Below are 114,915 nucleotides of genomic sequence, written 5' to 3' on the forward strand. Positions count from 1 at the left end.
CCCTGATCGACTACTACCTTAAGCACCGCAAGTAGCAGTGCCCTAGGCTAATATGCGCTGTGCTCCCGATGAATCTCTCATCGGGGGCACCGCGTTTTAACCGCCGCTTTCGTTCGTCTTCCCAGTTCTACGGCATGAATGAGCCTACATAACCTTGAGGGTGTCGCGCACCAGCTCCGCCACGATGCGCGCAACCACTGCCTCAGGCAGAGTCGGCACCGATTCGCTCTCTACTCCCCCAGCATCGGCATGCGCAGTGAGCGTTGTCTGTGCGTCAGCAGGTTCGTGATCGACTCGCGTGGCGGGAATATGCACAAACCCCGCAGGAATCCGCCGCCCCTGGAGTTCCAGAATACGGTGTGCCTCATAAAATACGTGGTTGCACACATAGGTTCCGGCGGTGTACGAAATCTCAACCGGTAGCCCCACACCGCGCAAACGCTCATAGCTTGCCCGCACAGGCAGGGTCGAAAAATACGCTTCGCGTCCATCCGGGGCGATCGCCTCATCCACACGCACCACACCGTCATTATCCTCAATATCGGCGGAGTCCAGGTTGATGGCGACCTTCTCAAAGCTCACCTTATCCCGCCCGACTGCCACGCCCAGGCTGAGCACCGCATCCGGGCGAATATCGGTCAGCATCTCTCCTAAAGCCTCTGAAGACCCTGTATAGCTCACCGGAACCTCACGGGTTATAACCCGTACCGCAGATTCGTTGGCGAGTACATCAGCTACCTGCCGCGCTGTTACCCCGCTCGGGTTCACGCTCACGCCGGGAAACGGGCCGAAATAGGTGATGAGAAGGGTCTTTGTCATCGTTGTCCTTTACACGTCGTCGGGTACCCTAGAGGTATGGCACGCACACACCGTCACAAAGAAGAACCCGTTTTTCTTCTCCAGGATACCCCCGATGCCCTGCGCGAAATCGGCGTTGATGATGAGCAGGAGGCGCTAGCCGCTGTTCGTGAACCCGCGCAGGCGTTAGAAGGTGCTTCGTTCCTTCAGGCGGTGGGGCGGTTTTACCGCTTCTATACGCTCGGTCGCGGGCACGCCAGCCGCTCCGAAGTGCTGTGGGCATTACTCTATTTGATACTCACCACCGGCGTGGTACTGGGGTTGACGGTCTATCTGGGCATGCTCTCAGAAGACCCTCACATGGAGTCCCTGATTCGGGTTCTCTATATGCTGATGATGACGCTCACGCCCGTATGGATTATTGTGCATATTCTGCCGCTTTCTTCGCTTCTGAGCAGGGCGCGCGGTAAAAACTAGACGCGTCCACGACCTAACCGACGGGTGATGCAAAAACGCCCGCAGCGCTCAGGCTACGGGCATGTAAAAGGCTAGGTTCTCCAGAACTTCAACGGGCTATTTCCCAAGAACCTTCATAAGTTCTTCGGGAGTGTCAACAACAATCAAACGTTCCAGGTATGAAGGGCGCAAAAGCTCGGTGCTGGCCATATATTGCATCGCCTCAACGAGCTTATCCCAGTACCCATTAACATTCAGGAGCGCCACAGGCTTCGTGTGAATCTTGAGGAATTGCCAGCTGAAAACCTCGAAGAATTCTTCCAAGGTTCCGGGGCCGCCGGGCATCGCAACGAAGGCGTCGGCCTTATTAATCATGGCGATCTTACGCTGATGCATGGTATCGACAATATCGAGGGTTGTCTGCCCGGGGTACACACCCTCCCACTCCACGAGCTGGTGGGTGACCACGCCGTAGACTTTGCCGCCCGCATCCAGGGTCGCGCCCGCGACGGTTCCCATCAGACCGGTGCGTCCGCCTCCATAAACTACCCCCACGCCACGTTTTGCGCATAGGGTTCCCAACTCACGGGCGCAGGCGGCAAAATCGGGGTCATTGCCCATAGTAGCGCCGCAATACACGGCAAGGTTAAAACTATCTCTCATGTTCTGCTTCTTTCATCGGATGCGTTCATACACGCGACGGTGCGCGGAACGCGTGCGTCAACGTAAAATTTTTACGGGTGATTTATCCCTATGCACCCTACCGCCCCCGCGCAGCCGAGCGCAAGCCTTATCGCTCATATCGCGCATATTTTCAGCGGATTCACAGCGGCACCGATGGCGTTTCGCCAGGACTTATTCTGCAGATAAGCGGGAATATACACTCAGTGTTCAGAGGTGCCTGATCGGTATAGTCCGCTGCGGGGTCTACCCAACGTAATTCAGCAATTTCGGCATGCGGGCTCAGCTGCTCAAGTATCTTTTCCTCTTGCGGATGCGGCATATATTCAAAAGTTTCGGCACGTACCACGAATCCGCTTTCGTTCAGGGCGGGGGCGTCAAACTTGCCAAGGTACACCATCTGGGCAGGATCCGGCGCAAATCCCAGCTCTTCAGTAACCTCACGCACCGCCGTATACAAGGGGCTCTCCCCCGCATCGGGTTTACCTCCGGGCATCATAAACCCATGTGAGGCGGCTTTACGCACGGTCAGTACGTGCCCGGCGTGATTGCGGATTACCACTGCAGAAACATGCACAATTCTCTGTGCCGTATCAATTGCTGAATGTTCATCAACCATCTTTCTACAGTAGCTTATGTACAGCGCGTATCAGCCAAAATTTCAGAGGCTCTTCAGCCGGTCTATGAGGTAATCACGCAGAATGACCGCGTGGTTGCAGGTAGGGCTCTTAGCGCCGTACAAAAGCGTAACGCGAGAGGACTGGAGCTTCTGCGCACCCGCAACCATACGCTCAAGCTCGGGGTACACCTCTGAATTACTGTCAAGCTCGTTCAGATAGCGTTGTTTGAAGGATTCAAAATTCTCTGGTTTATGCCCAAAATCTCGGCGAGCCTCCGTCGAAGGAGCTAAGTCCTTCGCCCATTCATCAAGATGAGCCTTATCTTTTGAGACTCCGCGCGGCCAAAGCCTATCAACGAGTACCCGGTATCCGTCATCCGGGGAAGGCTCTTCATATATGCGCTTAATAACTATATCCATAGTGCCAATCCTACGCCGGAGAATCTGTCTGGTACACCTAACGTTAAGATAGGTGGCCCGCCAGGATATGTATATTATCGATGTATGACTACATGCTCTATATATATGATATTTTCCGGACGAAAGTATTTTCTAATTTTATTGTGGAGTATATATAAAAATTTTCATCATCAAAAGAAAATACTGCCGCGTCTAAATCCCCAGTTTTAGTGCGTTCACATCAATTCCTGCACGGGCAGGCTTAGACCCCCGCCGTGCCTCTACCCTAAACACGCTACGGGGGTCTTATCCTAGCTTGAGCATTCATGTCTGTGCTTTTTCCCAGAGGGCACATCCCCTGAAAACAGTGAGTGCTTCAAACGAATCTATACATCCCCGACGATACCTTACGGGGTATTCTCATAGAGCGCTCACATGAGGCTTAACCGATCGTAAACCTACGCATGCACGAACCAAAGGTCAGGAAGCTTCATATCGTACATAAGAGAAGGTTCACAATAGTGAACGTTCTATGTCTTTACAAACATACCCTGCTCACAACACGGAGGTAAAGCATTTCGGGCAAACTTTATTATATCTTTATATTTACCCACGGAGTTAAAACATATATACCGTTAAAAATGGTACTACCGCATAATAGTTTACCGTGAAACTCTTTATCAAAATGTGATTTTATAGCAATAAAACCCGCCGGGGAATACCTCACGATATTCCTCCGGCGGTCTTTTTATTGATAATTCCGTTCGCCGAAATTACTTGCTCGTTTTAACCTCAAGGCCCGAGACATCCACCTGTTCCAGCGGAATCAAACGGTCGCGGGTTACGATAGCGTGAATAGCCCAAACTGCCACAAAGACCGGCAGGCCTATATATGAGCTCATCACGCCCACCCAGTCTCCCGCAAGGATCGCCTCGTAATTCTGCCCACCGATCACCAGCAGACACATAATGAAGGCAATAATCGGCCCCACCGGGAAGAAGGGCGCCGTATAGGGAAGGTCGTTAAGGTTATGCCCCTGCCGCATATATGCACGGCGGAACCTATAGTGTGCCACCGCGATACCAACCCAGGTAATGAAACCGGCTAGACCCGAAACATTGACTAGCCACAGGTAGGCCGCATCCGGCGAAATAACGGAGGCGATAAATCCGATAGCTCCCACGGCGGAAGTTGCCATGAGAGCGGGCATCGGCACGCCCCCCTTATTGACCTTCGTGAAAATCTTGGGGGCTTTACCCTCCTGCGCGAGTGAGAACAACATGCGTGCCGAGACATAGAGGCCCGAGTTACCTGCAGAGAGCACGGCGGTAAGAATCACGGCGTTCATCGCTGCAGCGGCGAAGGCAATACCAGCGCGTTCAAAGATAAGGGTGAAGGGAGAAATGTTAATATCGCCTTCGGCTGCGGTGAGCAGATTCGGATCGGTGTAAGGAATAAGGAATCCTATAACCACCATGGCACCGATATAGAACAGCATGATGCGCCAGAATACGCTGGTGAGTGCGCGCGGCACATCGCGACGGGGGTTCTTGGATTCTCCGGCGGCAATACCGATCATCTCGGTACCCTGGAAAGAGAACCCGGCGACCATGAAGATAGCGAAAATAGCGACGGGCCCGCCTACAAAAGGAGCTTCGCCCGTGGTCCAGTTTGAAGTACCCGGTGATGCGCCTCCGAGAACCCCGAAGATCATCGCAATTCCCGCAATTAAGAACACGATAACGGTGACCACCTTAATAGTGGCAAGCCAGAATTCGCCCTCACCGTAGGCTTTGGCAGAAAGAGCATTAAGCCCCGTCAAGAGAACTAAGAAGATGCCCGCCCACACCCACGAGGGAGTTTCAGGAAGCCAATACTTCATCACTTCCCCGACCGCTACAAGCTCGGCCGCGACGGTGATTGCCCAGTTAAACCAGTAGTTCCACCCCATGGCAAACCCGAAGGATGATGAAACGTAACGTGTTGCGTAGGTTTGAAACGAACCTGGGACGGGCAGATGCGCTGCCATCTCACCCAGAGACTGCATGAGGAACAGCACCATAATACCGATCAGCCCGTAAGCAACGATAGCGCCGCCCGGCCCGGCGGTAGAGATAGTTTTGCCGGATGCAACAAACAGACCGGTGCCGATAGCGCCGCCGATGGCGATCATCTGCATATGACGTGCAGAAAGACCGCGTTTCAGATCAGTATCTGCGGCAACATCACTCGCATCCGATGCTGGCGAAGACTGTTGTGAAGTTTGTGCCATTGTTTTCTCTCTATTCTGAAACTTCCCAGATATGCGGGTGTCACACAGCCATCAGCTTTCTTATGGTGTTCCCTCAATATCTAAGCCGGAAGATCTTATGTACGTATCCTCTGAAGAAACGCCGTTACGGCATCCTGAAGTATTTCTAATGATGCCTAAATTTTTCTAATCAAGCTCTAATACTACATCTCTCATACGTGCTACGCCACTTCGAAAGCTGTATGTACACTGCCCCCATCTAGGCAATAACCGCCTTTACGCACAAAAACGGGGTGGATACCTCATGAGAGAGATACCCACCCCGAATTTGTAACCTCTATAACGACAATTCGTCGTTAATTAGGCCTTGTTGCGGCGAGTCAACAGAACCACAAGTCCGGTCATCAGGGAGAGCAGACCCAGCCCAGCGGCGAACAGAACGCCACTGACACCGGTGTGTGCCAAGCTTCCTGACTTCTGGGAGCTCGCGGAGCTACCGTTGTCTGCCTGAGTGGCCTGGTTAACAGCTGCGTTGCCGCCGCCGTTCACCTGTGCGGAACCGCCGTTGCCGTTATCGCCAACGAGACCGGCGCCACCGCCATTAACATTGGGAGCATTGCCGACGAGGCCAGCGCCGCCACCATTGTTATTCTCAGAACCGTTGCCAACAAGACCGGCGCCGCCACCATTAACATCTTCAGAAGCATTGGTGTTCACGGCCTCGCTACCGCGGGATACCGCGCCAGCGTTGAGGTCAATATCGACATCGTTGCTGATGGTCACAGTACCCTGACGCTGGGGAGCCCGGTTGTCACCGGTCTGACCCAAACCACCCCGACCGTTGTCGGAATCGTTATCAGCAGTCAGGCCCAGTCCGCCATGATCTTGATGACGCTGCTGCTCCTGGAGGATTTCGCCTTCAGAAGTGCGAGTGTAGCTCTCGCTCAGCTGACCGAACTGTGCACCCTGGCTTTCGCTTCCGGTAGCCTGTCCAGTTTCGGTGGTGGTGTTGCCACCAACCTGACCGAGACCGCCCTGACCAGTGGTGTCAGGAGCTACCGACTGCGGGGTATCGCCAGTCTGACCCAAACCGCCGTGACCGTTAGGTGCGGGCGTATTTCCAGCATTACCTGGGGTGTTAGGAGTAGCGTTATCGCCTACCCAACCAAGACCGCCGTGACCGTTAGGTGCGGGCGTTACGGCATTATTTTCCCCAGGAGTTACCTGAAAAAAATTACCGCCGCCTTGGAAGCAGTCGTCACCGCCGTTGTCCCACTGGCCCCATCCGGGAACGGTTGCGCCAAAGTCCCAGCCACCTTGGTAGTGACCGTTGAGGTTGAAGTCACCTTCGTAGTAGCCGCCGCCACCGATGTTCCAGTCGCCACCACCCTTGTTGTTATCGGGGAGGCTGGGATCGGGGGTACCAGGCTGACCGGGCTGGCCGGGCTCACCGGGGGTACCAGGCTGACCGGGCTGACCAGGCTGGCCGGGCTCACCGGGGGTACCAGGCTGACCGGGCTGACCAGGCTGACCGGGCTGACCGGGCTGACCGGGCTGGCCGGGCTCACCGGGGGTGCCAGGCTGACCGGGCTGACCAGGCTGACCGGGCTGACCAGGCTGACCGGGCTGACCAGGCTGGCCGGGCTCACCGGGGGTACCAGGCTGACCAGGGGTACCGGGGGTCACGTTACCACCGTTACCACCAATGCCGTCGCCGCCATTGCCACCGTTGTTACCACCGGGGGTACCAGGCTGACCAGGGGTACCAGGGTTCACGTTACCACCGTTACCACCAATACCATTACCGCCATTGCCACCGTTGTTACCACCGGGGGTACCAGGCTGACCAGGGGTACCAGGGTTCACGTTACCACCGTTACCACCAATACCATTACCGCCATTGCCACCGTTGTTACCACCGGGGGTACCAGGCTGACCAGGGGTACCAGGGTTCACGTTACCACCGTTACCACCAATACCATTACCGCCATTGCCACCGTTGTTACCAGGGGTACCAGGCTGACCGGGAGTACCGGGGGTCACGTTACCACCGTTACCACCAATACCGTCGCCACCGTTACCGCCGTTGTTACCAGGGGTACCAGGCTGAGCAGGAGTACCAGGCTGACCATTGTCACCGGTCTGGCCCTGACCGCCCTGACCGGGAGTACCAGGCTGACCAGTCTGACCCTGACCACCCTGACCGGGAGTACCAGGCTGACCAGTCTGACCCTGACCACCCTGACCGGGAGTACCAGGCTGACCAGTCTGACCCTGACCACCCTGACCGGGAGTACCAGGCTGACCAGTCTGACCCTGACCACCCTGACCGGGAGTACCAGGCTGACCAGTCTGACCCTGACCACCCTGACCGGGAGTACCAGGCTGACCAGTCTGACCCTGACCACCCTGACCGGGAGTACCAGGCTGACCAGTCTGACCCTGACCACCCTGACCGGGAGTACCAGGCTGACCAGTCTGACCCTGACCACCCTGACCGGGAGTACCAGGCTGACCAGTCTGACCCTGACCACCCTGACCGGGAGTACCAGGCTGAGCAGGAGTACCGGGCTGACCATTGTCACCGGTCTGGCCCTGACCGCCCTGACCGGGAGTACCAGGCTGACCAGTCTGACCCTGACCACCCTGACCGGGGGTACCGGGCTGATCGCTGTCGTGATCACCAGGCGTATCGGGAGTGTCAGGTGTATCGGGAGTATCAGGGTGATCACTGTCGTGATCACCAGGCTGACCGGTCTGACCCTGACCGCCCTGACCAGGCTGACCATTGTCACCAGTCTGACCGTTGCCACCGCCGGGAGTGCTGGTCTGACCGTTATCACCAGGGGTGCCAGGCTGACCGGTCTGACCCTGACCGCCCTGACCAGGCTGTCCCGGCTGACCGGGCTGGCAGTCACATGCAGGAGAGGTGGGAACCTGATCCGGCACGTTAGCAAACGTAGCAGGCATTGCCACGAAGGATGCACCCAACAAGGATGCGGCGGTGCCGGTCGTAACCAGCGCCTTCTTAATTCCGGGAGATTTCCGCTGATGAGAAGTCATATGTAAACCTCTTTTATGTCGGCTTCGTGTGCACGGAAACTTTCAACTACCGCAGGAGTAAACCCTCAAGGGTAGCCTAGACTAAGTATCCAATTCCCAGGCTACAGGGGCTCCACTAGGCATACAAGCATGTTTATAACATTTAAGTGAACATCACTCAGCTTGCACCCTTTTTTGTCTACAATAAACATTTCAAAAATCCTGCATATCCAGGGACCTCTTAAGGACTTTTACCCCCTCATACATCCCCTGCAATTCCAGGGATTGAAGAGAATAAGATCCTTCATGTAGCACCTACTAGAAGCACACTTAAGATTCCCAGGTAAAATCTGCACTTGAGGTTAAAAATAAAGTTTTAATAACACGTGTCGAATCCGGTCACATAGTGGCACACCCTACACAACCCCCGCTTTTCGCTTGATATATCAAGTATTTTCACTATCAAAATGCATTCTCAAAATTTACATATCAAGAGCTTCGTTGCGCAGTCGAAACCTGCTGGTAAACGTACTACAACTCCACAGCACATATACCTTTTGCCGTCTGATTATATAAACCAGCATTGCTCACACTTCGATAGACTACATCTACTACCTCGTTGCAGTATCGAGCTGCCGCCCCATCGTCTAAAGCTACTCCTGGCGGTAAAGTACCGCTTTGTAGTGTCTGCAAAAAACTTCTGGGACGACCAGGTTCAGTATTGAAATGAGAGCAGAAACTGCCAGGCAGTATACCCAAACCGTCATTGAGCGCTTCTAAACCACCAAACGAATCGGTCAGACATGACTCGAACCAGCAAGCTGCACCTGCACTTATCCCCGATAGAACCGTTCCCTCGACATATGCTTTGCGAAGCACACGGTCAAGTCCATGCAATCTCCACACAGCTAAGAGGTTTGCGGTGTTACCGCCTCCGACATAGATGATGTCTTGACGGCGTATAAATTCTTCAAGGTTCGGCTCTGTACGGCGAAAAAGCTCAAGATGAGCAGGAATACACGAATATCTTTTAAAGGCAGTATAGAAACGCTCGATATACGCACGTGAATCTCCACTAGCCGTAGGAATAAAACACACCCTTGGTTTTCTCCGCATGCTGGACTCTAACAGAAACACATCTTGATCAGTATTCTCACCGTCAGAGAACCCACCACTCAGAAGCACAATAGTGCGTTGAGTCTCCATAGGTAACCAACCCTCCACAAATAAGCCATGCAATCATAGCCCATCCTAAACACCGAGCATATCCAGAGTATATAGGTCTATATATGGATTCAACGCGGTAACACCCTACTCAGCATTCGCACTATGAAACTCAACCTTCGTTGGATACTCCACCGTACGAGAGACCGTGCAACCTCCACGCAGCTAAGAGGTTTGCGGTGTTACCGCCTCCGACATAGATGATGTCTTGACGGCGTATAAATTCTTCAAGGTTCGGCTCTGTGCGGCGAAAAAAACTTAAGATACGCAAGAGTACAGATAACGCCACAAAATTTTCAGGGAACTACTGATATTATCGGCGTAGTTCGCCTGAGTTTAGCCAATTCGATCAGTTGCTACATCACATAATAAGGAATAGGGAGAAAACATTGAGCAGAACTACCATGATCATTATTATCACTGTTGCCATTGCCATCTTCTACCTCACCTACGATGCGGTGCGCAGATCACGAGAGAAGAAGCTCCCCTACGTATTTAAGAGGAAGTATCACCAGCTTGAAGGATGGCTGAATGTGACAGCGCTAGGTTTAACAATAGATGCCTTAATCATTCCGTGGGATATGGCATGGACCGGAACGTGGAATACCATTCTTTTCGGCGGTACAGCACTACTTAGCGCGAATTTCCTCTACGCATACGAAATGGAGTACTTTAGTATTCACTCAGACGGTACTATTAAATACCATACTCGAACAGGAAAAATTATTACAACACATTTTAATTGTATTAATAAATATAGTTATTCTCCTTGGGGTAAAAATTTCCGTGGAGGTGAAGATATTTCGTTTCCTGATATTTTCCACCTCAGAACCAGAGACGATAAAACAGCAGCCAAGTTTTCAATAAAAGCTACCAAAGAATACTCCATAGCCGCGCATGTTATCTTCCGACAGGAGAAGGGTCGGTGGGCACACATCCACAGTTCAGAAGACCAGGCTCAGATTGAAGAAATACTTCACGACAAAAAAGCCATTATCCAATATCTGACCGAAAACCCTCAAGGCACCGACCTTGCTGATGATTCTGCGCACTATATGTAATATGTTTCCGCATCAAAGCCCCCCTGCGATAAATGCCGAGCAGATAACTTTTAATAATCTGCTCGGCAAAAATATATGCTTAAAGTCAAGGCCAATACGATAATCCAGCAAAGCCCTACTCAGCATTTACATTATGAAACTCAACCTTCGTCGGATGCTCCACCGTACGAGAGACCGTGCAGTCCTTCTCAGCGCTCAAACGAATTAACCGATCCACCATCTTAGCGGCCTGCGTGCCCGCCTCGGTTTCAGGGAACTGCACATCAAAATCGACCTCAACATCATCAAGACGTACCGCACCGTCCTCATGCTTCTTCAGAGCAGAAGCAAGTACCTCGAATACCTGTGGGATTTCACGGCGGGTGGTGACCGCATCCACATCGACCGAGGAGCATCCGGCGATCGCCGCTAATAAGAGCTCCACCGGAGTTAGAAGCCCATCACCCACCCCGAAGTCCAGGGTTGCCCCATTCGCACCATGTGCCCGGTACCGCAAGCGATCAACCCGTTCTACACGAACTTCGCGGTAGTCCTCAGACTCGCGGCGTACTATTGTTTTCTCAGCAGGCGCTTTATTCATCAGCAATACTCCTTAACACGGTGAAACTGTCGCTTGTACATTGAGCATAACGCAGGCACCACATCTTTATTCCTCCCCTGATATTCCGTACAGCAAAACGAAGTACATAAAACTTCCCTAAAATTGGATAGGATAATTGAAGACTCATTTTCACTCTTGCTGAGAGGCACCATGAAAGATACCGCGAAGGAAACAAGCGACGCAGAACATTACGCCGCGATCGGTCATAACCCCACCGAGAGCGGCTTCAAACAGGCTTTACGGGCATCCAGCGTGGTGCTTGCAAGTTTCGTGGTGTTGGGGTTAGGTTTGGGCGTTATTATTAGTGCTCACCATTTACCGTGGTGGCTTGCGCCCGCAATATCCCTCATCGTTTACGCCGGTTCCGTCGAGTTCCTGGTGGTAGAAATGATCGCAACCGGAGCCAGTGTAGGCGCTATTGGTTTCACAACTCTGCTCGTGAACTCCCGCCATCTGGTGTACGGTATTTCCTTCCCGCTGCAGAACGTCAAGGGTTTCTGGGCGAAGCTCTACGCCATATACACGCTCTGCGACGAATCCTACGCGCTCAACACCGGCCCCAACCGGAATACGCTCTCTCACGCACGTATTCTATGGGTGAGTACATTCCTGCACATCAGCTGGGTGGCAGGAACAACCGCCGGGTTCTTTATTGGCGCATCGTTTCTGAGCCACCTTGAGGGTATGGATTTCGCCATGACGGCGCTGTTTACGATCCTCGCGATTGATGCTTACCGCGCTCAACGGGATAATGTCACGGCTCTTCTCACGCTGATCTCTGGCGCGGTGGGTATTATCCTGGCACCCGGTTCCATGCTTCTGGTGTCGATGGGAACCTACACTGCCCTGCTGATAGTACGGTTCTTTATCGCAAAATCACGGGGAACACTGCCGGAACACCAGATACCCGCCCCAGAGAATAACGCATCGCTGACGGTTGCCGAAGACAGCACGACAGATCAGGTGAAAACTCCAAGCCCCACATTCACTCACTACACCGACCCGCAGGAGAACCCCCATGATTAACGGCCACATCGATAGCGGCTATATTATCAGCGCCGTTCTGGTGGCGGCGGCTGTAACCTTTGTTCTGCGGGTGCTCCCCTTTGGTCTCAAAAAAGCCCTTGCAGGTTCTGAGGTGCTGGATGCGCTCAGCCATTGGATTCCACTCGGGGCCGTAGCGCTTCTGGCGATCTATGCGGTAAGCCGTATTGACTTTTCATCCACACACACCGCGGTTCCCTACCTTGCCGGGTTTGTGGTGACGGCGCTCGTGCACCTGTGGAAGAAGAATATGGTATACAGCATGATCGCCGGTACCGCCACCTGCGTTATTCTCATCAACTGGGTTTTCTAGGGGCATACCATGTTTGAAAGATCTTCACACCCCAACCGCCACCTTGGGGAGGCGCCGCAACAAACCAGCGACGAACAGGTTCTCGATATTATCGCCTCCGCAGGTCTGGCGACCAGCAGCATTCCGGTGGTGCAGGAACGCGAGCAGGCTTTACGCGCAGGCGATGATGCCCTTAGTCTTGAGCTCCGCCGCACTGGCGAGAGCGGATTTCGTGAGGCAATGCGCGTTGCATCCCTTGTGATGCTGGGCCTGTTTTTCGTGGGAATTGGACTCGGTGTTGTGATACACAGCTTGGGTTTTCCTTGGTGGCTTGCACCCCTGCTTCCAGGAGTTTTATTCGCCGGGTCTGTAGAGTTCGTATTGCTGACGATGATGGCAGCGGGTGCCTCGCTGGTATCCGTTGCGGTGATGACGTTGCTCATCAATTCACGCCACCTCATGTATGGGCTGTCCTACCCTATCGAGCGTGTGCACGGCTCTCTCGCCAAGTTTTACACCGTCTATACGCTCATCGACGAGGCTTTTGCCCTCAACAGCGGACCGGAACGGCATACTCTAAGAGGGTCACGCATTCTGTGGATTCATGCTGGAATGCATGTGAGCGTTATCCTCAGTTCCACACTCGGGTTCTTCTTGGGGTCGAGTTTTCTGGCGCATCTTGAGGGGTTCGATTTCGTAATGACTGCGCTCTTTACGGTACTTGCCCTTGATGCCTATCGCGCTAACCCCGATAGGCTCACGGTGCTTTTCTCGGTGATCGCGGCGGCAGTAGCGTTGATTATTGCCCCGGGGTCTATGCTCTTGGTGGCGATGGCAGTGTATATGGCGCTTCTGGTGGGGCGTTATGCAGCGGCGAAGAAACGCGGTTCTCTGCCTCAACATATGCTGGTCGCCGACGAGCTTACGCACCATCGCACGGAACACGATCGCGCAGAAGAGACTCCGCACGAACCAGCACAATAGTTTCAAACGGCAGAACAAAGCAGGCACCACGGCACGGAAAAACCGGGCATGGTGCCTGCTTGATAGGCTCAGCTGCGTTTACTTAAGAGCTGCGAGCGCAGCCTCGTAATTAGGTTCGTTGGTGATTTCGGGAACGAGCTCGGTGTACACTACCTCACCGGCGGGGTTCACGACTACGACGGCGCGAGCAAGGAGCCCTTCGAGAGGTCCGTCGGTCATTGTCACGCCGAAGTCCTGCCCGAAGGATGAGCGGAATGCGGAGGTGGTAACAACGTTCTCGATGCCCTCAGCGGCACAGAAACGACCAAGCGCGAACGGAAGATCGTGTGAAACGTTCACGACAACGGTGTTATCAAGACCGGCGGCTTCTTTGTTGAAGTTGCGAACCGAGGCGGCGCATACGCCGGTATCGACCGAGGGGAAGATATTCAGCACGAGGTTCTTACCCGAGAACTGGGCGCCGGTGACCTCAGCGAGGTCGGCGTCGAGTACGGAGAATGCGGGGACCTTAGAACCGATGGCGGGAAGGTTGCCGCTGGTGTGAACTGCAAGGTTATTTTGAAAAGTAATTTCAGCCATTTCCTCATTGTCGCGCGTTCTCTGCCTCTGCGCAAGGGGAACTGTCGCGTAAGAGCCGGGCCGCGCGGTCTCGTCGTACATTCATGCTGTTGCGAAGGGAGTTCATGAGGAATATGAAATACTTACGCAACGGGGCGGGCTATTAGCGTGTATACTTTCGACCCGCAAACCCGGCAGGTCTCCCGCACTGGCGAGTTGCCGCCAGTAAACTAGGAGTAACAACACGCACCGATACGAAAAGAGTTTTTCATGTCTAGATTTCCTGTAAAACCGCTAGTTTTCTGCGCTGGCGCGGCGCTTCTGCTTTCTTCCTGCGGTAACCCGTTTGGCGCATCCACCGATTCGGGCAGCAGTTCGCAGGCTGCACGCAGTTCCAGCTCATCTAGTTCTTCATCCGCTTCAACCAGCGCATCTCACTCTCCCACAGCAAGTGCCACCAGTTCTTCAGCCTCTCCAAGTCCGAGCGTGTCTGTAGTAACGGTAACCGCCAACCCGCAGCCGGAGGCAAGTACCGTTACGGTAACCGCATCATCAAATTCTAATTCGGGGTCTTCGTCCTCAAGCGGGCGTTTGGCGTTGGATTCTAATGCGAGTAAACTTCGCGGTCATCATTCGTGGTCGCTGAGTTCGGCGGATACTTCGACTTTCGATTCGAGTGCGGAGCTCTCGTGGATTACGGTCGGGTCTTCCGATGGTGCGTCACATATTATGCTGTTCCATCACGGAGACTACTTGGGAACCGGCACGCTCAACCCAGTTCAGGGGTCCCCTTCGGTCTCACGGAATTCTGCTAACCAGATTTCGGCCTCTGTGGGGTCTTCCCAAGCGACGTTCACCTGGGACTCCGCTCAGGAAAAGATTGTTATGAACGGGGATTTGCCGACCGGGTAGTTCCTGATAAACGTGTGTAAGCAAGCGGTGAGCCCCGCATCCAACCTTCTGGATGCGGGGCTCACGCAAATCTGCTGTGTATTCAGTTCGTGTGGGCTTTATGTACCCCATCAAAACTGCTGACTCTAGCTTAGGCTGCGAACTTCTTCTTGTACACGAAAAATGCTGCTGCGCCGACGAGAGCAAGTACAATGAGCTTCTTCATAAGAGAGGATTCCTTTCATGGGATCAGTGATTGGGTGCCCTCACGGGCCTTTCCGTGATGTCTTAGCACCGGTTCACTCATTCTACCCTGTTCTGGTATGGATTCGCTATCGTTACACGACGTGTAAGGCTCATGCTGTGCGGTAGAAATGTGAATTTACTCAGTTTTAGAGGTGCGGAACCACGCATGTGCGATGCCCTAGAGAATCCATAAAAATCATCCGGCGGTAGTAGTGCGGATGTGCAAAACTAGAATTATGAGCTTGAAGAAAAACGTATCTGAGGATTCCCGCTCCGGCGGTAAGAAACATATAGCGCCCGTGGTAACAGCCGGTTTTCTAGGGACCACGGGTGTGCTGCATTTCGCGAAACCCGAACATTACGACGCAATCGTGCCTCGTGCCCTGCCGGGCTCCGCGCGGTTCTACACCTATGCTTCGGGGGCTGCTGAGCTTGGTATCGCAGGGCTGCTGACCGTCCCAACAACCCGCCGGGCGGGTGCCCTCGCGGCTATTGCACTGTATACGGCGGTGTTCCCGGCGAATGTGCAAATGGCGTGGGATTGGCGGCATGAGTCAGCGTTTAAGCGTGTTGTGGCTTTCGGCCGTCTACCGTTGCAGCTGCCAATGATTCGCCGTGCCTGGCGCATCTATAAAACCTCCTCTCGGCGCTAAAGCTCTCCTGGCGGTGGCACAAACTGCGGCCGTGCTATGATAAAAAATCTTCACGCCTGGATTATTATAAAGGAGCACTATGTCTAGTACCCGCCAGAACCCGGCCGAGCAGGCGAAGGCCCTTGCTTCCCAGCTTAAGTGCCCCATGGGTGACACCGGTCAAGAGCTAGCACACTCTTTAAACCTGGGGAATCTTCCCATGATTGTGAGCGCCCTGAATGCATTAGGCATTGAGGAAGATGACCGCATCCTGGAGGCGGGCCCGGGCAATGGTGGGCTCCTCAATTATGTTCTCTCCCTCGCAGAGAACCTGCACTATGATGGGGTGGAAATTTCGCCGCTCATGTATGAGCAGGCCCGCGCCGCCAATAACGTGTTTATCGCAGAAGGGCTGGCTGAGTACGCGCTGTATGACGGCGTGAATCTGCCGTATGAAGACGGCATTTTCACGAAGGTGTTGAGCGTGAATACGGTGTATTTCTGGGAGGAACCGGCTTGGCTGCTCGCAGAAATGTGCCGGGTGCTTACCGCCGGCGGGCGGGTGTGTTTAAGCTTCTGTGAAAAAGATTTTATGAAGACCCTGCCATTCACCAAGTACGGCTTCGCCCTGTACGATGCCGCCGATATAGTTGCGCTCACACAAGAACTGCCGCTACATACGGTAGCTGTACAGCATCTGCACGATATGGCGGTGGCGGGCGGCTCTGCCCGGCTGGTACGACGCGACTACGTAAACCTCGTGTTTAAAAAAGAGACAATCAGCTCTACTACATAGCTTGGGAGTTAGAAGGATCGCATGGTAGTACCTTTCGTCATGGCTGGAGTGCTTATGGCACTGGCGTTCGGCGCACATATTTTTGTTGGAACCCGCGAGACGCTGTCTTTGCGTCCGGTTGCGCATCCCGCCAATACAGAAAACATGGTACGTGTCCCTGCTAATCACACAGAGCTTTCCCGGCACTGGACGCAGGCCATGTGCGCGTTTCAGCTGGTGAGTATCGATCTGCTGTTGATCACCATTGTTACGTTCCTATTAGCATTCACCGACTTATTGCCAGCCAAACGAGAAATCGGTTTATTCATCGCAGCGTACTTAGGCGCGTGGGGATTCGTATGGCTGGTGCAGCTGGCAGCTGTGAAAGTCGAACGCCGCACCTACTACATGTTGGGACAATGGATGCTGTTCTTCCTCTGTGCCGCCCTCATGGTGTGGGGCTCTCTTGCTCTGTAGCAATGGCGCGCGTCCTGAGGTAAAAAATCAATATTTTGGATGAAGACCGTCAAGGACGATATATCTACAATTGTGCTTACGAGGTCATGTTTTTAACAGCAGACATCGTCCTTGATTATCACCAATCCGAAAGCTATATCATGTCAACCACGCTACTCGATAAGCTCAAGCCCGAATTCCGCACTAACCCTCCCGCCGAAGAGAATGGCATTCTGCTATGTCTGGATGAAGCGCAGATTCAGGGCGATAACGCCAAATACATGAAATTCTACAACCGCTTAGCCTCCGTCTACGACCTAGGCGAACGGTGGTTTGGGCGTCTCGCTTACGGCAATGAAGTCGCACAGATGCGCCAGCAGTTCATGAAGGAACTAGAGTGGTTTCCCGGCTGCTCGGCGCTGTACGTCTCAATCGGCACCGGTACCGACCTACGCTACCTGCCCGACGATATTGAGGTGAGCGCAATCGACTGGACGGGTGCCGATATTTCGCTCGGGATGCTCAAGAAATGCCAGAAAATCTGGGGTGGGCGCGCGAACCTGAACCTAGTGAACTGTGCCGCCGAGGACCTGCCCTTCATCGATCAGAGTTTTGACGTGGTGCTGCACGTGGGCGGCATTAACTTCTTTAGCGATAAAAAACGCGCGATCAAAGAAATGATTCGGGTGGCCAAACCCGGCACGAAAATTATGATCGCAGACGAAACTTCCGACTACATCGATTCGCAGTACAAGAAGAACGTCCTCACCCGTAAAGCCTACAAGAACGCCACTTTCGATCTCTCAGAGATTGAGGCACTGATACCCGAAGACATGGAGGATGCAAGCACCAGCTTGCTCTGGAATGATCAGTTCTATTGCATCACGTTCAGGGTTCCGCAAGACTAAGAAAGACCAGAATTACAATCATAAACGGGTGAAGCGGGAGCAGTTTCTTGATTCGGGAGCATTTTAACCGCTCCCGAATGAAGAAACTGCTCCCGGAGTCTGCTATTTCAAGGTGAACACACTATGCGGTGGGTTTCTGCCCGATGGAGAAAACCTAGACGATAAAGCGAACGCCGCCCTCAACCCGAATCGCACGCCTATTGTTGATAGGCACAAGGTCCAGCTTATCCGAATATTCGCTTTTCATACGGCGTACCGCCTGTACAAAAGGTTCTTCTTCCTCGTGCACCGCCGGGTAGAAATCGACAATTCCCAACGCCTTAAAATTAAACATTCCCAGAGCAGCGTCAGAGTCGTCCATAACTCGTGCATACTCAATATCAGGCGAAGCGACCATAGCTCCAGCCGACTCCCCCACGTACATCATGCCGTGGCGCACCTTTTCGACAATGAAATTGATGAGGTCTTTGGATTTGAGCTGCTGCAGCAAATAGAACGTATTGCCGCCCGAAATATAGAGAACTTCAGCTTGTTCGATGCGCAACTTCGCGGTTTCTGAATCAACTTCTGCAATGTCGAGAATATCGGGGGTTAGCCCTAAATTTTTGAAAACATTCAGGGCATCCTGAACGTAGAAAGTTGTGTTTTCAACCGTGCTGGCGGTAGGAATAAACACCACCTGCTGTTGTGATGGGTTGCCGCGCAAGAAATTTTTGAAGGCGGGTTCTACACCGGCGAAGTAAGAACAGAGGAAGGCGCGCATCATCTATCTCCTGGCGAAGGCATCTATAGTGTGGTTTTATCAAATCGTACCGGTCGATTTACCCATGCAACACCCCTAGAAGGAAATTTTAGGTTTATGTAGCACCTTATCTTCTTCTAGGGGTGTCAGCACAGAGATTTTCTCTTAATAAAGCCTAGTTCGTGGTCGGAACCAGGGTCTTGAGGGTAATGTCGCTTGCGACTCCGCCATCCGCGTATTCAAGGTATGCGCGTACCACGTATTTCTTTCCTGCTTGCAGCTTATTACCGGGAATAGTCAGGTCGCCCTCGAAGTCGCCGTTCGGTTTCGGGGTAACAGTCGTATTCACGATCTCATCGCTGCTGGGATCATCAAGCTCAACATTGTATTCGGTGAAAATCAACCGAACCTTGGAGCCGTTCTGAGCCGCTGCTGCAGGGTTAAACCCGCCGCCAGCAACCTTCAGGTGATTCTCGGCGGCACTGCGGCTAAGGGGTGCACCGTTAATGATGCCTACAACCTCATCATCCGTATCGCCATAAAGATCCTTAGTCACAGCCCTTACCCAGTCGTCGCTGCTGGATTCAATAAGCACCCGATAGTGCTTGCCTTCCTGAATCTTGGATCCAGGAATCTGAATCTGAGTAGTAAAGTTACCGTTCTTCATCTCTGCCGAGACGTCTTTGGTGGCAAGAGTTTCGTTAACCTGTCCGTTCTCATCCAGACCCTCAACTTTTATCTTGACCTGCTTCACGTCATCAAAATGGGTTCCGGTCAGGGTCAAGACATTGGTGTTCAGGTGGCTGCTGAGCATATTTGTCTTCGAGGAGTTGGTGGTCAGGGTTACGGAAGACTGCAGGTCCTTGCTGTCAACCTGCTGTACAGGCAGATCTTGTTTAGCCTCTATTGTGCGGTTACCGTGCCCGGGGTAGCTCATAATGTAGAGAACATAGTGTTTCTGGGGATCGAAATCGCCTTTAACCTTGGCAGTGCCACGGAAATGACCGTCTTCCGTCACAACAAGGCCTCCGCCGTCTTGAACTAAGTTCTCGCCAGTGAAGTCGCCGTCTGCATCAACCTCGTAGACTTCTGCACCTAAACCGTCAAAAGACTTGTTGAGGTCAATCCCCTCACCAGTAATCGTAAGGTTGTTCTGCCCTGTCAGAGGGTTCAGCGGACCGCCCTCAACGGAAGTTACTTTAGCCCCTGTATTAATATTTGTGTTGTTCCCATTGGTGTTATTAGTGCCAGTATTTTGGCCACCCGGAAGCGTAGAGATAGCCTGCTGAGTCTGCGCACCAGCGTTCCCTTCAGCGGCAAAGGAAGGAACGGACGGCACCACGGATGCACCTAGGAGGGCAAGCGCACCCACTCCGGTCAGGATAAAACGGGTATTGGACATTTTGTACTCCATTCATCGGTTAGTGGAATACTGTTAAATGTAATACATGATTGAGTTTAGGTCTAGCATTTTTAGCATTATTTCTTGATATTTATTTTTATGACAACATGAATGTTTCGATGGAAAATATATACATAAACTAATGTGTCAACACGACTCAAAGGGTCTTCAACAGCATGCCTATTGCTAAAACATACTCCCGAAGACCCTTGAGCCGAAAATATATTTTATTTTTAGAAATCTAATACACTAAACAAAATGCAAAAGATAATACGGTGTATTAATTACTGTGCTGCCGACAGAGGAACAACCGGAATGTAGGTACGGTTCCAAACCACGATGGGGTAGTACGCGTAACTCGCCGTTAAGGTATCCTGATCGAATACATCAATGTAGACCCGGTACTGGTGGTTCGGGTTAATCTTAGTGCCATCAACACTCACGTACATCCCGAAGCTCCCGTCCGAACCAAGACTAGACCCTCCGCCGTTGCTAACGTCATCATTAACGATGTTCCCGAACTCATCAAGTTCCTGAACACGCGGCTCGTACTGTACACGGTGGGTATTATCGATCCCCGTAGTCTCTACAGACAGAACGTTATCAGTATTCTGCGGGTCAATGAATCCATCGACAGAGGTAATCGCAATAAAACCGGAGTTCTGATTCGCGGGTGCGGAGGGCTGGCTCTGACGGCTCTGATTATTCTGTGATGCAGAATTCGAGTTTGAGCTGCTCTGGGATGCGGGTGCGCCCTGTTGTTGACCCTGAGCCTGCTGACCCTGGCCGTTAGCATTAGCGTTAGCACTCTGCTGCTGATCCTGGGTTGCGCCGGGCTGAGCCTGCTGACCCTGAGCATCAGCATTGGCGCCCTGCTGCCGACCCTGACCGCTGGCATTAGTACCCTGCTGATCCTGAGATGCGCTAGGCTGACCCTGCTGCTGTTCACCGCCGGATGCAGCTTGCGAAGGATCCTGTGCCGCACCGCCCTGTGTTGCACCATTCTGGCTCTGGTCACTGGCGTTAGCACCCTGCTGACCCTGAGCATCAGCATTGGCGCCCTGCTGCCGACCCTGACCGTTAGCACTCTGCTGCTGACCCTGGGTAGCACCATCCTGGTTCTGACCACTGGCGTTAGCACCCTGCTGGTCCTGACCGTTAGCATTAGCGCTCTGCTGCTGACCCTGATCCTGACCGTTCTGTGCTGCAGAATTTGGCTGGCCCTGAGTGGACCCAGAACGAGCCTCATCCTGAGGACTTGCAGGCGCTGCATTTGCCTGCGCAAGCGGAAGAACCGTCACACCCGCAAGGGTGAAAATAGCAGCTCCGGTCATAGCCGAACGAGAATAGCGAAAAGCCATCATAAACTCCATTCATCGGTGACATGAACAATTCAACCCTAAACATAATTCAGGACCGAGATACAAGAGATATCGAGGAATCATCACAATAATTATTCTGAGAACGAATTTTTTACGTTGATATAGAAATATTCGAAGTTATTTAGCCAAGGTTTTATAAAAAATTTCTCCATTAAGTTTTTACAGAAAAATATAGCTCCGCCTCTCGTTTTTGATACAGGCGAAGCATATCTTGAATTGTAGGGATGTATCAGAATTATTATGAGCGCACCTTATCCATTAGATATTTTGACGTAGCTCACCGAATTTTGTACGCACACTGGCAAACAGGTTCCCCGACTCTCCTCTGATGTTCGATTGCATCGAGTGTTTCTACTCGAAGTGCACCATGAGCGCAACAAGGTGGAGACCCACAAAAACATACCGCACGCCGCCCGTGTCATGGGGCGTTGAGTGGCGCGAGATACAGCCTCTATTCTCACGTTGGTTGGGTAAAACCATTCTGGTGCACAATAGCGTCTACCGGCTCCCCACGGTATTGCGGGGTGATTCATACCTTTTGTTGAGGAGTATATGTTGTTTCTCACCAACTTTTTCCCAGTAGGTATCTGCCTGGTGGACTACCGAAACGCGGTTAAACTCTGCGTATTTTTATCCTTCACTCTTACGATCCAAGGCGGGCAATAATGCAATATTTCACGAGCTAGGTTAGATACTTTCTACCGAATAAGGTCTTGTATCCATCTCGCTGATTGCATGTCATATAGAGGGTTCGTGGGTTCCAATTCCAGTGAACAAAGTGTGCATAATCAAAGTGGTTAGGCGGTCTAGCTCGGCATCGTCTACAACCGCCTCCAGTCTGGCCAAATCATCCGGCCCGGTCGGCATTGGCGGGGCTTTAGCCCCCATGCCGGTGCCGGTGATACCAGCTACCGCCTCGTCAGTCATGGCACGGAACATACGCTGCGCCCAGATAAGGTCTACATCTGCAGCGATATAGCCCTCACGCTGTGCACGCTCAAAAACCTTACCCAAACGCCCTAAAAGAGTGCGTTGTTTTGTAATCACGGCGGGATCATCATCGCTCAGATGCGCCATCGCATACAACCAGATCGCCTTCACCCGCATCACGTTAACGGTCAGGCGATGCAGCGCCACCATTACAGGAGCGGTCTCGGGACTTGCTGACTCAAATGCTTCATAAAATTCTCTAACGGCAATATTACTCAGCTCCGCGAGAAGAGCCTCGCGGCTGGCGAATCTGCGATGAATAGTTGTTCGAGTGACTCCTGCAACCGTAGCCACCTGCTCTAGCGAGGCGGTTGGGTCTCGGCGCAATACTTGTTCGGCGGCGTGAAGCACGATATTGACCGTGCGCCGCGCATCAGCTCGCAATGGCTTAGATGAATCAATCACGTAGTTATTACCCTAATAAATAGAACATGTCTGTTACAGTTAAATGCGTGGGTTATACCCGCATGTCATATATTCTATTCGCGAGAGGGTCAAATGACTACTAAGCAGACCGTCCTGAATTACTATTCGGCAATTCACGCCGAAAATTGGCAAGACTACATTTCCGATAAATTAGCCTACGGATTCAACAGTGCAGAACAAAATCTTGGCAAACAAGATTATCTGCAGGGTGCCGGAAATTTTTTTAATTCCACCACTAATGTTGAGCTTGCACATCTTGTGGTTGAAGGTGACAAAGCGGCGGTTATTGCGCGCTACACCGCAAAGTCCCCCGCAGGAGACACCCAGATTTTTGAGGTTCCGGAATTTCTCACAGTGCGAGACGGCAAAATTATTGCCTCCAGCATCTATCTTGACGGCGCCGCCTTTATGGCCTTTATAAAAGGCGAGTAAAGCTTTCTAGTCGCTTTCATTCAACTTCAGCTCTCTAATACCCGCAGCACATTCGCTGCTCTCGCCTGAGATAGCAGGTTTTATGCGGGAATTACTCTTTATCACTCATTCCCTCCCCCAAGGAGATCATCATGAATACCAATTCTGCGCTTTCCGGCAAGAATGCCGTTATTACCGGCGGAAGCGACGGTATCGGCTACGGTATTGCCGAAGAATTTGCCCGCCAAGGTGCTAACCTATTCCTCATTGCTCGCACCCCCACAAAACTTGCAGAAGCCAGCGCGCGCTTGAGCGAATACCCCGTGACCGTGCACACCTTCGCAGCAGATTTAACGGATATTTCTGAAGTACACCGTGCCGCCGAGCACGCCCTTGATATTTTGGGAAGTATTGATGTGCTGGTCAATAATGCCGGTATTGCACGGTTTATTCCCTTTGAGCAAACCGATGAGAACGCTTTTGACGAGCATTTTAATCTCAACGTCAAAGCCCCGTATTTCTTGGCACAAAAGTTATTGCCTGAACTCGCTAAAAATTCTGGCAATATTGTTAACATTTCGTCATATTTTTCGAAGCGAATGCTTCCCGGGCGCCCTTCGACGGTCTATTCCATGACAAAGGGCGCATTAAATCTTTTCACACAGTCATTAGCGTTTGAGACGGGTTCCGCCGGAGTGCGCGTGAATGCGATTGCGCCGGGAATGGTCGAAACTCCACAATTGCTGCGCAATGTTTCTGCGATGCCGCCTGAAGCGCAGGAGCAAATGAAGCAAAATGCCTCGGCGTTGATTCCGTTGGGGCGCATCGGGAATGTTGATGATATTGGGCGTGCCGCCGCGTTTTTGGCATCGGATGCAGCCGCATGGGTGACCGGCGCGGTATTGAGCGTGGATGGTGGTGTTACGACGCACTAGGCTTGCTGCCCTGTTCTCCCCTCCCCTCTCCCTAGTGTTGTAAAAAAGGCTCTTTATACGAATCAAGCGGATTTTCTAACGCTTTATTCGTATAAAGGGTCTTTTTATGCGCTGGGAGGAAGCTACGCTGATTCGAACTCGGCAGAATGTGCAAATGGGTCAGTATCCGGGTCATTTTGCCACAGATATTCGCAGCGGGACGCGATCTCTTGAGCCGTTTCCAAACCCCACCGGTCGGCGATAAAACCTAGGGTCATATCCATACCCGCCGAAACTCCCGAGGATGTATAAAACTTCTCTGTGCTCACCCAACGCGCCTTCTGCCGCCACCCCACCTGTGGGCGCGTCCCACGCACCCACTCGAAGGCACGTTTGTTAGTAGTAGCAGGCTTCCCGTCAAGAACACCTGTGGCGGCAAGAAGTGCCGCTCCGGTGCAGACTGTTAGGCAGGTTTGGCTTTGCTGTACCAATTTCGCAAGGTTTTGCAGGAATAGGTTATTCATTACGAGAGAGCGCGTACCTATACCTCCTGGAATCAGAAGAATGCTCCCCGGAGGAAGACTTTCAACGATTTCCGTCTTGAGGGTAAAGCCCTGGGCGGAACGTACCAATGAACCACCGTTTTCGGATGCGCCCGCCACCGAGATATACCGCATACGCACATCAGGCACACGGTGCAAAAATTCGATAGGTCCCATAGCGTCGAGAGTCTCATAACCGTCGAAGAAAAGACAGTACACAGATGTAGTCGTCATAGCACCCATGCTAAAAAGGGTCTTTATGTGAATCAAGCACGATTCTTCAACGTTTTATTCACATCAAGGGTTTTTATTATGCGCTCAGGCATGTGCTGCAGGTTTGTATGCCTGGAAATATACCCGGGTGCCCGTCGTAAAACCGTCATTTATCACGGTTTGGCACGCATACAGGTTAGAGTTAAACACAGAGGCATTATTTTGGGTGCCGTCGCCCATTACACAGCTGCGGTTCTCATGTCGAATGCCGTGCATCCTACACCGATGCTTCCGCAATGACCGATAAGAAAGAGATAAATATGTCGCTACCAACCACAATGCGCGCCGTACAATACGACAAATTTGGCGGGTCTGATCTGCTCACGATCAACGAAGTTCCCGTGCCATCTCCCCGCCCCGGCCAGGTGTTGGTACGCGTGCAGGCCTTCAGCGTGAATCGCATTGACGTGATCGTGCGCGAAGGCGAAATGCGGCTTTTTACGGGCAAACGCTTCCCCAAAGGTACCGGTGTGGATGCGCTCGGCGAGATTGTCAGCGTGGGCACCGGCGTGATGGACTACAAAGTTGGCGATATCGTGTGGGGGTTCAACGGCTCCATTTCTATGGCACCCACCGGCACAGCAGCCGAATACGTTCTATTCCGTGAGAACCGGATTCACCATGCACCGCGCATCCAGAACCAAATTGATGCGGCGGCACTGCCGCTCGTGAGCCTTGCCGCCCTGCAGGTGCTCCGCAAGAACCTGAAACTCCAGGCCGGTCAGCGTTTGCTGGTGGTGGGTGCTAGCGGCGGTGTAGGGCATGCCGCACTGCAGATCGGGCAGATTTTGGGGGCTCAGGTGGCGACTGTTTCTGCCGAAGAAAATATAGCTCTGTGCCGCGAGCTAGGTTCGATTGAGGCATACGACCATGAGGCTCTGCCAGACCCCGAAAAGGTTGAGAAATTCGATGCGATCCTGGACTGCGGAGGCGTTGTGACCGCGTTTTACCGCAACTACTTGAAGCCGGGCGGGCGCATGATGACGGTCTCGCCTGACGGTCTTCCGGCGGTGCTGACCTCGCTGTTCACGAACCGTCGCGTGGGTTTCCTGCTGGCGACCAAGGCATCGTCCGAGGCCATGAAGTGGATTACCAATGCCGTCGAGCGTGGTCAGCTGCGCCCAGTTATTGAGAAGAAATACTCACTTGAGGAACTTGGCGCCGCGCAAGATCGTGTAGCCGAGAAACATACACGCGGCAAACTCGTAGTGGTTATGTAACTCTCTTTGGTTATTTATACGGGCGAGGTTTTGACATATGGCCACAATGTGGTGGCTATGCACTCAAAGCCTCGCCTTTATGCATGACCGTGACGATGCGGCACGCATGTTTGCGGCGCTGGGAGTAGGCTAAAGGTATGAGAATTGGTATGCGTAAACCCAGTGTGAAACGAATGATTAAGGCCCGCACCACCGGTCGGGCAAAACGCGCCGTAAAAAGTGCTGTGATTCCCGGTTATGGTAAGCGCGGCATGGGGTTTGTGAAAAACCCGAAGCGAGCCGTAAAAGGGGCTATCTACCGCCGCACGACCTTCAGCGTGTGGGATTTGTTTAGGTAATGGAAGAGTCCCTCTCTTGCGGTAACGCTCAATTCGGGAGCATTTTCTTCATTCGGGAGCACTTTAACTGCTCCCGAATGAAGAAAATGCTCCCGCTTTGTCATGTTGTGGTTGTAACGCCGGAATAAGAACCTGAATATGCACCAGTATGTGCCTCACACGGTTCTTCTTTACATGTCTAGAGCCGCCCCTCGCCCATGTAGCACTCACTCCTCAATCTTGCGCCGCCGCATAAAAACCTTTGGAAAAGACCCTAAAAATAAAGGTTCTCGCGCGGTATACTAAGGATAAGCTAACCTCCTCGTCAAAGCTGAAAGGGACCTTTTCCTATGCTGAAAATCGAAGATGCCATCAGCGAGACCTTGCTTATCCCCCTATACATGAAGCACCTCGCCTCGCAACAGCCCGACCCAATCATCAAAGATGAGGCAGCGGGGCGCATCGTTTCGCAGTTAGACTACAATTTCTCTAAATTTGATAACATTATTCACACCGTTGTCGGCACCGCGATTCGCTCAGATTACTTTGACCGACTGGCGGCCGATTTTATTAAGCGCCAGCCTAACCCGGTGATCGTTAATGTTGGATGCGGTCTAGACAGCCGCCGGGAACGCATCGGTGAAATCGCGCAGAACGTGCCGTTTTACAGCCTAGATTTACCCGATGTGATGACTTTGCGTATAAAGTTGCTGCCCCCGCAAGGCAGTGAAGTTTTCCTGGGAACCTCAGCCTTCGACGCGGGTTGGATGGACGAGCTGAACGATCTGCAGCCGAATGCCCAATTTCTGTTCGTGATTGAAGGCATGATGATGTACTTTGACCGTTACACGGTACGCGCTTTGTTCCGCGATCTTGCGCAGCGTTTTCACGGCAGTGAGATCGCGTTCGACGTCATAAACTCGTGGATGGTTACGCATTCCGATCAGCACGAAGCACTTAAGCACTCCCGCGCGCGATTCGTTTTTGGATGCGACGACGATCATGAACCCGAGCGTTGGGCTCATAACCTTCGCTTGGTGAGCGCTAAACGGCTGATGACAGACTTTCCGGCGTGGAAGAAGAGCGGGGCACTGTCTGCCATGATAGCGCGGCGTTTACCATTCCTGAAGGAATCCTTCCGTATGCTCCACTACCGGATAGACTAACCCTGCGTATTTCAAGCGTCATCAGATTATTCTTCCTGCACAAGCAGGATCCGGCGATTTACCCGCCGGGGCACTATTTCAAGCGCAGCAGGAAATAAACCGCATTCCGAAAATGGGTGAGGTAACAAGCCAGAACCCGTTGCCTTTTAGCGCGTCTTACCCCAGCTGCTCTTTTCTGCTCCTGGGGTTATAGCTTCGCAGGCTCCGCATAGTATACAATCCGGGTTGGAACCGCATACACATATAGTTTACCCATCAAGTAATTTGTACTGTACAATTGAGGGTTCATATGCGATAACCACACATTATCGCTCGTGTGCAAAGTCTATGGAACTCTGCGCAGTATATGACTCATCCAAACCGCAAGGAGGTATCTATGGGTCAGCTTATTGGGATGATTATTGCGGGTGCTATTATTGGCGCCCTTGCCCGCCTGTTCATGAAGGGTCAGCAGAATATTTCTATTCTTTGGACCATCATCTTGGGTGCTGTCGGCGCATTTGTCGGAGGCTGGGTAGCTGGTCTGCTTGGCGTTGCTGAAACCGCCGGTATCGACTGGATCCGCTGGATTCTTTCGATTATCGCCGCGATGGTCGCTATCTCCATCTACTTGAGCGTCACACACAAGAAGTAGCTTCTTCCACATTCTGCAAAAGCGGATCCTCGAACATTCTGTTTCGAGGATCCGCTTTTATTGTGTGTTATGGGTGCGCTAGTTAAAGACAGACTAAATCACCTCCTGTATTTGGCCAGAGCACAGATTAGGATGCGTATCATCCATCATTCTCGAACCGACACCCCAGGTCTTGTGCCACATCGCGCAAACGTTTGTCACGAGTCCACAGAGTAGTTCCTGGAACTACCACAACCGAGGCTAAAAGGTGCACATCAACAGCAGATAAACCGCGTCCCCACAGCTTACGTTTCTCGATAAACCACCGCACTTCGTGATCATCGACTGTGGGAAGTTGTTTTAGCTCGCTCAGGGCAGACAGGAACTCGTTCCGCTTTTTAAGAGACCCAAGAGCTAGTTCTGTAAGCACTAAATCATGACAGCAAATTTCATCACTCATCAGGAGCTCTGATAGTTCGGGCTCTGTACGATGCAGATGATCTATCCAAACATTGGTATCAACTAAAATCATGACTGCACATTTCGATGCCGCGGAGCCGCCTGGGCTTGAGGGTCGGAACCTCCTAATGCAGCGAGCAGACGCCCATTTTCGATACGTAATAGGGTTTCCATAGCCTCACGCACCAAGACTGAACGTTCTTCAATACCGGTTAGTTTCGCCACCTTAGCAACAACTTTTTCATCCAAGGTCACAGTTATACGCATAATAACCTCCACATCAGTAATATCATACTCATGGTGCGGATAATGATGCTGCCTTATTTTGCATATCTACCCCGTTGGCACCGCAGCCTCAAAAACCATAATCGGTTGAGTGCCATCAAAAGGGGTGCGGCACCAGTCACCCCATACGGCATGTATTTCAAATCCTGCATTCTGCAGCTGGTAGCCTAATGTCTTTTTATCTCGAAAAGTTAGGATACTCTCTTGGACCACAGTCTCTCCAGAGTCCATGAAGTGATAGTTAGTGCGGTGCAGAACCTGCCCATTATTATCAGGCGCAACCGCTTCTGACCATTCAGATATCAGTCCGTGCCGTGTAGAGCGAGTCGTAGTAGACGTAGTCCAACTTTCCCAGGCCCGACATGCTGGATTACGGCTCTCGAACGCGAGCATTCCACCTGAGCGCATTATACGATGTAGGTCATTCAAGGTCTTTTCCCACTGTGGGCTAGGGATGTGTTGCGCCACATTACCAGTCATCACTACCAAATCGAAGCCATGGTCGGGAGCATTTCGGCTATCCCCCAGAATCCACCGGATTTTGGAAGCACCGGGGCGACTGCGTGCGTACTCTAACATTGATGCTGACGGGTCTACACCGATAACAGCACGCCCCGATTGAGCTAAAGTTACGGTGAGTATGTCGGTACCGCATCCTAGGTCAAGGATTCTTTGGGCATTACGCCGATGAGCTAGAGAACGGTAATAATCATGGTCCGCCTTATTGGGGTTGTCTTCATCGTAGAATTCACCGTGCGAGGATCATAGCCTTTTGTGCTCACGGTTTTATCTCGACTTGACGCAGCATATAAGGCACCAGGATCTTATGGAAAGGCCAGATACATGTTAGGTACACCTTCCCCACAGCCGATTGAGGCTGAGCATGTGTTTCAATCCCGCCACGCGCAGACGTGCTGCCCTCCTCAGCAGCGGTAACCACGAATTTTGAGGAGAACTCTATATGCTTATCCTTATGGCCACCGATAACATGCTCATCGGTGACCTCAGTAAACGTAAAGGGGCCCGCTGATGAACCAACCGCGACCTCCAATTGAGTGGATTTCGTTGCGGGCTGTACTGTAAACCCCATTTTCTGTACAACACGGTTACGGACCCGCATTATCACACGAACCCACGGAGGGGTTGCAGATAAAAAGCGGTGGGTAAATTCCTGGGCGTCCCAACTAGCGGGTATCTGCACATAGTGACCATCAGAAAAGTTCATATCGTTAAATCGCATGTTCAAGGCTCCTAAACGTGCTCAGCGGACCTAAATAACGCAGGTAAAGGCGTATCGCCTACCCCTAGAGGGTGCGCAATACGCCTTAAGGTGCGTTTTTCAGGATACGGACTATTTGCGTGAGGCCTTATGTTCCTTGCCCATATAGATACCGCCCTGCGCCAGCTCGGTGAGCATTTGTTCGAGGCGCTCGATACGCATCGCCGGTGTCTTGGCGCGGTTGATCCAACCAATATAGTCGTTGCGCTGATACGCTGGTCGAGCCTTATAGTCGGTGCGTAACCCCGCGTTTTTCAGGGCCGCCGCAATATCTTTCGGCATAGTGTGTTGTTCGCGCATAAAGCCTCCTGAGGTGGGTGTTTATCGTGTACCTGTACTCCACGCTACCTGTAGCACGGTGGCAGGTTCAAGATTTCAGGTAAGCGCGAACTATACCGGGCAGTATTTTCCGCGGGTCACAGCACTCCTGAGGGTGGTTTTATTAGCTTTCACCTCACAGAGGCAGAGAGGTGCGCATCCTGCGATGGTTGAGGATGCGCGCCTAACCGTTTCTTTCAAAGGGGTATCAGCGTTTTGCAGGCTGAACCGCTCCCTTAGGGGTTACCGCATTCGAACCATTGGGCATCACGGGGGTTTCAGGCGTTCCACTTGGGGTCTCACGAGACGTTTCACCGTTCATCCTGACCTCGTAGGTACCGTTAGGTTGCACCTGTGAATTCTTATTGGAGCCGTTGGGCAGACCATTTTCATTTGTAATCCAGGATCCATCGGCACCCACCCAATCGGTGTTTCCGGTGGCTGGATTGCTCCGATCCCACGATCCATCGGAATACACCCTTACAATCTCACCGTCGGGTTCGGTTGCAGTCCAGGATCCGTCTTCAGCAACCTGCACATACCCTTCAGAACCGGGATTTTGGTTCGCTGTCTTTCCGGGGGCGCCCTGTTGTTGAGCTCCGCCGCCAGCGACACCGCCGTTAGCTCCAGCACCCTGGTCTGCCTGGGTGCCGCCTCCATTAGCGCCAGTACCGCCGTCACCCTGCACTGCACCATTACCAGAATTCTGTTCCGCACCTGCGCCACCGTTAGCGCCTGAACCGGAATTTCCAGATGTTCCACCGCCGTTATTCACAGCGTTGGAGCTTCCTGTGGAGCTAGAAGCACGAGATGAACTTGATGAAGAAGAAGCCGAGGACGAACTTGAAGAATCATTCGCACTATTTGAGCCGCATGCACTCAAAGCTAAGATGCCAGCAACAGCCAGAGATACGCATGCGGTAGCCTTCTTGGTAGTCATGATTCGCATCCTTTCTCCTGATAAATATCAACTGGTATTTTAACCGTCGCATAGCTCACATGTATTGTCAGGAATTTTCCAGATTTTGCAAATATTTTTACCACAAAATGCATTACACCCGTGTATTACACATTAAAGAAATTGAATTAGCTTATATATCTAAACTAAATTTTATTTATGAACGAATCAACTAACGATTATTAATATTTTGAAAAATCATAAATTTATACTGTCTCACATATTTCCAAGACGGTGGCTTCCACCGGTATAGAATTTTTAACATTCTCCCCCAACCCATAACCCGCGACGACGTTAGCCCCCCCTCCCCAAAAAAAATTCAGCGGGCGTGTACGCTGTGCACACAATAGGGTGCGCATCCTCAGGTATTGAGGATGCGCACCCGTTTCGCGCAAATCACTTTGCGAAAGTGTCCCTGCTGGTTATTACATGCCCGGCTTAGTGGGCTGTACCGGGTTTACTGCCGGGACTGCCTTCGGGTCAGGGAGTTTTCCAGGAGACACCGGGACAGCATTGCTGGGCATCTCAGGGGAAAGCTGACCGTCATAGGTAACCCGGTAGGTTCCGTCAGCCTCTACCCGGGCTACCGTGTGCCCGTCGGCATAGTTCTTAGTCCAAGAACCATCCGCCGCAACGGTACTGGTACCGTCTTCCCCAACGCTCGTCCAGCCACCGTCGCCGTCTACATGATACCGAGAACCCGTGGTATCAACGTAATCCCAGGAAGCTTCGCGGTGAATTACGTATTCGCCAGGGGTCAATGCGTTGGGGTTTTTCGTGACATTATGTTCATCATTCGCAGCATTCGCCCCTCCAGGATCGGCCTGTTGCTGCTGGGCACCGCCTTGGGCTTCAGCGCCCTGGTTCGCTTGTGCTCCGCCGTTGGTATCGGCGCCGGTTACACTGCCACTCTGTGCGCCAGTGCCGGAGTTTTGATCCGCCCCAGTGCCGTCTTCAGCACCAGAATTTGCTGCGCCGCCGTTAGCGCCTGAACCGGAGTTTGCGGAGTTTCCATCACCGCTGCTCACCGTGCCAGATCCACCGGCGCTAGCTGTCTTGGAGGCTGTTGTTGATGATGAAGATGATGGGGAAGAATTCGAAGCATTATTAGAGCTATTTGAACCACAGGCGCTCAAAGCCATAATGCCAGCAACAGCCAGGGATACATATACAGGTACCTTCGTGGTAGTCATAATTCGCATCCTTTCTCCTGATAAATATTCAGCTGGTATTTTAACCGTCGCATAAGCCCATGTGTATTGTCAGAAATTTTCCAGATTTTGCAAATATTTTTTATAACAGGGTGTAAATAAGTGGATATATTACATAATAAAGAATAGATATGTATTATAAAACTAAAATAACTCTTTCTCTAAACTTCTTACAATAAGAAATATTGAATATTTTATCTATGAAATATATGTGCTTGAGTTGGGTCTATCTAGGTATTACCCCGGCTTCGCATCGCCGGAATTAGCGTAAGCCCTGGGGGTTGAGAGTTACTACCCGCACAGGAAGATGCTTGCACAAACTAAGACATGTAACATGTAGGGGATATTCGTTTACTCTGGAAGGAACCGAGCATGAAGCTTTCTGCCCGTAACCAGCTCGCTGGCAAGGTTGTTGAGATTACTGAGGGTGCGACTAACGGCATCGTTAAGATTGAGATCGCTCCCGAGGTTGTTATCTCTGCGTCCATCACCAACGAGTCCATCAAGGAGCTGGGCCTGAAGGTTGGCGAGACCGCTTACGCAGTGATTAAGGCGTCCAACGTTATGGTTGGTGCTGACCACTAATCCCGGTCAATAGGGTTTAAACTCGGGCGGCTGCTTTTTGTGGCGCGCGAGGGTTAATAGGGCGGAGCCCCGCACTGTGTGTACAGTGCGGGGCTCCGTTTTTTATGTTTTTATCGTTTAGACGTTGAAGCGGAACTCCACCACGCCACGGCGTAATTCGACGTTTAGGGTAAGCGGTACCCTACGAGGAGAGATGCTCCTTCCGTTGCCCAACTTCTGTGGCAGCCGTTTCCAAGCTCTCCCCGTAGATTTCCCACAATTCAGGGCACTTTTCACTAATCCATTCAAATCCCTGACGGACATCATGGCTATCAGTTCCCCAGTTTCCTTCCGATTTAGGTACTGATTCAATTGCGAGAGCTAGTTTTTCAATCATCCGCATCGCTAAATGACCATCAACATCGGCAACCCATCCAACTGCTCTGATGAGCCAGGCAGCTGTAGCAGTGACACTGTCAGTCGATCCCTTAATTTCCCACTGGTTAAACGAGCTTAGGACACCTCGATGTAGCAGATAGGCGAGAGCTTGGGCAATCCCACCCCTCAGTTTTTCCACCTCATCCGCATTCGACGTCGCACCTCGGCGTCCCTTTTCCAAGTCTTTGACCGCGAGAAGGGCACCTGTCAGAACATTCAGCTTAAGACCACCGTGAGCCTGAGAATCAATCCTCTCAACCGCATGAAGAAGAGGACTCACTGCTTGGGGAAGAGCAAGAACCAGATCATAATAGAAGAAATGACCTGGACATTGTTTTTCTGCAGTCGGTCCCGTAACAAGCGCAACGATACGCGAGTCCTCAATCTTTGCTCCCTGTCTTTTTGCTTCCGCAATGAATTTAAGCAATCCGGGATAGGGCGGGTACCCGTCGCTTTCTGCATAACGGCGCTCAAACCCATCAACATAATTACTCACAGCGGCATCAGTCAGGTTATCTTGCGCTTTCGCACCGGTAGACGTTCCCGGAAGCGCAAGAGCAGGATTAGCACGGAGATGAGCGAGAAGGAAGTCCCGGTCCTCCTCCTTGTACTCAAGAATCTCCTTCCACAACACTTCCAAGTACCTGGCGTCTGAGGATTGAGTAACAATTCCCAGCAGCGCATCGCGTCGCTGGAGTTGAGAAACCAACGTTTGACGAGCAAGGATTTTGGCTTGCAACTCGCTGTCACGTTTTGCTTGTTTCGCTCCTGCCCTCCATAACACAATGGGGATGAGTGCAGTAGCCACAAAGGATGCTACACCCAAGAGAAGCATCGGGTCATCCCACGACAACCTGTTTAAAAGAGAATTCCACCAATCGATTATTATTTCTTACCTCCTAGACGCTGAATCGGAGCTCCACCACGTCACAGTTATAAGCCAGCGCTACTTTACTTTTCTTCACCATGAGATGTTATCCAAGTTCTGCATTCACACTTCACTACCATAAATTAAGATTCAGAAGATTTTTTAATATTATCGACATAGATTAGAAGACTTGTAACAAGCATAAGCGCTTGAATACAATTTTCCAATTTATACTGCCGACGCGAGACGCCATGAACACTCGCATGACGCGAGTATTCCGCTGGAGGTTCCTCACCTGCATGACCAAAAAATTTCATATGACTATTCCAGATCGGGGCAAACACAAACATATCCAAGAAATTCATATTCTTGATGAGCTGGGGCAGTTCGTCACCTTCCTTATGATTAGAAATCGCAGTACGTGTTTGCTTATTCAAGCCCCAAAAATTCTGATGCACAGTATCCAGCGTATTTGTAAATAGCGCCTGCGCTGCCTCAACATGACCGTTTTTCAGAGCCTTCAACCCAGCCAGAATAAAAAACTTCTTTTCCAATGCATATTTAGAAGAAATTTTATTTAGAACATTCTCACAGTCTTCAAAAATCGATTCTTGGTACTTAACTAGTATCTCCCTTCGGCTCGCCCCATTATCTGCTTCCACCAATTCAAGAACAGTACTCATTCTAGGCACAGCATACAAAGGAATCCCATCCCTCTTAGCCACTTTAAGCACCTGTTCTATAGTTATACTACTGCCAACTTCTATAAGATTTTCGGGGATTTTTTTAGGTAAACCCTTAAATAAGTTAAATACCTCTAGGGGAATTGTTTTATTTACAGAACCCAAAAAGTTATCAATTACTTCGCCTATTACATCAAGACTTGCAGAAAATTGATTGTTAAAGACAGGAATTTCAAAATTGATTGAATCGATTTTAGATAACGAAAGATTCTGAATAGCAGCTGAATCGATGAACCAGTTCTGCTTCTGAACTACTTTGATTAATTCTCTACACCGAGCAGCGTTCTGCTCTCGAAACGGCTTCAGAGCTTCCTCAAAATGAGTTGCGTATTGCCCCTGAAACGGTTTCAGAGCTTCCTGTAGCACAGGAATTTTCCGAGCATAAAAAATCTCAGATATACGATTAGACGTTCTCAATAGCTCTGACGAAATATGAATCTTTGCTGATCTGCTCCTCATTACATCAGTTTTTGATTTATCCGATACAGCAGGCTTACTGTTCTCTTCAACCGGTTCATTATTCATAATCATGTCGCCCTTCCTACCTTCTAAATTAAGGTATGTTGCATGTTCGTTTTGCATTTCTAGGGTACAAAAAATCCGGTGACAGCGAGATGATTTTCGTCATCCCTCCGTCACCGGATTTTCAAAGCCCTATCGACCCGTCAGATTTAGACGTTGAAGCGGAACTCCATCAAGTTCAAATCACCAACAGCTAGCCTGGGTATATCGGTGCCGCGAATGACAAAAGCGGGTGCATCCGAGACTGGATTCGGAGTCTCGGTACCCCACCCACCCCCGATGTGGTAGGAAACGCCACCATCAAACCTGACAGCCATGATCCGAGAACCCCGTTGATCGCCACGTCGACCTTGTCTCGAAGAACGTCAGAGTCGTCGCTGAGTTGAGGAACTCCTCATGTAGTCGTTGCAGGTCGCTCACGAATTCGGCGCCTGCTTTGTCGACGGCGCACTACCGCTGTAGTGGCAAGGGTAGAGGCTCCAGCCCTGGTCCTGGATATCGGAGCGGGTGGTGATCTTGCACCGGCCACCAACGTCGACGCACTGTACGCCAGCCACCATCACATCGACGGTGGCTAACGCGATAAGCTGCTGACGGATCTCGTTCTCAGACTATTCAGCGTCGCCCTCAAGCTGGGTGGGTAGTGGTACGAAGAGACACATCAGTTCGATAAGGGTAGAGCATTCGAGCTTCTGGCCCCCTCGTAGCAGGACGTCCTTGAGCTTGGGTCGGTCTCTTCGATACCCTTGGTCGCTAGTCAGCCCCTTTGCCAACATCCTTATCTTCTGACAGGTTGAACGGGTTGGATAGGCGAGACTCGTCGGACACATAGAGCACGGACTTCGCCCTGTAGTCCGCGATGGTAGCGGGGTTGCGCCTCGTGCTGCCAGACTCGACCACAGCAGAACTTGCTCTCTGCGTATGTCAAAAACACGAGGCCCAGCACTGGATCTCAGTATTGTACAGGTGTGTGCTTGGCGTTAGCACAAAGCTCATCTGCTGCGGTTCACAATGTCGCGCAGGCGTATGCGAGATCGAAGAATATCATTCCGCCTCCTCAATGGGAGACCCTTCCGAGTCGGGAAAGAGAATCGCGCGGCATTCATCATCGAGCATCTTTGCCATTTCATCACTCCCAAGATTAACCACAGGGGCGTCCTGCTCAGCTGAAGGTTCCGGATACTGCCCAAGGGGCGAAATCCGCTCCGGGCGTTTTGGTATCCGTGCATACCAGGAAGGCGGCTCAGTAAAGGGGGGTGTGAACTTACCCGGATCATCCCAGTAGTACGGCATATTGGCCTTAATATACGGCCATGACGCAGCATCCACAGCTGCTTGGAGTCGGCGAATCTCTTCGCGTTTCTCGGAATCTTCCTGTGCGGTTCTGGGAGGCGTAAGGAAAAATGATTCGAGCGCTGCTCCGAGGCGGTCATGACAGGCCAGGAGCTCTAAGAAATTCGTATCGGTATTTGGTGTCAGCGCAAGGATTGCCACCTGAGAATTATATGCTCGCAGGCACCGCAAAACCTCCTCTCGAACTTGCGCATCATAGAGATTCTGCCACGACATCCCCACGTGAGTGACAACATCCCAGCCCATATCAGCAGTCACCCGCACCGCATTGCCAGTCACAGGGGCCCGCTTTGAGCGTTCGCGCCTTAACGCAAACCAATTAACGAACCACGTGGTGAGCACGGCGAAGATCGTCATGGAGAACAGCGCCGTAATCATGGCATGGCCCAACGCGAATACCCGGAACTGGTCCCACAAGAGGTCAGCCAGCCCAACTCCCACCGCTAAAACGCACGCCACCACCGGCAGACGGTAATCCAGCAGCTTGGCCACCCTCACCCGAGTAAAGGACCTCACGCCCTCGTGCCTGACACGCCTCACTTCTTTCTCCTAGACGTTGAAGCGAAACTCAACCACATCACCGTCGGCCATGATGTAGTCTTTGCCTTCCATGCGGACTTTGCCGCGGGCTTTTGCTTCGTTCATGGAACCTGCCGCATCTAGATCATCGAAGGAAACAACCTCGGCCTTAATGAAGCCGCGTTCAAAATCGGAGTGGATCACGCCTGCCGCCTGCGGTGCCGTGTCGCCCTTATAGATCGTCCAGGCACGCGATTCCTTCGGGCCAGCCGTCAGATAGGTCTGCAGCCCCAGGGTTGAGAAGCCCACGCGAGCCAGCTTATCCAACCCCGATTCGTCCTGACCACTCATTTCCAGCATCTCGCGGGCCTCCTCCTCGGAAAGCTCCACCATGTCAGCCTCAAGTTTCGCGTCCAAGAAAACAGCTTCCGCCGGGGCCACCAGCTCACGCAGCTCGGCCTGCTTCTCCTCAGAAGCGAGCACGCCCTCATCCGCGTTAAACACGTAGATAAAAGGCTTAGCGGTCAGCAGGTTCAGCTCCTTCAAATGCGCCATCTCAAGCTTCTCGGCAGCCGCACGTGAGAAAATCGTGTTCCCATCCTCAAGAATCTGCTGCGCCTGCTTGTAAGTCTCCAGCTGGGCGGCATCGCCCTTCTTAATCTTCACGGCCTTCTCAAGGCGCGGAATCGCGTTCTCCAAAGTCTGCAAATCCGCCAGAATCAGCTCGGTATTAATGGTCTCCATATCGGAGGCAGGATCAACCTTGCCGTCCACGTGAATCACATCCGGGTCATCAAACGCGCGCACCACCTGCGCAATCGCGTGCGCCTCACGAATATTAGCCAGGAACTTATTCCCCAGCCCCTCACCCTCAGAAGCACCCTTCACAATACCCGCAATATCAACGAACGAGACGGTTGCGGGCAGGATACGCTCAGACCCGAAAATCTCGGCGAGCCGGTTCAGGCGGGCATCCGGCAGGTTCACCACACCAATATTCGGCTCAATCGTAGCGAACGGGTAGTTAGCCGCCAGCACCGTGTTGCGGGTGAGCGCGTTGAACAGGGTGGACTTGCCCACGTTAGGAAGACCGACAATGCCGATAGTCAGAGCCACAGAAAATCCTTCATAATGACGACGATAATTCGCCCACACCCCCGAGTGATACCAGGCGCAGGCACAGACAGTTAACATTCTACCGCGCGGGCGGTTACTCTGCGCTGAAGGGTGAGGCCCGGGTTCCTTCCCCGCCGGATACACGCCCGCCCTCCCCCGCTATTTTGCGGGTTATTTTGCATTGGGCGACTTAAATAACCGTCTGATGCACAATAACCCGCAAAATAGAACACCTCCGAGGCGGCGCATCCCCAAAAAACCATGACACCTGTCATAGGTATGTCATGACAGCACGCACTTATAGCACCCGGTACAAGCTGGTGTACTAGAAGCATGAACACGACAACAGTTATTCAGGCAGAGAATCTGACCCAGGTTTTCCGGGTTCCAGGCGGCACCCTCACTGCCGTCGATAATCTCGACCTCACCATCAGCAAGGGCGAAATTATAGCCCTGCTCGGCCCAAACGGGGCGGGCAAAACCACTCTCATTGATATGATTCTGGGGCTGACCGAGCCGGCGCGAGGAACCCTCACCGTGCAGGGTATCTCCCCTAAAAAGGCGGTGCAGCGCGGCGATATTGGGGCCGTTCTGCAAACCGGCGGGCTTCTCAAAGACCTGACCGTGCGACAAACCCTCGAAATGCTCGCCACGCTCTATCCCACCCGCATCGACATTGATAAGGTGCTTGCCAGCGCAGACCTGACCGAGCTGGCGCATCGTAAGGTCGGCAAATGCTCCGGCGGGCAGCAGCAGCGCATCCGGTTTGCTATCGCCACCATGCATGACCCTAATATCCTCATTCTGGATGAGCCCACCACCGGCATGGATGTTACCGCCCGCCGCACCTTCTGGGAACGCATGGATAAGCTCGCCGAAACCGGTAAAACCATTATCTTCGCAACCCACTACCTGGAAGAGGCTCAGAACTTCGCACAGCGCATTGTGCTCATGCGCGACGGCGCCATTATTGCCGATGGTACGTCCGAAGAAATCCGTGACCTTACCGGATACCGGCACGTGAGCTTCCTGGCGGATGCGCCCCTCGCCTTTGACGATCTACCGCATCAGCAGGTCGAAATTACCCAGGAAAACGGCAAATACCGCCACCGACTGAACATCTCGGATGCCGAAGATTTCGTGCGGCTTCTGCTCAACACACAGGTTGTGAGTGACCTTGAAATCGTGAAGCCCTCCATGGACGAATCCTTCATGCTCCTCACCTCAGACACCGAATCAGCCGCATCTAGCGCCACAAAGGAGTCCTAGACATGCTACGTTACACACTCTACGAAATTCGCCGGTCGGTATTGTCGCCGTCTTCCGTGTTTTACACAATCATCCTGCCTGTGGGGCTCTACATGCTCTTCGGGGCCCTGCAGGACTACGCAAAGGTCAAAGTCGCAGACGGTAACGCCTCCGCCTATGTCATGATTGGCATGGCACTCTACGGCGCTATCAGCAGCACCGTATCGGTCAGCGGCCTGACCGTGGTCGAAAACGTGGCCGGATGGGGCAGGCAGCTAGCCCTCACCCCTATGAATACCGGTAAATACCTGTTCTCCAAATGCTGTGTGGCGTTCGTTATGGCGGCGGTACCCGTCATAGCAGTGAACATTGCTGCACGCCTCACCGGAATCGATATGCCGCTGAATCAGCAGATCGCTTGCGCTGCGCTCAGCATACTATGCGCTATGGTCTTCGGGTTCTTCGGGCTAGCCATCGGGCTTCTGGTACCCAGCGAAAGCGCAGTAGGTATTGCCAACGGCGTTCTGGTGGTGTTCTCGTTCTTCGGCACGCTCTTCGCCCCGCTCACCAAAGACCTTATGCCCTACGCCCGTTTCACTCCGCTGTACGGTGCCGCCGAAATCTCCCGCTATCCCTTCACTCAAGGGCTCACGATTATCAACGGCAGCGGCCCCGACTGGAACATGATCGAACCACTCTGGTACGGCGTTGTTAGCTTCGCAGCCTGGGGCGCTCTGTTCATTCTGGCAACCATGCTCCTTATGCGGCGAACCACGCGGCGCTAGGTCTTTCGCGACAACGGCTGCTAGGTTTTGGGCGCATCCGGTATTCACACCGCCGGATGCGCCCTCTGCGCTACACGAAGTCGTCTTTATACTAGAGTCCAGGAGGAGCATATGACACCGCTAAAACCCCGCAATAAAACACCTGAAAACCGCACTATCGACTGGATTAGCCTGGGGTTCTCCGCGCCCTGGCTCATATTTCTGGGGTATATCTATGACGGTGTTCTAGAGCCTAACGCTCCGGTGTGGAAGCACGTGTACGTCATTATCTGCCTGGTCATTTTCTCGATCACAGATGTTGCCGCGTATACGGTCCCCTGGGCTCTTCCGGCGTCATCATATTTCAGGCGGCTGCTTCTCTGGACGGCCCTTCTCTTCGTGCCCGTATGCGGCGTGATGTTGATAGCCGCCATTCCACCGGCAGATGTACTCATCGGGTTCACCATCTACTTTGTGGCACTGTGGACCTTCACCGAGGACATTCCCTACAGCACACGAATTCGCGGTGCCTTCATCATTGCGGCAGTTTTCTGGATAATTTACATGTTCTCTGACGGAATCCCTATCAATTTCGCGGATAAATCCCGCCTCACCTTGTCACTGGGCGCCCCCATGATCGGGATTATGGCGTTCTCCTACCTGATCCAGATGAGTAAAAACGCCGACAAAACCCAAGCGAAACTTGATATGGTCAGCGAGCGCGAGCGCATCGCCCGCGATGTACATGACGTGCTCGGGCATTCTCTGACCGTGATCACGCTTAAGGCCGATTTGGCGCGTAGACTTCTGCATGCTGACCCTGATCGTGCCGATGCGGAGCTTGAAGCTATCGCCCAGCTTTCTCGGTCTTCGCTGGCGGAGGTTCGTTCGACGGTCACGCGGCTGCGCATCCCGGACTTTTCGGGCGAAATTCAGGCGTCGGCGCGTGCCTTGCAGACGGCGTCGATCACCGCTAAATTGCCCGATGCGGAACATGCTCTCTCAGTGGTTGGGGTGAATTCTTCGCTTTTTTCGTGGGTGCTGCGTGAGGCTGTGACGAATATTGTGCGGCATTCGCAGGCCGGTTTCTGTGAGGTGCGGTTGAGTAATACCGGGCTTGAAGTTCTTGATAATGGGGTGGGTATTCCCGCCGAGTATGCTGCCGGAAGCGGTATCAAGGGCATGAAGAGTCGTGTGGAGTCTGCGGGCGGAACCCTCGTTATTGAGGATGCTCCGGCGCACTGGCTGCGGGCGCATCCTGCCGGTTCTGGAGCGGCAGACGTTCGGGGTACGCGGGTTCGGGTTAGCATGGACGGTAATACCGCCGAGATTGAGCCTTCGGGAGATACAGATGATTAAGATTATGCTCGCCGATGACCAGCAGCTTGTGCGCGAGGCGCTGGCCGCGCTGTTGGGACTTGAGAACGATATTGAGGTGGTCGCGCAGGTTGGCGGCGGCGATGAAGTTATTCCGGCGATCAACCGGTATCACCCGGATGTGGTGCTTCTCGATATCGAAATGCCCGGTTCTGAGCTTTCCAGCGGTATTGATGTGGCGGCTGCGATTCGAGATGCGAAACTGGTAACGCTTACGGGAGATCCGGTACGTTCGCTCATTGTGACGACCTTCGGCAGACCGGGGTACCTGCGGCGTGCTCTCGCCGCTGGGGCGAGCGGGTTTATGGTGAAGGATACAAGCGCATCCCAGCTGGCGGAGGGCATTCGGCGTGTTCATGCGGGTATGCATGTGGTGGATCCGGCGCTGGCGGCAGAGTCTTTGGCGTATGGGGAGTCTCCGCTGACCGAGCGTGAGACCGAGATCCTGCGGGTTGCCGGTCATGGTGCTACGGCGCGCGCTATTGGTGAGCAGCTGTTCCTCTCCCCCGGTACGGTGCGCAACCATCTGTCTTCTGCGATGGCGAAGCTTAACGCCTCGAACCGGCAGGAGGCGATACGTATCGCCGCCGATAACGGTTGGCTCTAGGGCTTCCTGCGGTTGTACCGCTAATTCGGGAGCGTTTTCTTCATTCGGGAGCACTTTAAGTGCTCCCGAATGAAGAAAACGCTCCCGGATTTGTAAGTTCGTGTAAGGCGCGAACTATCGCGTGGGTTTTGCCCCGCGGCCTCCCAGCTGACGACCTGTATTTTCGTCATTTTTCAGGGCGGCACGCAGCTCTTTGGGCAGGGAGAAGAGAATGTCTTCCTTAGCGGTTTCTACCTCTTCGATGTTCTCGTACCCGTATTCAGCCAGTAGCGCCAGTACCTCCTGCACCAGCACCTCGGGCACCGATGCGCCAGAAGTCAGCCCTACGGTCGCCACACCCTCAAACCAGGATTCATCCACCTGATGGGCGAAGTCCACACGTTCGGCGCGCTTGGCACCGTACTCTAGCGCGACTTCTTTAAGCCGCACAGAGTTCGAAGAGTTCGCAGACCCCACCACAATCACTAAATCTGACTGCGGGGCAATCTCTTTGATAGCGCCCTGACGGTTTGAGGTTGCGTAGCAAATATCGTCTGAGGGCGGGTCTTGAAGGGAGGGGAACCGTTCGCGCAGTCTTGCCACGGTTTCTAGGGTTTCGTCCACGGAGAGGGTGGTCTGTGAAATCCACACGACCTTCTCTGGGTCGCGCACGGTAACCGAATCCACTTCATCAGGCGAATTCACGATCTGAATATGTTCGGGTGCTTCACCGGCGGTACCTTCTACTTCTTCGTGCCCGGTATGCCCGATGAGCAGAATATCGTAGTCCTGTTTTGCGAAACGAACAGCCTCACGGTGCACTTTATTCACCAGCGGGCAGGTCGCATCAATCGTGTTCAGCTGCCTGTCCCCCGCAGCAGATACAACCGCTGGGGAAACTCCGTGCGCCGAAAATACGGTCACGGACCCTTCGGGCACTTCGTCCACTTCATCCACAAAAATAGCACCCTGCTGTTCGAGGGTTTCCACCACATGACGGTTGTGCACAATCTGTTTGCGCACGTACACCGGGGCACCGTAGTGTTCGAGAGCCTTTTCAACGGCGATCACGGCACGATCAACGCCAGCGCAGTACCCGCGTGGGGTGGCCAGCAGCACCTTTTTGGCACTCGTGACGGGGTTTGCAGCCTCAATATCGGCGCGGCTTCGGCGGGTGCGCGGCAGCGGCGGCAGACCGAGGGAAATGGTTTCAGTGGACATGACTACTATCCTACGTTGTTTGTTCCTCTAGTGTGTGCGTACTGTGGTGCCGCTCGCAGTGAGCGCAATGAGTTTGGCAAGAATACCGCCCAGAAGCGAGACCACGGCCGCCCATGCACTGTAACTTGCGAGCGAATTCAGATGACCCGTCAGCATGGGACGCGCCGTATTCACCAGGCCGTCCAAGAAAACAGTTCCTACCGTGCTGTCAGTACTTAGCCCAAGCATCTGCGGGGTTTGCTGCGCCATGACCGCACTCAGAATCCACAGACCCGCCGCAAGAATCAAGAACGCACAGGTCAGAAGCACAAAGCGTCCGCGCGGAAGCAAGATCAGGGCGATCACCAGACCGATAATACTTGCTGCGATCAGTGCTCCGGACATACTTCCAACCCACTGCGCCCGCTGCACCGCATGCTGCACGGGGTTTCCGTCACGGTCAATAGATATCAGGTGTTTTCCCCAGGATGAAATATCGGGGTCGTATATGCCTATGCTGCCCACACGCGCATCAAGCTCACGATAGAAGGCGCTGATGTCGAGCGCGGCTGGATCATCAGGATGCGCCAGGTTGTAGGTGTGCGTATCCGCCGCAACCTGCCGCCACATGGTGCGGTATTCGGAGGTTCCAGTGAGCCTCTGTGCATTCTCGCTCAGGCGTTTTTTCACCTCGCCGCGGCTTGTGCTCAGAATCTGTGTGAGAAAGTTATTGCCGGATTCGGGGAAGACTCGCTTGACCGCATCAGAGTTCATAACATCGGTGACAGCGGCATCGGCAATTCGTTTTTGAAAGTCTTGGTCTTCCACCAGCTGGGTGCTGAGCTGGTTGAACCCGGATTGGCTGATGAGGTTTTGATTGACCCAGCTGGCAACCGAACCCGTTAGCGCGCACAGAATACTCAAGGATGCAGCAAGAATCGCCAGAGCGTACCGCAGCTTTGAGACGCTGGTGGGTTCTAGCACATGCCGCTGCGGTTTCTGATTCGCCAGGTTGGCTACGGGAGCACCCGTCGGTTCCGGGGTTTCGCTGTGCGGGCGCAGCGCATCAAAGGACTCGTTGAGCACTCGCGTCTGCTGGTTTATCTCGGGGGCAGATAAGAGCGTGGTGGTTTCATCCGCGCCCTCAAGATCATGCGGTTCGCTGGAGATAACCCGGTAGTCATCGCGCGGAGGTTCGGGCAATACGCGGGTGGTGTCTGGTGAGTCCTCTGGAACCTCAAGTTTGATCGTGCGCTTGGGTTCGTGGGGTTGGGGGTCGTCATGTGCACCCATAGGTTACAGATTACCGGGTTCGGCAGAAAAGGTTGAATGAGTGTGCCCTCAGCGGAAACTGTGACGTGAAGAGTACGCACATGACCGAAAGATGGGCAAAATCGCAGGCTGTGGGAGAGAATGGGGTTATGACTGATTTTTCGGCAGCGCACCATGAATACCCGCACTCGGCTCCCCCGATTGTGCCGCCTGCGGCTGAGCGGCAGCTTCCTGCAAAGTCGCAGGAGACTACACCGCAGAATCCTTGGCCTCTGGCGCTTTTGGCTCAGAATATGAAGAACTATATCGATAAGGTTCCGCAGCTGTGGGTTGAGGCGCAGGTTGCTTCCCTCAACGGGCGCGGCGGGAACGTTTTTATCGAGCTGAAGGATCTGCAGGAAGATTTTTCGTTTACGCTCGCCCTGTTCGGTCAGGCGGGGCGCGGCCTGGGTTCGGATGTGAAGGTTGGCGCGCGGGTGGTGACCTTAGCGAAGCCCAGCCTGTGGAAGAACGGTCGGCTCTCCCTGATTGGGCGGCGTATCTATGCGGTGGGCACGGGTAACCTGCACGAACAGCTGCAAATACTACGTGAAAAGCTGGCCGCTGAGGGGCTGTTTGCGGATGCTCGCAAGAAGCCGCTCCCGTTGCTGCCGCATCGTGTAGGACTGATTACCGGGCGTGATTCCGATGCCGAAAAAGACGTGATTCGCAATGCTTCGCTGCGCTGGCCCGGAGTGCAGTTTGAGGTACGGAACGTGAAAGTGCAGGGCGAAGGCTCGGCGAGCGAGGTGATGGCGGCGCTGAGTGAGTTGGATGCGCATCCTGAGGTTGATGTGATTGTGATTGCCCGCGGAGGCGGTTCGTTTGAGGATCTGCTCTCGTTCTCTGATGAGGCTCTGGTACGTGCCGTGGCGGCGGCGCAGACTCCGGTCGTTTCGGCAATTGGGCATGAGGCAGACAGCCCAATTCTGGATGCCGTCGCGGATGTTCGCGCCTCTACCCCCACCGATGCGGGTAAGCGTATTGTGCCTGATGTCGCCGAGGAGCTGGCGGTTATTCGTGAGGCGCGAGCGCGTGCCGACCGCGCGGTTTTGGGCTACCTGAACTATCAGGAGCAGTATATTCGGCAGCTGCATGAGCGCCCGGTGCTGACCCAGCCGGAGACGGATTTAGGGTGGCGCAGTGAGGATATTTTTCGGCTGCGGGAGCGAGCCGCCCGTTCGGTGGAGTACCGTGTGGCGCGCGAACGGGACGCGATTTCGCATACGATTGCGCGGGTGCGGGCACTCTCGCCCGTAGAAACGCTCAAGCGCGGGTACACGATTGTGCAGCGTGCCGATGGTGATCTGGTGCGTGATGCCACGGCTCTATCGGCTCATGACAAGCTGACGATGCGCGCAGCGGTGGGCGGCGCCGAGGTCAGTGTGGTCAAAACCTACGACTCAAATCTTGATTTATAACTCTCTGGTGGAAGGTACAACATTGTCTGAGAATATTAGTTTTCATACGGAAGAGCTGGGTGCTCCCGTCGAGACCCTAAGCTATGAGCAGGCGCGCTCCGAGCTTGAGAATGTGGTGCGGCAGCTAGAATCTGGCACCTCAAATTTGGAGTCTTCGATAGCCCTGTGGGAACGCGGTGAGGCGTTAGCTTCCCGGTGTGAAGCCTGGCTTGAAGGCGCCCGGGAACGCCTGCACGCGGTGCGTAACACTCAGGATGCAACGGGTGAAGAAGCTGAGTCTGAGGGCTCCGAGTCCGAAGACTAAGGCGTAAAAAGCTCTTGATGCGTTACCAGGCGTGAAAAAATCCGTTTGATAACACATCAAGAGCAGTAGGAATGGGCGCGAACTAGCGCGGGAAAACCGCCTAGCAAACCCCGCTAATTCTTTTGTTTGTAATCCGCCATGAAGTTACCCAGCCGCTCAAGCGCGCTCTTGAGGGTCTGCACATCCGGCAGGAAAACCAGGCGGAAGTGGTCGGGCTTATGCCAGTTGAAGGCGCTGCCGTGGCTGAAGAGAATTTTCTGATCTTTGAGCAGGTCAAGCATGAACTGTTCGTCGCTCTTGATGTTGAACTTTTCGGTATCAATTTTGGGGAACAGGTAGAGCGCGCCATCGGCCTGTTCACAGGTAATGCCGTCGATTTCGTTGAGCATACGATACGCCAGGGTGCGCTGCTCGTAGAGACGCCCGCCGGGGGCAACGAGTTCGTCAATGGACTGGTAGCCGCCGAGTGCGGTCTGAATTGCATGCTGGGCGGGCACGTTGGAACACAAGCGCATCGACGCAAGCAGGGTAATGCCCTCGATATAGTTTTTAGCGTCCTCTTTTGGCCCGGTAATGGCGAGCCATCCGGCGCGGTAACCGCAGACGCGGTATGCTTTGGAAAGCCCCGAGAAGGTCATGCAGAGCACATCATCACCGGTGATGGTGGCCATGTTGATAGCCTCGGCGCCTTCGTAGGTGATCTTCTCGTAGATTTCGTCGGCAAAGACCACGAGCTCATGTTCGCGCGCCACATCAGCAATCTGCTGCAGAATCTCGCGGGAGTACACGGCACCGGTGGGGTTGTTGGGGTTAATAACCACAATGCCCCTGGTGCGCTCAGTAATCTTCGACTTAATGTCTTCAATATCCGGGTACCAGTTGTTCTCTTCGTCGCACAGGTAATGCACGGGGTTGCCGCCTGCGAGCGTGGTGGAGGCGGTCCACAGCGGGTAGTCGGGCATCGGAACCAGAATTTCATCGCCCGGTTCGCATAGCGCCTGCAGGGTCATAGGGATCAGTTCCGAAACGCCGTTGCCCAGATATATATCGTTGGTGTCAAGGTCGAGAATCCCGCGATTCTGGTAGTACTGCACGATGGCGGTACGCGCCGAGTACAGGCCGTGGGAATCGGAATAACCCTGTGTGACAGGCAGGTGGCGGATGATATCCATCATGATCGCATCCGGCGCTTCAAATCCGAAGGGAGCGGGGTTACCAATATTGAGTTTGAGGATGCGGTGGCCAAGCGCTTCCATGCGGTTGGCTTCTTCGAGAATAGGTCCGCGAATATCGTAGAGGACGTTGTTCAGCTTTGAGGACTGACGGTACTTCGTCATAGTTACATTACTTCCTTGGATGCTCTAATAAGAATTTCGCGGCCTCGTCGTCAGCGATGGGGTTAGTACCGCTCGTAAGACGAAGCAAGAACGATAGGTTTCCCGTATCTAATGTAGATGATACGCGGTTTATAGCTTCGCGTGCACTATCTGGCAGGTTACGACGCGCAATCGGAAGAAGTTGTTGGTTCAGCTGCGTAGTCTGTGGGTCTTCGAGAGTTGTGAAGCGGTTATCCTCAATCGCCGGGTCTGCGCTGTGCAAAAGGACCACCTGCGCGGTGTCTTTGCTGAGCATACTCACCCGTTCTGCCGAATTTTCGTTGAGAATAGGGTTTTCGACCGTGTATTTGTAGACGGTTTTGAGGCTTGCAACGCCGTAGTTGCTGCTGGTGTATCCGCTGGTGAGAGCAAAACTTAGGGTAGCTTTTACATCCGCAAGGTTGGCGAGGCTACGAAGTTTATGCTGCACTTCGTTCTGGCGAGTGGTCACGAGAACATCGCGGTTTTGGGCATTAGCAACGTCTAGAAGTTCCAGGTGTTCGGGGAGCACACGGTTAATAGCGGCAACAGTATCGGTAATATTCAGTGCGCGCGCGTTAATGGCCCCGCTGGGGCTTGCGGTTGCACCTTCGGAGGCGGACGCATCATGCGAAGGCGTGTTGGTGGGGGTGGGCGGTAGTGTGACCCCGGCACTCGCCGCAGATGCGCTGGCACTGGCAGCCTGGCGTTCCGCCTGAATTTGTGCGGGGCTAAGTTTGCCGTCGTTCGTAAGATGCAGCAGCAAATCGCCGCTGTAATCAATAACAAGGTCAAGCGTGTCTGGTTCGGGGGTGTTCGCTTCGGTCTGTTTGAGCGCATCCAGAAATTTGCTGCGGCTGTCTTCGTTGGTGACGACTTCAACGTTATATCCCACGTTGCGAAGCGCCTGAGCGTACAGGTATGCGACCGCCCGCATCTCGCGCAGGGCACCGATGCCCACGCGCAGGGTTCCGTAGCTTGATGCTGAAGGATCCACTTTCGGTTTATCGTCCTCTGACGAGCAGGCGGCAAGAAGCGGAGCTAGGGCTAAGGCGCTTATCATGGTGCGGCGGGTAGGCGCGGGGCGGTTTGGGTAATGCACTAGATTTTCCTCGCGTTCTCGTCGGCAAGAAATTCTTGGTATTCACGCGACCAAGCGGCGGCATTTTGAAAGCCCATCATGGATGCGACCTCGTCGATGAGGGTGCCGTAGCGCAGGGTATCGAGTTCAGCGATAGGCACCCAGCAGGCGCTGTCGGAAGAACCGTTCTCTTCGGCGCGCAGCTCGCCGGTGACCACGTGGGCGCGGTAGACGATGCGCAGGGCGCAGAACGGCAGCGTACTGTCGGAGAGCCCGTTACGCGCGGGAAAATGCCCGGCGTGCACGCCCAAAATATCTTCGATGGCAACGCTGTACCCAGTTTCTTCGAGGGTTTCTCGCAGGGCGGTTTCGTCGGCCTGCTCGCCCGGTTCCATGCCTCCGCCGGGCAGCGACCAGAGCGGACTTTGGGCGCGATCCTCGGGCACCCAGCGGGTCATGAGCAGTTTGCCCTGCTCGATAATGACCGCGTAGGCTGCGGGACGGGTTTCCATTACCAATGCCATGATGTTAAGTTTACCGCTTTAGCGTTTCTTTCCTGCACGCCGCGCACGGACGGCTTGAGCGTTGTGACGGGCATATTCTCGGAGGTTTCCGCTCTTTTTGGCGTTCGATTTCTTCCGATCACGAGCCTCACGGCGGGCATTGGCGGCACGGTTTTTCGCTTTCGTCTTTGCTTTCTCATCAGCAATGCGCTTAGCGCGGCTCTGCTTCGTCTCACTTCCTCGCTCGCTGGATGCGGTTCGCCCGCGCACAATACCGATAAAGTCCTGGATCAGAGTTTCTTCTCTTTCGGGACGCGGATGCGCCACCGGTGCCCGCCTCCAGGTGAGGGTCACCGGGTAGGGTTCAAGGCCGCGCATCGGGCGATAGGTAAGGTCTTTGCGATGGTAGAATCGCGCCACGGACATGGGTGCAATGTACAGGCCAATTCCTGCGGCAACGAGCTCAAGAGCCTCACGATCGCCGGTAAATTCGGGCAGGAACCTTGGGTTTTCGGCGCGCCATGTGTTGGAGGCTTCAGCCCAGGCGGGGTAATCGGCGGGGTCGTGAAGCAGAAATTCTTCGGCGAGGTCTTCAAAGCTCACCTCGTCAAGCACTGTGAGCACGTGGTCGCTGGGCATGATCAGCACGGGTATTTCCTCATACAGCCTGATGCTGTGGTACTCGTCTGTGTCTCTGCTGCGCGGTTCGTGGTTGGGGCGCACAATCGCCATGTGTGCAAGCGGTTCTGCGCTTTGGGAGGTGGAAAGCTCTATGGTAAGGGCCTGAATTCCCAACCCCTCCCCCACCGGAATTTCAGCCAGGGGCGCGCGGTCGCCGTAACGCTCATGCCAGCGGGTGAACCATTTTCCGGGCATAATTCCCGGCACATATGCAATGCGCAACTCAGAGCGTTCAAGCACCTGGGCTGGTAGGGCCTGCGGAGTGTAGAGAAGATTTGCGATATGGTGCGGAAGCTCGTCGGCTCTTGCTTTTTCCTCTGCCCGTGCGTTGGTGCTGTTTTCACTCATGCCACCACGCTAGCACAGCGGGCGGGATACGCGGGGTGTATCCGTGGAATATAGGGTAAAAACGGGCTAAGACTGCCGCTTATCAGCGATATAGGTGCGAATCTTTGAGGCTGTCAGGCTGATCAGAATAAGCGCGACAAAGATGAGTGGCACCATCCACGGCTCAAATCCGAAGGCGGCGAGGAGGGCAAACCCGATAGTGACGTAGATAATCGCCCATATCAGGGTGCCCAGAAGCATGCCGGGCAGCCAGCGGCGCATCGGCATTTTCGTGAACCCCGTGGTAATGATGACGGCGGTCTGCAGTCCGACCGTCAGAAAACACAGCGGCACGGCGTAGGCTCCCCACCGGTTGATCATGGCGGTGGCTCGTGTGTAGAGCGGGGTCTGCATGGCGTTACGGATGCGCTCTAGGCGCGCGCTTCCCGTGGCGGCAAGGTAGCCCAGGGCGTAGACGATGCTGGTGCGCAAAATACCGATGCCCCACATGATGACGACAGCAAGTTCGAGAGGCAGAGCCGCAAACCATTCTTTCACCCCCTCATTCTCTCATGTTTTGGGTATGGTACTCATCAGCTGAGGGTGTACATATGTTGCTTTGAGGTTCTACGTAGTGCACATGGTCCCGCAATCAAAAAAATTTAAATTTTTTTCTGCACCCTATTATTTGGGGTCTATCCCCGTAAACACGGGGTTTTCGGTTAGGTAACCCTAAATATACTGACAGAGTGTCGCTATTTTTCCAGGATTTGCGGTTGGCAGACACCTCGAAATTAGGTTATATTTTTATTACCAAATAGGATACGCCTTGTGGGAAGGCCTCCTAGATACGGTTTTGAAGACTTTTCTTCCTGTGTGTGATGCGAAGGAGGAGGTTCCAGATGGAACCTCCTCCTTTCCCTATGCAAAAGCATCCTTACTGAATTACTCGCTTCATTCTTTTCCCAAGGCACGTAAAAAGGCTCCCCAGATGTATGGGGAGCCTTTTTACTCTGTTGCAGAAATTAATCTAGAGATCCAGCGAACCGCTACTTCTGCTCTCCGTTATTCGGGCCGCCATCACTTCCATTGGGCTTCTTCTGATGCAAAGAACTCAGCGGCTTCGGAAGCTGGGTGGGGGTCCATGTTTTCTGTGATACCCCGGTGAAAGATGCTCCTGTCCCCGGCATGTTCCCCCGCTTATAGGACGCGGATGCGTTCGAGGAGGAGCCCGAACGCTCGCCGGGTTCATCCACGACCGGAATAATATCGAGAGGCTCGAACTCAGAATCGTCGAGATCAAGTGGAACCGGAACATCGAATTGGCTCGTATTCGTAAACCCAGACCCGCCTCCTACCGGAACAGAACCGGTCGCCGGTCCTTGCTGGAAGCGTGAATTCTGCGCACCTGAGCCTGTGGTGGTTCCCATCGGACGCTGCGACCGCGGAGGTTCCTGGTTCATGGGGCGGATAGCTCCCTGCGGGGTGAACCCTGCAGGAGGAAGATTCTTCTCCTCCGCTACAGAGCGCGAAGGCGCAAATCCAGGCCCGGAATTCTGAGCGTTCGTATGCTGAGCCGTGGAGGTCTGGTGCTTCTGGTTTTGCGGTGCAAAGCTGCGCTGACCGTATCCCTGCTGTTCGCCGAGGCTCTGCTGTCCTAAGCCTGTCTGAGCCGCCTGCCGGTTCTGACCTGCGTTTTGGTTTTGCTGCATACCCTGCTGATGTTGCCCCACACCCTGGCCCTGGTGCGTACCGTAGCCCTGAGCTGGCGCAGCATACGGATTTTGCGCGGTATTCTGCGGCTGCGCAAGGTATGGATTATGTGCTGCACTACGATACGGCGCGGAATGTGCAGAGTCATCCGCGCGATCCTGCATGCCGGAGCCAAACGCCGCATCCTGAGCAGAAGTATTACTCATACCAGAGGGCGCGGAATACCCCTGAGTCTGGTTTGTATTCGCGGGAGCCGATTCTAAGAATCCGTTCCTAGGCGCAGCACCTTCGCGTTGTGGAGCATTCACAGTATTTCCGGGTGCGGGAGTCACCGGGATTTGCCCGGTTGGAGTGGTCTGAACTTCCTGATCGAAAAGTTCACTCGTGCGTTCCAGCGGGCGCAGATGCGTTCCCGGAATGCGTGCCGGACGGCGCGGGGTCTGCCCCTGAGCAGATGCAGACCCGACAAAACGGGTCTCGTGCCGCTGCGCCTCGGGCTGGGGTGCGGGCGCGCGGTGCAGGTTCTTCGGCTGCACAAAAACATCCTGTGCGGGAGCCTCCTCCGCCGCCGATGCTGAAAACGCGTGTGCGGAAGGAGCTTGCTCGTATGAAGCTTCGTGGCTTGCACCCTGGTCATCGTCGTACAGAACGGGTTCGGGGGCCTGCTGCGGAGGGTACTTAGGGTGCAACTGCGCCGGAAGCCTGCGGGCGTGCGAAGTACCGGAAAAGTGCTGCTGCGCATCCTCAGCTGAGTACGATTCAGCGTATTCGACGTATTCCTCATGCACCGGCTCTTCGCTCAGCTCGTGAGGCTCTGCTGCGAATTCATCGGCACCGATCTGTGGCGCATGGTCTGCGGGAACACCCTGTTCTGAAGACTCTTCCTCCAGCGTAGATTTGCGGGATGCACGCCCCGAGTTCCAGCGTAGCGAACCCCACCTGCTGGCCTTGGAAGAACGACTCGGTGAGGTTTCTTCAGGTTCCTCGACGTCTAGCTCGTGTGCCTCATCCTGCGCGAATTCCTCTTCGGTAGCCTCACCCTCGATGGGCAGCGCATTATGTCCGGAGGTTTCGGGATACGCCGCATCAGGTTCTTCGTGCCCATCCTTGGGCTGCCCCAGGTAGTAGAGGGCACCGCCGATCCCCGCGAGCGCCACGAAGGAAACCGTGGGGGCGCTCCACGGCAGCCACCCCATGAGGGAGAGAATCAGCGAGAAAATCAGAATAAGTGCCACCAGCGCGCCGATACCGAGCAGGGTCAGGCGCAGGGTTCCTAGGCGATGCAGGCGTTCCGGCAACCAAGGTTTCTGTTCTAAAACGGGCACAGGGCTGGTAAAAGGTTCGACCGGCGAGGCTTCGCGCAGATCGGAGAGCGCGGCGCTCGTCTCTTCTTCACTGAGCGGGGGCACGTTTCCGCTCGCGGCGTTGGATTTCTTGGGGTCAGAACCGGGCACTGCGGACTCCTCAGAAAAAAGAATGGAATGCGAGGTCAGAACATCATCAGTCATGGAATGTGGGTTTACAACCGTCTGTTCGGGGGTGTCTGCGGCGGATGCACGACGCATATTCCGCGGTATAAACCACAACAGCATGACGACCGCTAAAACTACGAGAACACCCGACGTGCTCAAAATCGTCATGTGTATCTATCCCTTCAAGCTAACATTTATAAAACCTAGGACTTTTCATCTTACCTAGTACAGGACAGTGTTCGCATTCATCTACGTATACCGTGCGAAAATATACCAAAGAAACCTGGAATATTCAGGGCTCTTCTAGAAAATATGCGCTCAGCACATTTCCCGTGCATGTATAAATACTATCGAACACAGTCGAACATTATGTAAATGAATCAGGGGCGACAGCAGGTCATAAAACCGAACTATCGCCCCTGATAGGACTAGAGATTATGCAAAGAGTGATTAGCAGTTCTTATCGGCAAATTCTTTCAGCCATTCACGAAGTTCAGGGCCGAGATCTTCGCGTTCGGAAGCAAGAATAACGTTTGCCTTCAGATACGAGAGCTTATCCCCCGTATCGAAGCGGCGCCCCTTGAAGACCACACCGTATACGCCCTCACCTTCGCCGGTGCCGACTGCCAAAGTCTGCAGTGCATCGGTCAGCTGAATTTCGTTGCCGCGACCCGGAGCCGTGTTTTCCAGCACCTCGAATACCTTCGAGCTGAGCACGTAGCGACCAATCACCGCATAGTTCGAGGGTGCTTCCTCGGGGGCGGGCTTCTCAACAAGACCGGTGACCTTCACGTAGCCGTCCTGACCTTCAACCGCCTCGATAGCAGCGGCACCGTAGGCTGAGATAGACTCGTGGGGAACCTCCATAAGAGCGATCACGGAACCGCCGGTAGCCTGCTGAACCTCGACCATTCGCGAGAGCAAATCCTCTTTTTCGTCGATCAGGTCATCGCCCAGCAAAACCGCGAAGGGTTCATCCCCTACATGTACCTTGCCGCGCAAAACTGCATGGCCCAGACCTTTAGGGTCGCCCTGGCGCACATAGTGCAGTTCACCCAACTCATTCGTTGCTTCAACAGCTTTCAGAAGGGCGTCTTTACCCTGCTCGGCCAGCTGACTTTCTAGGACCGGAACACGGTCAAAATGGTCTTCAAGCGCACGCTTGTTACGGCCGGTAATCATAAGAACATCGTTCAGGCCGGCGCGGATTGCCTCTTCTACCACGTACTGAATTGCGGGGCGATCAACGACCGGAAGCATTTCCTTAGGAGTCGCCTTCGTTGCGGGCAAGAACCTGGTCCCCAGACCAGCCGCCGGAATAACAGCCTTAGTGACAGACTTAGATACTTTAGTCATACCAATAAGCATAACTCATGCACCCTCTTTCACAGCCTGTAATACTACAATTTGACACGTACCTTCGTGCAAGAATTTAAAAAATACCCCGCTGCACCTTTGCAGGTTAGGCACTATAAGATATCGTCGAGCATCGCACTCGCTGCACAACATTATCGCAATGGTGAACGCACTCACCCAGGAGAACCATGAAACCCGAGCCCAGCACCGTATCCGCCCCGCACGAGAGCAACGATGCGCCCCACAGCAAAACTCCCGAAGATACCGCCCTCGACAAGCAGATACTGCGCTCCCAAATTCGCCCGCAACGCCTGATCGTCAAAAACGCCCGCACAGCGGCGGAACACGAGCAGATGAAACAGCAATACCGCGACCATATTCTTTCGCTGATCCCCAAGGACGCGCAGGCGCAAACTATCGCGGCGTACCTGCCCACCGCCTCCGAACCGCCTATCACCGCAGCGCTTCACGACCTGCACGCGCGCGGGCACCGCATCCTGGTGCCCGTAGTACGCCCGGCACGCACCCTCGCCTGGGTTGTCTGGGACCCACACGTGGAGCATCCGCTCAACGGCTTGGGCATTGCCGAACCCGAAGGCGAAGAGTATGACACCCAGGCTTTTGTTGCCGCCGACCTGCGGCTAGTTCCGGCGCTCGCCTATGCACGCAACGGCCGCCGTCTAGGGCAGGGCGGAGGCTACTATGACCGCATCATCCCTGCCCTTTCGGCAGATAAACTGCGTGAGAGCACCGTAGGCGTGGTGTTTTCCCATGAAGTGCTCGAAAGCATTCCCTACGATGAATGGGATGCCGTGCTCCCCCGCGTGCTGACCGAGAACGGCATAGAGCCCCTCGGCGATTCCACGCTCTAGACCGAGAACTTAAGAACATTCTGCCTGCGCTAAGCCCCGCGCGGCACGCCACCCAAGTCGAAACCGGGTGAGGTTCGCGGTACACTCTATACGCAACACACGGCAGCCGCCGCGCTCGCGTCTGCCCTAGGATCTGTCATTCAGGAGAACCATGCCGGTCTACGTTTACCAGTGCAAAAACTGTGGGCACGCTTTCGAGAAACGCCAGTCGTTCAGCGAGGACGCCCTGCGCACCTGCCCGCAATGCGGTGAAGACACACTTCGCAAACGCTTCAACACCGTGGGCGTCGTCTTCAAAGGATCCGGGTTCTACAGCACCGATAAAGGTTCCAGCTCAAGCTCATCTCAAGCAGAGTAGTCACACGAAGAATCGTTCCCTCCCTGTACTGCGGCACTAGCCCCAGTGCGGGGGTTTTTGTTCGCGCATCCACTCTAGACGGGCACGTTCTTCGGGGGTTAAATGTTCCTGCGCCGAGCCGCGGGCATGCCGTAGGTTTCCTCGATTCGCGGCTGACTTCCCGGAGATCTCTTTGCGTGCAGGCGTTGGCGTATGTGCGTGAAGCGGTGCGTTCACGCCCGCAATGCGCGGCTCGTCCCCTGCTAATGCGCCTCCCCCGCTGGCGCGTCGATGGCCTCTGCGCGGTTTCGGTGTTGGAGAATACTCACCCATAGGTTCGTCCTTTCAGCTCTGCGCTGCCGGGAGGGTGCAGAAGCGCCTAGTCTGCATATATACCCAAATACCGTAGGATACGCGCCACCACTGCCTCGGGATCGGCGAAAACCTCCAAGGTGTTAAGGGTTACGTAGTTCCAGCCCGTGCGGCTCAACCTTTCAGGAACCAGGCGAGTATGCTCACGCACGCTCTCGGTCGTGTAATCAAACAGCACATCCGACCCCACCATGAGCGGCATCCGCTGTGCGCTCTCCTGTTCAGATTCGGTATGAATGAGCTGTTGCGGTGCCAGCGCGATAAAGGCTATCTCGTCTTCGCCGGGCCGCACCCGAACGCCGCGTTCGCGCAGGCGTGCTACTGCATCGTTAAGCAGCCAGTCCTGCGTTACCGGGTCGGTTGGCTCGTCCTCAGTCTCTAGCCAGGCGTTAGACGCAAGAACGTCCTCGCGTGGAGTCTGCGCCGCAATCTGCTGCTGGTTCTCCTCATAGGCGAGCATCAACCGGTATAGATCCAGCGCACCCTCGTGGAGTTTCTGCGCATTCATATCGGTTGGACTCACGCAGCTAACAATATGCGTGGCCCGCCGTGCACGAGTGAGTCCCACTACGAAGCCTTCACGACCGTGCGGGCCCGATAGCAGCCCCAGATTATGGGAGCTCTGCCCCAGCCGGGCACGCCCCACACCCAGCGAGAAAATGATGGTATCGCGTTCCAGCGACCCCGCACGGTTTACATCCACCACCCGGAAAGACTCGGTACCGGGCTTGAAAAACTCGGCAAGCTGCGGGTACGTATTCAAGGCTTGGCGCACCGCCCCGGCAATCCGCTGGGCATGCTTCGGGCTCGCCGTCACCACCGCCAAAGAACGTTCGGGGCGGCGGTAGGCGTGCTCAAGCACCAAACGGGTTACACGGTCCACTTCAACGCTCGGGGATTCCAGGTTCGCGTTATCGCTCACCTTCCCGCGCGTATCAATATACTCAATACTCAGCGTGCTCACGGGCTTGCGGGATGCCGGGCTCACCGGAATTTCGCGCAGGTGAGACCCATAGAATTCCCGATTCAGGTAGTCGAAAAGCACGCGGTCAAAGGGACGATGCACGAGCGAGAGCGTGCGGTTCGGAAGCAGACGTGAAAGCGCCCCAAAAGTGCTCTCCAACCGGTGAGAATCCGATGCTGGTGCACCCGAAGTTGGCGCCGAAACAATAAACGGCGCAGGGAACCCGGCATGAGGATCGCCCACGGCGATTACCTGATCCGCGCGCGTAATCGCTGGAAGGTTAGCCGCCAGCGGGGTGGACTCAGCATCTAGCAGGATAACCGCATCAAAACGCATCGACATGGGAACCCGGCGCGCCAGCGAAAACGGACTGGCAGTCCACAGCGGCAGCAAAGTACGCGCCATGACCGGGGCATTCACCAGAAGCGACTCGAGATCAAACTCACGGCCGCGCAGCTGACTCTTCAGATACGAAGCCTGCTCGTGGAATTCTTCGATACGTTCCGTCCACAACCGTGCCGTATGCGCTAACAAACGCGCCTGGGCGCTCGACATATGGGCGTAGTCCGCGCGGCGGAACCGAGCCTCAATATCGCGCAGCTCGTCGCCGTCAAGAATTTTTTCGGCGTGCTGCTCCAGAAGCTCTTCAAGCGCGGACTGCCACCACGCAAGTTCGAGTTCCGATGTCACCTCGGATGCGTTTGCCTCACGCTCACCCAGCTCGTCCAGAAAATCGCTCAGACCCGCATTCGTGAGCCGCCCTAAGAGTACGTCACGTTCGGGTAAGCTCATGAGCACTTCGCGGTCGTTGAGCAGAGCATCCAGGCGGGCTTCGAGCTGGTCAAGATCCGTATGCACAAAGTCGACGCCTTCGGCGGTATCAGGGAGTATGATCTCAAGCCCCGAAAGCTCTGAGCCCAGCGAGTGCAGGGCGTTCGCCAAAGCATCCAGGTTCTCGGGAATCTTCGGGGTGCTGGGCGAATCAAGAAGCCGAATCCACTCGGCGCGCTCGGTCTGCACAACTTTGAGATGTTCATGCAGATCGCCAATATGCACTCCCGGCAAAATATACTCTTTTGCCGCTCGACGCAGGCGCGAACGCTGCATACTGCTCATGTCGATACGGTTTTCCCGTCGCCATGAGCCGGATGCGGTAGCCGCAATCAGGTCGGTCACCGGACGGTCGTACACCTCTGCCCGGAAGCGCTTGAGAGTTTCCCGAATGCGAATCAGAATAGCAAGCTGCGCATCCCAATCGGCTATAGTACGTGCCCGGCGCAGATGCAGGCTCGCGTTCATGGCGTTCATCGCCTCGCGCAGGGAAAGAAGCGAGGAACGCAGGGTAATGACGAGGGCATAGGCATCCGCCGCCTCGTCTTCGTTAAGCAGACGGGCACGATGCCAGGGCGAAGTGCGGGTTGCGCGTGTAAACCCGTTCAGTTCCGCAAAACGCACAATATCGGCGGTAATGGCTTCACGGTCTTGCAGGGTATCAAGCAGCTGACGGCTAAAACGCACCTGGGTCTGCGGCGCGCTCTCCTCAGAGGCGAGTTCGGCTACTCGCTGCAAGGCTTCACTGATAGAAATATGCCACAGTGGGTCGCGCGCCGTCAGTGCATGAGTGTGATCTGTGAGCGCCGTGCGGGTTTCGATCAGCTCACGATTAAGGTTTGTGGAATTAGGCTCTGCGGTATTCTCGTTACGCACGATAGCGCGAATAAACTCGGTTCGCTGATCTTCGGCAGTGTGTTCTGCCAGCAGATCGTAGCGCAGATCGTTAAGCCCGGTGCGTCCCAGAAGCTCGCTAAAGGATGCGAGGGTCGAACGTTTTTCTCCCACGACCAGAACCGACTTTCCGCGCCCCATCAGGGTTGAGGCGATATTTACGGCGGTGCGTAACGGTTCTGTTCCGGGTGCGGCTGTCACAGTCATCGAAAATCCGCTGGCGGCGGTATCAATAATATTCTGCGCCACGGGGTCTGCGTCGAACAGCAGCGTTTCTTGGGCGGGATCGCGCTGGTTGAGGGGCTGCTGCAGGTTGTGCGCGTTCATCTCGCGCGGCTGCGCACCGGGAACTTTGAGCGCCGCAAGATCGCGCACGAGCGGGGTATGCGCAGTGTGCGGCAGCTCCCCCATGCTTTCCTTCAGATCTGCAAAGGTTGAGATAAAATACTTTGATTCTATGGTCATCCCTGGAATACGCCCGGCGGAGGCACGCATCCGCTCGATCACGGGTTCAGGGTCCAGGCGTGACATTGAGTTGGCGAGCTGCGCAACATCCATAGTGCCCAGGTCGATCTCATATTCCTGTTTGATTTGGCGCACCATAGCGGGGTTCAGGCGTGCAGAACCAGCTAGCTGCAGCTCAAAATCATCGCTTGTCGGATGCGGTGTCAGGTTCAGCGGCGCCATCAGAATTGGCGCGATAAACCGTTTTTCAGAGGCTTTGGCATCATCGCGCATCGCATGCGATAACCATGATGCGGTGCCCGCCACAAAATACCCGGCATCGAGCCCGTGCCCGGTCGAGAGCTCATAAATTTTGGTGCGCAGGGTACGCGCGGCACGCATCTCATGTCCCAGCAGAGACTTATCGCGAATCAGGGTGGAAAGACGTGTTTTGCGTCCGGCCAACAGCTGCGCAAGCCCGGAAGGGTTAGCGTCACTGAGATTGATGTGTACGTAATCGACCTGGTTGAAGTCGAGCATCGCATCCGGCCCGGTATACACGTCCATCTGCTGCGCCCAGCGTTCAAGACCCCCCGAGGGGTCGAAGGCGGGAGAGCTGGGATCCAGGTATTCCGGCTGGAATTCGGCGCTGCGGGGTTCCTTAGCAGCGGTGTTCTCCAGTGTATCCGGGGTTTCGTTCACAGTGTGCTCGTCCTTGGATGATTCGTGGTGAGTGTGGGGATAATCTTACATAACATCATACGGAGGCTCTAGCTAATTCCCGTGTATCCGATGTGCTTTTCCACGGATCAGGTCGGGGAACGGGCGTTCCTCACGTACCGTTATCATGCCGACCAGAGGCGTATATTTGCGAAAAGTACGAGAAGGGTTACCAGCCCGAAGAAAATCATCGAGGCGATAAAAACCCATCGATAATTGGGGGCGAAGGGTTCCTCAGGAGCCTCGCGCAGTGCCCACCAAAGGAAGAACGCAAGCAGGGCACCGGGCAGGTTCCCTGCAAACACCAGCATCACCAGGGTGTAGAAGGCAATCATGCGTTCGGTGTGTTCATTCTCGCTCGCAGCAAATTTGAGTAGTCCCGCGAATAGAATCGACAGGCACCCGTTCAAAAATGCTACAGCATAAAACGGAATATTGATCGCAGCTTTGAAATCCAAGCCGGAGTTGGCGGCGCCCAACAGAATCCACGCAAAGAGCGCCAGGGGCATGATAATGAGATACCAGAAAAGGTATCGGCGCATTTTCTGCGGATTATTGATAAGTTCGAGGATTGCGATCACGGGCTAGGTCTCCGATGGGTCTGTGTGCTGCCGATCAATAGCTACTGCACCAGCTTGGGCACGTATATCGGCGACGTCGAGTGCCCCGGTTTCGGCGCTAAATTCAGAACTTTCAAGAACCTGCGCTGTTTTGGTGGAGTTGCCGCGCTGTTGGGTTTCAACATGGTCTATATACCGGCGCACAATATAGTCCAAAAGCACTGAGAGCGCCACGAACGAGTGGTAAGGCTTGCGCTGAGTACTCAACTGGGTGGGGGTGGTTTGGTAGTGCAGTGAGTACTCGGCGTAGGAGGACATAAAGTTCACGCCAATAGCGGTAATTGCGATCATGGGGATTTTCCGCAGTGCCAGCATTTTGACGTGTTCGCGCATATTTTCAGTCTGTCCTGAGAAGGAGACAAGAATCACGACATCGTCCTGATTCATAGCGCTCATGGTGCTTTCAAATTCATTGCGTGCAGGAATTACATGGCAGAATTTGCCGCAGACCTGCATAGACTTAGCAAATTCTTGTACCGCGTTTCGTTGCGCGTACCCGGTTCCGAAACAGTAGATTGTGCGCGCCGTATGAAGTTTCCTCAAAAGCCCGGAAAGCTCCATATGTTCCAGGTAATCGTAGGTGCGCAAAATATCTTCGCGGCCGCTTTCGATAAAACGCGGGTTATAGGGTTCCGATTTCGTCAAGGAAGATTTAATGAAGTATTTCAGCTCGGCAAAACCCGAAAAATTGAGCTTCTTGGTGAGCCTAATAATGGAGCTGGTTGAAGTATAGGTCTTGTGCGCGAGGGAGTTGATAGTCGCCTCCGCAACAAATTCTTCGTTTTCAAGCATGAACGCCAAAATATCGCGTTCGGTATCGCTGAACCTGTGTTGGTTCGCGTTCACCACATCTTGTAAATCCACTCAAAAGCTCCTGAATCGAAAACGCGCAATACATAAATATTACAACGTCTTCGATTCAGGAGCTCGGTAGGTTTCCCTAGAAGGTGAATATAACCTTACTCTTTGGTGTTCACCATGGTTTCAAAACGCTCGCGAACCTGCGGAACGTCCATACCCACAATCACCTGGAATGCCTTGCCCTTGCGCACAATACCGAGGGCTCCGGCATCCTTGAAGGCAGCATCCGAAGTATCAACCAGGGATTCATCCGCCACCGAGACACGCAGGCGAGTAGCACAGTTGTTCACCGTGGTGATGTTATCGGCACCGCCAAGCAGTTCGAGGAATCCTGCCGCTCGCGGGGCATACAGATCTGCATCGCCAGCGTCATCTGCGGATGCGGCACCCTTCTTCTCGGCTGCCTTCGCGGCCTTGTATTCGGCTTTCGAGTACAGCTTCGTTTCGCCGCCCTCAGCCTCGCGACCCGGGGTCTTGAAATCGAACTTCAGAATGAGGAATCGGAAGAGCAGGAAGTAGATGACGGTGAAGGACAGACCCACGCCGATCTGCATAAGGTAGGTGGGCCAGTGGTTCTGCCACAGCGGAACCCAGTTGAGGAAGAGGAAGTTATCAAGCAAGCCACCGCCCATGTTGCCTGAGAGGCCAAGCATGTACATGATCGACGCCATCGAAGCCGCCAGCACCGCGTGAACAGCGAACAGCGGGGGTGCCACGAACAGGAAGGTAAACTCCAGCGGCTCGGTAATACCGATCAGCATTGCGGTGAGGGTCACCGGGATCAGCAGGGCGAGAACTTCTTTACGCTTCTCACGGCGTGCCGTGGTGTAGAAGGCGGCAGAGATACCGAGGGGCGCAAAGATCTTCGAGTTACCGTGCAGTGCGAAACCGCCGCCGGGGAAGAGCTCGCGCAGAGGCTTGTCGCTCTTGGCAAATTCGCTGATGTGGGTCGGCCAATCCTTCACGATACCGTTCGGGGTCACAGCGTTACCGAACATGAACGGCGAGTAGATGAAGTGGTGCAGGCCGGTTGGAATCAGGATGCGCTCCAAGAAAGTGTAGATCCACACGCCTAACGCGCCGGAGGCGATGAAGAAGCCCTGCATGCTTGCGATACCATGCTGAGCGTAAGGCCACAGCCACGCGAAGATAAAGGCGATGGGCATCATCAGGAAGAAGCAGATCGCGTAGACGAACTGGGTGCCCTGGAAAATACCGAGGAAGTCGGGCAGCTTCTTATCGAAGTATCGGTTATGGACCCACACCACGATCGCGGAAATGATGATAGCGCCGAAAATACCGGTATCGATCGTCTTAATACCGGCGATAATTTTCAGGCCGGTACCGTAAGAATCCGAGTTATCTAGCGAAATAGAGGTGTTGTAATCCAGCTGGAAGAATCCCGAACCGCCTTGGCCCCAGAAATTCAGCATACCGGCCACCAAATAGTTGAAGGTCAGATAGACCATTCCGGCTTCGAGGACGGCACGAGCGTTTGCGGTCTTTGCGAGCGCAATCGGCAGACCCAGCACGAAAAGGAGCTCTATTTGCCGGAAAACGGTCCATGCGCCGTCAAGCCAAACAGTCCACGCTTGGTACCAGAAGGTATCTTCGTTCGCGAGATCGCCAACAATATTTGGGAGGGTGGCAACGGTGCCGATACCGACCGCTAGGCCAGCGAAGGCGAAAAGAAGCACGGGCGCCAACATGGCGGACCCGAACCTCTGAATTTTTTCCATCATAAGGCTGACGCCCTTTCTGGTTGAGAGTGAGCGGGCGCCTAGGTGTCTGCCGTGTGTTGGCCAGGAATTACCGCGCGATGCGCCCGCGCGTGTGGTGCAATGTTTTATTTAATAGCAATATCATGTCATCTTTTACGGACTAAAACCTCCTTGATCGGGTTTTTTGGCATAGTTTTTCAGAACCCGAAACATGTCCCAGTACCGGGTAAAAGTATTGGTGTTTCCGGTGAGTATTTTGCTGCGTTATTGACCATGCAAATGGTTAGCATATAAAAGTAGTTTTCCACCGACATTTTCACGAAGTGCAGAGGGCGAGAACCGCGTGTTGTCCCCTCACCTTTATATTTCTAGAGACGATGCGTTTTCTTACTCTTAACACTCACAGCTGGTGCGAGCCTCACCAGATCGTTAAAATTCACGAGCTTGCCCGTTTCATTGCCCACCATCGGGTTGATGTTATTGCGTTGCAGGAGGTGAATCAGTACCTGCACTCCCCTATTGTAGATATGCCGCTGGGGTACCAGGGCGGAGCCAGTATTCCTATCCGCGAGGATAATTACGCACTTCTGCTCGTGCGGTTCCTGGCTGATTTAGGGGTTCAGTACGAATGGGCGCTAACCGAAACCCATATTGGATGGGAACGGTATGACGAATGCGTAGCTGTACTTTCTCGTATGCCTATCGAACGCATCGAGCCTATTGTGATGAGCCCGCAGTATGACTACGATCGGGTTGAGCGCAGGTCTTCTCTCGCGGTTCGGGTTGGTACTGATGCGGGTTCCGTGTGGTGTGCAAGCACCCATATGTCGTGGTGGGATTTTCAGGGCGAACCGCTTTTCGCACAGGAGTTTGCGCGGCTTTCGCAGGCTCTCACCGAGTGCGGTCAGGATGCGCCCGTTCTGATGGGCGGCGATTTCAACACGGCGGCGCAGGTGCGTGGCGAAGGGTACGATTTGGCGCTGTCTTCCGGCCTGGTGGACACCCGTGAGATTGCCGAGCGTACCGACGGCGAATTCACCGTACATCGCGAGATTGCCGGGTGGGAAGGGCAAGAGGATGCCAAGCGCATCGACTTCGTGTTTGCCGACCGCGCGGTGAAGGTACTTTCGCATGCGGTGGTATTCCGCGATAATTCTCCTAAGGCGATTTCCGATCACAGTGGCGTGCTGGTAGAGCTTGACGAGTCGAGTTTCGAGCCCACCGCCAGGATGCACCCCGTGCAGCTGCCGTCGCAGGTACAGCCCGGATAGTGCGGCGGCCCTAGGGGTGCCGCAGCTTAGCGCGTTTCCGCCTTCAGATTTTAAATTGATATGTATTCCGTGGAAGGACAGCTCATGAAAACCGAAATTCAATGGTGGCAACAGCCCGTTGTGTACCAGATTTACCCGCGTTCCTTCAACGACTCCAATGGCGACGGCATCGGCGATCTGCCCGGCATCACCGAAAAAATCCCGTACCTGGCGAAGCTGGGTATAGATGTTATCTGGCTTTCCCCGATTTACGCCTCGCCGAATGACGATAATGGCTACGATATTTCGGACTATCGGGCGATTATGACCGAGTTCGGTACGATGGCCGATTTCGACGAACTGCTGGCGACCGCACATGAGCACGGCATCAAACTCATGATGGATTTAGTGGTGAACCACACTTCGGATGAGCACGAATGGTTCCGTCAGGCGCGATCAGCTAAGGATAACCCGTACCGCGACTACTATGTGTGGCGTGACCCTGCCGGGTTCTCCGAAGACGGCACCCCGATTCCGCCGAATAACTGGATTTCCTGTTTCTCACCGTCGGTCTGGGAATGGGACGAGGGCACGCAGCAGTTCTATCTGCACTATTTTTCGGTGAAACAGCCCGACCTCAACTGGGAAAACCCGAAGGTACGTGAAGAGGTCTACGACATTATGCGGTTCTGGCTTGATAAGGGCGTCGACGGCTTCCGCATGGATGTTATCAACCTGATCTCTAAGGATCTTTCCTTCCCAGATGACCCCGCCGTCACCGCAGGAGGGCTAGATAATTCTCTGGCGGTGGCCGCGAACGGTCCGCGTGTGCACGAGTTCCTGCGCGAAATGAACCGCGAGGTACTCAGCAAGTACCCGGTGATGACCGTGGGTGAGACTCCCTGCGTGAGCGTGGAAGATGCCGCCCTGTACACCGGCTTTGACCGCCACGAACTGCAGATGGTGTTCCAGTTCGAGCATATGGATGTGGATGCCAGCGCAGGCGGCGCTACCGGCAAATGGTCGGATACTCGTTTTAACCTGGTGGATTTGAAGAAGGTTCTCAGCCACTGGCAGACGGGGCTGCACGGTCGCGGATGGAATTCGCTGTACTGGAATAACCATGACCAACCGCGCACGGTTTCACGTTTCGGCAATGATTCCCCCGAGTTCCGTGAGGTCAGCGGTAAGATGCTCGGCACGATTCTGCATATGATGCAGGGAACTCCATACATCTATCAGGGTGAAGAGCTGGGGATGACCAATGTTTTCTTCGACTCGGTAGACGACTACAACGACCTTGAAATCCATGATTCCTGGCGTAAATACGTGGTGGAGTCCCAGCGGGTTAGCCCCGAGGATATGCTGCGGTACATCAGTGCTTCGGGCCGAGATAACGCGCGAACACCCATGCAGTGGGATGCGAGCGAAAATGCGGGCTTTACGACCGGTACCCCGTGGCTGAAGGTGAACCCGCGGTACACCGACATTAACGCCGCCGAAGAATTGGCGAACGATGATTCTATTTTCTATCACTACAGCGACCTCATTCACCTGCGCAAAGAGCACCCCATCGTACTCACCGGCGAATACCGTGTGCTCAACCCCGAGGATGAGCAGGTGTACGCCTACCTGCGCGTGAACTCTGCTGAAGATGCTGCCGCATCCGGCGAGCGCGCCCTGCTGGTGGTTGCTAATTTCACCCAAGAAACACTGTCTTTGCCCTATGCAGACGGTCAGCTCGCTTCTTTGGCGCTCAAGAACCCGGGCGTGCTGAAACTTGAGGAGCTTGCGGCCATGGGAGAAGCACCCGAACTGATCAGCTCAAACTACCGGAATGAGCACGGCGAGTTCACGGACGAAGGCACCACTCTGCGACCCTATGAGGCAAAAGTGTATCTGTACCGGTAGGGCGTAGATTGCGCGGCGAGTGGCGCGCTGGCGCATCCTGACTAAAAATTTTACAGACATACCTGCGGCAATGCGGCTTACGGGGTTTCCCACTAAGCCACACGACGCAACCCTTAACGAAAGGCTTCTGATGAGTAGTGAAACCACGACTGAAGAGCGTGCGGTTCCTTCCTACGCCGGGCGGCAGTGGTGGAAGGAGGCGGTGGTCTATCAGGTGTATCCGCGCTCCTTCAACGACTCCAACGGCGACGGTATCGGCGATCTACCCGGTATTACCGAAAAAATCCCGTACCTGGCGAAGCTGGGCATTAACGTTATCTGGCTCTCCCCCGTGTTTGATTCGCCGAACGTGGATAACGGCTACGATATTTCCGACTACTTCGACATTATGAGCGATTTCGGAACAATGGAAGATTTCGATGAGTTGCTGGCGACCGCGCATGAGCACGGCATTAAAATTCTGATGGATTTGGTGGCGAACCATACTTCGGATCAGCATCCGTGGTTTGTGCAGTCTCGTTCCTCAAAGGATAATCCGTACCGCGACTACTACATTTGGAAAGACCCCAACGGATTTGATGAGACCGGCTCCCCGATTCCTCCGAATAACTGGGCTTCCGAATTCGGCGGCTCCGCTTGGGAGTGGGACGAAGCCACGCAGCAGTTCTACCTGCACATTTTCTTCAAAGAACAGCCTGACCTGAACTGGGCAAACCCGAAGGTGCGCGAAGACCTGTATGCAATGGTGCGCTGGTGGCTCGATAAGGGCGTGGATGGTTTCCGTCTGGACGCCATCAACATTATTTCTAAACCCGAAGGCTTCCCGGATGATCCTTCCACCGATTTTGAGAAGCATACGTCGTCGATCCCGTTTGTGATTGCGAACGGCACGATGGTGCATCCGTGGATGAAAGAACTCAACCGTGAGGCGTTCTCGAAGTACGATGTGATGACCGTGGGCGAAACGAGCGCCACCAGCCCCGAGGACGCGAAGCTGTGGGCGGGCTACGATGCGGGCGAATTGCAGATGCTCTTCCACTTCGACCACATGGGCGTCGATAACGACCCCGAAGGTTCGCTGGGCGGCAAGTGGTCGTATGCGCCGTACAAGCTGACCGAGCTTAAGCGCATTCTGAACGAGTGGCAGACGAAACTTGAGGGCAAGGCGTGGGGTTCGCTGTACTGGAATAACCACGATCAGCCGCGCGTGGTCTCGCGGTTCGGCAACGATTCCCCCGAATTTCGGGTGCTTTCAGCGAAGCAGTTGGCAACCACCCTACATTTTATGCAGGGAACCCCCTATATTTATCAGGGTGAGGAACTGGGGATGACCAATGTGCGGTTCGAGTCGATCGAGGACTACCGCGATGGCGATTCGATTCGTTTCTACGAGGATATGCACGTGGATCATCAGCGACTCAACCATGAGGATGCGATGCGCGCTATCTACATTAAGGGTCGTGATAACGCCCGCACCCCCATGCAATGGGACGACTCGGCAAACGGTGGGTTCACGAACGCGGGAGTCGAACCGTGGCTGAAGGTGAACCCGAATTACCCGCAAATTAATGCGGAGGCTGCCCTGGACGATCAGGATTCGGTGTTCTACCACTATCAGGAATTGGCGAAACTGCGCCGCGGTGAGCTTAAAGATCTGATGGTATACGGGTCGTTCGCACCCGTAGATTCGGTTGAGGTTCCTCATGCCGAAGATGAGGCAGTGTACGCCTACACCCGTACCGGCGGCCCGGACGGAACCGACGCGAACCAGTCCCTGCTCGTGGTTTCTAACTTCACGTCTGATTCGGTGGAGCGCACCTTCTCGCTGCTGGATGATGCGCGTGCAGCCGGAGCGTCCGTCGAACTGGTGCACTCCAACTACCGGGATGATACCGGCGCGCTGACCGATGTCGGCACCACCCTGCGCCCCTACGAAGCGAAGGTCTACCGCATCGTGAAGTAGAATTCTTCTCCCCTCCCAATCCGAATAACGCAGCTTTGGGCGTATTACCTACCCTCTAGGGTCTTGTAATACGCCCAAAGCTGCATTATTCAGAGTTCAAAGACGTTTCGCGCATGTCCAGCCGATACTGCTACTCCCGCCGATTACCGGAAAGTCTTGTTCTCAAAGCGCTTCCCGGGGTTCATTTTATGCTGTTCGTTCAGTATGACAAGAGTTACGACTCGATGAAGTCGCGCACTATATCCGCAAACCGTTCGGGGCTCTCTTTCTGAACCCAATGCTTATGATGCTCAAAAATTTCGACCCGTGCATTCGGCATAGATGCGGCTGCCTGCTTCACATCACCGACTTTGACGCCGGGGTCCTTATCCCCTTGAATAAATAGGGTTGGCACCTTGATCTGTGGCAGAAGCGGTATTAGGTGCCCGACCGGATGTTCTCCCCACAGCTCACTGATCTGAAATGATTGAAAAACTCGTGCCGCGTCTTTCGAATGGGCAGCAGTTTGCACCTCATCCAGAATTTCAGGGGTAATTTTCTCGCGATTCCCAATCAGTGACCCGGCAATAATGTTCTTTGCCAGCCACCTATTCTGCAAGGTTTTATATACCACCTGATTGAGTGGCAAACGCACCCGCAACCGTCCCATAAGTGAATACGGTGCTGAAGCGGACACACCCCAAGGCGCTACCAGCACCAGCTTGCCAATATACTCCGGATACCGCAGCGCATATTGCAAAGCAATGGCGCCGCCCATTGAAAGGCCACACAAGGTAACATTTTGAGCGTTCAAAGTATCAAGGAATGCCTTGAGGAAGCCCGTGTAGAAACTCAGCGAGTACTCTAATTCGGGTTTATCGCTGTTGCCGTACCCTGGCAGATCCAGGGCAACTAAAGGCTGAGATCCGGTCCAGGTCTGCATGATCGTTTTCCAGGAGAGCATGGCGTGATCCACCCCGCCACCATGAAGGAACACGATAGGCGTGCCTTCACCCTCCGTACTGTAGTACGCGGTTTTAATGCCTTCAAGATCGAGAAAATGGGTCGAGATACGATTCATGAATATCACCGTCTTTCCTGCGAGCTCACCGCTATTAAGTCTATCCCGTAAAAGACACACATACGATAGTGAGTCCCCGAACCATTCAGGGTTTCGGTTGGCAGAATGTATGTACGTAAGCCAGCCACACACAGTTTTGGCAGGTGCTGGGCTTATACCCAGCGCCGTACCCGCTGGCGGTACTGCCGGTATTCTGTACCGAACTTCTGGGTGAGAACCCGCTCTTCGGGAATAATCTGGAAACGCGTTATCCAGGCAACGAAAAGCACCACCCCGAGCACAGCTTGCACCTGCCACAGCCACACCGCCCACCCGGTAAGTATGCAGACCATACCCAAGTACATGGGGTTGCGGCTTAAACGGTATATTCCGGAGGAGACAATGTTTACGGTGCGTTCGGGGGCGAACGGGTTCACTGTGGTGCGGGCACGTCTAAATGACAGCACCCCCGCCGCGTCCACCGTTAGGCCGAGTACAACCAGTGCAAGGGCGGGAACCAGCAGCAGCGGTGGTCTGCCTGTCAGCGGCGGCATCCCGCAGATGAGCCACATCAGTGAGGCGCACAGTGCCCCTATAAGTGGCGGCGGAACTTTATGTTCAAGGGCTGCAGCTAGTCTTTTCATGGGGAACAGTTATTTATTTCGGTCAAGAAGCGGGGTTTATACGGGAAGCGGCGGCGTTAACACTGCCTCTACTGCCGCGAGTGCGTGAATGGTGGTGCTATCAAAGACTGGCAGCGGGGTCTTGTCCGCTTCCACCGCTAGGCAGAGTTCGGTGCACCCCAGAATCACGCCCTGGGCGCCCTGCTCCTTCAGCCCTGTAATGACCTGCTGAAGATACTGCACGGCTTCAGGCTCCACACGGCCCAGGCACAGCTGCTCAAAAATGATGCGGTTAATATCTGTCTGTTCCGATTCGGTCGGTACGATCGTCTGGATTCCTTGCACCGCCATGCGCTCGGTGTAGAATCCGTCGCTCATGGTAAAAGTTGTACCCAGCAGCCCCACCCTCTGCAGCCCCTGCCTTTGGATGGCGGTGGCGGTGGCGTCCACTACGTGCAGTAACGGTACGGTGGTGGCACGCTCTATTGCGGGGGCAACCTTGTGCATGGTGTTCGTTGCCACCAGCAGCAGCTGCGCACCAGCACCCTCAAGTTTTGTGGCGCTTGCCGCCAGCAGAGCCCCAGCGGCTTCCCAGTCACCGCTTTTTTGCATGCGTACGACTTCCTCAAAATCTACGCTATGCATCACGATGTCGGCACTGTGGTTGTCTCCGAGGCGGCGGTTGACTTCACGGTTAATGATTCGGTAATACAGGGCGGTGCTCTCAGGGCTCATGCCGCCAATAATGCCTAGGGTTTTCACGGTGCACGCTCCTTTTATTTATTGTCTTCTGGCGGGTACTTCCCCTCATTGTAGGGTGAGCTCCGTAACCCCGTCTACAGAGAAGGTGTTTGTATTCAAAATGCATATAGAATGTGCAAGACACTTCTGAACAGAAAAGCGGCATCCCACCATATACGGGGCGGCAAATCGGAGATCTTAAGGTTGCTCTGAGGGAGGGGCATTCCACACCGTTACGCGCTCCGCCTCATGCCGTAAAGTGCGATGTCCTTCTCGTGCTCCGGAGCCTACAGCAATCATCATAATGTCAAGATATCGGCTTGGCAGGCGCAGCATCTCACGCAATTCTGCACGCTGATACCCCGTCATAGGTATCGTATTCCACCCGGCTTCCTGCGCCGCCAGCATAAAGGTCATCGCCCAGAGCCCGCAGTCTAAACCTAAAAATTTCTGTATTTCCTGCTCGCTACGCGGCTCATAAAATTCGATAGCGGCGCGGGTCAGCCTCTCACAGATTTCTTGGGAGAAGCATCCAGCAATATATTCTTCGTGATGTATTCGACTCAAATTATCCGCGCAGTATGCTTGCCGATCACCCAGCAGAATCAACACGGCCGATGCAGTCATAATCTGCTGCTGGTTATATGCAATAGGCAACAGCTTTTCGCGTAAATGCCGCTCGGTTACGATCACAACCCGCCACGGCTGCGAATTATTACTGCTGGGAGCCTGATTAGCACAATTAATAAGACGGTATATTTCCTCGTGGCTTATTAGGCAGGCAGGGTCAAAATATCGAGTAGAGCGACGGTCACGTATAAGGTCTTGCAAAGTCATGGGTAACATTTTCTCTTCGGGTGATTACAAAATTCAGTATAATGTACAAAAATGCATTAAAACATAACTTACTTATAGGTTCTATACATACTTTTAGGTAAGTTTTAAGTATTTACGGTAGGTTTTTAATGAAAAAAATTTCTGCAATAGAGATGGCAATGAATCTAGTTGGAGGCAAATATAAGTGCCTCATTCTCTACCACTTGAGCGGTGGGGCAAAACGCACCCGCGATCTGCTTCGGCTACTTGAAGGGATCAGTTCAAAAGTGCTAACTGAGCAGCTCCGTCAGCTTGAAGAGGATGAACTCATCAAACGCACCGTATATGCGGAAGTACCGCCGAGAGTGGAATACACGCTAAGCACGGAAGGGCAAACATTTCTACCGGTGCTACAACTCATGTGCGACTGGGGATGGGAATACGACTCTAGGCATCAAGGTATTGTGAAACCCTGTACATCACGCATAACTGAGTAAAAATATAGATATTCATATAGCTAAAAATCTTCGTCACACTTTTCGATCAAAAAATACCTTTATGTGAATAATGCGTTAGAAAACATTTTATTCGCATAAAGGCACTTTTTAGCGCTTACCTGGGGCTAGACAGCTATGCGCGTATTCACGCACCGCCGAACAACAGAGCGCTACTGCATGATCAGACCGCCGTCTACCGTATACGAGCTACCCGTCACATAGCTGGCCTCATCAGAGAGCAGGAATAGCGCGACCGCGGCGGCTTCACGCGCATCGCCCACACGCTTGAGGAGCACTGCCTCGGCAAGCCGTTCCTCGAATTGGGCACGCATCTCATCGGGAAGAACCGACCTCAGGTTGCTCGTAATCGGCCCGGGAACCAGGCTATTCACCCGAATATTGCGCGGTGCAAGCTCGGAGGCCCACCCGCGCGCCGCCGCCAGAATAGCAGCTTTTGTTGCGGCATAGGCAGAGACTATAGGTGCTCCCTCATAAGCCGCCGTCGAAGACGTCACTAGCACCGACCCGCCGTCTTTCACATATGGAGAAAGCGCGCCCATTTGGATCATCGGTGCCACCACATTCACCTTAAATATCTGATCGAGAGTCGCCTGATCCATCTCTTCTAAAGGACCTCCGGCTGCGTATGCGGCATTGAGCCACACACCATCCAACGCACCAGCACGCTCCACCACGGGCATGATGCGCTCCAAAGTGTTGCCGTCCGAAACATCATCCAGAACGGCGGTAGCATGATCGCCCAACTCGGCTGCTGCAGCCTGCACATGACTTTCGGTACGACCCGTAAAGATAACGTGCGCGCCCTCTTCGATCAGGCGTTTTGCGCCCGCCAAACCAATACCGCTGCTCGCGCCGGTAATCAGAATGGTCTTGTTTTCAAAGCGTTTCATGGGGTTCCTCCTCGTTTTTTATGTTTACTCGATGACTAAATCCACGAAGTACTTGGGAATACAACGCTCTTTTTAACACTACAGATTGAGGACAGAAATACCTAGAGTTTTTACTTAGAAGGACCGAGTGGCAGAGGACATTCGGAGCAGGTTTTTTCTGTTATGCACAGCTCCGCGTCCCAGTACCGCTGGCTGAGCCGGTGCACACGGGGGGCACATATCCTGCGGGCAATCCTTCCCTTCATTGAGGTCTATCCCTATATGCCCGGAACCGAAAAAGCGACGACCGTGTGGGCTGCCGCGCTGAGTGAGGGGAAGAATACCATGCCCCATTCTTTGCGTGTCCAGCCGATGAAGGCATCGCCCGCCTGTATGACCGCAAAAGTCGCAAGAAGCAGGACCACGGCACCGCCTCGAAAATAGAAGGGTGCAATAAGAACGGCTATTCCGGCTGGTATGGCGCGCACAGCATACATGTATACGTAGAAACGAGTATTAGCGTCAACGGAAGAAGCGTGAACCATAAGCCCGGGGCGGCACAGAGCCAATACCGCGCTAGCGATTGTTACGAGTGCAGAAATAGTATTTATAGTTAGCAAAACGGGATTCATAGTAAACCTCCGCCGGTAGCTTTTCGTATTATTCCTTAAGATGCTGAGATAAAACCTCTAGCGTCTCAAGAGCGGCAATAACAGATTCATGCTGATATGACCCACTCCATTGTTCGACCTGTTGGCGCCAGCGTTTTCGGATTTCCGCTAATTTCTGCTCGCCGTGTTCGGTCAAGGAATACCGTGGGGAACGTTTATGCGCAGGGTTTTCGACGGACATCACCAGCCCCTCATCCCGCAGGAGGTTGAGCTGCTTTTGCACGCCCTGCCGAGTTATTCCCATGCGTTCGGCGATTTGCGGTGAAGTACTCGGTTCTTTCGACATTGAGATTGCACCTAATACTTGCCAGCGCGCAGTTGTGAGACCACTTTCGGCGGCGAACCGGTCTCCCCATGCGGTGAGTGTTCCGTTCACACGGAAGATCTGCACCACGAGTTCGCTGAGCAATGAAGCATCCATTTTTTCCTCCAGCGGCAATTTTGGCAACCAGTTTACAAATATGACAACTGGTTGTCAATGCCTGATGCGAGATGCTACCAAGGCAAAAAGCACAGCCTATCTTCTATCATCAGCAATTTCTCAGAGTACATTGAGGATATATTCAGAACGTGTTGGTACATTATTTATACCGTATTCAAATCATCATTGTATGAAAGATATAAAATACTATGAGCACGTCCCGAAACCCCAGTAGAACTACTCATCCCGCGGAATATACTCGAAATAACACCCCTCAAAAAACTACATCTAAAGACTCTTCGCCTGAGTTCCAGAATTTCTCCAACACATATGAAAAATATCGTGCATATGGGTTCTCAGCCCCAGAAAATCCGCGCGGGTTCCGCAAAAGTTTGTTGCGTGTAGTTGCATGGATATGCTTTGTAGCTACGATTCCTTGGGCGCTTATCTTTATTATCCTCGGAGTAGCTGTTAGCGCTAATCTGCTGCATGTTACTAGTATTTTTATTATTAACCTAATTATCACACTTCTTGCCTTTCTTGCGGCAGTATCACTTGCGGCACTCCCTATCTTGGGAACAATTAAGCTTTTCAAGCTCTCCCGCAAGAATCCTGAACAACCGGATGGCGGCGAAAAGTTTGCCGAGAAGGTTTTCAATTTCTTCGGCAAAATACTCGATGGCGCAGACTATCTCTAAACATATATATATGGGAAATAGTTTGTTTGGAATTATCGATGACATAGGCAGAGAATAATGCCGACAAACATTCCAAACACCAGGCTTCAAATTATTCTCTCGACCCTATCCTCAAAGTGTTTTCATGATGGCGCATTCTCTTAGCGGGAGCGGAAGTTTATAGCGGGAGCACGGACCCCGAAGAAGATCTGCGCTCCCGAAGTTTGCGACCTGATCGGTGGATTACCCTGGTTAACGTATAGACCACAGTTACTGCCTTTACAAAGAATATAAAGACCCGGTGCATCCTGAAAGACCAGAATATACCAGGCGGCTTTTAGCACTATTAGATCTAATTTATCCGACAAACATACTCTTCAGATGCACCATGGTCAACAAAGGACGGCGAGAGCTGCTTGGGGGTATCCCAAGTCAGAGTATGACTAAGCGATTGAGGGCGGTTGCGAATTATGCAGTGGTCAGTCCAGTGACGGCAAGAAAGCAACGGTTTCCACCTGCATGTGATTGGTGGCTGGTCGCTTCTTTCACCATCATACGTATAGCAGGGGTAGGAACCACTGTTTTTACTGTCATCTAAAGGAGCCCTAATAAATAATCCTCCATAAAGCATTAGAAACTCTATTTTAGATAAATATCATTTTTTATTTTATAAAAAATAAAAAGTATTGTTTTTTGAGAATATTCAGGGAGCTTCCACGGAATACCCAGGCTAGAAGCTTAGGGTGAAGCCATGACTACTAATAAGAACCTTCCAAAACCTGAGCATGGAACGCTCCAGGCTCAAGATGTTCATGAGATAAAGAAAGAACCTAAGGCAGATTCGACCAAGAAGCAGACCTCGTTTCCTCCTAGTCTTATAGCTGTGCAGACCATAAGGACTGTCATTGAATTTATATTAGTACTGCCATTACTCCCTTTGCTCACTATTGGTCTTGGAGGTTTCCTTCTTTTCCTGCCTTTTGGTTTGCATTTTATTTTGCAGGCTGTGGCATGGTCACGGGCAAAGAAAGAAACTCGGATCGCTTGGGTTGTAGGAATCAACATTTATAGCCTGATGATTGTTGCGCCTATTGGTGCTTTCTATACGTGGTTCATGATGGAGCTGCAGGTGGCAGCTCCAAACATAACAGGTGCTGATATTGGACTATTATGGTGGTCGCTAGGTGCCTGCGTTCTTGAAGCTGTTATCAGCATCGTCATGATCGTCGTGATGAACGTAATCAAGAGGAATGATCTTCGTGATTTTCAAGGCAAAAGGATTACTGTCACTAAGCCTCGAATATCTGACGATGTTCTGGAAGGTTCTAACTCCGGGGCATACGAAACGGATGGTGGTTTAAAACCCCTGAAGAATCACCATGATAAATCGGATGCAAAGGTTCCTCGGCAGCACATTAACGTTAGGTCGCAGAAGAAAGATTAGGGTGAGCGCCATGAGCACCGATAAGAATTTTCCGATAGTTAATGATGAGTTTGCTATAGGCCAGGCTCAAAACGTTCATGAAATAGAGAAAGAATCTGAGGCAGATTCGACTGAGAAGCGGAACTTGCTTCTTTCTAGCTTTATAACTGTGCAGATTATTAGGCTAATTCTCGAAACCATGATTCTCCAGAGTGTGGTATTTTCCCTCCTTGCCAGTGATTTTGATGATTTTGAAGGATTTCTTCTTCTACTCATCCTTTTTTCGCCCTTTATCGTTTATATTCTGCTGCAAATTGTGGCATGTATAAAGATGATTCGGGGAACCAAAACCGCATGGTTTTTAGGGACGAACATCTATAGTTTGCTCGTTGTTGCGCCTATTGCTGCTTTTTATACATGGTTCGTGATTGAGATGTCGGCTCCAAATGTAACAAGTGCCGATATTCAACCATTACGGTGGTTGCTAGGCGCCTGCGCTCTTGAGGCGATTATAAGCGTTTTCACTATTATTGCAGTGATTATATATAACTGGAAAAAGAAAAAACTATCCTCTCATAATAAAAATATGGATACTGATAAACGCCCAACGCCAGATAATACTTTATCCGGTTTCAAGAATGCAATATACGAAACGGATGATTTAAAAACCCTGAAGAAGCACCATGAAGATCCGATTGTAGAAATTCCTTGGCAGCGCGTTAATGTTAGGTCGCAGAAGAAAGATTAGGGTGAACAGCAATGAGCACCGATAAGAATTTTTCAGCCACTGATAATAATGATCCGCAGCCTCCCGTGGAAAAGCAAAGTGCATCGGGCAATAATCCGGAGAATGCCCATCAAGATCCCAAATATACACAGCTATACGGCTTAGAAGGTATTGAGGGTAAGATGTCCTTGGAGCCTCAGGCTGGCTCGGAACCTCAGGGGACCAAGAAAAAGGAAGAATCTCATGAGCGCGTACCAAAACAGTTCGATATAGACCCCAACACCCGCAAAAGTCTTCTCATAGCACAGGCTATCAGGAATGTTCTGATTATTATTCCTGTACTTGTCCTATTGTTTATTTTTATCCAAGCAGCCATTTATATTATGGTGTCTGAACGCGATGAATTTAGCGATCTTATATTTGCCATTGTAGCTATTGCTACCGTTGTTGCACTGCCCTACATGATCCACATTTTCTTGCAGGTTGTCGCGTTTATGCGGTTTAGGAGATCAGTCAAGTTTCGGTGGATACGAGGCGCCAATATTTACGGCCTTATTGTTGCCCCAATCTCCGAGGTTACCTATGTGCCGTTTATGCTAGAGCGGATTCTTGATCCATCTTCATCTGCCGAGAGCTCTTTTACAATAGTGGGGGTTATAGTAGCCCTTTACGAGGTTATTTTGGGCATCTTAATGATTGTTGTCACGACAAATAGTATTAAGAAGACCACCCAGCTTTCAGGACAAAAACACTGAGGGTTAATCATTAGAGGCAACCCCTAGATTACAGTAAAAACACTGGCTCTTACCTCTGCTGGTTCGTGACTCTTGTCTACAACGCTGTCCCCAGTTCTCATAGTGGCTAAACCGATTTATCAGTTATTTGTACTGCTTTTCTCATTATGCTGATAACACTTATTCTAAGTTTTATTCACTTTGTGGGTTTGAGCTCCAATAAAAACACAAGCAGAACAATATCAAGAACACCAGCAAGATTTTCTGAAAACCAAGCCTGCACCTTTTATCGAGTACGATCCAGACTTTCACATTCCCATCATGGGCGTCCGAAACCATACTCTGCTACAGAAGGACTTGATGAAATGTTCCGTTTCGAGAGGACCATGGCGCAGCTTCTATACCTTTATGACCACAGCAAAGCCGCCCGGTGCATCCTGAAAGCTCAGAACACACCGGGCGGCTTACCTACTCAAAACTGGGTTGAATCCTAGGGGCTACTCCCCTAGTGCGTTACTCCCACTCAATGGTTCCCGGGGGTTTAGAGGTTACATCCAGCACCACGCGGTTCACGTCTTTGACTTCGTTCGTAATCCGGTTCGAGATTTTTGCCAGCAGATCATAGGGCAGACGCGACCAGTCGGCGGTCATCGCATCCTCCGAAGAAACCGGGCGCAGCACAATCGGATGCCCATAAGTGCGGCCATCGCCCTGCACACCCACCGAACGCACACCGGAGAGAAGAACCACGGGGCACTGCCAAATATGCTCGTCCTGACCGGCTGCGGTCAGCTCTTCACGCACAATCGCATCCGCCGCGCGCAGGGTCTCAAGGTTCTCGCGGGTCACCTCACCCACAATACGAATACCCAGACCGGGGCCGGGGAACGGCTGGCGCGCCACGATCTTCTCGGGAACACCCAGCTGACGGCCAATCGCGCGAACCTCATCCTTAAACAGGGTACGCAGCGGCTCGACCAGCTCAAACGCCAAATCCTCAGGCAAACCACCCACATTGTGATGCGACTTAATATTCGCCGCACCCTCGCCGCCGCCGGATTCAACCACATCCGGGTACAGGGTACCCTGCACCAGGAACTTGATCTGTGCGCCCTCTTCGCCCGCTTCCTCAATGAGCTTGCGCTCGGCCTGCTCAAAGGAGCGGATGAACTCGCGGCCAATAATCTTACGCTTCTGCTCAGGGTCGCTCACGCCAGCCAGTGCAGTGAGGAAACGCTCTGATTCGTCAATGGTAATTACGCGAATACCCATTGACGCGGCGTAGTCTTGCTCAACCTGTTCACGCTCGCCCGCGCGCAGCAGCCCGTGGTCGATAAAGAAGCAGGTCAGCTGATCGCCTACAGCCTTATGCACGAGGGCTGCGGCAACAGAAGAATCCACGCCGCCAGAGAGCGCACAAATCACGCGGTCTTCGCCAACCTGCTCACGAATCTTTGCAACCTGTTCCTCAATAATATTGTCGGTTGACCAGGTGGGTTTAAGTCCGGCAATGTTGTAGAGGAAGTTCTCAAGCGCAACCTGACCGTAGTCGGAGTGCTTCACCTCGGGATGCCACTGCACGCCGCCCAGCTTGCGGTGCTCATCCACGAACGCCGCCACGGACGCACCCGGGGTCTGCGCCAGAACCTCAAACCCGGCGGGGGCTTCGGTCACGGAATCGCCGTGCGACATCCACACGTTTTGCGTCTGCGGGGTTCCAGTGAGGAACGAAGACTCAACTGCACACAGGGTCGCATCGGTTGCGCCGTATTCGCGGGAACCGGTCTGCGCCACGGTACCGCCCAAGGTTTGCGCCATCACCTGAAAACCGTAGCAGATACCGAAGACCGGCACGCCAGCCTCAAATAGTGCCCTATCGCCACGGGGGGCGCCATCGGCATACACCGATGAAGGCCCGCCCGAAAGCACAATCGCGGCGGGGTTTTTAGCGAGCATCTTTTCGGTGCTCATAGAGTGGGGAACGATTTCAGAGTAGATACCCGCCTCACGCACACGACGAGCGATAAGCTGCGCATACTGGGCACCGTAATCTACCACCAGAACCGGACGCTCTTCAAGCTGATCCGGGTGTACAGAGTCGGTCACGGATTTTCCTCACGTGTCAGGTTTGAAATTCCGCGCGAGCGCGCGAAGTCTTGTATTTCTATTCTACGGGAGAGACAAAAGTTTTATGCGGCACCCATTCAGGGGTACTCGCCGTTGGGTTTTCGCTGATGCTGGGGGGGCTAGTATCGTTTGGTTGCCTGCGGGTTTGCTTCAAGCTGCGCCAGGGTTTCTGCGTGGATGCGTTTCTCAACAATGAATGAGAGGAATGGCACCACGCCGCCGAGCGCCATGACGATGAGCTGGGCGATGCCCCAGCGCATGAGCAGCCAAATACGGATGCAGGAGAACAGGTAAATGATGTAGAACCAGCCGTGAATGATAAGCACCCATGTGGAGATGTTTACTCCGCCGGTGAGGTTGCCGGTTTCGCGGTTAAGGACGCCGAACGATACATCGGAACCGGTTGCGGCGTCTTTTGCACCCGCCACCAGGTCATAACCCATCCCGTGATGAGTGATCATCTCAACCACCAGCAGCAACAGGAAGGTACCGGATATCCATGCGCACCATTTATAGAAGGTTAGCGCGGAACGAATCTGCGTTTCGGTACCGCCAAATTTTTTGCGCACCGTAAATCCACCCTGGGGCGCGTGTTCTGCCCCGTCTGCTGATGCTTTTGAGGCATTCTGCGATAGGGTGACTTTGCGCCCGTCGGTACGTTCTACCGGGGTAATTTTTGTGTTCTTCTCGGAGTTCTCTGACATGCTGTGCCTCTCGTGTGTGCTGATGAGTTTAGCTGGCGTTAGTCTTTTGTATCTGCAGGTTTCTGGGGATTACCACTCTCCGGTGCGTTGCGTGGTGTATCTTCCATACGCACGGATGCTTCTTCGGGAGCTTCATCAAAGAAATAGTACTGTTCGTCGGCGGGGTCCCAATAGTAGGGGCGTCCGGTGGTCTCGTCCACAAAGTATTCGCCCTCGTACTCGAAATACTGGGTGTATTCGGCAGGTTCGGCGGCACGATGCGCCGCATCCTTAAGCATGCGTCCCCATAGGTAGAGGGCGAACGCCGCGAAAATCAGCCACTCGAGCGAGTAGAAGATGTTGAGCCAGTTGATGTTGGCATCATTGGTCGCCTGGGCTGCGCGAATAGGGCGCAGATTCTCGGACTGTCCAATAATAGTGGCATTTTCTGCGATTGTGTGCTGTTCGGTGAGGGGTATTTTTTGGTCCTCGGGGACTTCGACAGAAAGCGTGAGCACGCCGTCATAGAGGGGTGAATCCCACAGGTTTGTCAGCTGTGCCGGGGATGCGCTTTCCAATACTTTCTCAGCCATGCGCGTGTACGGGGCGGCGCCCTGGGCATTTACTACACGACCGGCAACCTCAACTGTCCCTGTCGGCTCGGCGGGTATGCTCGGCGCGTGATCGTCTTCACCCGCTATCCAGGCTCGTGCCACTGTAATAGCGCGGGGCTTGGTGCTTCCCAAAGCGGCGGCTTTATCGGTTCCTTCGGGAATAAATTCACTCAGAACCCAGTATCCGTGCTGCCCCTCATTCAGGCGGCCTGCTACCAGCATGGAGGATCCTGGAACGTACTTCCCCTTCGCCTGCACTACGGTATCAACCGTCAAGTTCGTCACGGGCTGATGCGCCTGCAGAATCTCGGTATAGGGTCGCACTCGATCTTTCGCAGGATCAGAATGTACCTGCTGTGAGGTGGAGGCGTTAAACTGCCAGCTGGAGAGCGCAACAAACCCCGTCACAAAGACGAGAGCCAGCAAAAGCCCGCCCAACCAGCGGGGAGTAAACGCCAATTTCCACACATATCTAGGGTAGCGCGTTTGCGTGATGTGCCCCTAACGATAAGAAAAATATAACAGGAAGAACTCGTTGGTAGGCAGACAACACTTTCGACGAGATTTCACCACATGCCGTTTAAGAACAGATGATATATCGCATTCATCGTGGACATGTCCCCAGCAGACCGTGGTCTGTATCTCCCCGATGATCACTGGGTGGAGAATTCGAAACCCATGTCGATCAAGGTACGTAGCCATTGGCTCTTCGCCGTCTGCAGTGACTTGACCTCAACGTGATGGTTCCATCGATTAGGGCTGACCTGAGTGACCCTGTGGATATTCTTGTTCTCCTCTTGGCGATCTAGGGTCACGTTGAAGTACAACGTACCATCCTTGGTTTTCTCGTATGCCCACATCCAGAGAAACTTCCGGTTAACAGAGTAGCTGACCTGCGCGCGAAACTCCCTCTTGACTTTACCCAGGCTCATGACATACCCATCGATCGCCTGATAAAAGGAATCAGTCTTCGGCTTGTCCGAGAAATCACTGATCATCTTGTTGCTCGGCATAGTCGTTCCTTTCTGGGGTAACCATCTGAGAGTTTATAGGGTCGTCTGGACGACACGCAGGTATCCCTCTTTTTCAGATTCCTGTCCTCGAGATCAGAAAAAGACGGGGACCTGTCATAGGTCAGTGAGCATCTGCTGCATCTGGGCGATCTCGGCTTCCTGGTCGTTGATAATTTGTTCGGCCAGGGTGATCGCATGGGGATTCTGGCCGTCAGCAACCTCGTCACGGGCCATGTCGACCGCACCTTCGTGGTGGGCGGTCATCTGCTCCAGGTAGAGGCGGGCAGCCTCGGTGCCCTGGGCTTCCTCAAGGGCTGTCATGTCCTCCTGGCTCATCATCCCGCTCATGCCACCCATCTCGCCGTGATCCATTCCACCCATCTCGTCCATGGTCCCCATGCCCCCAGAGTCGGTGACCGGCTGCTGGCCCCAGGCCTCGAGCATGGCGTTCATCCGGTCAATCTCCGGTCCCTGGGCGTCAATAACCCCCTGGGCAAACTCCACGACCTGGGCGGGGATACCCTCCTTGGCCAGGAGCATCTCACTCATCTCCACGGCCTGCTGGTGATGGGGGATCATCATCTGGGCAAACATGATGTCCGCGTCGTTGTAATCGGCGGAGATCTCCCCGTCCGCCTCAGTCGTCGCCGTGGTGGTCTCGGTCGTCTCAGCGGTAGTCGTCGCAGTGCTGGTGGCCGAGGTGGTGGCGTCGGTGTTGCCTGACTCGGTGGCCTTACCGCAGGCAGCCAGCGCCAGGGTGGAGGCCACGGCGAGAGCGGAAAGAACAAGGGTGCGCTTCATGGTGGAGCCTTTCAGGGTCATATGGGGGCAGTGGAGAGAAGTGGTGGATCAGTGGACGGCGGTGGATGCCGGAGTAGGCGTGGTGTGTTCCTCCTTCGGACTGGTGGGAGCCAGGTGGGCCGGGTCCAGATCAATCCGGCGCAGCAGCTGAGCGTTAAGCGCCACCACAATCGTCGACAGCGACATCAACACCGCAGCAGCAGCCGGGGGAAGCAGAATGCCGCTAGAGGCGAGCACGCCGGCGGCCAGGGGCACGGCCAAGATGTTGTAACCGGACGCCCAGATGAGGTTCTGGATCATCTTGCGGTAGCTGGCCTGCGAGAGCTCAATCATCGACAACATTGCCCGGGGATCGTCACTGGCCAGGACCACTCCGGCGGATTCCATCGCCACATCCGTGCCGGCCCCGATGGCGATGCCGACCTCGGCGCGGGCCAGGGCCGGGGCGTCGTTGACACCGTCGCCGACCATGGCCACGCTCAGGCCACGCTCCTGTAACTGGGTGACCTTGGTGTCCTTGTCCTGGGGCAGGACCTCGGCGAAGACCTCATCGATCCCCAGGTCCTGGCCAACCGCCTGGGCCACCTGCTGCGCGTCACCGGTGATCATCGCGACCTTCACCCCGCGGTCCTGCAGGGCTTTCACGGCGGCGCGGGATTCGGGGCGGATCTTGTCCTCGACGGCCACCGCACCGATGATCTGACCGTCGCGGACAATATGGAGCACACCGGCCCCACGCCCGGTCCAGGCGCTGGTGGTGTCGGTGAGCTCGGCCGGGGTGGTGAGGTTGAACTCGCGCAGCATGTTCGGCCCGCCCACGAGGATCTCAGCGCCATCGACAGTGGCCCGGACCCCCCGGCCGGAGGCGGCGCTGAAACCAGTTGCACGGATTTGCCGACGGGAGGCCTCGGGATGGGCGGCCGCGGCCGCCACGATGGCGCGGGCCACGGGGTGCTCGCTGTCGGCCTCCGCGGCGGCGGCCAGGGCCAGCAGCTCGCCCTCGGTGACGCCGACAGCTGCCGCGACACCGGTGACCGCGTGCGCACCCTCGGTCAGGGTGCCGGTTTTATCGAAGAGCACCACGTCGATGGTGCGCATCCGCTCGAGCGCCATCCGGTCCTTGATGAGCACCCCGGATTTCGCGGCCCGCTCGGTGGAGATCGCAATGACCAGCGGAATCGCCAGGCCCAGGGCGTGCGGACAGGCGATGACCAGCACCGTGACCGTGCGCACCACGGCATCGTCCGGGCTGCCGATGATAGTCCACACCACCGCGGTGATCAGAGCAGAGATCAGCGCGAACCAGAACAACAACGCCGCCGCCCGATCCGCCAGGGCCTGGGCCCGGGAGGAGGACTCCTGTGCGTCGGCAACCATGCGTTGGATCCCGGCCAGGGCGGTGTCCCCGCCGGTAGCCTCCACCCGGACGCGGACGGTGTTGTCGGTGGCCACGGTACCGGCGACCACCTTGTCACCGGTGTCGCGGAAGACGGGACGGGATTCGCCGGTGATCATCGCCTCATCGAATTCGGCGGCTCCGTCGAGGATGGTTCCGTCGGCCGGCACCCGGGCACCGGCCCTCACCAGCACGACGTCGTCGACGACCAGCTCGGAGGTGGCCACGGTGCGGGTGGTCCCGTCGATGACTTTCTCGGCCTCATCCGGCAGCAGGGCAGCCAGCGCGTCAAGCGCGGAGGACGCACCCCCGAGAGCGCGCATCTCCAGCCAGTGGCCCAGCAGCATGATGGTCACCAGCAGGGCCAGCTCCCACCAGAAGTCCAGGTCAAAACCGCCCAGCCCCAGAGTGGTGACCCAGGAGGCGACAAACGCCACGGTGATGGCCATGGCAATCAGGAGCATCATCCCGGGTTGGCGGGATTTCAGTTCCTTCCATCCGCCCTTGAGGAAAGGCGTTCCGCCGTAGACGAAGATGATCGTGTCCAGTACCGGGGGGACCCAGGTGGATCCGGGGAATGCCGGGAGGTGGTAGCCGAGCAGGTGGGCGACCATGGGGCTGAAAATAACGACGGGAATGGACAGAATCAGCGACCACCAGAAGCGGTCCCGAAACATTGCGGTGCTGTGCCCGGCGTGTTCGCCGTGACCATGAACCTGGTGGTCTTCGTCCAGGACGGAGTGCGGGTGACCGTGGGGCATCGCCTGGCCGTGGGTGTCGGCATCTGCGTGGTGTTCGTGGCTGGCATGAGCCGGGTGGTGGGTGTGGTCTGTTTCCGGAGCGGGGTGATCACCATGGTGATCGCCGGAATGGTGGGGAGTGCTCATGACGTTCCTTTCGCTCAACCCGGTCGGGGTCGAGATGATGGGTAAAATCGATCAGGATAAGACGGTGTAGCCGGTCGCCTCGATAGCCCGGCGAACCATCTCCGGAGGTACGACACCGGTGACCGTGACGGTGGAAACACCACCAGCAGCGAGATCAACCTGGACGTCGTCGACCTGGGGGAGGGCCTGAAGGGCCTGGGTCACGCTTTTCGCGCAGTGCCCGCAGGTCAGGCCGGTGACCTGGTAGCTAGGGGAGGACCCTCCTGCTGACGAGTCGCTGGCGGCAGGGATGGAGGCGGTGTCGGCACGTGAGGCAGGTCCGCAACAGCTGCAGTCGTGGGAGGTCATCGGCAAGAGGCGGGGCGGGGAGGTGATCATGGGAAAGCTCCTACGGGTCGGTGGGATGCGGCGATGCTACTCTCCAGCATATACCCCCATGGGGTATATTTTCAAGGGGTGGAGGGCACGGCCCTCACGCGGGGCAGGGTGTGGTCACCGAGCAGCCTCCTCACTGTCGGGAGGGGACAGCGGGAGGCGGAGGGCAAACACCGCTCCGCGACCGGGCCCGGGGGAGGTGGCGGTGAGAGTGCCGCCGTGGGCCTCGATCAATGCCTTGGAGATGATCAGACCGATACCGGCCCCGCCGTTGTCCCGGCTGCGGACGGCATCCCCCCCGGTAGAAGCGTTCGAAGATGTGTCCGAGCTGGCCAGGTGGGATGCCCTCGCCGTCATCGGCGACGTGGATGAGCGCGGTGGACGCCCCCTGTCGGTAGACGCTGATCCGGACCTGCCCGCCGGCCGGGGTGTGCCGTAGCGCGTTCGACAGGAGATTGCTCATCACCTGGCCGAAGCGTTGCCGGTCCACGAGCACCCGGGCGGTGTCCGTAATAGTCTCGACCTGTAAATCGACGCCTTTGTCAGCATAAGCCCCCCGGCAGCAGCGGCGGTATGGAGCAGATCCCCGAACCCTTCCTCCGCCAGGTCCAAATCGATCCGGTGTTCCTGGGCCCGGGAGACATCGTCGATGTCTTCCATCAACCGGGTCAGGCGGGCGAGTTGGTCAGCCATGATCGTGTGGGTGGCATTATTCCAGTCCACGACCCCGTCCTGGAGACCATCGAGGTAGACCGTGAGCACCGATAAGGGGGTGCCCATTTCGTGGGCCAGATTAGAGAGCATCTGGCGGCGGACCTGTTCGGTGTGTTCCAGCCGGTCGGCCATAGTGTTGAAGGCATGCGCCAGGGTGGTGACCTCGGGGCCTGCTTCTCCGGCGGGCACGCGGATACGGTAGTTGCCGACCGTCAGGCTGGTAGCGGCGCGGGTGAGATCCTGCAGGGGGGTGCGCAGGCGACGCGATAACCACAGGCTGGCCAGCAGGGCGCTGATCAAGGCGGTGGGCAGGGCGACGGCCAGGGTGATCAGGTTGGCGTCCCGGTAGGCCTGCTCGGCATGGAACAGCTCCAGCGAGGGGTCCTCCCGGCCGGTCATCAACATATGATCATGGAACAGGGTCGGGCCCACCATCGTGGCCACGGCCGCGGCCATCAGCAGGCTAATCACCACGACCAACACCTGGGCGGCCAGGAAGCGGAAGGTCAGGCCGGGTCCGTGATTCATGGCTGCCCCACCCGGTAGCCCACGCCACGCACGGTGTCGATAAACCCCCGGCCCCGGGTGTCGGTGCCGAGCTTGCGACGCAAGTTGCCGATGTGGACATCGACGATGCGTTCATCACCGACCCAGGTGGTGTCCCAGACCTCGGTGACCAGGTCGTGGCGGGTCAGCACCTGGCCGGGGCGCAGGGCGAGGGCAACCAGCAGCTCGAACTCCGTGCGGGTGAGCTCCACGGTCGTCTCCCCCACCCGCACCTGATGGGCGACGGCTCCGTAGTGGCTGTTTCCCGTGATAAAACGTACAAAAACACAAATGTGGACTTCCGCATTGACCCCACCACCGGCGAGTACCAGAGCGCCAGCGTGGACGAATACCCCGGCAAGGAATCCGTGAATATTACTGCAAACACGCTCTCCCGGTTCAAGGCTGAAGATGCAGGTACCGCGCCCGGCGAAACCAAACGGATTATCGACCCTGCGTCCGCGCCTGAACAGACCCGCCTGGTAAGCGATAACACCAGTGAGGCGGCCACTGTTTCCGCCCCGAAGACCGTATATGCGGGGCAGAAGTTCACGATTGGAGGGTCTGACTGGACGTATGGAGAAGACTATCTTCCCTCGGATATTACCGTCACCCTGGATGACGGCAAGTCAAAGGTAAACGGGCAGGGTGAAATGACCTTCAAGCTCTCCGAGGAAGAGACGTCGTTCACCCGTGACATTGAGGTGCCCGCCAACTGGAAACCTGGTGAGGAACACAGCGTGACCATTTCTTCTGGCAAAACCAAAGGAGATAAGCAGCGCTCTCTCACCATAAAGTTCAAGGTCGAAGAGTACAACCCCAAGTACATTGACAGCTGCACCGTACCCACCCAGGATGCTGTGCAAGCCACCGAGGTTCCGTTCGCCGGGTACCCGAAAGTCGTCGGCGAGGTTCCCTCACTCAACCAACAGCCTGCCACCACAAAAGACTAACGGCAGATAACCAGCCCACGCGGTGCGCACAATGCTCCAGCTTGGCGCACAAAAACCGCAACGGCTGCACCTCTAACACTGCGCCCCCACCGGATATTTTCACCGGTGAGGGCGCAATACGTTTTAGCAAAGAGAATGTTCGCTCGGTTCCTGCGCACTCAACGGAACACGAGACTGACCGAGATTATCCCCGATATTCAGGCACGAGTGTCATCTCTGCCTTCTGGAACTTCTTCAAATCCAGGTAGCCGCAGTTCGCCATTGCGCGTTTGAGGGCGCCCACAATATTGCGGGTACCATCCACATGGTGCGAGGGCCCATACAGCACCTCTTCGAGAGTTCCAACCACGCCCAAGGGGGTGCGCACCCCACGCGGGAAGTCCCGCGAATGCGCCTCATTGCCCCAGTACCAGCCCTGGCCCGGCGCCTCAGATGCGCGCGCCAGGGGCGCGCCGATCATCACCGCATCCGCGCCCAGAGCCAGCGCCTTCACCAGATCACCGGAACGGCTGAGCCCGCCGTCGGCAATCACATGAACATATCGTCCGCCGGATTCGTCCAGGTAGTCCGAACGGGCCGCAGCAACATCGGCAATAGCGGTTGCCATCGGTGCGGAAATACCAAGCCCCTTACGGGTGGTCATCGCAGAACCGCCGCCGAACCCAACCAGAACACCGGCGGCACCGGTGCGCATCAGGTGCTTCGCCTGAGTGTACCCTGCCACGCCGCCGACCATAACAGGCACATCCAGCTCGTAAATGAATTTCTTGAGGTTCAGCGGTTCATGCGAGGTCGAAATATGCTCCGCAGAGACCGAAGCACCGCGAATCACGAAAAGATCGGCCCCAGCCTGCACCACCGTTTCGTAATGTTCTTGGGTGTTCTGCGGGGTAAGCGAGCCCGCCACAATAACACCCGAATCACGAATTTCTTCTAGGCGCGCGGTAATCAGCTCGGGCTTAATCGGCTCAGCGTAAATCTGCTGCATGCGCGTGGTAGCAGAGGCAGGATCAGCTTCGGGAAGCTCAGTAATTTCGTCTAGAAGCGGCTGCGGGTCCTCATAGCGAGTCCACAAGCCTTCTAGGTTGAGCACGCCTAAACCACCGAGCTTTCCGAGCGCAATCGCAGTCGCTGGAGACATCACAGAGTCCATCGGTGCGCCCACAATTGGGGTGTCAAATTTGAAGGCGTCAATCTGCCATGACGTATCGACATCGCGACGGTCACGGGTGCGGCGCGTCGGTGCCAGCGCCACATCGTCAAGCGCATAGGTGCGGCGGGCGCTCTTAGAGAGCCCAATCTGAATATCGGACATGTATGTTTCCCTTCGGAAGGTCTCTGACCGGTGTTTCTTGGCGCACGGCTGCCCCGCAAGACTACGCGCCTGATGCAGTATCTACTCTACTCGGCGTATAGCCCGTTCCGCCGCAGATTATTCAGAAATATCACAAAATGCACGACGGAATAGGTTCTCTAATGTTCGAGCCATACACACCGCTAAGCCGGTCAGCGGTGGTTAACGGCGGTAGTTAGGCGCCTCGACAGTCATCGTAATATCGTGCGGATGAGATTCTTTCAGACCCGCCGGGGTGATGCGCACAAACTTACCCTTGGTCTTAAGCTCCTCAATGGTGCGTGAACCCACGTAGAACATGGTCTGGCGCAGACCACCCTCAAGCTGATGCAGCACGGCAGAAAGCGGTCCGCGGAACGGAACCTGCCCCTCAATTCCCTCGGGAATCAGCTTCTCTTCGCTGGAAACATCTGCCTGGAAATAACGGTCTTTCGAGTATGATTTGTGGCGACCGCGGGTCTGCATAGCGCCCAGCGAGCCCATGCCGCGGTAGGCTTTGAACTGCTTACCGTTCATGAAAATCAGATCGCCGGGGGCCTCGGCGGTTCCCGCCAGAAGCGAGCCAAGCATCACGGAATCGGCGCCAGCAACCAGAGCCTTGCCGATCTCGCCGGAGTGCTGCATGCCGCCGTCGGCGATAAGCGGAACACCGGCGGGAATAGCTGCCTTCGCGGATTCGTTAATCGCGGTTACCTGGGGTACGCCCACACCCGCGATAATACGAGTGGTGCAAATTGATCCGGGACCCACGCCGACTTTCACGGCATCTGCGCCCGCATCAATAATGGCCTGAGCGCCTTCACGGGTTGCCGCCTGACCGCCAATCACATCGACATGTGCGGCTGCGGGATCTTTCTTCAGGCGGGAAATCATATCGAGCACGCCTTGGGAATGTCCGTTGGCGGTATCGACGAAGAGCGCATCCACTCCGGCCTCGACCAGGGCCATAGCGCGTTCGTAGCCGTCGCCGAAGAAACCGATAGCAGCGCCAACACGCAGGCGACCATCGTCATCCTTGGTGGCGCGCGGGTACTGTTCGGTCTTCACAAAGTCTTTGAGGGTAATCAGCCCGGCAAGTTTACCGGCCTCGTCAATGAGGGGCAAACGCTCGATTTTATTCTTCGAGAGCAGAGCGAAGGCTTCATCCTTCGTGAGGTTCGGTGAACCGGTAATGAGCGGCATCGGGGTCATAACATCACGCACGAGAGTGCTTTCATAGTCCGAGCGCGAGAGGTAGCGAATATCGCGGTTGGTAATAATACCTTCAAGTTTGCCATCTTCGGTGACCACCGGCAGACCCGAAACCTTGTAATAGCCGCACAGATTATCGTATTCGCCGATAGTTGCGTCAGCACCGATGGTGACGGGATTAATGATCATGCCCGATTCGGAGCGTTTCACGCGATCAACATGTGCTGCCTGATCCTCGATCGAAAGGTTGCGGTGGATCACGCCCATGCCGCCTAGGCGCGCCATCGAAATCGCCATCTGGGAATCAGTCACGGTATCCATCGCAGCGGAAATAATGGGGGTGCCCAGGGTAATACGCTTGGAGAGTCGAGTGCTGGTATCGGCATCGGAGGGAATAACATCGGTGTTGCCGGGTAGAAGCAACACGTCATCATAGGTCAGACCAGTGAAACCGAAGGGATCGTCGGTCAGGGCGGTGGGGACAGTCATGTTTAGCCTTTCAAATGCTGTACCGGATGTATAGATGTTGTGTAGCGAGTGGTGCCACCGGGTGTAAAACGTCGTATCTCTATGGTAAACGCTTACGTCTGCTTCGGGGTACACGGAGCGGTTCGGATGTGTGCCTTTCCTGCAAGGCCGCAGTATCCGGTTCGAGGCTGCGCTTGCGTTTATTTCAGGCCAGTCTGCATCAAGCCCCTACAGATAGTTGTTGCCCGGTTCAACGAGATTTTCTCTCCTCGAACCGGGCAACCCATCAATTATTCGTCTTCGTCCTCTTCTTCGGGCTTGGTAACCACCAGAGTCTCGGTCGTGAGTACCAAAGCCGCGATAGATGATGCATTCTGCAGCGCAGAGCGGGTGACCTTCACGGGGTCAATTACGCCCGCTTCGAACAGATCAACATACTCACCGGTTTTGGCGTTGTAACCGTGACCAACGGGCTGTTCGGCGACCTTTGCCGCCACCACATAGCCGTCGTCGCCAGCGTTTTCGGCAATCCAGCGCAGCGGCTGTACCAGGGCGCGGCGTACAATCTGCACACCTACGTTTGCGTCGTGGCTATCGAGTTCAAAACCGTCGAGCGCCTTGCTGGCGTGGATCAGTGCCGAACCGCCACCGGATACGATGCCTTCTTCAAGAGCCGCGCGGGTAGAAGACACAGCGTCTTCGATGCGGTGCTTACGTTCCTTAGCCTCAACCTCGGTTGCCGCGCCCACCTTGATCACGCCCACGCCACCGGCGAGCTTCGCCAGGCGTTCCTTGAGCTTTTCGCGATCCCACTCGGAATCGACGGCCTCGATCTCTCGGCGCAGCTGCTGCACACGGTCTTCAACCGCTTCCTTGCTGCCACCGCCGTCCACAATCGTGGTGGTGTTCTTGGTGACGGTCACGCGGCGCGCCGAACCGGTTTCTTCGAGAGTTGCCTGAGCCAGGTCAATACCCAGTTCGGGGGTAATCACGATGCTGCCGGTCAGAATGGCGAGATCCTGCATAATAGCCTTGCGGCGATCGCCGAACCCGGGAGCCTTAAGCGCCACAACGTCGAGAGTTCCGCGGAGCTTATTCACCACGAGGGTGGACAGTGCTTCACCATCAACGTCTTCGGCGATAATGGTCAGCGGTTTTTTCGCCTGTACGACCTTCTCCAGCAGAGGCATAATCTCGGCAACAGTGGAGATCTTACCCTGGTAGAGCAGAATGAGGCTATCTTCAAGAACCGCTTCGCCACGCTCGGCATCGGTCACGAACGAAGGCGAAAGGTAGCCCTTGTCGAACTGCATACCCTCGGTAATATCAAGCTCAATCTCAGTGGAGGAGCCGTCCTCGATAGTAATGACGCCGTCCTGACCGACCTTCTCAAAAGCAGATGCCAAAAGCTCGCCGATCTGGTCGGACTGAGCCGAAATAGCGGCAACATGCGCAACTTCCGGGCCCTGTACCTCGCGGGCATCCTGAAGCAGACGCTCGGAGACCTTCTCAACGGCGGCCTCAATGCCACGCTTCACCTCCGCAGGTGCCGCACCGCTTGTTACGTTGCGCAGTCCCTCATTCACGAGTGCCTGCGCCAGCACGGTTGCGGTAGTCGTACCGTCACCGGCAACGTCGTTAGTCTTGGTGGCTACCTCTTTAGCGAGCTGCGCGCCCAAGTTTTCATAGGGGTCTTCAAGCTCAACTTCGCGGGCGATCGAGACACCATCATTCGTGATAACCGGTGCACCCCACTGTTTATCGAGCACAACATTGCGCCCGCGTGGGCCGAGGGTAACCTTGACCGCATCGGCGAGTTTATCGACGCCGGCCTGCAGGGACTTACGGGCGGCATCGTTGAATTCAAGCTGTTTAGCCATGAATATTCGCTACTCCTTGAGGGTTGTGAGCGTTCGATATCGTAGAAGGCGCACGTGCGCCAAATCCAGGTCAGGTATAGCGGATGCGCCGCGCGAGAAACCGGCGGCGCATCCTGCATATATGCGAAATTAGTCGACGATCGCCAGAACGTCACGAGCGGAGAGAATCAGGTATTCCTCGCCCTGGTACTTGACCTCGGTACCGCCATAGCGGGAGAACACGACTACGTCGCCTTCGGCGATATCGACGGGAACGCGGTTGCCCTTATCGTCCACACGACCGGGGCCCACAGCTACTACGCGAGCCTCCTGCGGCTTCTCCTTTGCAGTTTCGGGAATAACCAGACCGGATGCGGTGGTCTGCTCAGCCTGCTCTAGTTTGACAACTACTCGGTCTTCGAGGGGCTTAATAGCCATAGGTATGCTCCTTTTTAGTCAGCGTTTTTAAAAATTTGTGAAGCGGTTTAGCCCTAGTGCCTGGGCGTTTAGCACTGCACCGCTTCGAGTGCTAAATTCAACTTTAGAATCCCGGCGGCACCCGGTCAAGAATGCGCGCCGTTTCGAGGGCGGCGTTTCGCGCACAGGATAATACGCGAGCGCCCCGTGAACCTGCCGCAGCATCCAAGCCTTCTGCATATGCTCATGCCACTACACTTAAGCCTATGGTTGATTTTGTGCCCCCGCCGCCGTTTGCATTGCCGCCCGAGCTGCCTTTTACCCGGCAGGCGTTAGATGCCGCGGATGCGCTTTTCCCCTATAGTCAAGAGCACTCGCTCGAACAGGTTACGCGGCTGCGGGCGCAGGGGTTCACGCCCGATGAGACCGCCAATATCCTCAGCCTTGTTAAGGCGCGCACTCGGGCGCTGTCAAAGTTCGGCGATAGGGCGCGCACTATGTTTTTGACCGAGCACGGCGCGCAGCAGGCGACTCGACCGATTGTTGCTGCCGAGCATGCGGCCGTGTTTGCCCGTGCCGGGGTTCGTTCGGTTGCCGATTTGGGATGCGGTATTGGCGCGGATTCGTTGGAGTTCGCGCGCGCATCCTTAGCGACTGTTTCTGTGGAGCTTGACCCGTTGACGGCATCTTTTGCTGCCGCAAATCTGGCGGATTTTTCGGGTTCACGGGTTGTGGTCGGTGATGTGACGAATTTTAACCCCGAGAGTTTTCGTGATGGCAACGGCAAGGTCGTGCAGGGCATATGGCTTGATCCGGCCAGACGTGATCTGACCGGAGTCGTAAAATCCCGTACAGAACGTATTTTTGATCCCGAAGCCTATTCTCCCCCGCTTTCGTTCGTAGTGGATCTGGCCAGAACTGGCATGCCGATGGGTGTCAAACTTGGTCCGGGGATGCCGCATGAGGCTATTGCGCGCCCCGAGGATATTCGTAGCGAGGCGAACCCCCATCCGCGTGTCACGGCGCAGTGGGTTGAGCATGAGGGTTCTCTCGTGGAGTTAGTGCTTTGGTTTAATGCTTTGGCTCAGGAGGGCGTTGCACGCACGGTCACGGTGCTGCGGCAGGAGGCGACGGGACAGGCTGAAGACAAGGGCCTGCGCATTCACAAAACCACGCTGAGGAGTCCCTATTCTGCGGAACAAGTAACCCCTGTTGATGAAAAGCAAACCCGGTTCCCCTCCCCCGGTGAGTACCTCTATGAGCCTTCCGGCGCGGTAGTGCGGGCGCATCTGGTGCAGGAGTTAGCCCAAGAGCTTGGGGCGAACCTGATTGATCCGCACCTGGCGTACCTCACGGCGGCAAAAGCTGTTCAGAGTCCGCTGGCACAGTGTTATGAGGTTCTTGAGGAAATCCCGGTGCATGAGAAACAGCTCAAAAAGTGGGTGCGCGAGCGCGGTTTTACGGCTTTGACGATCAAGAAACGCGGTGTTGATCTGGTGCCCGAGAAATTGCGTGCGACCCTGCTGGCAGGCGGTGCGGGCAAGAAATCAGGTAAGAAGGCCGCGAAGAATCAGGGCTATAACCCGGCGACTTTAGTGTTTACTCGAGTGGGGTCTGGGCAGCGGGCGCGGCGCATCGGGTGGCATGTGCGACCTGTAGATTTTTCTGATGCAGCGCAAGTCTCCGCCTCGGACACTAAGAGTTCTCTGGTCTAGCGGGTTTATGTGGGCGGCGTATCTACAAAACTATGATGACGGTGTGTGACGTTTTATGTCAGATACTTCATGTTCGTGTCGTATTTAGTTCATACGCACTCGAAAAAGCGTTGTTGTGGTCACCAACACCGTAGAATAAATGCAGTCACCCTAAGAAGGAGAGAGTTTTGATTCCGTTCGCTTCCTCGGCGCAATCCACTCTAGGCGTAGAGTGGGAGATCGCGCTGATTGACCAGCATACCGGAGAGCTGGTAGCGCGCGCTCAAGAGGTACTTACCCGTGTGGGCGAACGTTATCCTGAACTTTTGGAACCTTCCCTGGATCATGCTCATGTGACGGGCGAATTTTTGGAAAATACGCTTGAGATTATTACCGGCGTGTGTACTACAGTGCCGCAGGCGTGCCAGCAGTTGATCTCGGTGACCGATAAGATCCGTGAGGTTACTGATGAGCTGGGGCTTGATTTTTATGCGGCGGGCACGCACCCTACGGCGCATTGGCAGAAACAGCAGGTATCTGCGAAGAAACGGTACCAGCGTGTGGTGGGTCGCGGCCAGTACTGGGGTAGGCACATGGTTATTTTTGGCGTGCATGTGCATGTGGGCGTCGATTCACGCGATAAGGTTTTGCCTCTCGTGGATGCGCTCACCAACTATTGCGCGCATCTGCTGGGGCTTTCGGTGTCTTCGCCCTACTGGGACAGCGTGGATACCGGGTATGGTTCGCACCGCACGATGCTGTATCAGCAGCTGCCTTCAAATGGTCTGCCTTTCCATTTTGAAAATTGGCAGGAGTACAGCGACTATTTGCATGCGTTGGTGAAGACGGGCGCTATTTTAGAGGTCAGCGAGGACCGTTGGGATGTGCGCCCGGTTCCCCGCTACGGCACCTTAGAGATGCGGTACTGCGACGGCCTTCCGTCGATTCGTGATGTGGCGGCGGTTACGGCGCTCACCCAATGTTTAGTGGAGTTTTTTTCGCGCAAAATTGAGGCTGGCGAGAAGATTGAGGTGTTAAACCCTTGGCATGCGCAGGAGAATAAATGGCGTGCCGCCCGCTATGGTTTAGACACCGAGATTATTGTGTCTAACGAGCCGCAGGTGCGCCCGCTGCGCGAGGATATTGAGCTTCTTGTTACTCAGCTAGAGGATGTTGCCCGGGATTTGGATTGTTTGCCGGAGCTGCAGCATGTAAGGAATATGCTGACGGAGGGCACTGGCGCCGACCGGCAGCGCGCTATCTACGAGAAAACTGGCTCTTTCCACGAGGTTATTCGAGATGTCGCGCTCCAGTCACGGGCGCGTCCCATCCGCTAGGGGCCGATAAAGTTCCAGCCCGCTCCCCCGAATTTTCTCAGGAGGTGGGCTGACGGTTCCCTCTAGTCTAAGCAAATGCTCTAGAAACACACCGTCGTGACCGGCAGCGAAGAATCGGTCGTAAAATCGATTCCCGAAGGTTCATACCCGGCCTCGACAAGGCGTGCCCCAAGCGCCGCCACCATTGCACCATTATCGGTACACAGCGTAAACTTCGGGATAATGAGGCGCACCCCAGCTGAAGTGCATCGTGCCGAAAGCAGCTCACGCAGCCGCGAATTTGCCGCAACGCCGCCGCCGAGTAAGAGGGTGTGCAGTCCCTGTTCCCGGCAGGCCAGCACGGCTTTCTTCGTGATAACATCGACAACCGCTTCCTGGAAAGATGCCGCAATATCGGCGACCGGAACCTCTTCACCGCGTGCCTCGAAGCCTTCAATCACACGCGCTACGGCTGTCTTGAGCCCTGAAAACGAGAAATTATACCGGTGTGCCCCCGGGGCTTCGGCGGTACCCATGAACTTACGGTTTGACAACCCGCGTGGGAAAACAAACGCCTTAGCATTCCCCGTGCGCGCGGCGCGGTCAATAGCGGGGCCTCCCGGGTAATCGAGTCCCAGTAAACGAGCGACTTTATCGTAGGCCTCACCGGCGGCATCATCAAGGGTGGCTCCGAGCAGACGAACATCCTGAGTAATATCGCGTACCTGCAGAATTTCGGTGTGACCACCAGAAACCAGCAGTGCCCCGAGCCCGCCATCTCGCGCGTGTTCAAGCAGCGCCGAGCCGTCTTCGGTACCGTTATCGTCGAGCAGCCCCACGCCTACATGCGCCACCAGGTGGTTAATGCCGTAGAGCGGCTTTCCGGTAGCGGTAGCCAGCGCCTTCGCGGCAGAAACACCGACCATGAGTGCCCCGGCGAGCCCGGGACCGGCGGTGACGGCAATCGCGTCTATATCGTCGAGGGTCACGTGAGCGTCTGCAAGTGCGGCTTCGAGAGCGGGAATCATGGCATCAAGATGAGCCCGCGAAGCAATTTCGGGAATCACCCCACCGAACCGCACGTGCTCTTCCATAGAGGATGAAATCGTGTTGGTGAGCAGACGGGTGCCGCGTACAATGCCGATCCCGGTCTCATCGCAGGATGATTCGATACCTAATACAAGCGGTTCGGCTGCGGCAGAAAGTGTTTTTTCAGTCATCATTTCTTAGGTAGTTTCCGTTGTTGTGGAGGCATCGGCGGCGAAGTCCTTGAGCATGATCAGCGCATCCGTGCCGTCGTCATAATAGCCGGGCCGTGTGTGAATATGCGTGTATCCGGTGCGCAGGTAGAGGTTCTGGGCTCGGGGATTATCGGCCCGCACCTCCAAAAGGATGCGCTGCGCCCCTAAATCCTGTGCCCGGCGGTGCATTGTGGCGAGCATGGCTCTTCCGTATCCGTTGCCTTCGTACTCGGGCAGCACGGCGATGGTCTGCACATCGGCGGTGTCTGCCACCGTCATAACCCCGCAGTATCCGATAATATTCGGAGCGTTCTTTTCATCGGGGTTTTCCTGGGGATTTTCACCGGAATGCGCCCGCTCAAGTACGTAATAGGTGCGGGTGGGGTGGGTTGTTTCGGCGAGGAACATATCAAGGTTCCAGGCGTCGAGGGGGAAGAGCTCTTGTTCGAGGGTGAACAGATGCGGTACATCGTTGATATCGGCGCGGCGCAGGCGGGCGCCGTGGGCGAGCGCACCGGGAAGTTCTGGATGCTGAAGTTTCGAGTGCATATTTACGCCCCCCTATCCCTTAGACGATACGGGTTCTCCCGAAGCGCACTGGCTCTGCCGCGCAAGCATGGCGGCTGGAACCTTCGCGTCCGAGTCACGCAGGTAGAGGGCGCGGGTGTCGGTGCTAAGATTTTTTATACCCAAGCGCGCGGCGGCACGCACGAGGTCGCTTGCGTTGGGGTGCAGCTGCGATAATTCGGAAGAAATTTGCGCCCCCGATTGTTCCAGTTGTTCGCGGTAAAGCTCGGCACCGTAACCGTAGGCACGATAACCTGCGGTATTCTGTCCAGAAACGCTGCCGGGTGCAGGCATACTTTCGTTTGCGGGTGCCACCTGCGGACCGGTTTTTATCGTGTATCCGTTCTCGGTAACGGTGAAAATTGCAGAGTAGATTTCGCGGCGGCGCGCATCGGAGGCTACCAGAATCTCGGTCATCTGGGCGGCTTTGCCCTGGAAATCCTGAACGAATGCTCGCTCTGCCAGGGCTGTTAGACTCATAAGCCCGTAAACGGGTTTGTTCCAGGCAAATCCAAGAGTTCGGGCGGTGACGATTCCGGCACGCAGTCCGGTGAAAGGGCCCGGCCCGGTCCCGGTGAGAATCGCATCCACGTTCTGTCCGTTTACCTGTGCTTTGTCGAGTACCTGGGCTACGAAGGGCGACATCACTTCGGCGTGTGAACGTGTATCGGCGCTTTCGCGGGCGGCGAGAATAGTTGCGGTTGAACCGGGATTTTCGCCGTCGAGGCGCGCCAAAGCCACGGATGCGGTGGCTGATGAATCTAGAGCAAGTATGAGCACCCTATCATTCTAACGTGCTGCCTGTACCCACTATTGTGACGGGTTCTCGCTTCATAAATACCCCAAGGCAGGCTCATGAGGTGCGCTTCCGTTCGCTCCCGGCAACTCTTAAAACAGGTTACTCGCCGCCGAGTTTGAGCATGGCGGCTTCAAGACTTCGATACGCTTCGCCTTCCCACCGTGGTCCATAAGCGGTAATGCGCAGCAGCCGCGGTTCTGAGGCATCAGCGCTCTCGTCCTCGCGGTCGTCGAGCGCATCCCAGTCGAACTCCCCTTCCCCTGTGGGCGAGTAGTTCTCGGCGGCGTAGGCGATGGAGGCGTCCGCGCCGGTGAGTCGCGTGAAGTCTAGTTCCAGGCGGGAATCGCTCAGATGCTCGGCTTTACCGCGTCCCCATTCGATGACGGTCACGGATTTTTCCAGCGAGAATTCTAGATCGAGGTCGTCTAATTCTTCGGCGCTAGAGAGCCGGTATGCGTCCACGTGCACGAGATCGGGCCCGCCTGGGCGGGTGCCGTCCAGTAGATTAGGATGCACCCGCGAGAGCACAAAAGTTGGTGAAATAACGCCCTCACGCACTCCAAGCCCCTCGCCTAGGGCGCGGGTGAAAGTGGTCTTCCCGGCACCAAGCTCTCCCGAGAGCAAGAGCAAGTCCCCGGCGGTGAGCAACGGTGCAAGCGCGTGCGCCGCCGCGCGGGTATGCGCAAGATCGGCAAGATCAACTTCTAAAACGGGATGTGCGTGCATGGGCTTCTTTCCGGGGAACGGTACGGGTTAAACAGGGATGCGAAGACTCGAACTCACATATCGTTAGACGGTTTCCGGTGTCTGTTCATCGTCGAGACCGAAGAGGGATCCCAAGGCATGCAGACCATCTACTTCGCGTTCCACCCAGGCGCCACCGCGGTAGATGCGTATCACGCGCGGGGAAATACGAGTCACAATCTCGTAGTTAATGGTCTGCGCTGCAGCGGCCCATTCTTCAACGGGAGGGTTATCTCCCGAGCCGAAAAGTACGGCGGAACCGCCGAGAATACCGCGCGCAGGATCGGCGAGTCCGGGTTCTTCCAAATCAACCACGAGCTGATCCATAGCAATCCTGCCCACGACACGGTACGTGCGTGGTTCCACGGGGTTTGCGGCATCGGCACGCGGGTAAATACGGACCGGCGCCCCCTCAGCGATGCGCGGCACGCCATCGGCGTATCCGAGCGGAATGAGGGCCAGCGTGGTGGGCTTATCGGTGCTGTACCGCAACCCGTATGAGACCCCCTGCCCGGCGGGTACTTCTTTGACATTGCACACATGGGTTCCCAGGGTCATAACGGGCCGCAGATTTAGGTCTTTGGAGCTCACACCCGCGAGCGGGGAAAGACCGTAGAGGGCGATTCCGCAGCGTACCGCATCGGCAAGAACTGCCTCGTTCGTGTTATATAGGGGGCTCGCGCCGGTGATCGTTCCCGGGGAGTTCGCCAGGTGAACAAGCTCGGGGGTGAGACCCGCGCTGCGGGCGACGGTTACGAATTCGTTGAGTCGGGTGATCTGCCGTGCGGTCTCGGGGCGTTCGGGTTCATCGGCAACCGCCAGATGCGAGAAAATGCCCTCAATGCGCACCAGCCCTGCGGCTTCAAGTTCAAGGGCGCGCGCCACTAGCGCGGGCCAGTCCTCAAAGGTGGAGCCGTTACGCCCAAGCCCCGTGTCTACTTTCAGATGTACACGAGCACGCTTCTTGGTGCGATTGGCAGCTTCTGCTATTGCTTCTAAGTCCCAGCCGGAGGCACCCAGGATAATATCTGCTTCGAGTGCTTCGTCGAAGTCCGTCTGCGGGGTGTGCAGCCAAGCTATAATCGGGGCGGTAATACCCTCTGAGCGCAATTCCAGGGCTTCGGTCACATGCACAACGCCCAGAATATCGGCACCGGCTTCGAGTACTGACCGTGCCACGGGGTAGGCGCCGTGACCGTAGGCATCCGCCTTCACCACGGCAATGAGTTTACGTTCGCCGATCATATCTTTGAGCACGCGCGTATTGTGCTCAAGAGCATTAAGGTCGATGATAGCGGTTCGCTCCGCCTCACCGGGCTGCAGGTTCGGGGTGTAGAGGGGACGTGTGGGAACAGTCATTTCTATATACCTCCGGTACTCGGTGAACGCGGGGAGCGTCTAGTTACACTCATTCTAGCCCGTCTTTTCATGTATTTTCGCTCTTCTTATCCCGGTTTAGGGAGCGTTCATCAACAGTTCATGTTCTTACTGTGCGAATGCGCCTCTTCGATACCGTCGAGGCTTACACGTTCACCCTTAGACTCACTCGGCTTGCAGAACGCGCTGTCTTATAAAACTGCGCGTTAGACTAGGATGGTGAAGATTCCCGAGAGCTCGCAGTCCCGCTTGCCCCAGCCTGTTGTGCATGTCTATTCTCTGCATACCGATCCTTTTGCGCAGCCCGGTCGCGGCGATGCCGGGGGCATGAACGTTTATATTGCGCGTTCGATTGCGGCTATGCTGGCGGCAGACGATACTTTGCGCGTCGAGGTTTTCACGCTTCTTACCGATCCCGATTGTGAGCATGCAAAGCCCGGGGTACAGGTTCCGACTCTTCTCAACTCGTATCGTGATCGAGTGCGGGTGCATCAGGTGTTGATTCCGCAGGCTTTAGGTGCTCGCAAAAATCAACTTGCTGAGTTTACAACCGAATTTGCGGCGCAATGCGTCTCATTAGCGTGCTGGCATCCGCAGGTTATTCATGCACATTATTGGCTTTCGGGCGTCGCTGCGCTGGGGGCTGCCCAGACCTACGCTGCCGAAGGAACAGTTGTTCCCGTAGTATTTACCCCTCATACGACCGCCGCAGCGAAGGATGCGCGCCGCTCCCCCGACGAGCCCGAAGAACCACACGCACGTTATGAAAGTGAGCATCGAGTTCTTGAACATGCCGCTTTGACGATCGTCAATACTTCTCTTGAAGGGCAGCAGCTGCAGGACTACTATGGGGCAGATTCCGCACGCATGCGTGTGATTGCGCCGGGGGTTGATACCGGTATTTTTCACCCACTGCCGGGGGTGCACGCCGAACATGAGGGTTCGGATACGCACGCTCGGGTGGTTTTTGCTGGGCGTCCTCAGCCGTTAAAGGGACCTCATATTTTGGTAGAGGCCCTTGCGCTTCTTCCCGCGGATCTGCATGTTGAACTGGATATTATCGGCAAGTCTTCTTCCGGATACGAATTAGATCTTCTTGCCCGTGCCCGCGATTTAGGCATCGCCGATCGGGTGCATCTGCGCAGTCCGGTTCCTGCCGATATTCTTGCCGATATTTTTCGCCGCGCCGATATTGTGGCTTCTCCTTCCTCGTCTGAATCTTTTGGGCTAGTGGCTTTGGAGGCGCAGGCTTCGGGGGCTGCGGTACTTGCTACCGATGCGGATGGGTTGCGTTTCGCTATCGAGAACCATAAAACGGGGTTGCTTGTGGCGCCGCGTACCCCGCAGCGTTGGGCGGTTGCGATCGAGCGGCTGGTGCGTGCCCCACGTCTGCGCTTAACACTGGGGGCGAATGCGGCAGCTCGTGCACGTTCTTTCAGTTGGGAAGCGACCGCCCGAAAAACCTTGTGCGTCTATTCCGAGGCGATAACCGGTCGTCATTTAGCACAAGAGCGGGCCGAGGGTTCCGCATAGTTTATTGCCGAATTACTCTGCTCTTCCCCAAAAACCTGTAGAACGCACCACAGCACGGTCTCGAAAGTTGTTCAAGCGGCTACACTTGACGTATGAGTTTTGCAATGACGCGCGACGAGTTTGCCGCTTATCTTGATTCTGCCCGCATCACGGGCGATGTTGCTACACCGCGCGAGAATAACCTTTCGCATATTCAAGGGTTTCTCGATCACAATGAGCACCTCGAGTTCGGAGTTACATGGTCGAAGGATTGGACCTATGACGAAGTTTTTGAGGTCATGGTACGCCGTGTTGGACTGAACCCCGACCGCTCGCATGTTCAGGGGCAAGATACGATTGGTGCCGCCCAGTGCATTGATGCTCTCGAAGAGTATGCCCGTATTTTTGGCGATGCGGTACGCGCCCGCCAAAAGATCCTGTTCGCCACCGGCCATCCCGCCGGGCTTTTCCCCATTTATGCTGAGCTGGCGCGCGTCGCCGAACGCGCCGGGGCCACGGTGCTGCGTATTGAGCAGGGTGAGCGGTTTTTGGACGGCGATATTCGCCAGATCATGGGTGTGGTGATGTTTGAGCAGTACGGGAATCTGCAGCATACGCATTTCCCGGGGCCGATGCGCATCGCCCTCGCCCAGCTTCGTGAGCGCGGCGAGCTGCCCGATCTTGTGGTTTCCGATCACGGGATGGCGGGGTATGCGGCATCGCAGCAGAAGCTGCTGACGCTCGGTATTGCCGACTGTAACGACCCGGGATTGTTTATTGCCGCAGAGCAGGGTGATTTACCGGTGTGTGTTCCGATGGATGATAATGTTCCGCCGAATCGTTACGAACCGCTGATTGATTTTTTGGTGAATCACGCCTCATTGAAACAATTTCGGTAAAACTTTTAGGCTATGGTTTTTTATTCTTTCAAGGTATTTTATTAGTTTACGGGCATTAAAACTCTCTGACTAGTATATTTATTAAAGCTATTTACAATAGTAAACATCCACATTAACCTTTAATAATCGTGTCTTCAACACCTTTATGGCACATTAAGGTGATTGAATTCACTCTTTATCCTTGAAGTTTAGACAACCATTCAGAAGGACTAAACTCCTGGTTTAACCGTAAAATATAAGGACTGAGTAGTTTTGAAGAACTATCGTGAGAATCAGCTAAAGGCCAGGTTTCTCTTCCGGACCGCCTCGGGACCTCAAAGCTGGTTCTTGTTCTCTCTACTTCTCGCTCACACACATCATTCATCTGTATTCCGATTGACCACCGGGCTGCGGGTCTCAAACTCGAGCATTCCGCGCATACACCGATATGCGCGCTCACCACGACCGGGGAAGATAACTTCATTGAAAGCAAAAGAAAGACTCAAAAAAGTTTGGGGCACCACATATGTCGCCAAACGTGAGTGGCATCCACAGGTTTTGAAATCTCTTTACCTGGGCGACTTGATTGCCATTGCCATCTCTATTTTTGCTGCGCACTTTATTCGCTTCGGCTTCGTAAACGCGGATTTACCGCCTGTGAATGTCTGGCCGCTTAACCTGCTCGATCCTTCCGTCGCACCCATCGACTATATCTTCCTCGATATCGGAATGATCATAATCTGGTGGCTGACTCTGCAAGTCAACGGCTCACGAAATATTCGCGTTCTAGGAATGGGAACCGACGAATACCGTATGGTCACACGCGGCAGCACTTACTTTTTCTGCACACTCGTGATAGTGGCGTTCTTTCTCAAAATCGACCTGACCCGCATGTACCTGCTCATCGCCTACCCGTTGGGTTTAGGACTCATCATGATAGAGCGCTGGCTACTGCGCCAAAGACTAGTACAGAAACGTTTGCAAGGGTATTCGCTAACCCGCGTCATGATTATTTCCGACGTTCCCACCGGTAAACATCTGTATAAGAGCCTCTCCGGCGCCGTCGCATCGGGGCTTTCACCAGCTGCGTTTTACCTGCCGGGAATCTACGCCGGTACCACGATTGCAGACGTCGATCTGCCCATTCTGGGTTACTCCACGAACCCTGACGATATTATGCAGGCCGTGCAGGAAAACAATATTCAGATGGTCGCCATCTCGAACGGGCATCAGCTGACCCCGGAACAGATGCGGATGCTCGGCTGGCGTCTCGCGGATGCGCACATCGCCCTGATTATGGCTCCCGCAACCACCGATATTGCAGGGCCTCGCATGCATATTCAGCCGCTCAACGGGCTACCGCTCGTGCACGTTTCTACTCCGCATATTACGGGTATCGCTGCACCGGCGAATCGTGCTCAAATCGCTCATGGAACAGAACGAAGGCAACGGGGTGCTCTTTAAGATGGTGAATGACCCACGCATCACCCCAATCGGCCGGTTTATTCGCAAGTTCTCCATTGATGAGCTACCGCAGCTCTGGAATGTTTTTATTGGCGACATGTCCCTGGTGGGCCCTCGGCCCCCGCTGGCGGAAGAGGTAGACCTATATGAGGATATTATGTACCGCCGCCTGCTCGTCAAACCCGGGATTACCGGGCTCTGGCAGGTCTCTGGCAGAAGCGATCTCTCCTGGGATGAATCGGTACGTCTTGACCTGTACTACGTCGAAAACTGGTCTATGACAACCGACTTTATTATCCTGCTGCGCACGGTACGAGCAGTCTTCGCCAAGGAAGGCGCCTACTAATTTTCGTGCCCGACTATGCCAAGGTCGGTATAGTCCAATACAGCGGTGGGGCGTGACATCATGTCACGCCCCACCATACTATGTGTCTCGTTCAGGTTTTAATCGTCGAGAACGGCTTTCTCATCAAGAAGTCCCGCAATCGCCTGCGGTAAATACGCGGCCACTCGGCTGGGAGGAACCGGCCCTTTGCGTCCCTCCAACGATGCCAGCGCCGCACGATTATGCAGGTAAACCGCCAGTGCCGCAAGACTTGCATACGTGCATCCCTCGACCTGCTCATGATGTTCCTGCGCAGCCGCCATATATTGTGCCAAGAGAGCACCCAGAATACCGGTGAGGGTATCGCCGCTTCCGGCGGTAGCAAGCCACCCGGTAGCCCCGTGCACGCTATAGGTGGCACCCACGGGGGCGGCGATAAGCGTCGTCGAGCCCTTAAGCATCACGGTTGCACCGCTGAGCTCGCATGCGGCACGAACCCACCGGAACGGCTCGGCGTTAATATCTTCCCGGCTGGGCACGAGAGCACCGTCGAGCATTTCTTCCCAACGCTGCGGCGAATGCTCATGAATGCGCCGCAGAAAACGTTCCAATTCTCCCGCATGCGGAGTCAGAATTTTATGTTCGCCTAGGCTGTGACCCGCCATTAAATAATCTGCGGCAAGGTCTACTGCACCAGCATCCAGAATTGCAGGTTCAGGGGCATTGAGCAGGTACCTGTTATGGTCCAGGGTTTCGGGACCGGTACCGCTGCCGCCAGCCCAGGCGTGCACATGCTCATGGGCGGGAGGCCCTGTAAAACACACCGTTTCCGGGTTTTGCCCAAGCATGAGAGTGCGCAGGGTATCGTCTTTCCCATTGAAACGCACCATCCCCACCCCGGTATTGAGGGCAGCACGCACACTCATCAGGGCAGCACCGGGATAATCGCGACTTCCCGTGAGCATACCAAGCACACCGCGATTGTACTTATGTGAGAATACCGAAGGCTTTTCGAGCAGATCCCGATAGTCCTCACGTTCCATAACGCGCAGCATCGGCTTATACCCCTTGAGAGCTTCGGGAACCCCTAAATCGTAGAGTTTAATAGTTCCGCAGTGCTCCGCAATATGGGTTCCTGCCGGTAGCTTACGCCCAATAAACGTGACCGTTCGCGCAGCCGCGAGTGAGGGTTCGTGCAGGGTGCCGCGTTCACTATCGAGCCCGGTCGGGGCATCACAGGCGAGCACTGGGGGTAATTTACCGTCTATCTGCACGGCACGGAGTTTAGCCAGGTACTCCCCCGCTTCCCCACGTGCTGCTCCCTTCGCGCCGGTTCCCAAAATACCGTCAATAATCAGGGAGTAGGAGGCAATATCGCGCAGACTTTGGGCGGTGTCAAGCACGCGGGTTCCTTCACCGCTTTCGCGGGCGAGCAGCTCCAGGTTATTACCGGTTGGGTCGAAGAGAACGGCCTCAATGCGGTACCCCTGCTGATGCAGCCGGGTGCCTGCATACACTGTATCCGCACCGTTATTCCCCGGCCCAACCAATAAGAGGATGCGCGTGTACTGGCTGTGCTGCCCCGCATCAGCGAGCATATCGTGAGCTTCGGCGGCGAGCGCATCCGCCGCGCGCTGCATCAAATACCCGTCGTAGTCCGGTGCCTCAAGGTAAGGACGTTCAGCGTTGCGAATTTGTGTACCCGTGTAGACGAGCTTCATAACTCCTCCTGATCAAATGCTCGCGTCGATGCGGCAGGGGCTAGTCGGTGGGGTCTTCGGCGAGAACCGTCATACTGTAGCTTTCAGGATCGAACCTTTTCAGATGGGCAAGCTCTGTAGCGCTCAGATATTCCGCCGTGGCGATGGCAACGGCTACGGGTTCATCATGGGTTAGGCTCAGGTGCAGACGATTGATGCCGAGGGTACGGGCACGTTCGGCGATCGTTCCCGTAAGAATCAGGTATGGCTGCCCACTCTCGCTGCTGGCGACTTCGCAATCTTGCCAGTTGAGCCCATCGGGTGCCCCTAAGACTTTGGCGACCGCTTCTTTGGCGGCAAAACGTACGGCTTGAGAACGGATATTACGAGTGCGCTCATTCGGTGTGAATACCCTGCGCACAAAAGCGGGTGTTTCGGTGACGATTCGTTCAAAGCGCTCAATGTTGACGGTATCTACGCCGATTCCGATAATCATTTTTCGCCTTTCCTGCCAAAATGCGAGTTTTGTTTTAAGTTTAGCGAGGTTGGTACAGGGAAGACAGCACAGCGAACAATGTTAACGCATCATGAAACTTCCTCGGTCTCGCACTGTGGTGCGGGTTAACGAGGCGTGGGCGGTGCCGTCCCCTGAAGGGTAACGACACCGCCCACGCGAACGCATATGCGGGATGAGGATTACTCCACGGTCACCGACTTGGCGAGGTTACGAGGCTGGTCAACGTCCAGTCCTTTCGCCTCAGCAAGTGCACACGCGAAAATCTGCAGCGGCACGGTGGCAAGCAAAGGCTGCAGCAGAGAAGGCGCGGCAGGAACGGTGATCAGACGATCCGCATACTCCTTGACAGCCTCATCGCCCTCTTCGGCAATGACGATGGTGAAGGCGCCGCGAGCGCGCACCTCCTGAATATTGGAAACAACCTTGCCGTGCAGGGATTCACGCCCGTGTGCGGAGGGCACAATGATGATAACGGGCTGGCCCTCTTCGATCAGGGCGATAGGACCGTGTTTCAGCTCGCCAGCGGCAAAACCTTCGGCGTGGATGTAGCTGATCTCTTTGAGTTTAAGCGCGCCTTCAAGGGCAACAGGGAACCCAACGTGGCGCCCTAGGAAGATCACCGAAGAGGTATCTTTCATCTCGGCGCCAAGTTCTTTCACGAGGGTATCGTTGTCGATAACCTTCTGGATCTTGGCGGGCATTTTCTGCAGCTCACCGAGGATGGCAGAGATTTCATCCTTGTACTTGTTGCCGCGAAGCTGCGCAAGATACAGACCCAGCAGATATGCTGCAGTAATCTGCGCCAGAAACGCCTTGGTCGATGCGACCGCAATCTCGGGTCCAGCATGGGTGTACAGCGCCGCGTCGGATTCACGCGGCAGGGTTGAACCGTGGGTGTTGCAGATGGATATGACCTTAGCGCCCTGCTCGCGGGCGTGACGCACCGCCATGAGGGTATCCATGGTTTCGCCGGACTGCGAGAGAGCCACAATCAGGGTCTTCTCGTTCACGATTGGGTCGCGGTATCGGAACTCATGGGCAAGCTCGACTTCGGTGGGGATACGGCACCAGTGCTCGATAGCGTAGCGCGCAACCTGACCCGCGTACGCTGCGGTACCGCAGGCCACCACGATGATCTTATCGATCGAGCGCAGCACGGAATCATCAATATTAAGCTCGTCCAGAACGAGGTTACCTTTTTCATCCATGCGTCCCATGAGGGTCTGCTCAACGGCGGTGGGCTGCTCGTGGATTTCCTTCTCCATGAACGAGTTGTAGCCGCCCTTTTCCGCCGCTGCGGCATCCCATTCGATGTGGAAGGGCTTGCCTTCGGCGGGGTTGCCCGCAAAATCAATAATGGAATAGTCAGTACCGGTGATGGTGACAATCTGGTCCTGCCCCATCTCTACGGCTTCTTTGGTGTGGTCGATAAACGCCGAAACGTCAGATCCTAAGAAATTCTCGTTCTCTCCCAGTCCAATCACCAGAGGAGAGTTGCGGCGGGTTGCCACCACACGGTCGGGGTGGTCTGCGTGAACCGCAAGAATCGTGAAAGCACCTTCCATACGGTTTGATGCTTCACGCACAGCCTCGGTCAGGTCTTTAGTACCCAGTTTGTTATAGATACTTGCGATAAGTGCCGCAGCTACCTCGGTATCGGTCTGAGACTGAAATTCCACCCCTTCGGCAAGCAGTTCGGCGCGTAGCTCGGCGAAGTTCTCAATAATACCGTTGTGCACAACCGCTAGACGACCGTGATCGACCACGTGCGGATGCGCGTTATTATCGGTGGGGCCACCGTGGGTAGCCCAACGGGTATGGCCAATACCAATCTGTGATTCGGTGAGCGGCGCATCCTCGACCTCATGTTCTAGGTTGATAAGTTTGCCCGCCTTCTTGCGGAATTCGATGCCGTCAGGGCATACGAGCGCAACACCGGCCGAGTCATAGCCGCGGTACTCCTGGCGGCGCAGACCTTCAATGACCACTTTGTATGCATCGTGGTCGAATTTATTACCGTCCGGAGCTGCGTCCAGACCTACATATCCTACAATTCCACACATAGCTCAAGTTTATCTTATTCACGCCCCAGGGCAGCTAACCCGGCGCCCTTTACACCTGTGGGCAGAATAACCCCTAGTCAAAAGGCATTTCTTTCAAGGTATAGCCCCAGCCTTTGTGCATTCTTAACCTAAAGGATGCCACGTCTTGTTCGCATCTGACGCGCAAAATTCGTACACTTAGGGGAATGAGCTCCTCAAATTTTTCTGCCGCCAGCTCGCGTTTTGTCGAGCTGGAGCGCTCACGATGGTCGCGGCTAGCGACCGAAATTTCGGTACCCCTCAGCGAAGAGGAACTCGATGCGCTCCGCGGCTTAGGAGAACCGGTAGACTTCGATGAGGTACGTCAGATCTATTTGCCGATCTCCCGACTTTTGAATCTGTACGTCAATGCGGCATCCTCACTCAACCACATGACGAATGACTTCCTTCAGGCATCCCACCGACGAGTTCCCTTTATTATCGGTGTAGCCGGGTCCGTAGCGGTCGGCAAATCGACGACGGCACGCCTGCTGCAGGCACTCCTGAGGCGCTGGCCCTCAACCCCGAAGGTTCAGCTCGTCACCACCGACGGTTTTCTGTACCCAAATGCTGAGTTACAACGCCGCGGCATTATGCACCGCAAAGGCTTTCCCGAATCATACGACAGGCGGGCACTGCTGCAATTTGTCTCCGATATAAAATCGGGGGTCCCTGTGGTCAGAGCCCCCAAATACTCGCATCTGTACTATGACATTCTTCCCGATGAACAGATTGAGGTCACGACTCCTGATGTGCTGATTCTTGAGGGACTTAATGTACTCGCTCCTGCTGGCACTGAAGGCCCCGAAACCTCAGACCTGACGCTCAGTGACTTTTTTGATTTCTCCATCTACGTCGATGCAAATACCAAAGATATTCAGCGATGGTACGTTAACCGGTTCCTCACCCTGCGCTCCTCCGCGTTTACGAACCCGGATTCTTACTTTAAGCGCTATGCTGAGTTAAGCGATGACCAAGCGATTGAGCTTGCCACCGGTATCTGGAAAACCGTCAACGAGCCTAACCTCGTACAGAACGTTCTTCCTACTCGCGCTCGCGCGCACCTGATCTTGCAGAAAGGTTCCGACCATAAGGTGGCGCAGGTTCTCTTGCGCAAAAATTAGCGCATTGCCGTTGACATATTCCAGAATAAAGACCAGTTTCCCAAGGAGGTTCCCGATGGGTACATCAGTTTTTTCACGCCGAGCGCTGCTGACTGCAGCATCTGGGTCTTGGGTCTTGTCTGCATGCGGCTCTCAGGAACCTCAGACTAGCGGGAATACATCAGCTACTGCTTCCACTACACCAAGCGCGACAGGCACGACTTCTCCGGCAAGTGTGTCATCTTCACCTACCGCCACCCCGAAGGTTACGAAGAGTTCCACCCCATCGAACCCTACGATAAAACCTAGTGCGTCCCCGACGGCAAACGAGAAAACCCCAGAGACGAAACCGTCTGAAAAAGCTAACCCAGAGGCCACGGTCTCAGAGTCTTCACATCCCAAAGACCAGAAGTCGCAACCAGAAGGCGGCACTACAGAAGAACCTTCCGCGCCCGAGAGCAAAAAACCTGCTGAGCACACATCGGTCGAGTCGCATCCGGAATCGTTACGGTGCATCGTCAATAAAACTCGCCCATTCTCACCGCAAGATTGGGCCCCGCAGGATTTGGTGCCGTTTTATGGACAGCAGTTACGTGCTGAGGCGGCTGCGGCGGCACAGTCCATGATGGATGCGGCAGCACGGGATGGGGTAACCCTCACGGTCAGCAGTGCTTATCGTTCCTTCGCGGCGCAGAAACAGACCTACCAGCATTGGGTTCAGGTTAATGGGCAGAAGACCGCAGATACACTTTCTGCACGGCCCGGATATTCGGAACATCAGACCGGACTGGCTATCGATTTCGGTTCCCCCGAAGGATGCCTGCTGCAAGAATGCTATCAAGATACTCGTGCGGGTCAATGGTTGGCGAAAAACGCCCCCGACTTCGGGTTTATCCTGCGTTTCCCAAAGAACCAGCAGCATGTGACGGGCTATATCTTTGAACCCTGGCATTACCGTTATTTAGGTGTTGGTCTGACTCAGGAGTATTCGGCGTCCGGCGCAAAGACTCTGGAAGAGTTTTTTGGCACCGGTGCGGCACCAGATTATCTTGGGTAGACTCAGCTACCTCTCATAGGTTTATCAACAGCTTACACCCCTAACTAGTCTTTAGACGGGGTTCTAACCCACAGAAACAAATATCTAAAATCAACCTTTACAGATTGATATATGATGCACTAGTGAAGAAAATCACTTTATTTGGAGCGGTTTTTGTTGGTTTTTCCTGAAAATTTGCTGGGAAACACGATACCCTAGGTACATGCTTAAAGGTTTTAAAGATTTCTTGATTCGTGGCAACGTTATCGACCTTGCAGTCGGTATTATCATGGGTACTGCGTTCACCGCAGTTGTGACTGCGCTGGTTCAGTCGGTGCTCATGCCCGCAATTTCCATGCTCGTCCAGTCTCCGAACTTTGATTCTTTCCTCGTCATCGGTCAGATTAAGATCGGTGTCTTCCTGACCGCTGTCGTAAACTTCCTGCTCATTGCGGCTGCTGTGTACTTCGCTGTGGTTCTTCCGGTTCAGAAGCTCAATGAAAGGGCTACCCGCAACAAGGGTGAAGAAGAGGAAGAAGAAACCGAGCTTACCCTTCTCAAGGAAATCCGCGATTCCCTCGCTAAGAAGTAATCTACGGATCACTCCGATTCAAACATACTAGTCATTCAACAAAAGCCGTGGGGCGCATCCGAATTTGGATGCGCCCCACGGTATTTTTCAGCTCGAATAAATCTGCCGATATGAGCTAAACCTGCGCTATAAACAAAATGCGTATCGTCGGCGAAATATTTCTATTTCGCCGACGATACGCATCAATTTTCTAGAAAGCTTGTAAGACTAGAGAGCCAGTTCTTTCGCCACCACATCCGCAAGGTGCTGAGCAACAGAATCGGCCTGCTCCTGCGTAGCGGCCTCAACCATAACGCGCACCAGCGGTTCGGTTCCAGAAGCACGCAGAAGAACACGCCCGCTCTCCCCCAGCCCCTTCTCAGCATCGGCCACAGCAGCATTCAGCGCAGCATTGGTTGAAACGCCGGCACGATCTACGCCCTTCACGTTAATCAAACGCTGCGGGGTGGGCTGCATCCGTGAGGCCAGCACAGAAAGTTTCTCCCCGCTACGCGCCACCTCAGCGGCAAGCTGAATCCCGGTGAGCACACCGTCGCCCGTGGTCGCATAGTCACTCATAATCACATGCCCGGACTGCTCACCGCCTAGGTTATACCCGTGCTCACGCATCTCTTCGAGTACGTAACGATCTCCCACGGCGGTGCGCACCAGCGAAATACCGTGCTCACGCAGATAGAGTTCAAGCCCTAGGCTGCTCATCACGGTTGCCACCAGAGTGTTCTGGCTCAGGTGCCCAGCACGATGCGCCGCCAAGGCAAGAATAGCCATAATCTGATCGCCGTCTACCAGGTTCCCCTGCTCATCAACTGCCTGACATCGGTCGGAGTCACCATCATGGGCAATCCCCAAGGTTGCGCCGTGTTCAACGACGGCAGCTTGAAGGGTCTGCGGATGCGTAGAACCTACGCCATCGTTGATATTGGTGCCGTTCGGTTCAGCAGCGAGCGCGATAACTTCGGCCCCTAGCCGGGTGAAGGCCGCAGGAGAGGCTGCATAAGCCGCACCATTTGCGCAGTCCAGCACAATCTTAAGACCCGTGAGGGGCTTCTCGTCTTCTAGCGTGGAAACTAGGTGCTTAACGTATGCCTCGGTACCGTTCTCTAGGGCGCAGATAGAGCCGACCTCACCCCCGGTAGGGTACCTAAAGTTCTTTTCCCGGTACACGCGCTCAATGGCATCTTCGGTGGCGTCTTCAAGCTTTTGTCCACCACGCGCCAAGAATTTAATACCGTTATCGGCGGCGGGGTTATGCGATGCTGAGATCATCACACCAAAGTCTGCATCCGTGTAAGCAACCAAGTAGGCGGCGGCCGGAGTGGGGACGATTCCCGCGTCCAACACATCCACACCAGCGCTGGTAAACCCGGCTTTCATGGCAGAGACAATAAAATCTGCGGATGCGCGTGAATCGTTAGCGATTACGGCGCGGGGGCGGGTGCCTTCGGCGACCTGCTCGTGTCCAAGTACAAGGGCGGCTGCCTGCGCGAGCTCAAGAGCGAGTGCCGGAGTGATAATCTCATTCGCGAGGCCGCGCACGCCGTCAGTTCCAAAAAGTCGTTCAGTCACCTTACTATCTTACGCCGGAACCGCCCCCGCTTTGGTAGGCAGGGGCGGTTCTTAGTTATTTTCTTAGCAGGTTTATTGAATAAACCAACCAAAAGTTTTATTTATTGGATGACAGGAAAACCTTCGGGGTCACTGCCGCCTTCTTCTTCAAAAACATCCGTTGCAGAACGTACAATCAAAGGATCGCAAGTTCCCACGACTTCACGGTCTTTTGAGGTGTAGTCGAATTGTGAAAGCACGTAACGCATGGCTTCCAAACGAGCACGCTTCTTATCATTTGACTTAATAACGGTCCACGGAGCATCGCCGGTATGGGTGTAGAAGAACATGGCTTCTT

110 protein-coding genes and 4 pseudogenes (2 of these 114 only partly in view) are annotated in these 114,915 nt (G+C 54.6%); 43 read left to right on the forward strand and 71 right to left on the reverse strand.

Translation table 11 applies throughout. The annotated features are described in order from the left end of the window. Positions 1–35, forward strand: the end of a protein-coding gene (gene pgi, locus HMPREF0733_RS00700; RefSeq protein ID WP_013397495.1) for a glucose-6-phosphate isomerase. 1,636 nt of this gene lie to the left of the window's left edge; the window shows 35 of its 1,671 coding nt (coding positions 1,637–1,671); the start codon falls outside the window, past its left edge; it ends in the stop codon at positions 33–35. A 109-nt stretch (positions 36–144) separates the two neighbouring features. Here pgi and HMPREF0733_RS00705 read toward each other — a convergent pair whose 3' ends face one another. Next, positions 145–819 (reverse strand): pyroglutamyl-peptidase I, encoded by a 675-nt coding sequence (locus tag HMPREF0733_RS00705; protein ID WP_013397496.1) that lies wholly within the window; start codon positions 817–819, stop codon positions 145–147. A 36-nt stretch (positions 820–855) separates the two neighbouring features. Here HMPREF0733_RS00705 and HMPREF0733_RS00710 point away from each other — a divergent pair, with 36 nt between their 5' ends. Next, the gene (locus tag HMPREF0733_RS00710; RefSeq protein ID WP_013397497.1) at positions 856–1,275 is read left to right on the forward strand and encodes a hypothetical protein; all 420 of its coding nucleotides are present in this window, start codon (positions 856–858) and stop codon (positions 1,273–1,275) included. Between the two features lie 96 nt (positions 1,276–1,371). On the opposite strand, the gene HMPREF0733_RS00715 is transcribed toward HMPREF0733_RS00710, so the two are convergent. The 7 genes from HMPREF0733_RS00715 to HMPREF0733_RS11300 all read right to left on the reverse strand — a co-directional run bounded on the left by HMPREF0733_RS00715 (position 1,372) and on the right by HMPREF0733_RS11300 (position 9,760). Then, complete coding sequence (locus HMPREF0733_RS00715) at positions 1,372–1,917, reverse strand: LOG family protein (protein ID WP_004005139.1); 546 nt, start codon at positions 1,915–1,917, stop codon at positions 1,372–1,374. Positions 1,918–2,077: 160 nt separating this feature from the next. Then, on the reverse strand, positions 2,078–2,554 hold the full coding sequence (locus HMPREF0733_RS00720) for an NUDIX hydrolase (protein WP_013397498.1): 477 nt from the start codon (positions 2,552–2,554) through the stop codon (positions 2,078–2,080). Between the two features lie 42 nt (positions 2,555–2,596). Next, positions 2,597–2,974: a DUF488 domain-containing protein gene (locus HMPREF0733_RS00725; RefSeq protein ID WP_004005141.1), complete on the reverse strand. Its 378-nt coding sequence runs from the start codon at positions 2,972–2,974 to the stop codon at positions 2,597–2,599. 752 nt (positions 2,975–3,726) lie between these two features. Continuing rightward, the gene (locus HMPREF0733_RS00730; protein WP_013397499.1) at positions 3,727–5,226 is read right to left on the reverse strand and encodes an amino acid permease; all 1,500 of its coding nucleotides are present in this window, start codon (positions 5,224–5,226) and stop codon (positions 3,727–3,729) included. A gap of 339 nt (positions 5,227–5,565) precedes the next feature. Then, complete coding sequence (locus tag HMPREF0733_RS11285) at positions 5,566–8,268, reverse strand: hypothetical protein (protein ID WP_013397501.1); 2,703 nt, start codon at positions 8,266–8,268, stop codon at positions 5,566–5,568. Between the two features lie 510 nt (positions 8,269–8,778). Beyond that, positions 8,779–9,453 carry a Type 1 glutamine amidotransferase-like domain-containing protein gene (locus tag HMPREF0733_RS10840; protein ID WP_013397502.1) on the reverse strand — a complete coding sequence of 225 codons (675 nt, stop codon included), beginning with the start codon at positions 9,451–9,453 and terminating at the stop codon, positions 8,779–8,781. A 130-nt stretch (positions 9,454–9,583) separates the two neighbouring features. Continuing rightward, entirely contained in the window at positions 9,584–9,760 is a 177-nt protein-coding gene (locus HMPREF0733_RS11300) for a Type 1 glutamine amidotransferase-like domain-containing protein (RefSeq protein ID WP_013397503.1), read from the reverse strand. A gap of 115 nt (positions 9,761–9,875) precedes the next feature. Here HMPREF0733_RS11300 and HMPREF0733_RS00750 point away from each other — a divergent pair, with 115 nt between their 5' ends. Then, a complete protein-coding gene (locus tag HMPREF0733_RS00750) occupies positions 9,876–10,532 on the forward strand; it encodes a hypothetical protein (protein WP_004005147.1) in 657 nt (218 codons plus the stop codon). A gap of 115 nt (positions 10,533–10,647) precedes the next feature. Here the strand turns inward: HMPREF0733_RS00750 and HMPREF0733_RS00755 are convergent, their stop codons facing one another. Beyond that, a complete protein-coding gene (locus HMPREF0733_RS00755) occupies positions 10,648–11,112 on the reverse strand; it encodes an OsmC family protein (protein WP_004005148.1) in 465 nt (154 codons plus the stop codon). A 171-nt stretch (positions 11,113–11,283) separates the two neighbouring features. Between HMPREF0733_RS00755 and HMPREF0733_RS00760 the strand changes: the two genes are divergently transcribed. Genes HMPREF0733_RS00760 through HMPREF0733_RS00770 form a run of 3 tightly spaced genes read left to right on the forward strand, consistent with a single transcriptional unit; the run spans position 11,284 to position 13,453 of the window. Continuing rightward, positions 11,284–12,159, forward strand: coding sequence for an AzlC family ABC transporter permease (locus tag HMPREF0733_RS00760; protein ID WP_013397504.1), 876 nt, complete (start codon positions 11,284–11,286; stop codon positions 12,157–12,159). Beyond that, positions 12,152–12,490 carry a branched-chain amino acid transporter permease gene (locus tag HMPREF0733_RS00765; protein ID WP_004005150.1) on the forward strand — a complete coding sequence of 113 codons (339 nt, stop codon included), beginning with the start codon at positions 12,152–12,154 and terminating at the stop codon, positions 12,488–12,490. Before HMPREF0733_RS00760 ends, HMPREF0733_RS00765 begins: the two co-directional genes overlap by 8 nt. 9 nt (positions 12,491–12,499) lie before the next feature. Then, the gene (locus HMPREF0733_RS00770) at positions 12,500–13,453 is read left to right on the forward strand and encodes an AzlC family ABC transporter permease (RefSeq protein WP_013397505.1); all 954 of its coding nucleotides are present in this window, start codon (positions 12,500–12,502) and stop codon (positions 13,451–13,453) included. Between the two features lie 78 nt (positions 13,454–13,531). On the opposite strand, the gene tpx is transcribed toward HMPREF0733_RS00770, so the two are convergent. Next, complete coding sequence (gene tpx / locus HMPREF0733_RS00775; RefSeq protein ID WP_041321518.1) at positions 13,532–14,032, reverse strand: thiol peroxidase; 501 nt, start codon at positions 14,030–14,032, stop codon at positions 13,532–13,534. A gap of 249 nt (positions 14,033–14,281) precedes the next feature. On the opposite strand from tpx, the gene HMPREF0733_RS00780 reads away from it, so the two are divergent. The 5 genes from HMPREF0733_RS00780 (at position 14,282) to HMPREF0733_RS00800 (ending at position 17,919) form a co-directional block, all read left to right on the forward strand. Further along, a complete protein-coding gene (locus HMPREF0733_RS00780) occupies positions 14,282–14,923 on the forward strand; it encodes an LppP/LprE family lipoprotein (protein WP_013397507.1) in 642 nt (213 codons plus the stop codon). 461 nt (positions 14,924–15,384) lie between these two features. Beyond that, complete coding sequence (locus HMPREF0733_RS00785; RefSeq protein WP_013397508.1) at positions 15,385–15,801, forward strand: DoxX family protein; 417 nt, start codon at positions 15,385–15,387, stop codon at positions 15,799–15,801. A gap of 79 nt (positions 15,802–15,880) precedes the next feature. Continuing rightward, positions 15,881–16,576, forward strand: a complete 696-nt coding sequence (locus HMPREF0733_RS00790; RefSeq protein ID WP_013397509.1) for a class I SAM-dependent methyltransferase — start codon at positions 15,881–15,883, stop codon at positions 16,574–16,576. A gap of 21 nt (positions 16,577–16,597) precedes the next feature. Beyond that, positions 16,598–17,032 (forward strand): hypothetical protein, encoded by a 435-nt coding sequence (locus HMPREF0733_RS00795; protein ID WP_013397510.1) that lies wholly within the window; start codon positions 16,598–16,600, stop codon positions 17,030–17,032. A 140-nt stretch (positions 17,033–17,172) separates the two neighbouring features. Beyond that, positions 17,173–17,919, forward strand: a complete 747-nt coding sequence (locus HMPREF0733_RS00800) for a class I SAM-dependent methyltransferase (RefSeq protein ID WP_244864765.1) — start codon at positions 17,173–17,175, stop codon at positions 17,917–17,919. A gap of 154 nt (positions 17,920–18,073) precedes the next feature. Here HMPREF0733_RS00800 and HMPREF0733_RS00805 read toward each other — a convergent pair whose 3' ends face one another. The 4 genes from HMPREF0733_RS00805 to HMPREF0733_RS00820 form a co-directional block, all read right to left on the reverse strand. Further along, positions 18,074–18,685 (reverse strand): Type 1 glutamine amidotransferase-like domain-containing protein, encoded by a 612-nt coding sequence (locus tag HMPREF0733_RS00805; protein ID WP_013397512.1) that lies wholly within the window; start codon positions 18,683–18,685, stop codon positions 18,074–18,076. 151 nt (positions 18,686–18,836) lie between these two features. After that, positions 18,837–20,063: a histidine kinase gene (locus tag HMPREF0733_RS00810; RefSeq protein WP_244864767.1), complete on the reverse strand. Its 1,227-nt coding sequence runs from the start codon at positions 20,061–20,063 to the stop codon at positions 18,837–18,839. Between the two features lie 284 nt (positions 20,064–20,347). Further along, the gene (locus tag HMPREF0733_RS00815; RefSeq protein WP_244864769.1) at positions 20,348–21,427 is read right to left on the reverse strand and encodes a protein argonaute-2; all 1,080 of its coding nucleotides are present in this window, start codon (positions 21,425–21,427) and stop codon (positions 20,348–20,350) included. A 756-nt stretch (positions 21,428–22,183) separates the two neighbouring features. Further along, on the reverse strand, positions 22,184–22,840 hold the full coding sequence (locus HMPREF0733_RS00820; protein ID WP_013397515.1) for a TetR/AcrR family transcriptional regulator: 657 nt from the start codon (positions 22,838–22,840) through the stop codon (positions 22,184–22,186). 93 nt (positions 22,841–22,933) lie between these two features. Here HMPREF0733_RS00820 and HMPREF0733_RS00825 point away from each other — a divergent pair, with 93 nt between their 5' ends. Both HMPREF0733_RS00825 and HMPREF0733_RS00830 read left to right on the forward strand, forming a co-directional pair. Continuing rightward, a complete protein-coding gene (locus HMPREF0733_RS00825; protein WP_013397516.1) occupies positions 22,934–23,293 on the forward strand; it encodes a nuclear transport factor 2 family protein in 360 nt (119 codons plus the stop codon). 131 nt (positions 23,294–23,424) lie between these two features. Further along, positions 23,425–24,207 (forward strand): SDR family NAD(P)-dependent oxidoreductase, encoded by a 783-nt coding sequence (locus HMPREF0733_RS00830; RefSeq protein ID WP_013397517.1) that lies wholly within the window; start codon positions 23,425–23,427, stop codon positions 24,205–24,207. Between the two features lie 122 nt (positions 24,208–24,329). Here the strand turns inward: HMPREF0733_RS00830 and HMPREF0733_RS00835 are convergent, their stop codons facing one another. Then, the gene (locus HMPREF0733_RS00835) at positions 24,330–24,962 is read right to left on the reverse strand and encodes a DJ-1/PfpI family protein (RefSeq protein ID WP_041321836.1); all 633 of its coding nucleotides are present in this window, start codon (positions 24,960–24,962) and stop codon (positions 24,330–24,332) included. 299 nt (positions 24,963–25,261) lie between these two features. Between HMPREF0733_RS00835 and HMPREF0733_RS00840 the strand changes: the two genes are divergently transcribed. The 4 genes from HMPREF0733_RS00840 (at position 25,262) to HMPREF0733_RS00855 (ending at position 28,338) form a co-directional block, all read left to right on the forward strand. Continuing rightward, a complete protein-coding gene (locus HMPREF0733_RS00840) occupies positions 25,262–26,221 on the forward strand; it encodes an NADP-dependent oxidoreductase (protein WP_041321519.1) in 960 nt (319 codons plus the stop codon). 149 nt (positions 26,222–26,370) lie between these two features. After that, positions 26,371–26,559 carry a hypothetical protein gene (locus HMPREF0733_RS00845; protein ID WP_080556853.1) on the forward strand — a complete coding sequence of 63 codons (189 nt, stop codon included), beginning with the start codon at positions 26,371–26,373 and terminating at the stop codon, positions 26,557–26,559. 329 nt (positions 26,560–26,888) lie between these two features. Further along, complete coding sequence (locus HMPREF0733_RS00850) at positions 26,889–27,704, forward strand: class I SAM-dependent methyltransferase (protein ID WP_013397522.1); 816 nt, start codon at positions 26,889–26,891, stop codon at positions 27,702–27,704. Between the two features lie 376 nt (positions 27,705–28,080). Continuing rightward, a complete protein-coding gene (locus HMPREF0733_RS00855) occupies positions 28,081–28,338 on the forward strand; it encodes a GlsB/YeaQ/YmgE family stress response membrane protein (RefSeq protein ID WP_037231102.1) in 258 nt (85 codons plus the stop codon). Between the two features lie 139 nt (positions 28,339–28,477). On the opposite strand, the gene HMPREF0733_RS00860 is transcribed toward HMPREF0733_RS00855, so the two are convergent. The 7 genes and pseudogenes from HMPREF0733_RS00860 to HMPREF0733_RS00890 all read right to left on the reverse strand — a co-directional run bounded on the left by HMPREF0733_RS00860 (position 28,478) and on the right by HMPREF0733_RS00890 (position 32,809). Then, on the reverse strand, positions 28,478–28,849 hold the full coding sequence (locus HMPREF0733_RS00860; RefSeq protein WP_013397524.1) for a type II toxin-antitoxin system VapC family toxin: 372 nt from the start codon (positions 28,847–28,849) through the stop codon (positions 28,478–28,480). Further along, entirely contained in the window at positions 28,846–29,043 is a 198-nt protein-coding gene (locus tag HMPREF0733_RS00865) for a type II toxin-antitoxin system VapB family antitoxin (protein WP_013397525.1), read from the reverse strand. Before HMPREF0733_RS00865 ends, HMPREF0733_RS00860 begins: the two co-directional genes overlap by 4 nt. A gap of 66 nt (positions 29,044–29,109) precedes the next feature. Then, positions 29,110–29,742: pseudogene (locus tag HMPREF0733_RS00870) on the reverse strand (class I SAM-dependent methyltransferase); the annotation flags it as partial. Positions 29,743–29,839: 97 nt separating this feature from the next. Further along, complete coding sequence (locus HMPREF0733_RS00875; protein WP_013397527.1) at positions 29,840–30,301, reverse strand: DUF2867 domain-containing protein; 462 nt, start codon at positions 30,299–30,301, stop codon at positions 29,840–29,842. Positions 30,302–30,412: 111 nt separating this feature from the next. Then, entirely contained in the window at positions 30,413–30,640 is a 228-nt protein-coding gene (locus HMPREF0733_RS00880; protein ID WP_013397528.1) for a YdeI/OmpD-associated family protein, read from the reverse strand. Between the two features lie 226 nt (positions 30,641–30,866). Continuing rightward, on the reverse strand, positions 30,867–31,598 hold the full coding sequence (locus HMPREF0733_RS00885; protein ID WP_041321837.1) for a hypothetical protein: 732 nt from the start codon (positions 31,596–31,598) through the stop codon (positions 30,867–30,869). A gap of 443 nt (positions 31,599–32,041) precedes the next feature. Next, entirely contained in the window at positions 32,042–32,809 is a 768-nt protein-coding gene (locus HMPREF0733_RS00890; protein WP_238382308.1) for a protein RtoA (Ratio-A), read from the reverse strand. Positions 32,810–33,199: 390 nt separating this feature from the next. Between HMPREF0733_RS00890 and HMPREF0733_RS00895 the strand changes: the two genes are divergently transcribed. Further along, positions 33,200–33,412, forward strand: a complete 213-nt coding sequence (locus tag HMPREF0733_RS00895; protein WP_013397532.1) for a TOBE domain-containing protein — start codon at positions 33,200–33,202, stop codon at positions 33,410–33,412. A gap of 181 nt (positions 33,413–33,593) precedes the next feature. Here HMPREF0733_RS00895 and HMPREF0733_RS00900 read toward each other — a convergent pair whose 3' ends face one another. The 5 genes from HMPREF0733_RS00900 to ychF form a co-directional block, all read right to left on the reverse strand. Further along, positions 33,594–34,637: a hypothetical protein gene (locus HMPREF0733_RS00900; protein ID WP_244864772.1), complete on the reverse strand. Its 1,044-nt coding sequence runs from the start codon at positions 34,635–34,637 to the stop codon at positions 33,594–33,596. Positions 34,638–34,840: 203 nt separating this feature from the next. Beyond that, positions 34,841–35,971 carry a hypothetical protein gene (locus tag HMPREF0733_RS10690; protein ID WP_049775413.1) on the reverse strand — a complete coding sequence of 377 codons (1,131 nt, stop codon included), beginning with the start codon at positions 35,969–35,971 and terminating at the stop codon, positions 34,841–34,843. A 140-nt stretch (positions 35,972–36,111) separates the two neighbouring features. Next, a complete protein-coding gene (locus tag HMPREF0733_RS11095; RefSeq protein ID WP_013397535.1) occupies positions 36,112–36,279 on the reverse strand; it encodes a hypothetical protein in 168 nt (55 codons plus the stop codon). 727 nt (positions 36,280–37,006) lie between these two features. Continuing rightward, a complete protein-coding gene (locus HMPREF0733_RS00910; protein WP_218915832.1) occupies positions 37,007–37,855 on the reverse strand; it encodes a hypothetical protein in 849 nt (282 codons plus the stop codon). Positions 37,856–37,864: 9 nt separating this feature from the next. Beyond that, the gene (gene ychF / locus HMPREF0733_RS00915) at positions 37,865–38,950 is read right to left on the reverse strand and encodes a redox-regulated ATPase YchF (protein WP_013397539.1); all 1,086 of its coding nucleotides are present in this window, start codon (positions 38,948–38,950) and stop codon (positions 37,865–37,867) included. 333 nt (positions 38,951–39,283) lie between these two features. Here ychF and HMPREF0733_RS00920 point away from each other — a divergent pair, with 333 nt between their 5' ends. From HMPREF0733_RS00920 to HMPREF0733_RS00935, 4 genes are all read left to right on the forward strand, one after another. Continuing rightward, positions 39,284–40,219 carry an ABC transporter ATP-binding protein gene (locus HMPREF0733_RS00920; RefSeq protein WP_013397540.1) on the forward strand — a complete coding sequence of 312 codons (936 nt, stop codon included), beginning with the start codon at positions 39,284–39,286 and terminating at the stop codon, positions 40,217–40,219. A gap of 2 nt (positions 40,220–40,221) precedes the next feature. Beyond that, complete coding sequence (locus tag HMPREF0733_RS00925) at positions 40,222–40,983, forward strand: ABC transporter permease (protein WP_013397541.1); 762 nt, start codon at positions 40,222–40,224, stop codon at positions 40,981–40,983. 111 nt (positions 40,984–41,094) lie between these two features. Continuing rightward, the gene (locus tag HMPREF0733_RS00930) at positions 41,095–42,321 is read left to right on the forward strand and encodes a sensor histidine kinase (protein ID WP_013397542.1); all 1,227 of its coding nucleotides are present in this window, start codon (positions 41,095–41,097) and stop codon (positions 42,319–42,321) included. Continuing rightward, positions 42,314–42,946: a response regulator transcription factor gene (locus HMPREF0733_RS00935; protein WP_013397543.1), complete on the forward strand. Its 633-nt coding sequence runs from the start codon at positions 42,314–42,316 to the stop codon at positions 42,944–42,946. The genes HMPREF0733_RS00930 and HMPREF0733_RS00935 overlap by 8 nt, the downstream gene beginning before the upstream one ends. Before the next feature lie 114 nt (positions 42,947–43,060). Here HMPREF0733_RS00935 and HMPREF0733_RS00940 read toward each other — a convergent pair whose 3' ends face one another. Together HMPREF0733_RS00940 and HMPREF0733_RS00945 are read right to left on the reverse strand one after the other, a co-directional pair. Beyond that, positions 43,061–44,146 (reverse strand): 4-hydroxy-3-methylbut-2-enyl diphosphate reductase, encoded by a 1,086-nt coding sequence (locus HMPREF0733_RS00940; protein ID WP_013397544.1) that lies wholly within the window; start codon positions 44,144–44,146, stop codon positions 43,061–43,063. Between the two features lie 27 nt (positions 44,147–44,173). Next, positions 44,174–45,418, reverse strand: a complete 1,245-nt coding sequence (locus tag HMPREF0733_RS00945) for an MFS transporter (protein ID WP_013397545.1) — start codon at positions 45,416–45,418, stop codon at positions 44,174–44,176. A 128-nt stretch (positions 45,419–45,546) separates the two neighbouring features. On the opposite strand from HMPREF0733_RS00945, the gene xseA reads away from it, so the two are divergent. Together xseA and HMPREF0733_RS00955 are read left to right on the forward strand one after the other, a co-directional pair. Further along, complete coding sequence (gene xseA / locus HMPREF0733_RS00950; protein ID WP_041321839.1) at positions 45,547–46,857, forward strand: exodeoxyribonuclease VII large subunit; 1,311 nt, start codon at positions 45,547–45,549, stop codon at positions 46,855–46,857. 22 nt (positions 46,858–46,879) lie between these two features. Then, a complete protein-coding gene (locus HMPREF0733_RS00955; protein WP_004005186.1) occupies positions 46,880–47,161 on the forward strand; it encodes an exodeoxyribonuclease VII small subunit in 282 nt (93 codons plus the stop codon). 113 nt (positions 47,162–47,274) lie between these two features. Here HMPREF0733_RS00955 and HMPREF0733_RS00960 read toward each other — a convergent pair whose 3' ends face one another. The 7 genes from HMPREF0733_RS00960 to galU all read right to left on the reverse strand — a co-directional run bounded on the left by HMPREF0733_RS00960 (position 47,275) and on the right by galU (position 55,649). After that, the gene (locus tag HMPREF0733_RS00960) at positions 47,275–48,498 is read right to left on the reverse strand and encodes a pyridoxal phosphate-dependent aminotransferase (protein WP_013397547.1); all 1,224 of its coding nucleotides are present in this window, start codon (positions 48,496–48,498) and stop codon (positions 47,275–47,277) included. Between the two features lie 7 nt (positions 48,499–48,505). Next, positions 48,506–49,618, reverse strand: coding sequence for a glycine betaine ABC transporter substrate-binding protein (locus HMPREF0733_RS00965; RefSeq protein WP_239652910.1), 1,113 nt, complete (start codon positions 49,616–49,618; stop codon positions 48,506–48,508). Then, entirely contained in the window at positions 49,618–50,121 is a 504-nt protein-coding gene (locus HMPREF0733_RS00970; RefSeq protein WP_172461376.1) for an NUDIX hydrolase, read from the reverse strand. Before HMPREF0733_RS00970 ends, HMPREF0733_RS00965 begins: the two co-directional genes overlap by 1 nt. Before the next feature lie 18 nt (positions 50,122–50,139). After that, positions 50,140–51,129, reverse strand: coding sequence for a LysR substrate-binding domain-containing protein (locus tag HMPREF0733_RS00975; RefSeq protein ID WP_013397549.1), 990 nt, complete (start codon positions 51,127–51,129; stop codon positions 50,140–50,142). 66 nt (positions 51,130–51,195) lie between these two features. Then, a complete protein-coding gene (locus tag HMPREF0733_RS00980; RefSeq protein ID WP_013397550.1) occupies positions 51,196–51,666 on the reverse strand; it encodes a DedA family protein in 471 nt (156 codons plus the stop codon). A gap of 491 nt (positions 51,667–52,157) precedes the next feature. After that, positions 52,158–54,461, reverse strand: coding sequence for a hypothetical protein (locus HMPREF0733_RS00985; protein WP_013397551.1), 2,304 nt, complete (start codon positions 54,459–54,461; stop codon positions 52,158–52,160). 282 nt (positions 54,462–54,743) lie between these two features. Further along, positions 54,744–55,649 carry a UTP--glucose-1-phosphate uridylyltransferase GalU gene (gene galU, locus HMPREF0733_RS00990; protein ID WP_041321840.1) on the reverse strand — a complete coding sequence of 302 codons (906 nt, stop codon included), beginning with the start codon at positions 55,647–55,649 and terminating at the stop codon, positions 54,744–54,746. A 188-nt stretch (positions 55,650–55,837) separates the two neighbouring features. Here galU and HMPREF0733_RS00995 point away from each other — a divergent pair, with 188 nt between their 5' ends. Further along, complete coding sequence (locus HMPREF0733_RS00995; RefSeq protein WP_013397553.1) at positions 55,838–56,521, forward strand: 5-formyltetrahydrofolate cyclo-ligase; 684 nt, start codon at positions 55,838–55,840, stop codon at positions 56,519–56,521. A gap of 151 nt (positions 56,522–56,672) precedes the next feature. After that, complete coding sequence (locus tag HMPREF0733_RS01000) at positions 56,673–56,879, forward strand: FmdB family zinc ribbon protein (protein ID WP_004005195.1); 207 nt, start codon at positions 56,673–56,675, stop codon at positions 56,877–56,879. A gap of 36 nt (positions 56,880–56,915) precedes the next feature. On the opposite strand, the gene HMPREF0733_RS01005 is transcribed toward HMPREF0733_RS01000, so the two are convergent. The 5 genes from HMPREF0733_RS01005 to HMPREF0733_RS01025 form a co-directional block, all read right to left on the reverse strand. Then, the gene (locus HMPREF0733_RS01005) at positions 56,916–57,191 is read right to left on the reverse strand and encodes a hypothetical protein (protein ID WP_013397554.1); all 276 of its coding nucleotides are present in this window, start codon (positions 57,189–57,191) and stop codon (positions 56,916–56,918) included. A 46-nt stretch (positions 57,192–57,237) separates the two neighbouring features. Beyond that, a complete protein-coding gene (locus HMPREF0733_RS01010; protein ID WP_013397555.1) occupies positions 57,238–61,065 on the reverse strand; it encodes a DEAD/DEAH box helicase in 3,828 nt (1,275 codons plus the stop codon). Between the two features lie 143 nt (positions 61,066–61,208). After that, a complete protein-coding gene (locus HMPREF0733_RS01015; protein ID WP_013397556.1) occupies positions 61,209–61,664 on the reverse strand; it encodes a hypothetical protein in 456 nt (151 codons plus the stop codon). 3 nt (positions 61,665–61,667) lie between these two features. Beyond that, on the reverse strand, positions 61,668–62,567 hold the full coding sequence (locus HMPREF0733_RS01020) for a MurR/RpiR family transcriptional regulator (RefSeq protein WP_004005201.1): 900 nt from the start codon (positions 62,565–62,567) through the stop codon (positions 61,668–61,670). 95 nt (positions 62,568–62,662) lie between these two features. Beyond that, positions 62,663–64,306 (reverse strand): alpha-glucoside-specific PTS transporter subunit IIBC, encoded by a 1,644-nt coding sequence (locus HMPREF0733_RS01025; RefSeq protein ID WP_004005202.1) that lies wholly within the window; start codon positions 64,304–64,306, stop codon positions 62,663–62,665. A gap of 356 nt (positions 64,307–64,662) precedes the next feature. Here HMPREF0733_RS01025 and HMPREF0733_RS01030 point away from each other — a divergent pair, with 356 nt between their 5' ends. From HMPREF0733_RS01030 to HMPREF0733_RS01040, 3 genes are all read left to right on the forward strand, one after another. Beyond that, the gene (locus tag HMPREF0733_RS01030; protein WP_013397557.1) at positions 64,663–65,556 is read left to right on the forward strand and encodes an endonuclease/exonuclease/phosphatase family protein; all 894 of its coding nucleotides are present in this window, start codon (positions 64,663–64,665) and stop codon (positions 65,554–65,556) included. 84 nt (positions 65,557–65,640) lie between these two features. Further along, the gene (locus HMPREF0733_RS01035) at positions 65,641–67,446 is read left to right on the forward strand and encodes a glycoside hydrolase family 13 protein (protein ID WP_041321521.1); all 1,806 of its coding nucleotides are present in this window, start codon (positions 65,641–65,643) and stop codon (positions 67,444–67,446) included. A 130-nt stretch (positions 67,447–67,576) separates the two neighbouring features. Next, the gene (locus tag HMPREF0733_RS01040) at positions 67,577–69,409 is read left to right on the forward strand and encodes a glycoside hydrolase family 13 protein (RefSeq protein ID WP_041321522.1); all 1,833 of its coding nucleotides are present in this window, start codon (positions 67,577–67,579) and stop codon (positions 69,407–69,409) included. 214 nt (positions 69,410–69,623) lie between these two features. Here the strand turns inward: HMPREF0733_RS01040 and HMPREF0733_RS01045 are convergent, their stop codons facing one another. The 4 genes from HMPREF0733_RS01045 to HMPREF0733_RS01060 all read right to left on the reverse strand — a co-directional run bounded on the left by HMPREF0733_RS01045 (position 69,624) and on the right by HMPREF0733_RS01060 (position 72,649). Beyond that, complete coding sequence (locus HMPREF0733_RS01045) at positions 69,624–70,469, reverse strand: alpha/beta fold hydrolase (RefSeq protein WP_013397560.1); 846 nt, start codon at positions 70,467–70,469, stop codon at positions 69,624–69,626. 152 nt (positions 70,470–70,621) lie between these two features. Continuing rightward, the gene (locus tag HMPREF0733_RS01050) at positions 70,622–71,092 is read right to left on the reverse strand and encodes a methyltransferase family protein (protein WP_013397561.1); all 471 of its coding nucleotides are present in this window, start codon (positions 71,090–71,092) and stop codon (positions 70,622–70,624) included. A 36-nt stretch (positions 71,093–71,128) separates the two neighbouring features. Then, entirely contained in the window at positions 71,129–71,833 is a 705-nt protein-coding gene (locus HMPREF0733_RS01055) for an aspartate/glutamate racemase family protein (RefSeq protein WP_013397562.1), read from the reverse strand. Positions 71,834–72,010: 177 nt separating this feature from the next. Continuing rightward, positions 72,011–72,649, reverse strand: a complete 639-nt coding sequence (locus tag HMPREF0733_RS01060) for a nitroreductase family protein (protein ID WP_041321523.1) — start codon at positions 72,647–72,649, stop codon at positions 72,011–72,013. Between the two features lie 128 nt (positions 72,650–72,777). Between HMPREF0733_RS01060 and HMPREF0733_RS01065 the strand changes: the two genes are divergently transcribed. After that, positions 72,778–73,125 (forward strand): winged helix-turn-helix transcriptional regulator, encoded by a 348-nt coding sequence (locus HMPREF0733_RS01065; RefSeq protein ID WP_013397564.1) that lies wholly within the window; start codon positions 72,778–72,780, stop codon positions 73,123–73,125. 170 nt (positions 73,126–73,295) lie between these two features. Here HMPREF0733_RS01065 and HMPREF0733_RS01070 read toward each other — a convergent pair whose 3' ends face one another. From HMPREF0733_RS01070 to HMPREF0733_RS01080, 3 genes are all read right to left on the reverse strand, one after another. Beyond that, entirely contained in the window at positions 73,296–74,036 is a 741-nt protein-coding gene (locus tag HMPREF0733_RS01070; protein WP_004005214.1) for an SDR family NAD(P)-dependent oxidoreductase, read from the reverse strand. A 257-nt stretch (positions 74,037–74,293) separates the two neighbouring features. Continuing rightward, a complete protein-coding gene (locus tag HMPREF0733_RS01075) occupies positions 74,294–74,647 on the reverse strand; it encodes a hypothetical protein (RefSeq protein WP_013397565.1) in 354 nt (117 codons plus the stop codon). A 28-nt stretch (positions 74,648–74,675) separates the two neighbouring features. After that, positions 74,676–75,107 carry a MarR family winged helix-turn-helix transcriptional regulator gene (locus HMPREF0733_RS01080; protein ID WP_013397566.1) on the reverse strand — a complete coding sequence of 144 codons (432 nt, stop codon included), beginning with the start codon at positions 75,105–75,107 and terminating at the stop codon, positions 74,676–74,678. Positions 75,108–75,502: 395 nt separating this feature from the next. Between HMPREF0733_RS01080 and HMPREF0733_RS11205 the strand changes: the two genes are divergently transcribed. The 4 genes from HMPREF0733_RS11205 (at position 75,503) to HMPREF0733_RS01100 (ending at position 78,689) form a co-directional block, all read left to right on the forward strand. Then, a complete protein-coding gene (locus HMPREF0733_RS11205; protein WP_147285889.1) occupies positions 75,503–75,805 on the forward strand; it encodes a hypothetical protein in 303 nt (100 codons plus the stop codon). Positions 75,806–76,535: 730 nt separating this feature from the next. Next, positions 76,536–77,228: a hypothetical protein gene (locus HMPREF0733_RS01090; RefSeq protein WP_013397568.1), complete on the forward strand. Its 693-nt coding sequence runs from the start codon at positions 76,536–76,538 to the stop codon at positions 77,226–77,228. Positions 77,229–77,238: 10 nt separating this feature from the next. Then, positions 77,239–77,955: a hypothetical protein gene (locus tag HMPREF0733_RS01095; RefSeq protein ID WP_013397569.1), complete on the forward strand. Its 717-nt coding sequence runs from the start codon at positions 77,239–77,241 to the stop codon at positions 77,953–77,955. Between the two features lie 11 nt (positions 77,956–77,966). Beyond that, positions 77,967–78,689, forward strand: coding sequence for a hypothetical protein (locus HMPREF0733_RS01100; protein WP_013397570.1), 723 nt, complete (start codon positions 77,967–77,969; stop codon positions 78,687–78,689). Positions 78,690–79,181: 492 nt separating this feature from the next. Here the strand turns inward: HMPREF0733_RS01100 and guaA are convergent, their stop codons facing one another. From guaA to HMPREF0733_RS01145, 9 genes and pseudogenes are all read right to left on the reverse strand, one after another. Continuing rightward, positions 79,182–80,774: a glutamine-hydrolyzing GMP synthase gene (guaA, locus tag HMPREF0733_RS01105; protein WP_013397572.1), complete on the reverse strand. Its 1,593-nt coding sequence runs from the start codon at positions 80,772–80,774 to the stop codon at positions 79,182–79,184. A gap of 140 nt (positions 80,775–80,914) precedes the next feature. Continuing rightward, entirely contained in the window at positions 80,915–81,499 is a 585-nt protein-coding gene (locus tag HMPREF0733_RS01110) for a DUF3817 domain-containing protein (protein ID WP_004005221.1), read from the reverse strand. Between the two features lie 38 nt (positions 81,500–81,537). Next, entirely contained in the window at positions 81,538–82,560 is a 1,023-nt protein-coding gene (locus HMPREF0733_RS01115) for an SURF1 family protein (RefSeq protein ID WP_013397573.1), read from the reverse strand. A 185-nt stretch (positions 82,561–82,745) separates the two neighbouring features. Next, positions 82,746–83,105 (reverse strand): DUF5655 domain-containing protein, encoded by a 360-nt coding sequence (locus HMPREF0733_RS01120; RefSeq protein WP_013397574.1) that lies wholly within the window; start codon positions 83,103–83,105, stop codon positions 82,746–82,748. A gap of 114 nt (positions 83,106–83,219) precedes the next feature. Beyond that, the gene (locus tag HMPREF0733_RS01125) at positions 83,220–83,906 is read right to left on the reverse strand and encodes a DUF305 domain-containing protein (RefSeq protein WP_041321524.1); all 687 of its coding nucleotides are present in this window, start codon (positions 83,904–83,906) and stop codon (positions 83,220–83,222) included. Positions 83,907–83,954: 48 nt separating this feature from the next. Further along, a complete protein-coding gene (locus tag HMPREF0733_RS01130) occupies positions 83,955–86,189 on the reverse strand; it encodes a copper-translocating P-type ATPase (RefSeq protein WP_041321525.1) in 2,235 nt (744 codons plus the stop codon). A 51-nt stretch (positions 86,190–86,240) separates the two neighbouring features. Further along, a complete protein-coding gene (locus tag HMPREF0733_RS01135; protein WP_041321526.1) occupies positions 86,241–86,567 on the reverse strand; it encodes a heavy-metal-associated domain-containing protein in 327 nt (108 codons plus the stop codon). Positions 86,568–86,681: 114 nt separating this feature from the next. Then, positions 86,682–87,806: pseudogene (locus HMPREF0733_RS01140) on the reverse strand (sensor histidine kinase). Next, a pseudogene (locus HMPREF0733_RS01145) lies at positions 87,803–88,072 on the reverse strand (winged helix-turn-helix domain-containing protein); the annotation flags it as partial. The pseudogenes HMPREF0733_RS01140 and HMPREF0733_RS01145, both read right to left, overlap by 4 nt. 6 nt (positions 88,073–88,078) lie before the next feature. Between HMPREF0733_RS01145 and HMPREF0733_RS11210 the strand changes: the two are divergent. Further along, on the forward strand, positions 88,079–88,777 hold the full coding sequence (locus tag HMPREF0733_RS11210; protein WP_168160868.1) for a hypothetical protein: 699 nt from the start codon (positions 88,079–88,081) through the stop codon (positions 88,775–88,777). A gap of 184 nt (positions 88,778–88,961) precedes the next feature. On the opposite strand, the gene HMPREF0733_RS01155 is transcribed toward HMPREF0733_RS11210, so the two are convergent. The 4 genes from HMPREF0733_RS01155 to groES form a co-directional block, all read right to left on the reverse strand. After that, entirely contained in the window at positions 88,962–90,092 is a 1,131-nt protein-coding gene (locus tag HMPREF0733_RS01155) for a GuaB3 family IMP dehydrogenase-related protein (RefSeq protein ID WP_013397582.1), read from the reverse strand. A gap of 201 nt (positions 90,093–90,293) precedes the next feature. Beyond that, the gene (guaB, locus tag HMPREF0733_RS01160) at positions 90,294–91,811 is read right to left on the reverse strand and encodes an IMP dehydrogenase (protein ID WP_013397583.1); all 1,518 of its coding nucleotides are present in this window, start codon (positions 91,809–91,811) and stop codon (positions 90,294–90,296) included. Positions 91,812–92,080: 269 nt separating this feature from the next. Beyond that, positions 92,081–93,670 carry a chaperonin GroEL gene (gene groL / locus HMPREF0733_RS01165; RefSeq protein ID WP_013397584.1) on the reverse strand — a complete coding sequence of 530 codons (1,590 nt, stop codon included), beginning with the start codon at positions 93,668–93,670 and terminating at the stop codon, positions 92,081–92,083. Positions 93,671–93,799: 129 nt separating this feature from the next. After that, on the reverse strand, positions 93,800–94,093 hold the full coding sequence (gene groES / locus HMPREF0733_RS01170) for a co-chaperone GroES (RefSeq protein WP_037231120.1): 294 nt from the start codon (positions 94,091–94,093) through the stop codon (positions 93,800–93,802). A gap of 125 nt (positions 94,094–94,218) precedes the next feature. Between groES and HMPREF0733_RS01175 the strand changes: the two genes are divergently transcribed. Next, on the forward strand, positions 94,219–95,781 hold the full coding sequence (locus HMPREF0733_RS01175) for a class I SAM-dependent methyltransferase (RefSeq protein ID WP_244864773.1): 1,563 nt from the start codon (positions 94,219–94,221) through the stop codon (positions 95,779–95,781). A gap of 167 nt (positions 95,782–95,948) precedes the next feature. Next, positions 95,949–97,097: a glutamate--cysteine ligase gene (locus HMPREF0733_RS01180; protein ID WP_013397587.1), complete on the forward strand. Its 1,149-nt coding sequence runs from the start codon at positions 95,949–95,951 to the stop codon at positions 97,095–97,097. An 80-nt stretch (positions 97,098–97,177) separates the two neighbouring features. On the opposite strand, the gene tsaD is transcribed toward HMPREF0733_RS01180, so the two are convergent. The 5 genes from tsaD to alr all read right to left on the reverse strand — a co-directional run bounded on the left by tsaD (position 97,178) and on the right by alr (position 101,786). Continuing rightward, positions 97,178–98,296, reverse strand: coding sequence for a tRNA (adenosine(37)-N6)-threonylcarbamoyltransferase complex transferase subunit TsaD (gene tsaD, locus HMPREF0733_RS01185; protein ID WP_041321842.1), 1,119 nt, complete (start codon positions 98,294–98,296; stop codon positions 97,178–97,180). 6 nt (positions 98,297–98,302) lie between these two features. Then, positions 98,303–98,866 carry a ribosomal protein S18-alanine N-acetyltransferase gene (gene rimI / locus HMPREF0733_RS01190; protein ID WP_013397589.1) on the reverse strand — a complete coding sequence of 188 codons (564 nt, stop codon included), beginning with the start codon at positions 98,864–98,866 and terminating at the stop codon, positions 98,303–98,305. A gap of 12 nt (positions 98,867–98,878) precedes the next feature. After that, positions 98,879–99,664 (reverse strand): tRNA (adenosine(37)-N6)-threonylcarbamoyltransferase complex dimerization subunit type 1 TsaB, encoded by a 786-nt coding sequence (gene tsaB / locus HMPREF0733_RS01195; protein WP_013397590.1) that lies wholly within the window; start codon positions 99,662–99,664, stop codon positions 98,879–98,881. Between the two features lie 118 nt (positions 99,665–99,782). After that, positions 99,783–100,409 carry a tRNA (adenosine(37)-N6)-threonylcarbamoyltransferase complex ATPase subunit type 1 TsaE gene (tsaE, locus tag HMPREF0733_RS01200; protein WP_013397591.1) on the reverse strand — a complete coding sequence of 209 codons (627 nt, stop codon included), beginning with the start codon at positions 100,407–100,409 and terminating at the stop codon, positions 99,783–99,785. 63 nt (positions 100,410–100,472) lie between these two features. Beyond that, positions 100,473–101,786: an alanine racemase gene (alr, locus tag HMPREF0733_RS01205; RefSeq protein ID WP_013397592.1), complete on the reverse strand. Its 1,314-nt coding sequence runs from the start codon at positions 101,784–101,786 to the stop codon at positions 100,473–100,475. Between the two features lie 234 nt (positions 101,787–102,020). Here alr and HMPREF0733_RS01210 point away from each other — a divergent pair, with 234 nt between their 5' ends. From HMPREF0733_RS01210 to HMPREF0733_RS01220, 3 genes and pseudogenes are all read left to right on the forward strand, one after another. Then, positions 102,021–103,337: a glycosyltransferase gene (locus HMPREF0733_RS01210; protein ID WP_013397593.1), complete on the forward strand. Its 1,317-nt coding sequence runs from the start codon at positions 102,021–102,023 to the stop codon at positions 103,335–103,337. A 92-nt stretch (positions 103,338–103,429) separates the two neighbouring features. Continuing rightward, positions 103,430–104,215 (forward strand): phosphatase, encoded by a 786-nt coding sequence (locus tag HMPREF0733_RS01215; RefSeq protein ID WP_013397594.1) that lies wholly within the window; start codon positions 103,430–103,432, stop codon positions 104,213–104,215. A 537-nt stretch (positions 104,216–104,752) separates the two neighbouring features. Continuing rightward, positions 104,753–106,004: pseudogene (locus HMPREF0733_RS01220) on the forward strand (sugar transferase). Between the two features lie 98 nt (positions 106,005–106,102). Here the strand turns inward: HMPREF0733_RS01220 and HMPREF0733_RS01225 are convergent. The 3 genes from HMPREF0733_RS01225 to glmS form a co-directional block, all read right to left on the reverse strand. Continuing rightward, entirely contained in the window at positions 106,103–107,704 is a 1,602-nt protein-coding gene (locus tag HMPREF0733_RS01225) for a bifunctional ADP-dependent NAD(P)H-hydrate dehydratase/NAD(P)H-hydrate epimerase (RefSeq protein ID WP_013397597.1), read from the reverse strand. A gap of 40 nt (positions 107,705–107,744) precedes the next feature. Continuing rightward, entirely contained in the window at positions 107,745–108,179 is a 435-nt protein-coding gene (locus HMPREF0733_RS01230) for a holo-ACP synthase (protein ID WP_004005243.1), read from the reverse strand. A gap of 200 nt (positions 108,180–108,379) precedes the next feature. Then, positions 108,380–110,263 carry a glutamine--fructose-6-phosphate transaminase (isomerizing) gene (glmS, locus tag HMPREF0733_RS01235; protein ID WP_004005244.1) on the reverse strand — a complete coding sequence of 628 codons (1,884 nt, stop codon included), beginning with the start codon at positions 110,261–110,263 and terminating at the stop codon, positions 108,380–108,382. Between the two features lie 185 nt (positions 110,264–110,448). On the opposite strand from glmS, the gene coaA reads away from it, so the two are divergent. The 3 genes from coaA to mscL all read left to right on the forward strand — a co-directional run bounded on the left by coaA (position 110,449) and on the right by mscL (position 113,012). Next, complete coding sequence (coaA, locus tag HMPREF0733_RS01240; protein ID WP_013397598.1) at positions 110,449–111,405, forward strand: type I pantothenate kinase; 957 nt, start codon at positions 110,449–110,451, stop codon at positions 111,403–111,405. Positions 111,406–111,460: 55 nt separating this feature from the next. Then, positions 111,461–112,441, forward strand: coding sequence for a M15 family metallopeptidase (locus HMPREF0733_RS10850; RefSeq protein WP_244864775.1), 981 nt, complete (start codon positions 111,461–111,463; stop codon positions 112,439–112,441). Between the two features lie 202 nt (positions 112,442–112,643). Further along, complete coding sequence (gene mscL, locus HMPREF0733_RS01255) at positions 112,644–113,012, forward strand: large conductance mechanosensitive channel protein MscL (RefSeq protein ID WP_004005247.1); 369 nt, start codon at positions 112,644–112,646, stop codon at positions 113,010–113,012. 207 nt (positions 113,013–113,219) lie between these two features. Here mscL and glmM read toward each other — a convergent pair whose 3' ends face one another. Both glmM and ppk2 read right to left on the reverse strand, forming a co-directional pair. Then, entirely contained in the window at positions 113,220–114,578 is a 1,359-nt protein-coding gene (gene glmM, locus HMPREF0733_RS01260) for a phosphoglucosamine mutase (RefSeq protein ID WP_013397601.1), read from the reverse strand. Between the two features lie 101 nt (positions 114,579–114,679). Further along, positions 114,680–114,915, reverse strand: partial view of a polyphosphate kinase 2 gene (ppk2, locus tag HMPREF0733_RS01265; RefSeq protein WP_013397602.1) — the 3' portion only. 820 nt of this gene lie beyond the right edge of the window; the window shows 236 of its 1,056 coding nt (coding positions 821–1,056); its start codon lies off the right edge, out of view; the stop codon is at positions 114,680–114,682.

It is taken from the genome of Rothia dentocariosa ATCC 17931, from assembly GCF_000164695.2.
In the GTDB taxonomy this organism is placed as follows: Bacteria; Actinomycetota; Actinomycetes; order Actinomycetales; family Micrococcaceae; genus Rothia; species Rothia dentocariosa.

Bases quoted from the DNA above. Each gene is read 5' to 3' on its own strand.
- HMPREF0733_RS01050 (WP_013397561.1), bottom strand. From the start codon at position 71,092: ATGAAAAGACTAGCTGCAGCCCTTGAACATAAAGTTCCGCCGCCACTT.
- galU (WP_041321840.1), bottom strand. From the start codon at position 55,649: ATGACTAAAGTATCTAAGTCTGTCACTAAGGCTGTTATTCCGGCGGCT.
- HMPREF0733_RS01155 (WP_013397582.1), bottom strand. From the start codon at position 90,092: ATGTCCGATATTCAGATTGGGCTCTCTAAGAGCGCCCGCCGCACCTAT.
- HMPREF0733_RS01030 (WP_013397557.1), top strand. From the start codon at position 64,663: ATGCGTTTTCTTACTCTTAACACTCACAGCTGGTGCGAGCCTCACCAG.
- HMPREF0733_RS00720 (WP_013397498.1), bottom strand. From the start codon at position 2,554: ATGGTTGATGAACATTCAGCAATTGATACGGCACAGAGAATTGTGCAT.
- HMPREF0733_RS11285 (WP_013397501.1), bottom strand. From the start codon at position 8,268: ATGACTTCTCATCAGCGGAAATCTCCCGGAATTAAGAAGGCGCTGGTT.
- HMPREF0733_RS01000 (WP_004005195.1), top strand. From the start codon at position 56,673: ATGCCGGTCTACGTTTACCAGTGCAAAAACTGTGGGCACGCTTTCGAG.
- HMPREF0733_RS01135 (WP_041321526.1), bottom strand. From the start codon at position 86,567: ATGATCACCTCCCCGCCCCGCCTCTTGCCGATGACCTCCCACGACTGC.
- glmS (WP_004005244.1), bottom strand. From the start codon at position 110,263: ATGTGTGGAATTGTAGGATATGTAGGTCTGGACGCAGCTCCGGACGGT.
- HMPREF0733_RS01230 (WP_004005243.1), bottom strand. From the start codon at position 108,179: ATGATTATCGGAATCGGCGTAGATACCGTCAACATTGAGCGCTTTGAA.
- HMPREF0733_RS00960 (WP_013397547.1), bottom strand. From the start codon at position 48,498: ATGACGAAGTACCGTCAGTCCTCAAAGCTGAACAACGTCCTCTACGAT.
- HMPREF0733_RS01090 (WP_013397568.1), top strand. From the start codon at position 76,536: ATGACTACTAATAAGAACCTTCCAAAACCTGAGCATGGAACGCTCCAG.
- HMPREF0733_RS01120 (WP_013397574.1), bottom strand. From the start codon at position 83,105: ATGCCGAGCAACAAGATGATCAGTGATTTCTCGGACAAGCCGAAGACT.
- HMPREF0733_RS01005 (WP_013397554.1), bottom strand. From the start codon at position 57,191: ATGGGTGAGTATTCTCCAACACCGAAACCGCGCAGAGGCCATCGACGC.
- HMPREF0733_RS00940 (WP_013397544.1), bottom strand. From the start codon at position 44,146: ATGTCCACTGAAACCATTTCCCTCGGTCTGCCGCCGCTGCCGCGCACC.
- HMPREF0733_RS00800 (WP_244864765.1), top strand. From the start codon at position 17,173: ATGTCAACCACGCTACTCGATAAGCTCAAGCCCGAATTCCGCACTAAC.
- HMPREF0733_RS00790 (WP_013397509.1), top strand. From the start codon at position 15,881: ATGTCTAGTACCCGCCAGAACCCGGCCGAGCAGGCGAAGGCCCTTGCT.
- HMPREF0733_RS01175 (WP_244864773.1), top strand. From the start codon at position 94,219: ATGCGCGCCGTTTCGAGGGCGGCGTTTCGCGCACAGGATAATACGCGA.
- HMPREF0733_RS00890 (WP_238382308.1), bottom strand. From the start codon at position 32,809: ATGACTACCACGAAGGTACCTGTATATGTATCCCTGGCTGTTGCTGGC.
- HMPREF0733_RS00765 (WP_004005150.1), top strand. From the start codon at position 12,152: ATGATTAACGGCCACATCGATAGCGGCTATATTATCAGCGCCGTTCTG.
- HMPREF0733_RS00785 (WP_013397508.1), top strand. From the start codon at position 15,385: ATGAGCTTGAAGAAAAACGTATCTGAGGATTCCCGCTCCGGCGGTAAG.
- HMPREF0733_RS01035 (WP_041321521.1), top strand. From the start codon at position 65,641: ATGAAAACCGAAATTCAATGGTGGCAACAGCCCGTTGTGTACCAGATT.
- HMPREF0733_RS00880 (WP_013397528.1), bottom strand. From the start codon at position 30,640: ATGCGCGAACAACACACTATGCCGAAAGATATTGCGGCGGCCCTGAAA.
- HMPREF0733_RS00970 (WP_172461376.1), bottom strand. From the start codon at position 50,121: ATGGCATTGGTAATGGAAACCCGTCCCGCAGCCTACGCGGTCATTATC.
- tsaE (WP_013397591.1), bottom strand. From the start codon at position 100,409: ATGCACGCACATCCCGTTTTAGAAGTTGATCTTGCCGATCTTGCGCAT.
- HMPREF0733_RS01100 (WP_013397570.1), top strand. From the start codon at position 77,967: ATGAGCACCGATAAGAATTTTTCAGCCACTGATAATAATGATCCGCAG.
- xseA (WP_041321839.1), top strand. From the start codon at position 45,547: ATGACTGATTTTTCGGCAGCGCACCATGAATACCCGCACTCGGCTCCC.
- alr (WP_013397592.1), bottom strand. From the start codon at position 101,786: ATGACTGTTCCCACACGTCCCCTCTACACCCCGAACCTGCAGCCCGGT.
- HMPREF0733_RS00825 (WP_013397516.1), top strand. From the start codon at position 22,934: ATGACTACTAAGCAGACCGTCCTGAATTACTATTCGGCAATTCACGCC.
- HMPREF0733_RS00795 (WP_013397510.1), top strand. From the start codon at position 16,598: ATGGTAGTACCTTTCGTCATGGCTGGAGTGCTTATGGCACTGGCGTTC.
- HMPREF0733_RS00815 (WP_244864769.1), bottom strand. From the start codon at position 21,427: ATGATGGCTTTTCGCTATTCTCGTTCGGCTATGACCGGAGCTGCTATT.
- coaA (WP_013397598.1), top strand. From the start codon at position 110,449: ATGAGCTCCTCAAATTTTTCTGCCGCCAGCTCGCGTTTTGTCGAGCTG.
- groL (WP_013397584.1), bottom strand. From the start codon at position 93,670: ATGGCTAAACAGCTTGAATTCAACGATGCCGCCCGTAAGTCCCTGCAG.
- HMPREF0733_RS00865 (WP_013397525.1), bottom strand. From the start codon at position 29,043: ATGCGTATAACTGTGACCTTGGATGAAAAAGTTGTTGCTAAGGTGGCG.
- HMPREF0733_RS00770 (WP_013397505.1), top strand. From the start codon at position 12,500: ATGTTTGAAAGATCTTCACACCCCAACCGCCACCTTGGGGAGGCGCCG.
- HMPREF0733_RS01060 (WP_041321523.1), bottom strand. From the start codon at position 72,649: ATGACTTTGCAAGACCTTATACGTGACCGTCGCTCTACTCGATATTTT.
- HMPREF0733_RS00780 (WP_013397507.1), top strand. From the start codon at position 14,282: ATGTCTAGATTTCCTGTAAAACCGCTAGTTTTCTGCGCTGGCGCGGCG.
- HMPREF0733_RS01210 (WP_013397593.1), top strand. From the start codon at position 102,021: ATGGTGAAGATTCCCGAGAGCTCGCAGTCCCGCTTGCCCCAGCCTGTT.
- HMPREF0733_RS00985 (WP_013397551.1), bottom strand. From the start codon at position 54,461: ATGACGATTTTGAGCACGTCGGGTGTTCTCGTAGTTTTAGCGGTCGTC.
- HMPREF0733_RS01075 (WP_013397565.1), bottom strand. From the start codon at position 74,647: ATGAATCCCGTTTTGCTAACTATAAATACTATTTCTGCACTCGTAACA.
- HMPREF0733_RS00855 (WP_037231102.1), top strand. From the start codon at position 28,081: ATGGGTCAGCTTATTGGGATGATTATTGCGGGTGCTATTATTGGCGCC.
- HMPREF0733_RS00850 (WP_013397522.1), top strand. From the start codon at position 26,889: ATGCTGAAAATCGAAGATGCCATCAGCGAGACCTTGCTTATCCCCCTA.
- HMPREF0733_RS00860 (WP_013397524.1), bottom strand. From the start codon at position 28,849: ATGATTTTAGTTGATACCAATGTTTGGATAGATCATCTGCATCGTACA.
- HMPREF0733_RS01065 (WP_013397564.1), top strand. From the start codon at position 72,778: ATGAAAAAAATTTCTGCAATAGAGATGGCAATGAATCTAGTTGGAGGC.
- HMPREF0733_RS00925 (WP_013397541.1), top strand. From the start codon at position 40,222: ATGCTACGTTACACACTCTACGAAATTCGCCGGTCGGTATTGTCGCCG.
- HMPREF0733_RS00835 (WP_041321836.1), bottom strand. From the start codon at position 24,962: ATGACGACTACATCTGTGTACTGTCTTTTCTTCGACGGTTATGAGACT.
- HMPREF0733_RS00730 (WP_013397499.1), bottom strand. From the start codon at position 5,226: ATGGCACAAACTTCACAACAGTCTTCGCCAGCATCGGATGCGAGTGAT.
- HMPREF0733_RS00885 (WP_041321837.1), bottom strand. From the start codon at position 31,598: ATGACTACCAAGAAGGCTACCGCATGCGTATCTCTGGCTGTTGCTGGC.
- HMPREF0733_RS00935 (WP_013397543.1), top strand. From the start codon at position 42,314: ATGATTAAGATTATGCTCGCCGATGACCAGCAGCTTGTGCGCGAGGCG.
- HMPREF0733_RS00705 (WP_013397496.1), bottom strand. From the start codon at position 819: ATGACAAAGACCCTTCTCATCACCTATTTCGGCCCGTTTCCCGGCGTG.
- mscL (WP_004005247.1), top strand. From the start codon at position 112,644: ATGCTTAAAGGTTTTAAAGATTTCTTGATTCGTGGCAACGTTATCGAC.
- HMPREF0733_RS00810 (WP_244864767.1), bottom strand. From the start codon at position 20,063: ATGTCCAATACCCGTTTTATCCTGACCGGAGTGGGTGCGCTTGCCCTC.
- HMPREF0733_RS00920 (WP_013397540.1), top strand. From the start codon at position 39,284: ATGAACACGACAACAGTTATTCAGGCAGAGAATCTGACCCAGGTTTTC.
- HMPREF0733_RS00840 (WP_041321519.1), top strand. From the start codon at position 25,262: ATGTCGCTACCAACCACAATGCGCGCCGTACAATACGACAAATTTGGC.
- HMPREF0733_RS01130 (WP_041321525.1), bottom strand. From the start codon at position 86,189: ATGAGCACTCCCCACCATTCCGGCGATCACCATGGTGATCACCCCGCT.
- HMPREF0733_RS01080 (WP_013397566.1), bottom strand. From the start codon at position 75,107: ATGGATGCTTCATTGCTCAGCGAACTCGTGGTGCAGATCTTCCGTGTG.
- HMPREF0733_RS00755 (WP_004005148.1), bottom strand. From the start codon at position 11,112: ATGAATAAAGCGCCTGCTGAGAAAACAATAGTACGCCGCGAGTCTGAG.
- HMPREF0733_RS00760 (WP_013397504.1), top strand. From the start codon at position 11,284: ATGAAAGATACCGCGAAGGAAACAAGCGACGCAGAACATTACGCCGCG.
- tsaD (WP_041321842.1), bottom strand. From the start codon at position 98,296: ATGACTGAAAAAACACTTTCTGCCGCAGCCGAACCGCTTGTATTAGGT.
- HMPREF0733_RS00725 (WP_004005141.1), bottom strand. From the start codon at position 2,974: ATGGATATAGTTATTAAGCGCATATATGAAGAGCCTTCCCCGGATGAC.
- HMPREF0733_RS01040 (WP_041321522.1), top strand. From the start codon at position 67,577: ATGAGTAGTGAAACCACGACTGAAGAGCGTGCGGTTCCTTCCTACGCC.
- HMPREF0733_RS10850 (WP_244864775.1), top strand. From the start codon at position 111,461: ATGGGTACATCAGTTTTTTCACGCCGAGCGCTGCTGACTGCAGCATCT.
- rimI (WP_013397589.1), bottom strand. From the start codon at position 98,866: ATGCACTCGAAACTTCAGCATCCAGAACTTCCCGGTGCGCTCGCCCAC.
- HMPREF0733_RS00710 (WP_013397497.1), top strand. From the start codon at position 856: ATGGCACGCACACACCGTCACAAAGAAGAACCCGTTTTTCTTCTCCAG.
- HMPREF0733_RS00830 (WP_013397517.1), top strand. From the start codon at position 23,425: ATGAATACCAATTCTGCGCTTTCCGGCAAGAATGCCGTTATTACCGGC.
- HMPREF0733_RS11095 (WP_013397535.1), bottom strand. From the start codon at position 36,279: ATGGCTGTCAGGTTTGATGGTGGCGTTTCCTACCACATCGGGGGTGGG.
- HMPREF0733_RS10840 (WP_013397502.1), bottom strand. From the start codon at position 9,453: ATGGAGACTCAACGCACTATTGTGCTTCTGAGTGGTGGGTTCTCTGAC.
- HMPREF0733_RS01025 (WP_004005202.1), bottom strand. From the start codon at position 64,306: ATGATGGAAAAAATTCAGAGGTTCGGGTCCGCCATGTTGGCGCCCGTG.
- guaB (WP_013397583.1), bottom strand. From the start codon at position 91,811: ATGACTGTCCCCACCGCCCTGACCGACGATCCCTTCGGTTTCACTGGT.
- HMPREF0733_RS01215 (WP_013397594.1), top strand. From the start codon at position 103,430: ATGAGTTTTGCAATGACGCGCGACGAGTTTGCCGCTTATCTTGATTCT.
- HMPREF0733_RS00930 (WP_013397542.1), top strand. From the start codon at position 41,095: ATGACACCGCTAAAACCCCGCAATAAAACACCTGAAAACCGCACTATC.
- tpx (WP_041321518.1), bottom strand. From the start codon at position 14,032: ATGGCTGAAATTACTTTTCAAAATAACCTTGCAGTTCACACCAGCGGC.
- HMPREF0733_RS00750 (WP_004005147.1), top strand. From the start codon at position 9,876: ATGATCATTATTATCACTGTTGCCATTGCCATCTTCTACCTCACCTAC.
- HMPREF0733_RS00875 (WP_013397527.1), bottom strand. From the start codon at position 30,301: ATGCGATTTAACGATATGAACTTTTCTGATGGTCACTATGTGCAGATA.
- HMPREF0733_RS00845 (WP_080556853.1), top strand. From the start codon at position 26,371: ATGCGTAAACCCAGTGTGAAACGAATGATTAAGGCCCGCACCACCGGT.
- HMPREF0733_RS01070 (WP_004005214.1), bottom strand. From the start codon at position 74,036: ATGAAACGCTTTGAAAACAAGACCATTCTGATTACCGGCGCGAGCAGC.
- HMPREF0733_RS00995 (WP_013397553.1), top strand. From the start codon at position 55,838: ATGAAACCCGAGCCCAGCACCGTATCCGCCCCGCACGAGAGCAACGAT.
- HMPREF0733_RS01225 (WP_013397597.1), bottom strand. From the start codon at position 107,704: ATGAAGCTCGTCTACACGGGTACACAAATTCGCAACGCTGAACGTCCT.
- HMPREF0733_RS01110 (WP_004005221.1), bottom strand. From the start codon at position 81,499: ATGTCAGAGAACTCCGAGAAGAACACAAAAATTACCCCGGTAGAACGT.
- HMPREF0733_RS00895 (WP_013397532.1), top strand. From the start codon at position 33,200: ATGAAGCTTTCTGCCCGTAACCAGCTCGCTGGCAAGGTTGTTGAGATT.
- HMPREF0733_RS01095 (WP_013397569.1), top strand. From the start codon at position 77,239: ATGAGCACCGATAAGAATTTTCCGATAGTTAATGATGAGTTTGCTATA.
- HMPREF0733_RS00945 (WP_013397545.1), bottom strand. From the start codon at position 45,418: ATGGGTGCACATGACGACCCCCAACCCCACGAACCCAAGCGCACGATC.
- HMPREF0733_RS10690 (WP_049775413.1), bottom strand. From the start codon at position 35,971: ATGATTATGAATAATGAACCGGTTGAAGAGAACAGTAAGCCTGCTGTA.
- HMPREF0733_RS01045 (WP_013397560.1), bottom strand. From the start codon at position 70,469: ATGAATCGTATCTCGACCCATTTTCTCGATCTTGAAGGCATTAAAACC.
- HMPREF0733_RS00715 (WP_004005139.1), bottom strand. From the start codon at position 1,917: ATGAGAGATAGTTTTAACCTTGCCGTGTATTGCGGCGCTACTATGGGC.
- HMPREF0733_RS01125 (WP_041321524.1), bottom strand. From the start codon at position 83,906: ATGAAGCGCACCCTTGTTCTTTCCGCTCTCGCCGTGGCCTCCACCCTG.
- HMPREF0733_RS00805 (WP_013397512.1), bottom strand. From the start codon at position 18,685: ATGATGCGCGCCTTCCTCTGTTCTTACTTCGCCGGTGTAGAACCCGCC.
- HMPREF0733_RS00975 (WP_013397549.1), bottom strand. From the start codon at position 51,129: ATGAGTGAAAACAGCACCAACGCACGGGCAGAGGAAAAAGCAAGAGCC.